Below are 112,433 nucleotides of genomic sequence, written 5' to 3' on the forward strand. Positions count from 1 at the left end.
CTGACCAGCCGGGGCGCCGCGGTGTTGTTCCGTGCCTCGGACGGGCGAATCACCGGCGGCGAACAGTTGCCGCCCGCGAACGTGTCCTGCGCGGCGGGGGAGAAGGTGCTGCCCGGTGGCGTTACGGGTGCCGAGGTCTTTCCCTACTGCGACCTGCGGACGGAATGATCGCGCGGCGGTCGCCGTTACACTTCGTTGGCTCTTTTCCTTGAGGCGAAAGCAGGATCTTTGTCTTCGGACGACTTCTCCGCCGAGCTCGCCCGCGAGCAGGCGTACGTCACCACCCTCTACTCGAAGCTCGACGCCGAGCGCCTCGAAGCCCAGCGCCGCCTCGACGAGACGCTGCGGCAGACCGGGGGCACCCCGCAGGCCCGCACCGAGCGGGACGTCGCCACCACGCTCTACACCGACCGGCTCGCCCAGCTCGGCTCCGTCGAGCAGGGCCTCGCCTTCGGACGGCTCGACTTCGTCCCCGAAAGCGCCGAGGAAACCACCTACATCGGCCGTCTCGGGCTGTTCGACGAGGACGACGACTACAAGCCGCTCCTGGTCGACTGGCGGGCGCCCGTCGCGCGGCCGTTCTACCTGGCCACCGCGGCTTCTCCCGAAGGGGTGCGCCGGCGTCGGCACCTGCGGTCGCTGAGCCGCAAGGTCACCGGGTTCGACGACGAGATCCTCGACCTCACCGCCGCCGACCAGGGCCAAGACCTCGGCCTGGCCGGCGAAGCCGCGCTGCTGGCCGCTCTCGAACAGCGGCGAACCGGCGAGATGAGCGACATCGTCGCCACCATCCAGGCCGAGCAGGACCGCATCATCCGCGCCCCGCTCGGCGGTGTCATGGTCGTGCAGGGCGGTCCCGGCACCGGCAAGACCGCCGTCGCGCTGCACCGCGCCGCCTACCTGCTCTACACGCACCGCCAGCAGCTCACCACCCGCGGTGTGCTCGTCGTCGGCCCGAACAGCACGTTCCTGCGCTACATCGGCCAGGTGCTGCCCTCGCTCGGCGAGACCGGCGTGCTGCTCGCCACCATCGGCCAGCTCTACCCCGGCCTGACCGCCGACGGCGTCGAGTCGCGTGAGGCGGCCGAGGTCAAGGGGCGGCTGGTGCTGGCCGAAGTGCTGGCGAACGCCGTGCGCGACCGCCAGCGCGTGCCCGAGCCGGTCATGGAGATCGAGTACGAGCACGACGTGCTGCGCCTGGACCGCAAGACGTGCACCGACGCCCGCACCCGGGCCCGTCGTTCGCGGCGGCCGCACAACCCGGCGCGGCGCCTGTTCGTCTCCGACGTCCTCGACGCGCTGACCCGCCAGGCCGCCCGCAAGCTGGGGGAGGACCTCCTCGACGGCCAGGACCTGGCCGACATCCGCGCCGAGCTGGCCGCGGACGAGAACGTCGCCGCCGCTCTGGACGCGCTGTGGCCGGTGCTGACCCCGGAAGGCGTGCTCGACGACCTGTTCGCCGACCGCGAACGCCTCGACGCCGCCGCCGGCAAGCTGCTGTCGCCCGAGGAGCGCGCCCTGCTGGAAAGCGGCCGCGACGCTCGCTGGACCCCCGCGGACGTGCCGCTGCTCGACGAGCTCGCCGAGCTGATCGGCGTCGACGACACCGAGGCGCGCGTCGAGCGCAAACGCCGTGAGCGCGAGGACCGCGCGTACGCCGAGGGCGTGCTCGACATCCTCGAGCAGGACGAAGAGATCATCGACGAGGAACTGCTGCGCGTCTCCGACGTCCTCGACGCCGAGCTGTTCGCCGAACGCCAGCAGGCGCGCAGCGAGCTGACCGCCGCCCAGCGGGCCGCGCAGGACCGGACCTGGACGTTCGGGCACGTGATCGTCGACGAGGCCCAGGAGCTGTCGGCGATGGACTGGCGGCTGCTCATGCGGCGCACGCCGAACCGGTCGATGACCCTGGTCGGGGACGTGGCCCAGACCGGCGCGGCGGGGGGCGCGCGGTCGTGGGGCGAGGTGCTCTCGCCGTACGTCGAGGACCGCTGGCGGCTGGAGCAGCTGACCGTGAACTACCGCACGCCCGCCGAGATCATGGCCGTCGCGGCGCGGGTGCTCGCGGAGGTTTCGCCCTCGCTCTCGGCGCCGTCCTCGGTGCGGGAGACCGGGGTGCCGCCGTGGTCGGTGCGTCCCGCGGACCTGGCGGCGGAACTGCCGGACCTGGTGGCGCGCGAGCTGTCCGAAGTGGACGGTGGCACGGTGGCGGTCCTGGTGCCCGCGGGCCGCTTCGACGCGGTCTCGGCGCTGCTGCGCCCGTTCGACGAGCGGCTGAGCGTCCTGACGGTCGAGCGGTCGAAGGGCCTGGAGTTCGACTCGGTGGTGCTGGTCGCGCCGGACGAGGTCGTCGCGGGGTCGCCGCGCGGGCTCAACGACCTGTACGTGGCCCTGACGCGCGCTACCCGGCGGCTCGGCGTGGTCGCCACGGGTGACGACGTGCCGGCACTCTCCGTGCTTGGCTAGGGTGCCCCGCATGCAGAAGATCGGGAAGTTCGTGGTCGTCGCCGTGGCGGCGCTGTCGCTGGCCGCGTGCGGCCAGGACCCCAAAACCGAGACGGCCGCTCCGCCGGCGGGCCCGTCCGTCCCCGCGTCGAGCGCCGCGCCGTCGACCCAGAGCAAGGGCCGCGAGTGCACGGCGGACGACATCAAGACGACGGGCAAGTTCGGCGAAAAGCCCGAAATCACCATCCCGGACGACTGCGACCCGCCGAAGAAGCTGGTCACCAAGGACCTGTCCGAGGGCACCGGCGACGGCGCGCAGGCCGGCCAGAAGCTCCAGATGAACTACCACCTGGTGACCTGGTCGGACAAGCAGGTGCTCGACAGCTCGTTCGGCCAGAAGCCGTTCGACCTCGTCCTCGGCGCGGGCAAGGTCATCCCGGGCTGGGACCAGGGCCTGGTGGGCATCAAGCAGGGTGGCCGCCGGCTGCTGATCATCCCGCCGGACCTCGCGTACCGCGAGGGCGGCAACGGCATCAAGCCGAACGAGACGCTGGTCTTCGTCACCGACGCCGTCTCCGTCGCCTCCGCCTGAGTCCTCAACGCCCAATGTGGCCTTGGGTGCGTGAGACGCACCCAAGGCCGCCTTGGGGCGCTTGGGTCAGGGGATGAGCAGGAGCTTGCCGGTGGTGCGGCGGCCCTGTAGGTCCTCGTGGGCCTTGCGGGCGTCGGCCAAGGGGTACTTGCCGCCGATGCGGATTTTCAGCTCACCCGCGAGGATGGCGTCGAACAGCTCCTTCGAACGCCAGTCGATCTCCTCACGCGTGCGCGTGTAGTGCACCGACGTCGGGCGGGTCAGGTACAGCGAGCCCCCGGAGTTGAGGCGCTGCGGGTCCAGGGGCGGGACCGGGCCGCTGGAGGCGCCGAAGAGCGCGAGCAGGCCGCGGACCTTCAGGCTGGCCAGGCTGCCGTCGACGGTGTCCTTGCCGACGCCGTCGTAGACGACGTCGACGCCCTCGCCGTTCGTCAGCTCGCGGGTGAGCTTGGCGAAGTCCTCGCGGTCGTAGCGGATGACCTCGTCCGCGCCGGCTTCGCGGGCGAGCTTCTCCTTCTCCTCGGTCGACACCGTGCCGATGACGCGGGCGCCGCGCGCCTTCGCCAGTTGCACGAGGAGCAGGCCGACACCGCCCGCGGCCGCGTGCACCAGCACGTCGTGGCCCGGCTTGACCTCGAAGGTCGAGGCGACCAGGTAGTGCGCGGTGATGCCCTGCAGCATGGTCGCGGCGGCCGTCTCGAGGGAGACGCCTTCGGGGACCTTGACCGCGACCGACGCCGGGACGAGCTTGCGGGCCGCGTAGCTGCCGATCGACCCCTGCCAGGCCACCCGGTCGCCGGGCGCGAACCCGGTGCCGTCGGCGGCCTCCACGACCGTGCCGGCGCCTTCGAGGCCGAGCACGACCGGCAGCTCCATCGGGTAGATGCCCTGGCGCTGGTAGGTGTCGATGTAGTTGACCCCGGCCGCGGCGACGTCGACCAGGAGTTCGCCGTCCTGCGGGGCGCGGACGTCCACTTCGGCCGGTTCGAGCACTTCCGGGCCGCCGGTCTTCGTCACCTGCACTGCGGTGGGCATGCGTCCTCCTAGGGTCGGGTTCTCCCGGGTGCAACTATGGCCGAGGCCACGCTGTTCCGCGTTCCGGCGGGTTCTTGCTCCGCCTTCCTCCCCGCCGCCACCCTCAACGGAGGAGCTTCGCTCCGCTGTATGGTTCGGGACGTGACTGCAGAAGACATTGTCGTTCCCCCGACCAGTGCCCAGCTGGCCGCGGCGCGCAAGTTCGTGAAGGCGCACGGCAAGCCGTCCCGCGCGGTGGTGGAGAACATCGGCCGGGCCGGCGCCCGGGTGGTCCTGGTCGGCGCCGACGGTGCCCTCGGCGACGTGGTGGTGCCCTCGGTGGCGACCGGCGAGGCGCTGGTCGAGGCGGTCGAGGACCTGGCGCCGGCGACGTGGGACGCCGAGACGGTGAACCAGACGAAGATCGGCCCGGAGCACCGCCGCAAGATGGCGGGCCGGTGAGCCGCACCGCGGTCCTGGTCAGCTGCGCAGAGCTCCCCACGGGTGACGGCGACGACGACGCCGTCGTGCCCGCGTTGACTTCGCTGGGCTTTTCGGTCTCGTGGGCGCCCTGGGATTCCGCGTTCGACTTCGCCTCGGCGGACGCGGTGATCCTGCGCGCGACCTGGGATTACGCGGCTCGGCGTCCGGAGTTCCTCGCGTGGTGCGAGTCGGTGCCGTCGCTGTACAACTCCGCGGCCGTGGTGCGGTGGAACACGGACAAGTCGTACCTGGTTGAGCTGCTGGACGCCGGTGTGGCGGTGGTGCCGACCTCGCTGGTCCCGCCGGACTCTGTTCCGTCATTCCCGTCGTCGGAGTTCGTGGTGAAGCCCGCGGTGGGCGCGGGCTCCCGCGGCGCGGCCCGGTTCGCTTCGGGTGCCGACGCTTCCGCGCACGTGGCGTCGCTGCACGCCGAGGGCCACACCGCGCTGATCCAGCCCTACCAGTCCAGTGTGGACACTGACGGCGAGCTGGCTCTGGTGTACCTGGGCGGCGTCTATTCCCACGCCTTCACGAAGGGCGCGATGCTGGGGTCCACTATGGATTCCTCCGGGCTGTACCTGGCCGAGGAGTTGGCCCCGGCTGCGCCGCCCGCGGACGCCGTGGCGCTGGCGGAGGACGTCCTGGACGCGGCTTCGGCGTTGCTGGGGATCCTGCGGGCCGAGCTGCTGTATGCGCGGGTGGACCTGGTGCGCGGGGCGGACGGGAAGCCGTTGCTGCTGGAGCTGGAGCTGACGGAGCCGTCTCTGGGCTTCCGGCAGACGGACCCGGGCGCGCCGATGCGGTTCGCCTCGGCGGTGCGGCAGCAGCTGGCGTAGTCACCGGGCCGCCTGCGCGGCTACCAGGACGAGCGCGACAACGGCGCCGATCGCGGTCACGGCCAGGGAGCCGGTGACCAGGTAGAGCCCGCCGATGCCGGCCAGGCCGGTTTTGATCAATTTTCCGAGCGCCCGGGAATCGTCCTTTTCTTTGCCCACCGTACTATCCCTCTCTATGGTGTACTAGTACGCCTTCGTGCAAGCGTGGCTCGTGAAGGCCGGGACCGGAAATGATCTTTGGTGGTGCGGAGGTGTTTCTTCGTGTCGGACTTTTCCCCGGATTGTCGATCTTTGCCGGGGGTTCTCGAGGAGTCGCCCGCAAAGGCCGCGTTGGGGTCACTGGCCAGGCGCCGGGACGGAGACCTGATCGGCGCGCTTTGCCGCGCGGCGGAATCTTCGTCGAGCGGTTCCGGGTCTTCGCTCGGCTGCCTGGTCGACCCGACCGCCTCGGTGCCGAGGGCGACGCCGGAGCAGCGTGCTTGGGCGATCTGGGGCCTGATCGTCGACGAAATCGCCAAGCTGGGGTCGGTGGTGGAACCACGGGAGCATTTCGTCTTGCTGGCCGCGTTCCGGCTCCCGCCGATTCCGGACGGCAGTACGACGTGGGCGGCGAATCTCGGCGATCGATTCGGCCAATTGGCCGAAGTTCGTGGTCTTTTCGGAGAACGGAAGCCGCTGTCCAACACGCCGATGAACAAGGCCTGGGCCGGCGCGCTCGAAATGCTCGCTGCCGCCGTGGCGGGGAAGCTGGGGCACCTTGAGGGCGAAGATTGGCGGCCCTACGTGGAGATCGGGCGGTCTGCCACCGCGGAAACACCACCCGGCGGCGAATCTCCGGACGGGTGCCGTACGCCTTCCGAAGGCGCGCAGCCGGTGTTCGTCGAGCGGATGATCGTCACGGTCGTCATGCACCGCCGGACGGCGCTACGCCGCATCACGGAACGGGACGTCGTCGCCCGCCGGGACGGTGTCGACGGGTACGTCGTTCACGCGTTGACCGGGTGGACGGGGAACGTTGCCGACATTCCGGTGAAGGCCCTGTGGAACTGCCGGCTGATCGCCACATCCGGTGATCCCGGCTCGGCCAAGCTCCGCTTCCGGCGGAAGCTGCGGGTGAACGAGGCCTACAGCTTCGTCTCCGAGGCGACTGACGGGCGTCTGGACGAAGAGCGGAGGTGGATCAGCGTTCAGGTCGATCACCACGGGGTGGCGCGAGGCGGACTGACCATCCGGGTCAACTTCCAGGAGGAGAGCCTGCCCGAAGCTTGCTGGTGGTACGCGGAACAGCTCGAGGTGGAACGCCTGCACCGGCCTCCGTCGGGCAGTCCACGCCTGCTCGAGGTCGGCGATGGCTTCGTGCAGCACACGTTCGAGGGGTGCTGCCACCCGCGGGAAGAGTACGGGATCGCCTTCAGCTGGCCTCGGGGGTGAAAAGAATGAAGCCACATTGCGCCAACGTGGCTCATCCTTCCCTGGAGAGTCCTCAGTTGCCGGTGTTGCCGCCGCCTTCGCCGCCGCCTCCGCCAACGTGATCGTGGTGCACCACGTGCTCTCCTCTATGTATTTTTGTTCGATGCGCAGCTCACTCTCTGCAAGATCATGCTACCGTGGGTGAGAGGAAGTGCTGAACTCAGGCCCGCTTGGCGGCCAGCCGTTCAGCGCGCGGCCACCGCACGTCGGTCGCCCAGCCCAGCCGCTCGAACGCCCAGATCACCCGCGCGGACACGTCCACCTGTCCCCGCAGCACCCCGTGCCGCGCACAAGTCGGATCGGCGTGGTGGGAGTTGTGCCACGACTCGCCCATCGACAGCAGCGCCAGCGGCCAGAAGTTCGCCGCCTTGTCGCGGCTGGCGAACGGCCGTTCGCCGATCAGGTGGCAGACCGAGTTCACCGACCACGTCACGTGGTGCAGGAACGCGATCCGCACCAGGCCCGCCCAGAAGAAGCCCGTCACCACGCCCCACCAGGACCACGAGATCAAGCCGCCCAGGATGGCCGGGAGGGCGAGGCTCAGGGTGATCCACAGCCAGAAGTAGCGGTTCACCCAGCGGACGTCCGCGTCCGCCACCAGGTCCGGGGCGAAGCGGTCGGCGTTGGTCACCTCGCGGCCGAACATCCAGCCCATGTGCGCGTGCCAGAAGCCCTTCAGCAGTGCCGACGGCGAGGTGCCGAACAGCCACGGCGAGTGCGGGTCGCCCTCGCGGTCGGCGAACGCGTGGTGGCGGCGGTGGCTGGCCACCCAGAAGATCACCGAGCCCTGCACCGCCATGCTGCCCGCGATGGCCAGCACCACCCGCAGCGGCCGCGACGCCTTGAACGCGCCGTGGGTGAAGTAGCGGTGGAAGCCGACGGTGACCCCGAGCGTCGCGAACACGTAGAACGCCGCCGCGAGGATCAGGTCGATCCAGCTCATGCCCCAGCCCCAGACCAGCGGGACCGCGATGAGCAGGGCCGCGAACGGCACCAGCAGGAAGGTCTTGAGCACGATCATCTCGCCGGTGCCGCGGCGGTGGGAGATCAGCGGCTTGGGCGCGGTGCGCGACGTCATGGCGCGAACAGTAATACACGGCCGGGTCGCGCACGCCGACGCGGAGTGAAGCCCGCGTTGCCGTCAGGCGGCCGTGAGCTCCCGGGGCGCCGCTGTCAGCGATGTCACCGGGCCGCGGTCGCGGCTGCCGGTCCACAGCGTCGCCGTCGCGATGATGACCGCCATCGCGCCCAGGACGTGGAACGACACCATCGCCTCCGGCACGCCCAGCGCGTACTGCAGCGAACCGAGACTGCCCTGCGCGACCGCGACCACCCAGACCGCCGTGTAGCGCTGCCAGAGGCTCTTCGGGGCGCCGATGCGCAGCAGCTGGAGGCCGAACACCGCGAGCAGCAGCAGGTAGAGCACCAGCAGCCCGCCGTGGACCTGGGCCAGCGCCTCGACCGGGGCGTCGAGGCGATGGGTGTTGATGTCGCCGCTGTGCGGGCCGGCGCCGGTGACCGTGGTGCCCGCCGCGAGCACGAGCCACATCACGACGGCGAGCAGGACCAGGATCGTGCGGCCGGCCGGCGGGACCAGCAGCCGCGGGGCTTCGTCGCCTTCGCGGAACGCGCGCAGCAGCAGCACGGCCAGCCAGACAAGCGGGGTCGTCGCGAGGAAATGGATCGCGACGGTCCACCACTCCAGCTTCGCGAGCACGGTGAGCCCGCCGACGACGGCCTGCAGCACCACGCCGCCGGGCATCGTCCAGGCCAGCTTGACCAGGCGCTTGCGCTCCGGGTGGTCGATCTGCACACGCCACGCCGTGAGGACGGCGATGGCCGCGACGATGATGACGACGCCGGTCAGCAGCCGGTTGCCGAACTCGATCCACTGGTTGAGCGCGTCGATCCCCGAGTCGTGCTTCGGGACGAGGCTGCCGGCCACGCACTGGGGCCAGGTCGGGCAGCCGAGCCCGGACCCGGTGACGCGCACGATGGAGCCGGTGACGCCGATCAGCGCCTGCGCGAGGACCGCGGCGATCCCGACGGCCCGCTGCACGGCGGCGGAGGGAAACGGCAGACGGGCGACGAGGCTGGTGAACGGCACGGCATCGATGGTAGAGCGCGCGGAAAACGCGCTTTCGGCAGGCCCGGACGCCCAGATCTGCGGCGATCCTGCAAGGGACCTAGGTCACGAAGACCGGCGCCCACCCTCCCTGGGGGGCCGTCCCCGTGACCAGTCTATCGGCGGCAGGCGACAAAACCGGCCGAAACCCGTTGCGGCGGCCGAGTTGTCCACACCGGCGGCGCCATGGGGACAAGTGGTCAGGTGAGTTTCGTCGTCCGCGAAGCCAGCCCGCCCGTCAGGACCGCCCACACGGCCAAGACCAGCATGGGTCCGGGCGCGAAAGCCCCATCGACCAAAGCCGCCCGCATCCCTTCCGCCAGCGCGCCTGACGGCAGCAGCTCCACCACGCGGGCCAGCCCCGAAGGCAGCGACGACGGCGCCACCAGGATCCCGCCCGCCAGCAGCAGCACGAACCAGACGATGTTCGCCAAAGCCAGCACCGCTTCCGCCCGCAACGCCCCGCCCAGCAGGACGCCCAGCGCGCCGAACGCCAACGTTCCCAGCATCAGCAGCAGAACCGCCGACAGAAGCCCGGAAACCGATGGCGACCACCCGAGGAACGCCGCCACCACGCCGATGATCACCGACTGCAGCACCACGACCACCAACGCCGCCGCAAGGCGGCCGGCCACCAGGAGCCAGCGCGGCAACGCCGTCGCCGAAAGGCGCTTCAGCACCCCGTAGCGCCGGTCGAAGCCCAGCGCGATCGCCTGGCCGGTGAACGCCGAGGACATCACCGCCAGTGCCAGGATCCGCGGGGTGATCCAGTCCACCCGCGGGACCGGGCCCAGCGACGACGCCGGCAGGATGTCCAGCAGGGACAGCCCGATCAGCAGCGCCAGCGGGATCAGCAGCGTCAGCAGCACCTGCTCGCCGTGGCGCAACGTCAAGCTGACCTCGACGCGCGCGTGCGTGCGCAGCATCCGGCCCAGCGAGCCCCGGCCGGGCGCCGGTGTGAAAGTCCCCGGAGCGAAAGTCACGCCCGCAGCTCCCGTCCGGTCAGCTCCAGGAAGACCTCTTCCAGGGTCCGCTTGCCGACCTGCAGTTCCTCCGGCAGCACGCCCTGCTGCGCGCACCACGCCGTCACCGTCGACACCACCTGCGGGTCGACCGAGCCCACCACCGTGTACGTTCCCGGCGCCGACTCGCGCACCGCGTATCCCTCCGGCAGCGCCGCCGTCAGCAACGCCGTGTCGAGGCGCGTGCGGGCCTTGAAGCGCAGCCCCGCGTTGCCGGTCTCGTCCGTCGTCAGTGACTGGGGTGCTCCCGACACCACCACCTTGCCGTGGTCCACGATCACCACCGTGTCGGCCAGCGCCTCGGCCTCCTCCATCAGGTGCGTGGTCAACAGCACCGAGACGCCGTCGCGGCGCAACGCGCCCAGCAGGTCCCAGACCAGGCGCCGGGCCTGCGGGTCCATGCCCGCCGTCGGCTCGTCGAGGAACACCAGCTCCGGCCGCCCGACCAGGGCGCACGCCAGCGAAAGCCGCTGTTGCTGCCCGCCGGAGAGGCGCTTGAACGGCGTCCGGCGCACCGAGGCCAGTCCGAGGACCTCCAGCAGCCACGCCGGGTCCAGCGGGGTCGCCGCGCAGGACGCCACCAGCCGCAGCATCTCGTCGGCCCGCACGCCCGGGTACGCGCCGCCGCCCTGGGGCATGATCCCGATGCGGGGGCGCAGCGCGGCCGACTCGCGGACCGGGTCGAGGCCGAGCACGCGCACCGAGCCCTTGTCAGGGCGAAGGAAGCCTTCGCAGACCTCGACGGTGGTGGTCTTGCCGGCCCCGTTCGGGCCGAGCAGGGCGAGCAGGCTGCCGCGCTCCATGCGCAGGTCGAGGCCGTCGACCGCGCGGGTGGAGCCGTAGCTTTTGACCAGCCCGGTGATCTCGACGGCGGGGACACTCACATCGGGTCACGATACGGCGTCGACGGGCTCGGGCACCGGCGGGGACGGCCTGGCGAGCAACACGGGCGCGAGCCGCCGCACGATCAGCATTCCGCCGCCGCAGACGACGATCGCCGCGACGTAGGCGAACGGCAGCACGTACGGGCGGCCGTCGAAGGTGCTGCCGGTCGGCGGGAGCAGGAACGGCAGGGCCGCGCTGATCACCGTCGCCGCGACGCGGAAGCGGGACGTCCCGGCCGCGGCGGCCAGCGGGATCACCGCCCACAGCACGTACCAGGGCTGCAGGTTGATCTGCAGGATCATCACCGCGCCGAGGGCGACGCCGAGGCCGATGATCGGCCGGTAGCGCCACTTGAAGCTGTCCCAGAGGAACTTGAACGTGATCGCCAGCGCCACGAGGTACCCGAGCACGCCGAGGATCGGCACCAGCGCGTCGGTGTGGTTGCCGAGCCCGAGTGCGATGCCGAGGACGCCGGAGAGGTTGGCCAGCTCGGCGGTGGGAGAGATCCAGGACCGGACCAGGCCGGGCGTGTTGAACGTCGCTCCGACCCAGCCGAAGCCGAGGCCGCTGCCGAAGCAGACGACGACCAGGACCACGCCGAACCACAGCGCCATCGGGGCGCCGGCCACGAACAGGTCCTTGAGCCTGCCGTGCCAGCGCCGCGCCACCATCACGGCGAAGAACGGCAGCGCGAACACCGCGGGCAGCTTCACCGCGACGCCGAGGGTGATGATCGCGACCCCGAGCCCGATGTAGAGCAGCTCGCCGCGGGCCAGCGGGGGCGGGGTGTCGCCCTTGACCCGGATCGGCAGCCGCCGGATGCCCACCTCGAGACCGGCGAGCATCAGGCCGACGGCGAGCGCGTCGTTGTGGGCGCCGGCGACGAAGTGGAAGATCAGCAGCGGGTTGAGCGCGCCGAGCCACAGCGCGGTCGCGGGCTGGACGCCGAAGCGGCGGGCCAGCCGGGGCAGCGCCCAGACGATGAGGACGACCCCGGCGAGCGCGAGCAGCCGCTGCAGCAGCACGCCGACCGCGATGCTGTTCCCGGCCAGGGGCGCCAGCCAGCCGCCCAGGCGCAGCACCAGTGGTCCGTACGGCGCCGGCGTCTCGCGCCACATGTTCGACACGCCCGCGGTGAACAGGTCGGCGACGCCGAGGGCCTGCGCCGGGCCGAGGACGTACGGGTCCATCCCGCGGTGCACGATCTCGCTCTGCGCCAGGTAGCTGTAGACGTCACGGGAGAACAGCGGCGGGATGACCAGCAGCGGCAGCACCCACAGCGCGGTGGTGCGCGCGAGCTGGCCCTGCGACGCCAGCCGCTCGCGGCTGGGCTGGGCGAACCGGCCGAGCATCAGCCAGCTCAGCACCAGGATGCCCATCCCGGAGATGGCGATGGCCAGCGACACGGTCGGGATCCGGGTGAACAGCCGCAGCACCGGGATCTCCTGCACCGGATTGATCACCGGGGCGGCGCCGGCGCCGAGGGAGCCGAGGGCGAGGAACAGCGACCCGACCGTGCCGAAACGGCGGACGACGTTCAGCCCGCGCTGCTCGGCGGCCTCCAGGGGGAGCGGCTCGCGGGGGCGCACGGGGGAGAGCGTCACGGGGTGGGCACTCCCGGTTTCGAGCCGTGCCACTTGCTGCTCCTGTTCACCCACTGCCACGCGTGCAGGGTATCGGTCGCCCGGCGAGTGAGTCGGGTCACTGCCGGACACCCCGCCTTTGCCGATCACCCGGAAATAAGACACACTTGTGTTGTGAAAAAGACGGAGGTGGGTGACCAGGCGGGCGGCGACGTGCCCCGCGCCGCGCACCCGCACGTCCCGTCGCAGGTCAGCGCCGAGGGCAAGACCCGCCACGAGGTCGCCCGGCTGCTGCTGGAACAGGGTCCCATGACCGCCGTCGTGGTCGCCGAGCAGCTCGGGATCAGCCCCACCGCCGTCCGGCGGCACCTGGACGCGCTTCTCGCGGATGGTGAAGCCGAGACGCGGGACGCGCCGCGCCGCGGGCCCCGGGGCCGGGGCCGCCCGGCGAAGCTCTTCCTGCTGACCGAGCCCGGCCGCGCCCGCTTCGGGCACGCCTACGACGACTTGGCCGTCTCCGCGATCCGCTTTCTGGCCGAGCACGCCGGGGAAGACGCCGTGCGCGCCTTCGCCGAGCAGCGCATCGAGAGGCTGGTCGGCCCGCACCGCGCGGCGATCACCGGTCAGGGTGATCCCGCGACGCGCGCGGAGGCCCTCGCGACCGCGCTGAGCAGGGAAGGCTACGCTGCGTCGACCCGAGAGGTCGGCGCGCCCACGGCAGGCCAGAACGTGGGCGCGCAGCTCTGTCAGCACCACTGTCCGGTCGCCCACGTCGCCGCGGAGTTCCCGCAGCTGTGCGAGGCCGAGACGGAGGCGTTCGCGAAGCTGCTGGGCACCCACGTCCAGCGGCTGGCGACCATCGCACGCGGGGACTCCGCGTGCACCACCCACGTACCCGTCACGGCGGGTCAGCCGGCCCATCCCGAGCCGGTGAGAACGGCGTCCCCCGAGGGGCGCACAGCACGGATCCCGAATGGAGGGAAACCCGCATGACTGCCGCTGCCGAGCAGCGCACTCCCACCACCGCGCCACTGAGCCAGGAAGAGACCATCGAGTCCCTTGGCAAGTACGCGTTCGGCTGGGCGGACTCCGACGAGGCGGGCGCCAGCGCCCGTCGCGGCCTGAACGAGGACGTCGTCACCGACATCTCCTCGAAGAAGTCCGAGCCGGAGTGGATGCGCGAAGCGCGACTGAAGGCGCTCAAGCTCTTCGAGAAGAAGCCCATGCCCAACTGGGGGGCCGACCTCTCCGGGATCGACTTCGACAACATCAAGTACTTCGTGCGGTCCACGGAGAAGCAGGCCACCTCCTGGGAGGAACTGCCCGAGGACATCAAGAACACGTACGACAAGCTGGGCATCCCCGAGGCGGAGAAGCAGCGCCTCGTCGCCGGGGTCGCCGCGCAGTACGAGTCCGAGGTCGTCTACCACCAGATCCGCGAGGACCTGGAGCAGCAGGGCGTCCTGTTCCTGGACACCGACTCCGCGCTCAAGGAGCACCCGGAGCTGTTCCAGGAGTACTTCGGCTCGGTCATCCCGGCCGGGGACAACAAGTTCTCCGCGCTGAACACGGCGGTGTGGTCCGGCGGCTCGTTCATCTACGTGCCGAAGGGCGTGCACGTCGAGATCCCGCTGCAGGCCTACTTCCGGATCAACACCGAGAACATGGGCCAGTTCGAGCGCACCCTGATCATCGTCGACGAAGACGCCTACGTGCACTACGTCGAGGGCTGCACGGCGCCGATCTACCAGTCCGACTCGCTGCACTCGGCGGTCGTGGAGATCATCGTCAAGAAGGGTGCCCGCTGCCGTTACACGACCATCCAGAACTGGTCGAACAACGTCTACAACCTGGTCACCAAGCGCGCCAAGTGCGAAGAGGGCGCGACCATGGAATGGATCGACGGCAACATCGGTTCCAAGGTGACGATGAAGTACCCGTCGGTGTTCCTCATGGGCGAGCACGCCAAGGGCGAGGTCCTGTCGGTCGCGTTCGCGGGCGAGGGCCAGCACCAGGACGCGGGCGCCAAGATGGAGCACCTCGCGCCGTACACGTCCTCGACCATCGTGTCGAAGTCGGTGGCGCGCGGCGGCGGCCGGACGTCCTACCGCGGCCTGGTCAAGGTCGCGAAGCGGGCGCACCACTCGCGCTCCAGCGTGGTCTGCGACGCGCTGCTGGTGGACACCATCTCGCGTTCGGACACGTACCCGTACGTGGACATCCGCAACGACGAGGTGTCCATGGGCCACGAGGCCACGGTGTCCAAGGTCAGCGAGGACCAGCTGTTCTACCTGATGTCGCGCGGCCTCGACGAGGCCGAGGCGATGGCGATGATCGTGCGCGGCTTCGTCGAGCCGATCGCCCGTGAGCTGCCGATGGAGTACGCGCTCGAGCTGAACCGCCTGATCGAGCTCCAGATGGAAGGGTCCGTCGGCTAGTCATGTCGGTTACCGAGAACAACGTTTCCGAAGCCCTTCGCGAGGGGGCCGTCATCCCGGCGGCCTCCCGCGCGGAGCGGTTCACTTCTTACGACGTCGAGGCCTTCGAGGTCCCGGGCGGCCGTGAGGAGAACTGGCGCTTCACGCCGATGAAGCGCCTCCGCGGCCTGCACGACGGCAGCGCGCAGGCCACCGGCGAGGTCACCGTGGACGTCGAGGCCGCGCCCGAGCTGGGCGTCGTGACCGTCGGCCGCGACGACCCGCGGCTGGGCCAGGCCGGCGTCCCGAGCGACCGGATCGCCGCGCAGGCGTACTCCGCGTTCACCAAGGCCACCGTCGTGACGGTGCCGAAGGAGACGCAGGCGTCGAAGCCGTCCGTGCTGCGCATCCACGGCCCCGGCGAGGGCCAGGTCGCCTACGGGCACCTGCAGGTCCGCGCCGAGGCGTTCGCCGAAGCCGTCATCGTGCTCGACCACGTCGGCTCCGGCACCTACGCCGACAACGTCGAGTTCGTCATCGGCGACGGCGCCAAGGTCACCGTGGTCAGCGTCCAGGACTGGGCCGACGACGCGGTGCACGTCTCCGAGCAGCACCTCAAGCTCGGCCGCGACGCGACGCTCAAGCACATCGTCATCACCCTGGGCGGTGACCTGGTCCGCGTCTCGCCGACGGCGACGTTCGCGGACAAGGGCGGCGACGTCGAGATGCTCGGCCTCTACTTCGCCGACGCCGGCCAGCACCAGGAGCACCGGCTCTTCGTCGACCACGCGGTCCCGAACTGCAAGTCGAACGTGATGTACAAGGGCGCCCTGCAGGGCGAAGGCGCGCACACCGTGTGGATCGGCGACGTCCTGATCCGCGCGGCGGCCGAGGCCACCGACACCTACGAGCTCAACCGCAACCTGGTCCTCACGCCGGGGGCGCGCGCGGACTCGGTGCCGAACCTCGAGATCGAGACCGGCGAGATCGAAGGCGCCGGCCACGCGAGCGCGACGGGAAGGTTCGACGACGAGCAGTTGTTCTACCTGCAGTCGCGCGGGATCGCCGAAGAAGCCGCGCGGCGCCTGGTCGTGCGCGGGTTCTTCCACGAGATCCTGGTCAAGATCGACGTCCCCGAGGTGCGCGAGCGCCTCGAAGCGGCGATCGAAGCCGAGCTCGAAGCCGTTGGCGCCTGACGCCGTCCACTTGAGACTTTAGGAAAACGAAGAAATGGCAACCCTGGAAATCAAGGACCTGCACGCCTCGGTGACCACCGAGGAAGGCGCCAAGGAGATCCTCAAGGGCGTCAACCTGACGATCAAGTCGGGTGAGACGCACGCGATCATGGGCCCCAACGGCTCCGGCAAGTCCACCCTGTCCTACGCCATCGCCGGCCACCCCAAGTACCAGGTGACCTCCGGCGAGGTGCTGCTCGACGGCGAGAACGTCCTCGAGATGAGCGTCGACGAGCGCGCGCGGGCCGGCCTGTTCCTGGCCATGCAGTACCCGGTCGAGGTGCCCGGCGTGTCGATGTCCAACTTCCTCCGCACCGCGGCCACCGCGGTCCGTGGCGAGGCCCCCAAGCTGCGCCACTGGGTCAAGGAGGTCAAGGAGGAGATGGGCAAGCTCGAGATCTCGCAGGAGTTCGCCGAGCGCTCGGTCAACGAGGGCTTCTCCGGCGGCGAGAAGAAGCGTCACGAGATCCTGCAGCTGGCGCTGCTCAAGCCGAAGTTCGCCATCCTCGACGAGACCGACTCCGGCCTCGACGTCGACGCGCTGCGGATCGTCTCCGAGGGCGTCAACCAGTACAAGGCTTCGAGCGAGGTCGGCGTCATGCTGATCACGCACTACACCCGGATCCTGCGGCACATCACGCCGGACTTCGTGCACGTCTTCGCCGGCGGCAAGATCGTCGAGTCGGGCGGCAAGGAGCTCGCCGACGAGCTGGAGGAGAACGGGTACGTCAAGTACACCGGCAAGACCGAGCCCGCCGCGGTCTGACTTTCGCCAGTACACACCGAGAATGAGAGGAGTCGGCCCGATGACCACCACCTCGGCCCGCTCTTTGCCACTGGACGTGGCGGCCCTGAAGGCCGACTTCCCCATCCTGTCGCGCACGGTTCGCGACGGGAAACCCTTGGTGTACCTGGACTCGGGGGCGACGTCGCAACGTCCCACCGCGGTGTTCGAGGCCGAACGCGAGTACGTCTTCACCTCGAACGCCGCCGTGCACCGCGGTGCGCACCAGCTGTCGGAAGAAGCGACCGACGCCTACGAGTCCGCCCGGGCGAAGATCGCCGAGTTCGTCGGCGCCGACCCCGAAGAGCTGGTGTTCACCAAGAACGCCACCGAAGGCATCAACCTCGTCGCGTACTCGATGAGCAACGCCGCCACCGCCGGCCCCGAGGCCGCGCGGTTCGTGGTCGGCCCGGGTGACGAGGTCGTCGTCACCGAGATGGAGCACCACGCGAACCTCGTGCCGTGGCAGCAGCTGTGCCAGCGCACCGGGGCGACGCTGAAGTGGTTCAAGGTCACCGGAAACGGCCGCCTCGACCTGTCCGATGTGGACGAGCTGATCACCGAGCGCACGAAGGTGGTCGCGTTCGCGCACCAGTCGAACGTGCTCGGCACGGTCAACCCGGTCTCGCTGCTGGTCGAGAAGGCCCAGTCCGTCGGCGCGCTCACCGTGCTCGACGCCTGCCAGTCGGTGCCCCACTTCGCCGTGGACTTCCACGCCCTCGGCGTCGACTTCGCGGTGTTCTCCGGGCACAAGATGCTCGGCCCGTCCGGCATCGGCGTCCTCTACGGCCGCACCGAGCTGCTCGAAGCGATGCCGCCGTTCCTGACCGGCGGCTCAATGATCGAGATGGTCCGGATGGAGGGCTCGACCTTCGCGCCGCCGCCGCAGCGGTTCGAGGCCGGCGTGCCGATGACGTCGCAGGCCATCGGCCTCGGCGCGGCCGTCGACTACCTCACGGCGATCGGCATGGACCGCGTCGCGGCGCACGAGAAGGACCTCGCCGCGGCGGCCCTCGAAGGCATCGGCGCGATCCCGGGTGTCCGGATCATCGGCCCGACGGACCTCGAGGACCGCGGCGCGACCGTGTCGTTCGTGATCGACGGCGTGCACCCGCACGACGCCGGCCAGGTGCTCGACAGCCTCGGCATCGCCGTCCGCGTCGGCCACCACTGCGCGTGGCCGCTGCACCGGGCGTGCAACGCGCAGGCGACCGTGCGCGCCTCGTTCTACCTCTACAACGACCTGTCCGAGGTGGACGCCCTGGTGGCCGGGGTCCGCGAGGCGCAGAAGTTCTTCGGGGTGGGGCAGTGAACCTGGAGAGCATGTACCAGGAGATCATCCTGGACCACTACAAGCACCCGCACGGGCGCGGCCTGCGCGACCCGTTCGACGCCGAGTCGTTCCAGGTCAACCCGACCTGCGGCGACGAGGTGACGCTGCGGGTGAAGCTCGACGACGGGAAGGTCACCGACGTTTCCTACGACGGCCAGGGCTGCTCGATCAGCCAGGCCTCGACGTCGGTCTTGACGGATCTCGTCGTCGGCCACACGCTTGAGGAGGCGTTCACCACCATGGACGCCTTCGTGGAACTGATGCAGGGCAAAGGAAAGGTCGAGCCGGACGAGGACGTGCTGGAGGACGGGGTCGCCTTCGCGGGCGTCGCCAAGTACCCGGCCCGCGTGAAGTGCGCCCTCCTCGGCTGGATGGCTTTCAAGGACGCCGTCGCCCGGACGAGCAGTGGAGCTGAACAGGCATGACCGAAGAAACCGCCACTCGTGAGGGGCGCACCGCCGCCGACCTCGACGCCGAGACCACGGCGACGCAGGACCTCGAGCTCGCCAAGCTCGAGGACGTCGAGGAAGCCATGCGCGACGTCGTCGACCCGGAACTCGGCATCAACGTCGTCGACCTGGGCCTGGTCTACGACATCCGCGTCGAGCCGGACAACACGGCGACCATCGACATGACGCTGACGTCCGCGGCCTGCCCGCTGACCGACGTCATCGAGGACCAGACGTCGGCGGCGCTGACCTCCGGCGGCCTGGTCAAGGACTTCCGGATCAACTGGGTCTGGATGCCGCCGTGGGGCCCGGAGAAGATCACCGAGGACGGCCGCGAGCAGCTGCGCGCCCTCGGCTTCACGGTCTGAGTTCTTTCGCGTCGAACGGGTCACCCTCCGGGGTGGCCCGTTTCGCGTATAACGCCCTATACCGTGCGTGCCAGGCCAGCGCGTAGAGGCCGAGGGCGACCGCGAACCCGCTGCCGGCGCCGGTGACGAGCAGGTAGGTCGCGTTGCCGAAGACGCCCGCCGGGGTCATCGGGTCGTGGGCGGCGAGGAACGGCACCACCTGCGCCGCGGCGCCGATGAGCGTGCCGAGGGCCAGGAACGCGGCCACGGTCTTCCGGCGGTGCAGGCCCGGCGGCGCCGGCGTGACGGGCGCGCCGCGGTACCAGCGCCACAGCCACCAGGCGAGCACGGCGGCCCCGGCGAGGGTGCTGACCAGCTGGATCAGCCGCCCGACGTCGACACCGGTGACGAGCGGAATCCGCAGGAAGGCCGGGCCGCCGCTTTCGTGGGTGAAGGCGTCCCACCCGACGTGCGTGGCGGCGCCGAGCACGAGCGACAGCGCGATCCACCCCGGCCGCTTCCAGCTGAAGGGCCGACGGGGGAGCCGTTCGGCCAGGCGCTGCGGGGCCAGCGCCGTGAGCGGCCGCTTCAGCAGCACGTGGAAGACGGCGAGCAGGGCCAGCGCGAGGAGCGGGTCGAGCCAGAGGACGGCCGTGAATTCGTGGGTCCGCGAGAGACCGAGCCCTTCCGGCGCGGGCACGAACCAGAAGAGGTCCGGCGCGACCGACCCGGCGACGAGCGCCGACGGCACCAAGGGGTGCCTCGCCAGCGGCAGTACGGCGGCGGGATGACTCAGCGTGAACGGCACGGCGGTTAGTATCCCGGAGTGGTCCTGCGGTCGATCCTCCTGTTCCTGGCCGCGGCGGTGTGCGAAATCGGCGGCGCCTGGCTGATCTGGCAGGGCATCCGCGAACACCGAGGCCTGCTGTGGATCGGCGGCGGCGTGGTGGTGCTGGGCGTGTACGGCTTCGTCGCGACCCTCCAGCCGGACGCCCACTTCGGCCGCATTCTCGCCGCGTACGGCGGGGTGTTCGTGGCGGGGTCGCTGGCCTGGGGCGTGGTCGCGGACGGCTACCGCCCCGATCGGTACGACGTGCTCGGGGCGCTGCTGTGCTTGGCGGGGGTCGCGGTGATCATGTACGCGCCGCGGACGGGGTAACGCCGTTCGACGACACCGCGTCATCGGGCTGATCGTGACGCTCGTCCGGATCGCCGGAAGACGACGAACAGCAGCCGCAATCCCACCAGGGCGCTGATCACCAGCAGGTTGTAGCCGAAGACCTGGTGCAGCGTCAGGTCCGCGGCGATGCGCGGCCCGCCCGAACCCGTCAGCAGGAACACCGCCATCAGCCCGGTCGCCGCGCCGACGAAGGCCAGCAGGGCCTCGTGGACCAGGCCGGTGACGACGTCGCGGTCGCGCTCGTCGGAGAACAGCCGCACGTTCACCGACAGCCTGCCCTCCTCCAGTGCCGCGCCGATCCGGTCGATGCGGCGGGGGATGCGGCGCAGCACCGGCAGCAGCGCCGTCAGCTCGCCGAGCGCCGTGCGGCCCAGGGGGCCCGGCCGCAGCCCGGCGCCGACCTGCTCGGCGGCGAACGCGCGGGACTCGGCGACGACGTCGAAGCCGGGGTCCAGCGCGGCCAGGGTGCCCTCGACCGTGGCCAGCGCGCGGAACACCGCGGCCACCGGCGGCGGCACGCTGAGCCGGAAGTCCGCGACCACGCGGAACAGGCCGGTGAACAGGTCGAGGTCCGGGGTGCGGCCGGGGCCGAAGTGCCGGGCGACCAGGGCGCCGAGGGCGCGTTCGAGGCGCTGCTCGTCGATCTCGCCGGTGCGGTCGACGACTTCGAGGAGCCCGTCGCGCAGGCCGGCCGGGTCGCCGCGGTCCAGGGCGAGCAGCAGGTTCTGCAAGCCGCCCCGCAGGCCGGTGTCGAGCCGGCCGACCGAGCCGAAGTCGAGCAGGCCCAGCCGGCCGTCGCGCAGCAGCATGAGGTTGCCGGGGTGCGGGTCGGCGTGGAAGACGCCGCCGATCATCACCTGGTCGAGCAGGCAGCGCAGGAGCGAGCGGGCCAGCCGCTTGCGCTCGGCCGGCGGCAGCGTGTCCTTCGCCGTGGCGAGCGGTTTGCCGTCCAGGCGGGACATGACCAGCACGCGGCCGGTGGAGAGTCCCTTGTGGACCCTCGGCAGCCCGACGTCCGGGGAGCCGGCGGCGGCGACGGCGGCGATGTTGCGGGCTTCGATGGTGAAGTCGAGTTCCTCGGCCAGGGCGGCGGCGAACCCGTCGGCCAGTTCCGCGACGCCGAGCGAGCGCGCCCAGTCCGCGCGGTCCTCCAGCGCCGCGGCGACGCGCCGGACGATGGCGATGTCGCGTTCGGCCTGCTCCCGCACGCCCGGCCGCTGGACCTTCACGACGACGTCTTCGCCGCTGCGCAGCTTCGCGCGGTAGACCTGCGCGACCGACGCGGCGGCCAGCGGCTCGGGGTCGAATTCGGCGAAGACGTCGTCGGGGGAGCCGCCGAGTTCGTCGGCGAGCAGGGCCCACACCGCGTCGGCGCGGGCGGGGGCGACCTGGTCCTGCAGCCGGCCGAGTTCGTCGGCGAACACCGGCGGCAGCAGGTCCGCGCGGGTGGACAGCAGCTGGCCGAGCTTCACGAACGTCACGCCGCCCTCTTCCAGCGCGCGGCGCAGGGAGCGCGCGAGCTTGGCGTGCCGCCCCGGCGCGAGGCCGGGTTCGCGGCGGCCGGTCAGGTAGCGGCCGAGGCCGTGCTTGACCGCGATCCGGCTGATCTGCGCGTACCGGCGGGTCCGGGAGAGCCGTCCCCGCAGCCGGCCGAGCCCGAAGCCGTGGGGCAGCGCCATTTCGGCGACGAACAGGAAGATGAGCGTCGCGAGGAAAGCGCTGCCCGCCAACGGGATCAGCAGGCCGAGGGCCGCGCCGCCGTGGTGCAGCAGCGAACCGGGGAACGCCTGCGCGATGCCGCCGGCGACGAGCCAGCCGAAGGCGGCGGCGCACAGGGCGCGCACGGCGCCGATCCGGACGCCGAGCACGCGCCGGGCCGCGGCGACGAGCGGCCACAGCAGGAGCACGTACAGGGGGAGGGTCAGCAGGCCCAGCAGGATGTCCATCGGTTCCCTTTCGCCGACGCCGAGCAGACCACGGCGGCACGCGCCGGCGGCTCACGCGGCGGCGGGAGGCGGCTCCCTCCCGTGGGGGAACGACTTTCGGCCGTGGCCCCGGCGGTGGTGGGCTTCTAACCTGATCGCGCGAACGACGGTGAAGTGCTCGCTGAACCGGACGAAGGAGACACATGAACGGACGCGTGATGGGCCGGGTGGTCGCGTTGGCCATCGCGGCCCCGCTGGGCCTGGGCCTGGCCACCGCCCCGGCCGCCTCGGCGGCCGCGGTCACGACGCTGTACTACAGCTCCTCGGGCGCCCCGGACTACCTGGCCCAGATCGACCAGGGCGCGGCCAACTGGAACGCCGCCGTCACGGACGTGAAGCTGGTCAAGCGGAACACGAGCGCCACGATCGTGTTCCACGAGGTGCACAGCGGCGGTTCGTACACGAACACGAACGGCCACGGGCGCGGGCAGATCTACCTCGACACGAGCCAGGTGGCGGAGGGGTACGACCCGACCCGCATCGCGGCGCACGAGCTGGGCCACAACCTGGGGCTGCCGGACCACTACAGCGGGCCGTGCACCGAGCTGATGTCCGGCCACGGCCCGGGAACGGCGTGCAAGAACGCCAAGCCGTCCGCGGCCGAGGCGGCGAAGGTGCAGTCGCTGTGGGTGAACGGGCTGGCGGCCGCGACGGAGGAGCTCCGCACGGCTCACTGAGCGGTTCCGCGGTGGCCTCCGGTGCCGCGCCGGAGGCCACCTTCGGTCTTTCTGCGGTGCAATCCCAGCATCACCCCGGCGATGACCACCGCTCCGCCGAGCACCTGCACCAGCGTGAGCCGTTCCCCGGCCAGCACGACGGCCCAGCCGAGTCCGGCCACCGGGACGATGTTCAGCAGGTTCACCGCGGCACTGGCGTCCAGCCGCCGCAGTCCGTGGTTGTACAGCAAGAAGGCCGCCACCGAACAGGCTCCCGCCAGAAAGCCGATCCGCAGCCAGTCCGTCCCGCCGGGCGCGCTCCACCGGTCCACTTCGGACAACGACAGCAGCGCGAACCCGCCCGCGCCGGCGAGGGTCTGGTAGTAGGTCGCCACGATCGGCGACGCGCCCGAACCGTCCCGCCGCGCCAGGACGTTGTACCCGGCCCACGCCACTCCGCCCGCGATCAGGAAGACGTCACCCCACAGCGAGTGCGCGCCGTTCGCCCGGACCACCAGCGAGACTCCCGCGATCGCCACCAGCATTCCCGTCAGCCGCAGCGGGGAGAACTCACCGCGGCCGGACAAAGCCATGGTCAACACCGGGTACGCAGCCACGATCAGCGTCGCGTCCGAAGCCGACGCCAGGTCGACGCCCACGTTCTCCAGCGCGAAGTACGCCGTGATCCCCAGCAGGCCCGCCGAGCCGATGAACAACCGCTCCCGCGACGAAGGCAGGCGACGGCGGTCCGGTCCCGTGTGCACCAGCACCCCGAGGATCGCCGCCGCCGGCAGGAACCGCAGCGCGCCCAGGGTCATCGGCGGGATCCGGTCGAGCGCCACCTTGGTGACCGCGAACGAACTGCTCCAGATCAGCGCCGCTCCCAGGACGGAGGCCACGGACAGGCGGACGGGCCGTGAATCGGTGATCATGCGCGTCAAGGTAGAGAACAACCGGCGCTGCCCCGGCTCACACCGTGCTAGATTCGGCGGAACCGGCAAAATGGCGAATAGTACGAGTCACCGAAGCGGAGTCCGGGCCCGATGGACGAACTTGACACGGCCCTGCTGACCCTCCTCCAGGAGGATGCCAAGCAGACGAACAAGGAACTCGCCCGCCGCCTGCACATCGCGCAGTCGACCTGCCTCGAACGGGTGCGGGACCTGACCCGGCGGGGGATCGTGCGCGGGCACACCGTCGACGTCGACCTGAAGAAGATCGGCCGGCCCGTGCAGGCGATGGTCGCCGTGCGGTTGCGGCCGCCCGACCGGGCCGTCATCGAGTCGTTCCGGGCCTTCGTCACCGGCCTGCCCGAGGTGCTCTCCGTCTTCGTCATGTCCGGCAGCGACGACTTCCTGCTGCACATCGCCGTCGCCGACAACGACCAGCTGAGCGGGTTCGTCCTCGACCGGCTGACCCAGCGCCGGGAGATCGTCGACGTCCGGACGTCGGTCATCTTCAACCACTTCCGCCGCACGGTGGTCACGCCGGCCGAGAGCGACGGGTGAGGCGGGTCCACCGCGAGAGGGAGGCGCGGCGAGGCACCGGGCTGCGAAGATCGGCCGGTGCGCATCCTCCGGCCGTTGACGAGCAAGGCGACCTACCGCCGCTGGGTCTACCTCGTCCTCGGCGGCGCCATCAGCGTGCCCTACCTGCTGTTCGCCGCGGTCGCCGTGCCGGCGCTGCTGCCGTTCGTCACGACGCTGGAGCAGGCCACCGTCGTCGGCGGCCTGCTCACCCTGGCCGTCCTGGGCGGGACGGCGTTCCTGCCCGCCGTGCACGTCCTCGAGTCGACCGCGGTCCGCGAGCTGCTCGACGACCCGGTGCCGGACGCGCCCGCGAAACCGCACACCCGCCCAGGCCGGCGGCGTGCGGCCGTGATGTTCGTGCTGCACGTCGGCGCCGGGTTCGTCGTCAGCTGCTTCAGCCTCGCCGCGCCGGTCGCGGTCGGGCTGTCGATCAGTGCCGTCTTCACCGGGCGGCTCTTCCAAACCGACGAGGGGGCCGCCGTCACCGTGCCGACGGGCTGGGCCTCGGTGTGGCTGCCGGTGGTCTTCGGAGCCGGCGTGGTGCTGCTGGTCTACGCCGTCGGCGCGGTGGGCGGGCTGCTGCGCCGGGCCGCGACCGGGCTGCTCGGCACGACCGCCGCCGACCGGATCGCCCGGCTCGAACGGCGGACCGAGCAGCTCGCCGAACGCAACCGCCTGGCCAGGGACCTGCACGACTCGGTCGGGCACGCGCTCAGCGTCGTCACCCTGCAGGCCGGCGCCGCCCGGCGGACGCTGCGCACCGACCCGGACTTCACCGAACGCGCGCTCGGCGCCATCGAGGAGTCCGCCCGCACCGCGCTCGACGACCTCGACCACGTCCTCGGCCTGCTGCGGGAGGAAGCGCCGGGCCGGACACCGCAGCCGACGCTGACCGCACTGCCGTCACTCGTCGCAACGACCCGGCTCGCGGGCACCGACGTGACGGCCGACCTCGGCGGCGACCTGGCCGCGGTGCCGCCGGTGGTGTCGCGCGAGGTGTACCGGATCCTGCAGGAATGCCTGACCAACGCGGTCCGGCACGCCGGTAGGGTCCCGGTGACGGTGGTCGTCGCGGTCGCGGCGCACGAGCTCCGCGCGCGGGTCGCCAACCCGCTGGGGAGCGGGACGCACCGGTCCGGCGGTGGCCGGGGGCTGCGGGGGATGGCCGAGCGGATGGCGGTGCTGGGCGGGGAGCTGTCGGCGGGGCCGGTGGACGGGCAGTGGGAGGTCGTGGTGCGGGTGCCGTGGGGGAGTGGGCGATGAGCGTCGGCGTGCTGCTGGTGGACGACGAACCACTGATCCGGGCCGGGCTGAAGGCGATCGTCGACAGCGAACCCGGGCTCGCCGTGCTCGGCGAGGCCGCCGACGGTGCCGAAGTGCCCGGGCTGGTCGCCCGGCTGCGGCCCGACGTCGTGCTCATGGACGTGCGGATGCCCGCCGTCGACGGGATCCGGGCCACCACGCACCTGATGTCCATTGTGGACGAGCCGCCGAAGGTCATCGTGGTGACCACCTTCGAGAACGACGACTACGTCTACGACGCGCTCCTCGCCGGGGCCAGCGGGTTCCTGCTCAAGCGGGCCCGGCCGGAGGAGATCGTCGCGGCGATCCGGACCGTCGTGGCCGGGGATTCGCTGCTGTTCCCGGCGGCGATCCGGCGGCTGGCCGCCCAGCACGCGCCCGCCCCGGCCGGCGACGGCCTGGCCAACGCCGGGTTGACTGAACGCGAGCGCGAGGTGCTGCGGCTGATGGCCGGTGGACTGTCCAATGTGGAGATCGCAGGGGAGCTGTACCTGGGCGTCCAGACGGTGAAGACCCACGTGGGCAACGTGCTCGCGAAACTCGGCGCGCGCGACCGCACCCAGGCGGTGATCCGGGCGTACGAATCGGGCTTCGTGGCACCGTCGCGCTGACTCGGGCACCATGGGCCGGGTGACTGCCGCATACGACGACTTCGCCGGCGCCTACACGGCGGAGAACGAAACCAGCCTGATGAACGCCTACTACGAGCGGCCCGCGACCCTCGCGCTCGTCGGTGACGCGGCCGGACGCCGGATCCTCGACGCCGGCTGCGGGTCCGGTCCGCTGTTCGCGGCGCTGCGGGACAAGGGCGCCGTCGTCAGCGGGTTCGACCAGAGCGCCGCCATGGTGGCGCACGCGAAAGCGCGGCTCGGCGCCGACGCCGACCTGCGGGTCGCCGACCTGACCGACCCGCTGCCGTACCCCGACGCCGAGTTCGACGACGTCGTGGCGTCCCTGGTGCTGCACTACCTGCGCGACTGGGACCCGGTGCTCGCCGAGTTCCGGCGCGTGCTCAAGCCCGGCGGCCGTCTCATCGCCTCGGTCAACCACCCGATGATGATCAACCTGACGCACCGCCACGAAGGTCCCCGGCCGGACTACTTCGAGCAGTACACCTGGACCGACGAGTTCGAGCTCCACGGCGAAAAAGCGCGGATGACGTTCTGGAACAAGCCGCTGCACGCGATGACCGACGCCTTCACCGCGGCCGGCTTCCGGATCGCCGTCGTCAGCGAACCGCACCCGGTCCCGGAGGCCCAGGAGCTGTTCCCCGGCGACTTCGAAATCCTCGACACCTTCCCGAGCTTCCTGTTCTTCGTCCTGGAAGCAGGGTAGGCCGCGCAGCGTTTCCCGGAACACCTTGCCGGGTTCACCGCGTAGCGGCGGCGTCCGCGGATGTGTACGCTGCAGGGGCATTGATCAAAGAGCATCCGGGGGGTTGCCGTGTTCTTGCTGCGTCGTGCTCTCGTCGCCCTCGCGACACTCGTCCTCACACTCGGTCTCGCGCCCGCCGTCCAGGCGAAGACCGGCGACGTGAACATCCTGGCGTCCATCAGGATCATCAACCTCTACACCGGCCGCTGCCTCGCGATCCAGGGGTCCAACAACGTCAACGGCTCACCGGCGTTCCAGTACGATTGCATCGACAGCGCGGCGGACCAGCACTGGAACGTCGAGTACATCACCCCGGGGCGCAGCCGGATCCGCAACGCGTACACCGGCAGGTGTCTCGCGCTCCAGGGCGCGAACAACGTCAACGGCGCACCCGCCTTCCAGTACGACTGCGCCGGCTACGAGGACCAGAACTGGAACATCTTCGACGAGGACAGCGGCGGCCGGTACGTCAAGATCCAGAACTCCTACACCCAGCGTTGCCTCGTCATCCGGGGTGCCGACAACTACAACGGCTCACGGGCGTTCCAGTTCGACTGCCTGAACTACGCGGACCAGAAGTGGGTGTTCCAGACGGTCTGAGCAGGCCGTTCCCCACTCGATCTCGCGTGGGCCGGCAGGCGAGCGAACGGCCGCTCAGTCGAGGCAGAACTCGTTGCCCTCGATGTCCTGCATGTTCTGGCACGACTCGTTTTCCTCGTCGGCGAGCAGCAGCTGCCCGCGGACCGCGCCGAGCTTCTCCAGCCGCGCGCACTCGGCCTCGAGAGCGGCCAGCCGCTCTTCGCCGACGAGCCCGGTGCCGACCCGGACGTCGAGGTGCACCCGGTTCTTGACGACCTTGCCTTCGGGGACGCGCTGGAAGTACAGCCGCGGGCCCACGCCCGCCGGGTCGACGCAGGCGGTGTCCCCCTGCAGCTCGTACCCCAGCACCTCGCACCAGAACCGGGCGACCCGCTCGGGATCCGCGCAGTCGAAGGTGACCTGGACCTGCCTGACCGACGTCATGCCGCCCAGCCTAGGTGCCGGGGGCAACCGGATTTCAGCCGAGGTCGTCGAGCAGGGCCTGGATCGCCGCCGCCATCGCCGCCGGGTCGCCGTCGCCCGGGCGCAGCACCAGATCGGGCGACGACGGGCGCTCGTAAGGCGCGTCGATGCCCGTGAACCCGGTGATTTCCCCGGCGCGCGCCTTCGCGTACATGCCCTTGGGGTCACGCGCCTCGCACACCTCCAGCGGCGTGTCGACGAAGACTTCCACGAACGGCAGTCCGTCGTGGATCGTCCGCGCCCGGGCGCGATCGGCCTCGTACGGGCTGATCAGCGACGCGATCGCCACCACACCCGCGTCCGCGAACAGGCGCGCCACCTCCGCCACGCGCCGGACGTTCTCCGCGCGGTCTTCGGGGCTGAAGCCCAGCCCGGCGTTGAGGCCGTGCCGCAGGTTGTCGCCGTCGAGCAGGTACGCCGGGCGGCCCGCCGCGACCAGCCGGCGTTCCAGCTCGACCGCCACCGACGACTTGCCCGACGCCGAAAGCCCGGTCAGCCACACCGTCGCGCCCCGGGTGGGGCGGTCTTCACGCCGCACCGCCGCCGTGTGCCAGACGACGGGGGAGGCGACCGCGCCGGTGATCATGCCCGCCGCGACCGTGTCGCCGGTGTGCTCGTCGACCAGCAGGAAGCCGCCGGTGGCCCGGTTGCGGCGGTAGGGGTCGAACAGCAGCGGCGAGCGTGTGCGCAGCCGGATGCGGCCGATGTCGTTCAAGGACAGCGCTTCGGCCGTCTCGTCGCGGTGGAGGGTGGTGACGTCGAGGCGGTACTCCAGCCGCTCCACCGTGCCCCGCGTCTCGGTGGTCGTGTGGCGCACCGCGTAGGTCGCGCCCGGCCGCAGCGCGGCGCGTTCGGAGAACCAGCAGACCAGGGCGTCGACCTCGCGGGCCGATTCCGCGCGGTTGCCGGGGCGGCACAGCATGGCCCCGCGGCCGAGGTCGAGGTCGTCGGTCAGTTCCACGGCCACCGCCTGGCCCGTGAAGGCCTCGGAAAGGGGTTTCCCGCCCGGGCCCCACACCGCGCGCACCTTCGACGTGAACCCCGACGGCAGCGCCACGACCTCGTCACCGGGTTTGAACACGCCGCCGGCGATAGTGCCCGCGTAGCCGCGGAAGTCGGACCGGCGGATCACGTACTGCACCGGGAACCGCGCGTCGATGAGGTTGCGGTCGGAGGCGACGTGCACTTCTTCCAGCTGGTGCAGCAGCGAAGTGCCCTCGTACCACGGCATGCTCGCGCTGCGGTGGACGACGTTGTCGCCGTGCAGCGCGGAAACCGGCACGAACGTCAAGTCGGCGACGTCGAGTTTCATCGCGAACCGGCGGAAGTCCTCGCGGATTTCGGCGAACCGCTCTTGCGACCACTCGACGAGGTCCATCTTGTTCACGCACACCACGAGGTGCCCGATCCCGAGCAGCGACGCGAGGAACGCGTGCCGCCGCGACTGCTCCAGCACGCCCTTGCGCGCGTCGACGAGGATCAGCGCCAGGTCGGCGGTGGACGCGCCGGTCACCATGTTGCGGGTGTACTGCAGGTGGCCCGGGGTGTCCGCGATGATGAACTTGCGCCGGGGTGTGGCGAAGTAGCGGTGGGCGACGTCGATGGTGATGCCCTGCTCGCGTTCGGCGCGCAGGCCGTCGGTGAGCAGCGCGAGGTCCGGGTAGTCCTCGCCGCGGTCCCGGCTGGCGCGTTCGACGGCGGCGAGCTGGTCGGTGAAGATCGCCTTCGAGTCGAACAGCAGCCGCCCGATCAACGTGGACTTGCCGTCGTCCACGCTCCCGGCGGTGGCGATCCGCAGCAGCTGCATCAGAAGTAGCCCTCCCGCTTGCGGTCTTCCATGCCGGCTTCGGAAATCCGGTCGTCGGCACGGGTGGCGCCGCGTTCGGTGACGCGGGTGGCGGCGACCTCGGCGACCACTTCCGACGGTGTCGTCGCCGACGATTCGACGCAGCCGGTGCAGGTGGCGTCGCCGACCGTGCGGAACCGCACGGTCGCCTCGTACGGCGTCTCGCCGTCCACAAGGGACAGGAAGCGGGTGGCCGCCAGCAGCATGCCGTCGCGCTGGACGACGGAACGCCGATGGGCGTAGTACAACGGCGGGAGGGCGATCCGCTCATCACGGATGTACTGCCAGATGTCCAGCTCGGTCCAGTTCGACAGCGGGAAGACGCGGATGTGCTCGCCGCGCCGGTGCCGCCCGTTGTAGAGGTTCCACAGCTCCGGGCGCTGCGCCCGCGGGTTCCACTGGCCGTGCTCGTCGCGGAAGCTGAACACGCGCTCCTTCGCGCGGGCCTTCTCCTCGTCGCGGCGGGCGCCGCCGAAGACGGCGTCGAACCCGCCCTCGCGGATGGCCCGCAGCAGTGTCACCGTCTGCAGCCGGTTGCGGCTGGCGCCCGGCCCGGTCTCCTCGACGACGCGGCCGGCGTCGATGTCGTCCTGCACCCTCGCGACTTCGAGACGCAGGCCGAGGGCGGCGACGGTCTCGTCGCGGAACCGGATCACCTCGTCGAAGTTGTGGCCGGTGTCGACGTGCAGCACCGGGAACGGCAGCGGCGCCGGCCAGAACGCCTTCGCGGCCGCGTGCAGCATGACCACGGAGTCCTTGCCGCCGGAGAAGAGCAGGACCGGGCGCTCGAAGGTCGCCGCGACTTCGCGGAAGACGTGCACGGCCTCCGCTTCGAGCGCGGCCAGGTGCGAGAGCTCGTACGAGGTCACGGACACCGGAAAAAAGTAGAACATGTTCTTGTCTTTGGTCAAGCCGTGCGGGACGCTAGGGGCATGGACCTGGTCGTACTCGAAGAGATCAAGCGGCTGAAGTACCGGTACCTGCGCGGGGTGGACCTGAAGCTGTGGGACGAGGTGGCCGACACCTTCACGGTCGACGCCACGGCCGACTACGGGACCCGCGCGGTCGGGAGTGAGGGCAAGCAGTTCGAGGGCCGCGACGCCATCGTCGAGTTCCTCACCCAGAGCCTCGGCAACGGCATCATCACGGTGCACCACGCAGCTCAGCCCGAGATCGAGATCGACGGCGACACCGCGACCGGGCGGTGGTCGTTCACCGACAAGGTCATCGTGCCCGACCACAAGGTGATCATCGAGGGCGCCGCGTTCTACGAGGACACCTACCGCCGCGACTCCGACGGTGCCTGGCGGATGTCGCACATCGGGTACGTCCGGACCTACGAGTCGATGACGTCATGGGACGCCATCCCCGGCTTCCGGCTGCTCGCGAACCGCTGGGCTGTCCCGGCATGATCGAGAACGAGTTCTCGTTGACCCGGCCGTTCGCCGACGCCATCGTCGAGGCCGAGAAGCTGATCGCAGAAGCCCCGCCCGCGCAGACCGAGCAGGGCCTCCTCGAGGGGTACGACTACCTCGCCGGCAGCATCCGGGCGTCGCTGCAGATGGCCTGGGCCTACCAGCGCGACTTCCCGTACTTCACCGCGTCGACCGGGCCGTACACGAAGATGGGCCTGGACAACCCGGACACGCTCTACTTCAACGCGAACATCCGCGACGACCGCGAGTACCTGGTCACCGGGGTCCGCGGGACGACCGCCGACCTGAGCTTCCAGATCCTCAACGGCGACTACTCGCCGGTGGAGGTGCCCGACAGCCTCGCCGCGTTCGACGATCGGCAGCTCGAGATCGGCCCGGACGGCCGGTTCGAGCTGCGCTTCGGCCCGGCCCGCGAGAACCCGGGCCCGAACTACTTCGTGCTCGGCGAAGGTTCGTCGATGCTCGTCGTCCGCGAGGTCTACAGCGACTGGATGACCGAACGCCGTGGCGAAATCCGCATCCGGTGCCTCGACACGGCGGGCCAGGCGCCGCCGGTGCCGGACCGGTCCGCGCTGGCCAAGCGCTACGGCGTCACCGGCAAGATCCTGCTGAGCCGGCTCAAGACGTTCCTGGCGTTCCCGAAGTGGTTCTACGACAACCTGCCGGTGAACACGATGACCGAGCCGCGCTCCACGCCGGGCGGGCTCACCACGCAGTTCTCCTCGGCCGGGCACTACGAGCTCGGCCCCGAAGAGGCGATGATCGTCACCGTGCCGCGCTGCGCGGACGCGCCGTACCAGGGCATCCAGCTCGGCAGCCTCTGGTACGTCTCGCTCGACTACATCAACCACCAGACGAGCCTGACCGCCGACCAGGCGCGGGTCGACCCGGACGGCAAGATCCGGTTCGTGCTCGCCGAGCGCGACCCCGGGCTGGCGAACTGGCTGGAGCTGACCGGGCACGACCGCGGGTACGTGCAGATCCGCTGGCAGCGGCTGGCCCGTGACCTCGGCCCGGACGACGGCCCGGTCGTCGAGGTGGTCAAGACCGACGAGCTGCCCGACCGGCTGCCCCACCACGCCGAAGCGCGGGTGACGCCGGAGCAGTGGGCGGCGCGGATCGCGGCCCGGCAGGACGCCGTCGCCGCCCGGATGCTGGGGTGAGCGTGTCCGATCTGCTGCAAGGCAAAGTGGTCGTGGTCTCGGGGATCGGCCCGGGGCTCGGCCGGTCGATCGCCGTGCGCAGCGCGCAGGCCGGCGCGGACGTCGTGCTCGCCGCGCGGACCGAGTCACGGCTGAGCGAGGTCGCGAAGGAGGTGACCGACCTCGGCCGCCGGGCGGTCGCGGTCCGCACCGACATCGACGACGCGGACTCCGCGGCGAACCTGGTGCGCGAGGCGGTGGAGGCGTTCGGCCGGGTGGACGCGGTGGTGCACAACGCCTTCGCCGTTCCGCCGCTGACCGATCTGGCCACTGTGGACCTCGACGCCGTCCGTGCGGGGTTCGAGACGGCGGCGATCTCGGTGCTCCGGCTGACCCGGTTGTTCCTGCCCGCGCTCAAGGAGAGCAAGGGTTCGCTGGTGATGATCAACTCGGCCGTGCTGCGGCATTCGCGGCGGACCTTCGGGGCCTACAAGATGGCGAAGTCGGCGCTGCTTTCGCTGTCCCAGAGCCTCGCCAGCGAGCTGGGGCCGGACGGCGTGCGCGTCAACACCGTGGCGCCCGGGTACATCTGGGGACCGAACCTGCAGTGGTACTTCGCCTACCTGGCCAAGGAACGCGGCGTCACACCGGAAGACGTCTACAACGAAACGGCGTCCACCATAGACCTGCGCAAGCTGCCGGAGCCCGACGAGATCGCCGATGCCGTGGTGTTCCTCGCCTCGCCGATGGCGCGGGCGATCACCGGGCAGTGCCTCGACGTCAACGGCGGCGAGTACCACCACTAGGAGGGTTCATGCTCCCGGGCCGGGAAGACGTCGGCACCTTCGACGACCTGCACGCCTCGGCGTCGAAGCTCACCGGGCTCGACGACTTCGGCGCGGACGAGTACGCCGAAGGCCTGCGCGTGCTGCTGGAGTCGTACGAGGCCGACGAGGAACTGACGCCGTACGGCAACAAGGTGCACCGGGCGATGCTGCGCGGCGCCTTGGTGGCGCGGCTGCTGAGCGAGGCGTCGTGGAAGCAGAACCCGGCGTACGCGGACGTCCGCATCGAGCGGCCGATCTTCGTCACCGGGCTGCCCCGCACCGGCACGACGGCCCTGCACCGGCTGCTCGCCGAGGACCCGGCGCACCAGGGGCTGGAAGTGTGGCTCGCCGAGGTCCCGCAGCCGCGGCCGCCGCGGAACGCGTGGGCGGACAACCCGATCTTCCAGGGGATCCAGGCCGGGTACGAGCGCCACCACGTCGAGCACCCGGAATTCATGGGCGTCCACCACATGTCCGCCGACCAGGTGGAGGAGTGCTGGCAGCTGCTGCGCCAGTCGATGCGGTCGGTGTCCTTCGAATGCCTCGCGCACCTGCCGCGGTACTCGCGCTGGCTGGCCAAGCAGGACTGGACGGACGCCTACGCCCGGCACAAGCGCAACCTGCAGCTGATCGGGCTGCCGGACGCGGGCAAGCGCTGGGTGCTCAAGAACCCCAGTCACCTCTTCGCGCTGGACGCGCTGATGGCGAACTACCCGGACGCGCTGGTCATCCAGACGCACCGGGCGCCGAGCACGATCATGGCGTCGATGTGCAGCCTGGCCGAGAAGGCCGCGGACGGCTGGTCGGCGAAGTTTCGTGGCGAGGTGATCGGGCGCGGGCAGCTCGAGCTGTGGGCACGCGGGGCGGACGAGTTCGGCTGGGCCCGCGCGCGGCACAACCCCGCGCAGTTCTGCGACGTCCGGTACGAGGACTTCGTCGCGGACCCGATCGGCACGGTGTCCACTGTGTACGACCACTTCGGACTGGAGTTCACGCCGGAGGCGCGCGCGGCGATGACGTCGGTGCACGAGGCGAGCCGCACCGGGGAGCGCAAACCGGTGCACCGCTACCGCCTGGCGGACTTCGGCCTGACCCCCGAGGAGGTCGACGAGCGCTTCGCAAGCTACCTCTCCGCCCACGGCTCGTGAGTGGTAAGGCGGGTTCTAGCCCGCCTTACCACTCACGACGAACCGCGGGAGGGGTCGGTGATGAGCTTGACGACTTCGGCCATCGGGGGTGCGGCGGCCATTTCGGTGGCCAGCTCGCGCGCGCGGGTGCGGTAGCGCGGGTCGGTCAGGACCTTGCGGACGTCACGCCGCAGGGTCCGCGGTGAAGCTTTCGCGCGGCCGCGGCCGATCCCCGCGCCGGACCAGGTGACCCGGGCCGCGACGTCGCGCTTGTCCTCGCTGGCCCCGACCACGACCAGCGGCACGCCGTAGCGGAGGGCGTGGTTGACCCCGCCGTACCCGCCGTTGGTGACCATGGCGGCGCAGCGGGGGAGCAGCTCGTCGTAGGGCAGGAGGTCGGCGACCCGGACGTTGTCCGGCAGCGGACCCGGCCGCAGCGGCGTGCCGCACGTCGTCACCACGACCAGGACGTCCTCGCCGGCCAGGGCGTCGATGGCGGGTTCGACGAGCCGGCCGAGGTCGTCGTTCGCGACCGTTCCCTGGGTCACGTGCACGACCGGCCGGTCGCCGTCCAGGTCGGCCCACCACGGCGGCAGCGGGTGCTCGCTCGCCGCGCTGACCGTCGTCGGGCCGATGAAATGCAGCGGCACGCCCTCGCGCGGGTACTCGAACCCCGGGCAGGTCATCTGCAGGACGCCGTCGCTGTGCAGCGGCCAGTCCGTGAAGAGCATGCCCGGGTCGCCGCCGAGCAGCTCCTTCGCCACCTTCTGCGCGGGCCCGGTCAGCCACGGCGTGAGCGCCTTGAGGATCGCGGCGCGCAGCGGGTGCCCGGGCGGGCCGCTCGGAACGGGCGGCATGAACGGCAGGAAGCCGAGCGTCAGCAGGCGCGGCCGCCGTTGCCGGCGGACCAGGGCCAGCCCGGCCAGCATCAGCGGGTCGCACAGGATGACGTCGGCTTCGTGCCGGTCGATGACGCCGAGCTGGTGCGGCATCGCGCGGACGAAGTTCGCGAGCTCGAAGCGGGCGAGCTCCAGGCCGCGCTTCCCGGCGCGCCCGGGGATCGTGCCGTCCAGGTCGGTTTCGTCGAAGTCGGCCTCCGGCGGCAGGAGGTCGACGGCGGCGCCCAGCTTCTCGAACGTCTCCCGGTGGCGTGCCCCGGTGACGACGGTGACCTCGTGCCCGGCGGCGGCCAGCGCCTCGACGATCGGCTTGGTGGGCCCGACGTGGCCGCGCGCGGGCTGCACGCAGACGAGTACCCGGGTCATGGTTCCCCCTCAATTGACCGATACGATGTACTATCCAATTGATGACGATACCCGAAGGCGCGCGGCGCCGTTATGCCTCACCGGTGCGCGAAGCCCGCGCGCGCCGGACCCGGGCCCACGTCGTGGCAACGGCGGGGAAGCTGTTCGCCGCGCGCGGCTACGCGGGCACGAGCATGCGGCAGATCGCCGCGGAGGCGGGGGTGAGCCTGGAGACGGTGACGCAGACGGGCCGCAAACCGCAGCTGCTGCTGGCCGCGTTCCGGGCCGGCTTCGCGGGCGACGCGGACGCGGTGGACCTGGACGCCTTGGCGGGCCCGGCCGGACCGGCGGACCTGCCGTCGGTGGTCGCCCGCGTCGCGGCGGGAGTACGCGATTCGTTGCCGATCTGGCGCGCGTTCACGACGGCGGCCGCGGCGGACGCGGAGGTGGCGGCGGTCCGCACCGAGCTCGCGGTGCTGCGCCGCGCGGAGATCGTTGAGCGGCTTTCGGCGGCGGGACTGGTGTCCGAGGGGGCGTCGGCCGGGCGCTTGGCCGACGCGATCGGGTTGATCACCTCGCACGAGGCCTACGACCACTTGACGACGGTGTGCGGGTGGGCGCACGAGGAGTACGTCGCTTGGGCGGCGCTGGCGATCCCGGCTCAGCTGGCCCTCGACTGGGGGTGAGAAGTGATCCCGCGTGCATCGATCACGCACGGAGCGCGAAGTCCACGTCGAAGGCAGCCGTGGGCCATGGGACAGGAGGAGCGCCGAGTGGCGCTCGCGTGGACTGGAGGTTCTTCGTGGGCTGGCTCGGACTTGACTGGGGGAACGTGCCCGGATGGTTTTCCGCGGGCTCCTTCATGGCCGCCGGGTACGTGATCGTCAGAGACCGGCAACAGAAGAGGCGTCAGCAGATCGACAGTGTCGGCGTTTGGGGAGAGTTCGATCTCTGCCAAGATGAGAACGCTGTGAACTTCGGCTTCATAGTTCCCAGGATCTACGTCAAGAACGCCAGCAGCCTGCCTGTCTATGTCGAATCAGTGGAATACGAGGCGATCTACAGTTGGTCGCAGATGGCCCACGCGGGCTACTTCATGTTCCCTTTCGAGGGTGGAGTGGCTGGGTTCGAGGGGCGCGTTCGTGATGTCGTCGTCCCACCAGGCCGGGAGGTCATGACCTATGGGGTCGACCGGCGGCCGGTCGGCAAGCCGGAGGGGGCCGGAGGCGATGCGAGCGTGACGTCGCGCGCACCCGGGAGCAAAATAATCATCACCGAGATAGTTCTGGTCGACAACACGCAACGGCGATGGAAACTGGTGCCGCGCGCCGACCGACCAGGTCTCGCTTCGATGGCCACACCTCATGCCTTGTCGAGACTCGGATCCTCTTTCCTGTCATGCGTGGAAAGACTCAGGAGAGGTGCAGGGAGTTTCCGGAGAAAGAGGCGCTGACGAGCTGAGCCTTGAGACGAGAATCGAAGGCTTCCTGGTCCGCTCCCGACGTCAGCCGACCGCGGCCCGCAACCCGCGGGTTCCGATGCCGCGCAGCACTTCCACCCGCTCCGCGCCCGGGCGGCTCAGCACCCAGCTCGACCCCGGCACCGCCTTCGCCCGCATCTTCAACGGCGCCAGCAATCGCGAAACGTCCTGGTACGAACCGATCGCGCCACTCGCGCAGACCAGCGTCGCCAGCGAGACGGTCACCGGCAGGCCGTCGGCCGACCAGGACCGGTCCAGCAACGCTCCCGCCACCGTCGCGATTTCGTCGACGTCGCACACCACCAGGAAGTCGTCGCCGCCCACGTGGCTCACGCGCATGCGCCGCAACCCGCCGGCCAGCTCGGTCAGCGCCGCGCCCAGTTCGCGGATCAGGTCGTCGCCCGCCGCGAAGCCCGCCGTGTCGTTGACCGCCTTGAACCCGTCGATGTCCAGCCAGGCCGCCACGAACGGCTCGCCGATGGTGATGCGGCGGGCCACGTCGCGGGCGATCGTGTCGCTGCCCGGCAGCCGCGTCAGCGGGTTCAGCGCCGCGGCCGCCTCGACCTTCGCCTCGGCCACGCCGCGGACCACCTCGGTCACCAGCACCACGCCGAGGCAGCGGCCGAGCTCGTCGACCACGACCACGTCGTCGCCGGTGCGGCCCCAGGCCGCGTCGGTGACCAGCTCGAGGAACTCCATCGCGCCGGCGCGGGCCTCGATCGTGTGCGGGGTGTCCGCGAGGCGGGCCGCCGGGCGCTTCGCGTGCAGCGCGTGCCCGTACGGGCCGGTGACCGCGACCAGGAACCGGGTGCGGTCGACCGACCAGCGCGGCCGGTTCAGCTCGTCCACCCCGACCACGCCGCTCGGTGCGTCGGCCGCCGCCAGCACCGCGCGGACTTCGTCGCAGGTCGCCGATTCCGGCAGGGTCGTCGCCGGGCGGAGGAAGTCGCCGACGCAGGGTGCCGGGGCGCCGGTCGAGGGGCGGGCGCGCGTGAGCAGCGCCGGCGCGGGGCCGGCGGCCGTCGGCGGCGCGAGGAGGTGCCCCTGCGCGATCCGCACGCCCAGGTTGCGGACGGCGTCGAGCTGCGCGTCGGTCTCGACGCCGGTCGCGACCAGCCGCGTGCCGGTGCGGTTCGTGTAGTGCAGCAAGGCCTCGGCCACGGCGACCGAAGCGGGGTCGTCCGGCAGCCCGCGCAGCACGGTCCGGTCGAGCTTCACCAGGTCGATCGGCGCCTCGACCAGCAGGCCCAGCGGCAGGTCGCCGCGGCCGAGGCCGTCGAGGGCGAGCCGGAAGCCGAGCTCGGTGAGCTCCCGCATCCCGGCGAGCGCGCGGCCGGGCGGCAGCGGCGCGAACGGCGGGCCGATCTCCAGGACGACGTCGCGGGTGCGGCGGTCGGCGTCGCCGAGCGCCTCGAGGAGGCCCTCGTACATCGACGGCGGCGCGGCCAGGGTGCGGGCGGAGAGGTTCAGGTGCAGGGGGAGTGACGTCGGGTCTTCCGCGTCCTGCCGGACGGCGGCGACCGCGAGCCCGACGTCGGCCTCGGCGAGCCTGCCGTCGCGGCGCGCCTGCGCGAGCAGCTCGGGGACGGTGCCGCGGCCGGGCCTGGCCAGCGCTTCGTGCGCCACGACACCTCCCGTGTGGAGGCTGTACAGCGGCTGGAAGGCGAAGCGGACCGCGCGTGGCGACTTCACGACCTCGATCGTCGCGGGTCGCGCGGCGGAGCGGAACCGATGTCGGCTGATGTTCACCGGGGGTTACCCACATCGGAGCAACTACTTCAGGGTTGACTTATATAAGTGACCACTTGTAGCTTGGCCGGGTGCACGCCTTCGACGTCCTCGGCGACCCGGTCCGCCGCCGCATCCTCGAGCTGCTGGCCGACGGCGAACGGGCCGCCGGTGCGGTGACCGAGGTGATCCGGGCCGAGTTCGGCATCTCGCAGCCGGCGGTGTCGCAGCACCTGAAGGTGTTGCGGGACAACGGCTTCGCGGTCGTCCGCCAAGACGGGACCAGACGGCTGTACGCGGTCGGCCACGCCCCGCTGCGCGACGTCGACGTCTGGCTCGACCGGTTCCGCCGGTACTGGACGCCGCCGCTGGACGCGCTGGCCACCGAAATCGCCCGCGGCAAGCGCGAGCGCCGCCTCAACCAAGGAGAAGGTTCGTGATCGACGTCAGCCACCAGATCAGCGCCGTCCGCCGGACGGTCGGCACCCGCGTGCTCGAAGCGGGGGAGGCGCGGGTCATGACCATCAGCCAGGTCTACGACACCGACGTCGACGACATGTGGGACGCGGTCACGAACGCCGAGCGCATCCCGCGGTGGTTCCTGCCGGTGACCGGCGAGCTGCGCGTCGGCGGGAAGTACCAGCTGGAGGGCAACGCGGGCGGCAAGGTCGAGCGCTGCGACCCGCCGAAGAGCTTCGCCGCGACGTGGGAGATGCACGGCGGGGTGAGCTGGATCGAGGTCCGCCTGACGCCGGAGGGTTCGGGCACCCGGTTCTCGCTCGAGCACGTGGCCCACGTCGACGACCACTGGGAGCAGTTCGGCCCGGGCGCGGTCGGCATCGGCTGGGACATGGCGCTGACCGCCCTGGTCCGGCACCTGGCGGCGGACCCGTCGTACGTCGTCGACCCGGCCGAGGCGATGGCCTGGATGGCCTCCCCCGAGGGCGTTTCGTTCGTGACCGCGGCAGGCGAGGCCTGGTACGCCGCGCACGTCGCAGGCGGCGAGGACGAGGCCGTGGCCCGCGCCCAGGCCGACCGCTGCCTGGCCGCCTACACCGCCCAGCCGGAGTGATGCCCCTCGAATCACGCATGATGCCCGGCTGATCACGCGTGATGCCTCCCTGATCACGAGTGATGCCCCTCGGAGCACGCGGGATGCCTTCCTGATCACCGGCATGGCCGGGCCGCCCGGTCCGCGGCGGAAGAAGCAGCGTGCGCCGCGGGGCATCAGCGTCGTGCCCGGGTTGCCGGGCGGGGCGCCGCAGGCGACCGGGGCGAAAGCGAGGACCGCGAGTGCCGTGACGATGCGTCGGGACATGCCTCCGGAGTACCCACGCGCCTGCCCGCCGTTCAGGTGAACCTGGCGGCTAGGGTCGGGCGCATGGATCAGGAGACCGACCCGCGGACGGCCCGGCGCGACCCCGTGGCGAACGTCGGCGGGTTCACCGACCTGGCGACCAGCCCCTTCCGGATCGACCGCGACCGGATCGCCGCTTCCCCCTTCTTCGCGCGGCTCGGCGGCGTGACGCAGGTGGTCAGCGCCGGCGGGGCCGGGCTGCTGCACAACCGGCTCACCCACAGCCTCAAGGTCGCGCAGGTCGCCCGCGCGATCGCCGAGCGCATCACCGGCGGGCCCGACGCCGGGCTGGCCGACAAGCTCGGCGGCTGCGACCCCGACGTCGCCGAGGCCGCCGCGCTCGCCCACGACCTCGGGCACCCGCCGTTCGGGCACCTCGGAGAGCAGACGCTCGACCGGATCGCCCGCCACCGCTTCGGCCTCGCCGACGGCTTCGAGGGCAACGCGCAGACGTTCCGGATCATCACCACGACCGACGTGCGCGGGCCGTCGGCGATCGGGCTGGACCTGACCGCCGCGGTGCGCGCGGCCGTCCTCAAGTACCCGTGGCTGCGGCTGCACCACCCCGCGCCGCACCCGTCGGAGCTGGCCGTGCCGCCGCGCGGCGCGGCCGAGCCGGGCGACCTGCCGGGCACCGGCGCGGCGAAGTTCTCCGCCTACGCCACCGAACTCGACGACTTCGAGCAGGCCCGCGCGGCTTTCGCCGGCCGCGTCGAAGGCTGGCAGCAGACGGTCGAAGCGTCCGTGATGGACACCGCCGACGACATCGCCTACGCCATTCACGACCTCCAGGACTTCCACCGCATCGGCGTCCTGCAGCACGCGCCGGTCGCCGCGGAACTGGGGGAGTGGCTCGAGCACGCGGCCGAACTGGCGTCGCTGGACGACGAGACGCTGCAGGCGGACCTGCGCCGCCCGGGCCGGTCGCTGGAACGCCTCCGCCGCCGCATGCACGCCAAGGACGCGTGGATCGTCGACGACGACGCGTTCGCCGCCGCCGTTGCGCGGGTGCGCGCGGAGCTGGTCGACGGGCTGCTGGCCGGCGAGTTCGACGGCTCGATCGAGGCCGAGCAGGCCACGGCGGCGTTCTCCGCGAACTGGACGGCCCGCCTGGTCGACGGCGTGTTCCTGCTGCCCTCGCCGTCCACCCGCACCGGGCACGTCTCGCTGCGGCCCGCCCAGTGGCACGAGGTCCAGGTGCTCAAGTTCGTGCACCGCCGGTTCGTGCTGCTGCGCCCGGACCTGGCGCTGCACCAGCGCGGCCAGGCCGGGGTGGTGACGAGCCTGGTCGACGCGCTCGACGCGTGGCTGCTCGACCGCGACGAGGTGTCCCGCCTGCCGCGCCGGCTGCACGACCTGGTCGAGCTGGCCCGCGCGGAGTACGCGGGGCTGGCGCGCTCGGCGCCGGAGCTGCTGGTGGGCGCGACCGGCGAGCCGGTGACGGGGGCGGACGCGGTGCGCGGGCTCGCGCGCGGCCGCGCGGTGGTCGACTTCGTGGCCTCGCTGACGGACAAGCAGGCGGTGACGCTGCTGGACGCGTTGTCCGGGCGGGCCGCGCAGCCGTGGTCGGATTCCTTCGTGCTCTGAAGGGCGGCGATTGTGGACTCCCGGCCCGTGGACCCCCTTGCGGCCGAGCGGTTGTCCGGTGTGTGTCCGGTGACCGGTTCGCGACTGCGCTGAACGGCCTACGTCATCCGGCCCATTCGGGAAATTATCCGTCCTTTGTCACTCGAACGGCTGATGTTTACGGAGAACTCGCGGTACTTAGCTGGATCCAGCCGGTGATCACCGGCGATCGGTCAGCGTGAGTCGGGGCACGCGCCTGGAGAATCGGAGGGCGCCCGTGCGTCGTACCCGTTCCAACAGATCGAGAACCACCGTCCTGACCGCCGGGGCCGCGGCACTGCTCGCCGCCCTCGGCCTCGTGTCGCCGCCCGCCGCGGGCGCCGCGACCGCGTCCACACCGGACAGCTTCAGCGAAACCGCGCAACAGCAGATCGCCGCCCTGCAGGCGGTCAAGGCGGGCCGCACCGCCACCGAGTCCAAAGTAGACAGCAAGCTGCTGGTCGCCGAAAAGGGACTGGGGAAGCAGCTGACCGCCCTGCAGTCCGGCGTGAGCGCCGGCGGCACCGTCGTCGTCGACATCCGCGCGAGCAAGGTTTCGCCGGACCTGCTCGCCGGGCTCACCAAGGCCGGGGCGGGCATCCGCGCGGTGTCCGACCGCTACGGCAGCGTCCGCGCCGAGGTCCCGGTCGGCAAGGTGAGCGAGATCGCCGCGCGCGGCGACGTCCAGCGCGTCGAACAGGCCGACCAGGCGATGACCGCCCGCGAGCTGGCCACCCCGGCGACGACGGGCAAGGAGCAGACCCCGGCCGAAACCAAGCAGCAGAAGGCCGATCGCCTCGCCGGTGAGCTGCAGAAGGCCATGGCCGCCAAGACCCAGCGCAGTGCCGCCGCGGCCGCGCCGCTGGTCAGCGAAGGCGACCGCGCCCACAACGCCGACCTCGCGCGCCAGCAGTTCGGCGTCACCGGCGTCGGGGTCAAGGCGTGCGCGCTGTCCGACGGCGTCGACTCACTGGCCGCTTCGCAGGCCAAGGGTGAACTCCCGCCGGACGTCGACGTCATCGCCGGCCAGGAGGGCGACGGCGACGAGGGCACCGCGATGCTCGAGATCATCCACGACCTCGCGCCCCGCGCCGCGCTCGGCTTCGCGTCGGCCTTCAACTCGGACGCCAGCTTCGCGGACAACATCCGCAAGCTGCGCTTCGAGTCGCACTGCGACGTCATCGTCGACGACGTCATCTACTTCAAGGAATCGCCGTTCCAGGACTGGATCATCGCCCAGGCCGTGAACGACGTGACCGCCGACGGCGCGCTGTACTTCTCGTCGGCGGGCAACGAAGGCAACGTCGCCAGCGGCACCGCCGCGCACTGGGAAGGCGACTTCGTCGACTCCGGCAAGTCGGTCGGCAAGTTCGCCGGCACGGCGCACAACTTCGCCGGCGCGGCGGGCAACCAGATCTACGAGCCGATCTCGAACGCGTCCTCGGCCGGCGTCCCGGTGACGCTGCACTGGTCGGACCCGCTCGGCGCGTCCGCGAACGACTACGACCTCTACCTGCTCAACTCCGCGGGCGCGGTCGTCAGCTTCAGCCAGGACGTCCAGACCGGCACCCAGGACCCGTACGAGCGCGTCACGACGCCGAGCTTGGGCGGGACCGGGCTGCGCCTGGCCATCGTGAAGTTCTCGGGCCAGAACCGCTACCTGTCCCTGTCGGCGCTGCGGGGCCGGTTCTCCGACTCGGCCGACGGGCTCAAGGCCTACAACACCCCGGGCGTGACGGTCGGCCACTCGGCCGCGCGGGACGCCTTCAGCGTCGCGGCGGCCCCGGCGGCCAAGGCGTTCGGCCGGGCACTGGAACCGGGCGACCCGGCCAACCCGGCGGGCCCGTACCCGGGCTCGTTCAGCGGCGCCACCAAGGCCGAGCGGTTCAGCTCCGACGGTCCGCGCCGCGTGTTCTACGAGGCGAACGGCACGCCGATCACCCCGGGCAACGTGTCTTCGACCGGTGGCGAAGTCCGGAACAAGCCGGAGATCACCGCGGCCGACGGCGTCACCACCAGCGTGACCGGGTTCAACCCGTTCTTCGGCACCTCGGCCGCCGCCCCGCACGCGGCCGCGATCGCCGCGCTCGTGCTGTCCGGCAACCCCGGCCTGCCGCCCGCGGAGGTGCGGGAAGCGCTGATCAACACCGCGATCGACATCGAGACCCCGGGCCGCGACAACTTCACCGGGGCCGGCGTCATCCTCGCGGACAAGGTGCTGGCCTACACCGGCGCCAGCCCGCAGCCCCTCGCGGTGGCCAAGCAGCCGACGGTCACCCCGGCCGACGGCGGCTCGGCGCTCGACCCGGGCGACACCGCCAAGGTGACGCTGCCGGTGACCAACGACGGTGACGGCACCGCGGTGTCGACCAGCGTCGTGCTCACCAGCCCGACCCCGGGTGTCACGGTGGCGCCGCGCTCGAAGTCCTACGGCACCATCAGCCCGGGACAGACCGGCGTCAACGACTTCACCATCACCGTCCCGGCGAGCCAGCAGCTCGGCGTGCCGGTGGTGCTGAACGCCCGCGTCACCTTCGCCGGGGCGCACTCGCCGACGACGACGTCGTTCTCGCTGCCGGTCGGCACCCCGTCGCCGGTCGCGCAGGACTTCGCCTACGCCGGCGAGCCGGTGGCGATCCCGGACAACAGCCCGGTCGGCGCGTCGGTGACCATCCCGGTCACCGGGGTCGGCCGCGCGTCCAAGGTGACGTTCTCCGTGGACGGCACGACGTGCAGCACCGACCCGACCTCGACGACGGTGGGGCTCAACCACTCCTACGTCGGTGACCTGGTCGGCACGCTGACGTCGCCGTCGGGGGCGAAGGCCACGGTGTTCCAGCGCAACGGCGGCTCGGGCAAGAACCTGTGCAAGGTCGTCTTCGCCGACAACGCGGCGGCCGCGTTCAGCACGGTGACCTCGGCCAACGCGCCGTTCACCGGCACCTACCGGCCGACGCAGGCCCTGACCGGCAACCTCGCCGGCGCGGTGGCCGACGGCACGTGGACGTTCGGGGTGGTCGACGCGGCCGGCGGCGACGCCGGGTCGATCCGCTCGGTCGCCCTGCACATCAACGGGTTCGTCCAGCCCGCGGCGGCCGGCGCGCCGTCGAACGTGCGAGGCGTGACGAACAACGGTCCGGTGCACCCGCTGTAACGCACTCTCACCGGTACGGGGCCGTCGCGGACACCGCGGCGGCCCCGTACCGTTTTCCCATGGCGAAGGCGCGGCAGGTCTCCGGGGGCGGGCGGGCCGTCGAGGTCCCGCCCGAGCGGCTGGCCGGCTGGTTCGAGCGGTTCGCCGCCTCGCACGGCGGGACCGTGGCCACGGACACCGCGCCGGACCGGGTTCGCGTGACCGCCGCCGACGGCAGCACCGCGACCGCGACCGTCCCTTTCGGACCGCTCGAAGAACCGTCGGTGGCCGGGCTCGTCGCCCACGCGCTGGTACCGCGGACGATCGCCCTCGTGCTGGTCCGCCGGGGCGGGCACAGCGTCGGCATCGCGCGAGACGGCCGGATCGAGGTCTCGCGCACCGATCGGCACCTCGTGCAGGGCCGGTCCGCCGCGGGCGGCTGGTCGCAGCAGCGGTTCGCCCGGCGTCGCGCGGGACAGGCCCGGCACGCGCTCCAGGACGCGGCGAAGGACGTCTTCGAAGTGCTCGTGCCCCGGCTGTCCGAAGTGGATGCCGTGGTGCTGGGCGGGGACCGCCGCGCCCTCGACGAGCTGCGCGACGACCGGCGGCTGGCCCCGCTGTTCGCCCGTGCGGAACCCCGCGTGCTGGAAGTCGGCGAGCCGAGCCGGGCCGTGCTCGAGGAGGCCGCCGTGCGGGCGCTGTCCGTGCAGGTCACGCTGCGCGACGGGTGAAACCGCACACGTCCGGAAAATGCGGTGGACCGCGGCCCGTACACTGGGCTCCGTGGATATCCAGCTGGAGTGACGCCGCAGCCCGCGCGGCTGCTTGACGCTGTCCTCCGTACGCCCCCTTTCCACGGGAGTTCCCCTTGATCACGGCCACCGGCCTTGAGCTGCGCGCGGGTTCGCGCATCCTGCTCAACGGCGTCACCCTCCGCATCCAGCCCGGCGACCGCATCGGTCTCGTCGGCCGCAACGGCGCGGGCAAGACCACCTCGCTGAAGGTCCTCGCCGGCGAGGGCGAGCCGCACGCCGGCGACGTCCGCCGCACCGGCGAGCTCGGCTACCTGCCGCAGGACCCGCGCGAAGGCGACCTGTCGGTCACCGCGAAGGACCGCGTGCTCTCGGCGCGTGGTCTGGACAAGCTGATGCGCGACATGGAGAAGGCGCAGGCCTCGATGGCCGAGCTGGTCGACGAGGCCGCGCGCGACAAGGCCATCAACCGCTACGCCCGGCTCGAAGAGCGCTTCGCTTCCCTCGGCGGGTACGCCGCGGAGAGCGAGGCCGCGCGGATCTGCTCCAACCTCGGCCTCGCCGACCGTGTCCTGGCGCAGACGCTGCAGACGCTTTCCGGTGGTCAGCGCCGCCGTGTCGAGCTGGCGCGGATCCTGTTCGCCGCGGCCGAAGCCGGCGCCGGTGGCAAGTCCGAGACGATCCTGCTGCTCGACGAGCCGACCAACCACCTCGACGCCGACTCCATCAACTGGCTGCGCGGCTTCCTCAAGCAGCACGACGGCGGCCTGGTCGTGATCAGCCACGACGTCGAGCTGCTGGCCGACGTGGTCAACAAGGTCTGGTTCCTCGACGCCACCCGCGGCGAGCTCGACCTGTACAACATGGGCTGGCAGCGCTACCTCGACGCCCGCGCGACCGACGAGAAGCGCCGCCGCCGTGAGCGTGCCAACGCCGAAAAGAAGGCGTCGGCGCTGCAGCAGCAGGCCGCGAAGCTCGGCGCGAAGGCCACGAAGGCCGTGGCGGCCAAGAACATGGCGCGCCGCGCCGAGCAGATGCTGTCGTCGCTCGAGGACACCCGCCAGGCCGACAAGGTCGCCCGGATCAAGTTCCCGGAGCCCGCACCCTGCGGCCGTACTCCGCTCACCGCGGAGGGCCTCTCGAAGTCGTACGGCTCACTGGAAATCTTCACCGGCGTCGATCTCGCCATCGACCGCGGTTCGAAGGTTGTCGTACTCGGGCTGAACGGTGCGGGAAAGACGACTTTGCTCCGGCTGCTCGGTGGAATGGAAACCCCGGACACCGGATCCGTCGTTCCGGGTCACGGATTGCGTTTGGGCTATTACGCACAGGAACACGAAACTCTTGATCATGACGCGTCGGTGTGGGAAAACATCCGACATCTCGCTCCGGACACCGGCGCGCAGGAGTTGCGGAACCTGCTGGGCTCGTTCCTCTTCACCGGCGAACAACTCGACCAGCCCGCCGGAACGCTTTCCGGCGGCGAGAAGACCCGGCTCGCGCTGGCGGGCCTGGTCTCCAGCGCTGCCAACGTGTTGCTGCTCGACGAGCCGACCAACAACCTCGACCCGGCCAGCCGCGCGCAGGTCCTGGACGCCTTGCGCAGCTTCGCCGGTGCCGTCGTCCTGGTGACGCACGACCCCGGCGCGGTCGAAGCACTGGAGCCCGAGCGGGTCATCCTGCTGCCCGACGGCACCGAGGACCACTGGTCGGCGGACTACCTCGAACTTGTCCAGCTTGCGTGACCGTGCGTCCATTCGGGTGCAAGATCACTCGCCGTAGAGCACTGGAATGGCCCAATGTGATCGCAATTTCGGCTGTTTCCCGGCTGTCGTCTGGCATTCCGGCGCTCAGTGTTCGATCATTGCCCCGGCAGGGGCCGATATGTGGCCCAGAACACTCTCGGCGGGAAGGCGATCGACGTGGCTGATCTCAAGAAAGGCGCGCGGATCACCGGCAACACGCGCGACAAGCTGGCCGCTGACCTGAAGAAGAAATACGAGAAGGGCTCGAGCATCCGGGCGCTCGCGGAGTCGACGGGACGGTCCTACGGGTTCGTCCACCGGGTGCTGTCGGAGTCGGGCGTCCAGCTGCGGGGGCGCGGCGGGGCCACCAGGGTCAAGAAGAAGTAGTCGCGGACTGCTGCGCGGGGGGCGCAGCGGGAACTTCGGCCACGCGGAACGCCAGGTGGGCCCCGAGCAGGACCAGTGGGTACACGAGGTAGCCGTACCGGGTGGCCGGGGTGAGCAGGATCAACGCGCCGAGTCCGACGGCGATGCGCAGCAGTGCGGCGGAGCCGTTCGCGGGGGGCCGGCGCACCAGCCAGCCGATCATCGCCACGGCCGCGGCGCCGACGAGCACGAACGCCGCCACCTGCCCGATCGGGCCGGTCTCGGCGATCAGGTGGCCCGGCAGCGGGCTGGCCGCGGGCGACCGCACGACGCCCATGCCGAGCGGGAACCGGAAGACGTGCTCGACGAACGCCGCCGGATCGACCAGGTACACCGGCAGGTGCACGGCGGCCGTCGTCGCCACCAGCGCCGCCGCGAACCGGGCCAGCGCCGCCCAGTCCAGGCCGCCGCGGCGGACCAGCACGAGCAGAGCCAGGACCGCGGCCGCGGGCGCGACGATGAGCTTCGCGCTGACGACCAGCGCCAGCACCAGTCCCGACCAGGCGGCCCGTCCGGTGGCCGCGAGCGCGCAGCTGAGCACCAGCAGGCCGACGATGGCCAGGTCCGGTCCGGCCACGGCCCAGGTGAGCGCGGTGAGCGGGCAGGCCAGCGCGAGCTGCGCGGCACCGACCGGCACCCGCGGCCACTTCAGCAGCTTCAGCGTGCCCAGCACGCACGCGCAGGCGGCCAGGGCGAACATCCAGCGGGCGTCGGTGAACGCGTCGGTCACCGGGGTGCCGCCGAACAGCGCCCGCGGCAGGCCGAAGACCGCCATCACCGGCCCGTAGGGGGTGTAATCGTTTACCACCGGGGGCCGGCCGAGCGCGGTGACGTCGACGTACGGGGTCCCGTGGTGCAGCAGCAGATCCGCGGACCGCTCGATCACCCACACCTCGGGCTGCGCGGCCCACGAGAACGGCGTGATCAGCCAGTCCACCCCGGTCAGGCGGCGAATCACCAGAAGTACCAACGGGAGGATCATCGCCAACAGCGCGACCGCGGCGATGCCGCACCAGCGGGAACCGAATACGCCACGCGGGGTACGCCCGCTTCGTGCGGACAGCAGCAGATACCCGCTGTGCACCACGCCGAAGCCGTACGCCACAGTCGCGAAGTTGCCCCAGACGCGGTAGCCGTAGAACTCCGACACCAGTGCGGTGATCAGCGCGAACGCCAGGCAAGCCAGGGAGAACCCCAGGTCCCAGCGCAGGGGCGCGGCCTCCGTGGTGCGCGACGGTGCCGTGAAGAGCCGGGCCGCGCGCCGCCATGCGGGCGCTCGGCCCACCTCCGTTTCCACGTCGCCAGGCTACCGAGGGGCCGTGACCCGGTTCAGTCGACGTCGCGCAGGCGGGGGAGCAGCTTCGCGGCGGCTTCGGACGCCGCGACGACATCGTCGCGGCCGGCGGGCATCAGGACCAGCTCGGTGAAGCCGGCGTCGACGTAGCTCTGCGTGAGCCGCAGGGCGCTGTCCGCGTCGGACGGCAGCCGGAACTGCACGGCCCGGCCGACGGTCGCCGGATCCCGGCCCACGGCCGCGCAATGCGCGTCGAGGACCCGCGAAAGCCGTTGCAGCTCGGCGATTCCGGTGCCCGGCAGGGCCGCGTTCAGCCAGACGTCGGCGTGCTCGGCGACGACCCGCAGGCCGCGCTTCTCGCCGCTGCTGCCCAGCCACAGCGGGGGTTTCGGGCGTTGCACCGGCTTGGGGTCGCTGACGGCGCGGGTGAGGTGGTAGTGGCGGCCGGAATAGGTGGTTTCCGCCTGTGTCCACAGCAGACGGAGGATTTCGCAGGTTTCGGCCAGTTTGGCCACGCGTTCCGCCGCGGACGGCGTGGGGGTGCCCATCATCGCGTCGGTCACCGTGTCGCCGCCCGCGCCGAGGCCGACGTCGAGCCGGCCGCCGGAGAGGTGGTCGACGGTCGCGGCGATCTTGGCGAACGTGCCCGGGTGCCGGTTGGTGTTGCCGGACACCAGGCAGCCGATCCGCACCCGCTTCGTCGCTTCGGCCATCGCGGCCAGGAGGCTCCAGCCGTCGAAGACGTCGCCGGTGCGGTCGGGGCCCATCGGGGCGAGGTGGTCGAAGACCCAGCAGCCGTCGAAGCCGGCGTCGTCGGCGATCGCCCAGATCTCGCGGAGGGCGGCGATGCCGAGGTGCTGCTGGGGTGGTTTGAGCCCGAGGGTCGTCATGGGGGTCTCCTGATCGTCAGTGTTTCTAATCATCAGTCAAACTGACGATCAGCGTAGGTGTAGAGTTCTCCCATGTCCAGTGCGCCCCTCGCCGTCACCCAGCGGCTCGGCTACCTGCTCAAGCACGCCCAGCTGCGGCTCGCCGAGCTGGCCGAGCCGCTGTATGCGCCGCTGGGGGTCACCGGGCGGCAGCTCGCGCTGCTCACGCTCTTCGGCGACGGGCCGGCGCGGTCGCAGCAGGACGGCGCGGCCCGGCTCGGCGTCGACCGGACGACGATGGTCGCGCTCGTCGACGAGCTGGAGGCCAAGGGACTGGTCCGGCGCGAGGTCGCGCCGAGGGACCGGCGCAAGCGCCTGGTGCTGCTGACGCCCGAGGGGGAGCGCGTCCGCGAGGCCGGGGCGGAAGTCACGCGCAAGGCCGAGGCGCTCCTGCTGGAACCGCTCTCGGCCGAGGAGGCCGAAGGGCTGCGCGCCGCCCTCCATCAGGTTGTTCGCGGCGGGTGAACGGCATCGGGAAGCAAACGGACCGCGAGGGCGTTGACGAGGTTTTATCCGGAAAAAACCTCAGTTAAGGTAGAGGTTTCCCGACACCTGGGGGTTTCTTGTGGACAACATGTGGGGGCTGTGGAGCTCGGCGATGCGCGCCGGTGACGCACCCAAGGCGCTCACCCGCGGCACGCTGAAACGCGTCGCCCGCTTCGCGCGGCCGCACTGGCGGCGGTTGCTGGCCTTCCTCGTGCTGACCGTCGTCTCGGCCGTGCTCGCCGTGACGACCCCGGTGCTGGCGGGCAAGGTGGTCGACGCGATCGTCGGCGGCCACGACGTCGAGGTGGTGGTCTGGCTCGCCGTCGTGATCGCCGCGCTGGCCGTCGCCGACGCCGGGTTCGGCCTGATCGAGCGGTGGCAGTCCGCGCGCATCGGCGAGGGCATCATCTACGACCTGCGCCGCGCGGTCTTCGAGCACGTGCAGCGCATGCCGATCGCGTTCTTCACGCGCACCCGCACCGGTGCGCTCGTGTCGCGGCTCAACAACGACGTGATCGGCGCGCAGCGGACGTTCACCGCGACGCTGTCGGGGCTGGTCACCAACGTCATCCAGCTGGCGCTGTCGCTGGCCGTCATGCTCACGCTGTCCTGGCAGGTCACGCTGATCGCGCTGGTGCTGCTGCCGATCTTCGTCATCCCCGCGCGCCGGCTCGGCCGCCGGATGGCCGGTCTGCAGCGGGAGGCCGCGAACCTCAACGCCGGGATGACCACGCAGATGACCGAGCGCTTCTCCGCGCCGGGGGCGACGCTGGTGAAGCTGTTCGGCCGTCCGGTGCAGGAGGCGGACGACTTCGGGGTGCGGGCCGGGCGAGTGCGGGACATCGGCGTCCGGACCGCGATGCTGACCCGCTGGTTCATGACCAGCCTGACCCTGGTTTCCGCGCTGGCCCAGGCGCTCGTCTACGGCCTCGGTGGCTACTTGGCGCTGACCGGGAAGCTCGCGCCGGGCACGGTCGTCGCGCTGGCCCTGCTGCTGACCCGGCTCTACGCGCCGCTGACCGCGCTGGCCAACGTCCGCGTCGACGTCATGACGGCGTTGGTGTCGTTCGAGCGGGTCTTCGAGGTGCTGGACCTCGAGCCGATGATCAAGGAGAAGCCGGATGCGCGTTCGTTGGTGACCTCGGGTGGCGTCTCGGTCGAGTTCTCCGACGTCCGCTTCGGCTACCCGGCGGCGGACAAGTATTCGCTGGCGTCGCTGGAGGACGTCGCGACTTTGGACCACCGCGGCGGGGAAGAGGTGCTGCACGGGATCTCGTTCCGGGCCGAGCCGGGGCAGATGGTCGCGCTGGTCGGGTCGTCGGGGGCGGGGAAGTCGACCATCGCGTCGCTGCTGCCGCGGCTCTACGACGTCGACTCGGGTTCGGTGCGGTTGTCCGATGTGGACGTCCGGGACCTGACTTTCGCTTCGCTGCGGGAAACCGTCGGCGTCGTGACGCAGGACGGGCACCTCTTCCACGACACGATCCGCGCCAACCTGGCGTATGCGCGTCCCGGCGTCACCGACGACGAAATCTGGGAAGCCCTCGAACGCGCCCGGCTCGGCGAGCTGGTCCACGCGCTGCCCGACGGCCTCGACACGACGGTGGGCGAGCGCGGCTACCGGCTGTCCGGCGGCGAGCGTCAGCGGCTCACGATCGCGCGTCTCCTGCTGGCCCAGCCCAAGGTCGTCATCCTCGACGAGGCGACCGCGCACCTGGACTCGGAGTCCGAGGCCGCGGTCGGCGAGGCGCTGACCCACGCCCTCGCGGGCCGTACGGCCCTGGTCATCGCCCACCGGTTGTCGACGGTCCGCGCCGCCGACCAGATCCTCGTCCTGGAGCACGGCGAAATCGTCGAGCGCGGAACCCACGAAGAACTCCTGGCCGCCGGCGGCCGCTACGCCACCCTCCACGCAACCCAGTTCGCCGACGAAGAACCCGCCATCGCGTGATTGAAGAGTCATCACGCGTGATTGAAGAGTCATCACGCGTGATTGGAGGGTCAACTCACGTGATTGGAGGGTCGACACGGTGCAAGTGCCGTGTCGACCCTCCAATCACGCGTGTCGACCTCTGAATCACGCGTGTCGACCTTCCAAGCACGTGTAGAGGGCGGTGACCAGGGCCATTTTGCGGGGGTCGTCGCGGATCAGCGGGCCGAGCTGGTTGAGGGTGTAGCCGAAGGTGATGCCGTTTTCCGGGTCGGCTCCGCCGGTGGAGCCGCCGAGGCCGTCGTGGCCGAAGGCGGCGGGGTTGGGGCCGAAGCCGCGGGCGTCGCTGCCGAGGTAGAAGCCCAGGCCCCACTCGTTCGGGAGGCCGAGGACCGCGTCGATCTCCTTGCCATGGCTTTCCCGGGCCAACGCCAGTGCCGAGGCGGACAGGAGGGTGCCGGTGGCCAGCCCGGAGTAGATCGTCGCGATCGCGCGGGCCGTGCCGTGGCCGTTCTACGCCGGCATGACCGCCTGCCGCCACGCCGGTTCGTTGGCGTCGTGGCCCTGCAGGCGCGGGTTCATCAGCGCGGCCTGGGCGACCGGGCCGGCCGCCGCGAACGCCGTGGCCAGCGCGTTCGCCATCTCCTCCGTCATCACCGGGTCGACGAGCGTCGCACAGCGGTCGACGTCGGCCGGAGACGCGAGACCGATCGAGAAGTCCGCGCCCAGCGGCCCGGCGACCTGCTCGGCGAAAAACTCGCGGATGCCCTGCCCGGCGACCCGCCGCACGACCTCGCCGACGAGCCAGCCGTAGGCCAGCGCGTGGTAGCCACCGACGGACCCGGGCTCGCACAACGGTTCCTGGGCCGCGTACAGCGACGTCATCAGGTCCCAGTCGTACAGGTCCTCGACCGCCACCGGCCGCTCCAGGCCGATCCCGGGTACGCCGGAGCGGTGCGAAAGCAGCCACCGCACCGGGATCCGCGACTTCCCGGCCGCCGCGAACCCGGGCCAGTACTTCGCGACCGGCGCGTCGACGTCGAGCTCGCCCGCCTCGGCCAGCTTGTGCGCGCACAGCGCGGTCATGCCCTTGGTCGTCGACCAGACGTTGGCCAGCGTGTCCGGCTGCCAGGGCCGCGAGCGGTCGGGACCGGTCCAGCCGCCCCACAGGTCCACCACGACTTCGCCGTGCCGGAAGGCGGTGAACGCGGCCCCGAGCTCGCCGCGGGAGCGGAAGTTCTCCTCGAAGGCCGCGCGCACCGGCTCGAAGCCGGGAGCGCACTCGCCCTGCACGGTCGCCGTGGCGCTGTCCATCGGACCTCCTCCGGGAGCGACCGGTCCGCACCGACCAGTCGGTATGTCGACGCTAAAGCGACCGGCCCGGGGCGTCAAGACGTCCTGGGCCGGTGCTTTCCGACGTACTCACCGCAGGCGCGGGACGATTTCGCCGTACTTCGCCAGCAGTGCGGCGTTCGCCTCGTCGCCACCCTCCACATTGGAGCTGCGCCACAGCGGGACGTCCAGCCCCTCGGCCGTTCCGCGGTCGTAGACCTGGGCCAGCACCAGGTTCCACAGGAACGCGTTGACCACAGTGGACAGCGGCGCGGTGCGCGGCGCGTCCGGCGGGTAGCTCGCGTCACCGGGGACGACCAGCGAGTCCAGCACCACCGTGCCCTGCTCGACCAGCGTGCTCGACGACCGCTTCGGCGCCGCCGCCACGCACGCCCGCGACGTCACCGCGATGACCGCCGCCCCCCGCTTGCGCGCCTCGATGCACAGCTCGACCGGGTACGGGTTGACGCCGGAGGTCGAGAACACCACCAGCACGTCGTCCGGCCCCGGCGCGCGCTCGGAAAGGACCTCCGCGGCCAGGCCGCTGCGCCGCTCGGTCTGCGTGCTGGGCACCGCGCCGTGCAGGGGGAGCAGGTCGGGGTGGTAGAGCGGGTAGACGCAGGCCAGCCCGCCGGCCCGGTAGAACGTCTCGGCGACCGCGGCCAGCGAGTGCCCGGCGCCCGCGGTGTAGACCAGTGCGTCGGCCCGGATCACCCCCAGCACCAGGTCGGCCGCGGCCCGCACCGCTTCGGCGTTGGCCTGCTCGACGTCCGCCAGCTGCTCGGCGACGCTGCCTGCGATGTCCGTGGCGCTCACCACACCCACCCTTCCGTCGGGGATCGGGCGCCGAATCTACCGTGCGGACCACTTCGCACGGTGGAATAGCCGGACGGGGGACCGAGGTTGACCCGGATGCGGGGAACAGGAGGACGCGGGGTGGGCGAAGTGGATCCGGCGGTGTCCGTGTGGCGGGCGCGCGGGAAGACCCGGGCGATCGTGCTCGTGCTGCACGGCGGCGCCGAGCGGGGAACCGGCACCGTGCCGCCCTGGAAGCTGGCCTTCCTCAGGATGGTCCCGATCGCCCGAGCCCTGCACCGCGCCGCACGCAAGGACGGCGTCGAGGTCCGGCTGGTGCGCAACCGCCGCTACGGCTGGAACTCGCCCGCCGAGGACCCGATCGAGGACGCCCGCTGGGCCCTGGACCGCATCCACGCCGACCACCCGGGCCTGCCCGTCGTGCTGGTCGGTCACTCGATGGGGGCACGGGTCGCGCTCCGCGTGGCCGACGACCCGGCCGTGCGCGGGGTCTGCGCACTGGCCCCGTGGACGCCGCGGGGCGAGCCGGTCGAGGCCGTCGCCGGGCGGTCGGTCCTCATCGTGCACGGCACCCGCGACCGGATGACGAGCCCGGCGGAGTCGCACGCCTTCGCCGAACGGGCCGCGGGCGTCGCCGCGCGCGTCGCCCGGTTCGAGATCGCGAACGAGGGCCACGCGATGCTGCGCCGCGCCCGGGTCTGGACGCGGCTGACCGTGGCGTTCACCCTGGACCTGCTCGACGGCGACGACGGCGGGACGCTGCGCGGGGCGTGGGCCGCCACCGGGCCCGACCGGCTGCGGATATCCGTGTGAACGTGCCCCGGACAGAGCATTCGGCGACACGCGCCGCGGGGGTGCGGCGACTAGGATCGATCACCGGCGAACCTGGCCGGCCGGAGGGAGTACCCGTGACCACTTCGAGCGCTGACCGGGCGTCGGCCGTCCCGGACGACACCCGGTGGCCGGGCCTGGCCACCCCGCCGCACTCCGCGCTGCGCGCGCGGATCGCCGCCGCGCTGTTCCGCCACGCGGTCCGCCCGCTCGACGTCCGGGTGAGCTTCCCGGACGGCACCGTGCTGGGCGCCGGCGGCCCCGGCGCCCCCGAGATGCGGATCCTGCGGCCCGAGGCGTTCTTCCACCGCCTCGGCGTCGACGCCAAGATCGGGTTCGGCGAGTCCTACATGGCCGGCGACTGGACCGCGTCCGACCTGGCCGAGGTGCTGACGCCGTTCGGCGAGCGGATGGCCACGCTCGTCCCGCCGGTGCTGCAGAAGTTCCGTCGGCTCGCCGAACGGACGCAGCCGCCGTCCGAGGAGAACACCCTCGAGGGCGCGCGGGCCAACATCCACCGGCACTACGACCTGTCCAACGACCTGTTCGGCGCCTTCCTCGACGAGTCCATGACCTACTCCGCGGCGCTGTTCACGCCGGGCGACGACGACCTCACCGCCGCGCAGCACCGCAAGATCGACAGCGTGCTCGACTACGCCGGCGTCCGCGACGGCAGCCAGGTCCTCGAAATCGGTACCGGATGGGGTGAACTCGCCATCCGGGCCGCGGGCCGCGGCGCGCACGTGACGTCACTGACCATTTCGGAGGAGCAGCGCGCGCTGGCCACCGAGCGCATCGCGGCGGCCGGGTTCGCCGACCGCGTCGAAGTGAAGCTGTGCGACTACCGCGAGTCGAGCGGCACGTACGACGCCGTGGTCAGCGTTGAGATGATCGAGGCCGTCGGCGCGTCCTACTGGCCGGAGTTCTACCGGGTGATCGGCGAGCGGCTGCGCCCGGGCGGGCGGTTCGGCCTGCAGGCCATCACCATGGACCATGACCGGATGATGGCGGCGTCGCGGGCCTACGGCTGGGTCCACAAGTACATCTTCCCGGGCGGCCTGATCCCGTCGGTGCGCTCGATCGAGGAGGGCGTCAAGGCGAACACCCGGCTCAAGCTGGCCGGGATGCGCGAGTTCGGCCAGGACTACGCGCGCACGCTACGGTGGTGGCGCGAACGGTTCCTGCACCGCTGGGCCGACATCGCCGGGTTCGGGTTCGACGACGTCTTCCGCCGGATGTGGGAGTTCTACCTGGCCTACTCCGAGGCCGGGTTCCGGTCCGGGTACCTCAAGGTCCACCAGTTCGGCTACGAGGCGACCGGCCGGTAACCGCAACCCGACCCCGGTGCCGGGCGTCCTCCTTCCGAGGACGTGCGGTGTACTGACGACGACATTTTGTCCGGATCGGGATTGGGTGATGGTGATGACGTACCGTGGCGACGACGGCGGGCGCCGGATGCCGCCGCCCCGGCCGCCTGCCGGCCGCTCCCGGGACCACCAGCGCGCGCAGATGATGCCGCTGCCCGGGCGGGGCCGCAGCCCGTACGACGAGCGCACCCGCCCGATGGGCACCCGCGAGCCCGAGTACGCCCCGCCACCGCCCCCGCGGCAGGACCCGCCGCGGCGCCCGGCGGACGACGGCTACCCGCCGTCCCGGCCGCCGCGCCGGCGCCGCTGGAGCGTCGGCAAGGTCCTGGGCGCCCTGGTGCTCGTGTTCGTCGTGTTCCTCGCCGGCATCTGGGTGTACCTCGAGTTCTCGATCAAGCGCGTCGACGCGCTGGCCGACTACTCCGGCCGCCCGGTGGCCGCGTCCGGCACCAACTGGCTGATCGTCGGCTCGGACAGCCGCGAAGGCCTGACCGCCGAAGACGAGGAGCGGCTCGCCACCGGCGACGTCGCCGCGGCGGGCGGCGGGCAGCGCACCGACACGATCATGGTGGCGCACCTGCCGGACAACAGCACCAAGCCGACCCTGCTGTCGCTGCCGCGCGACTCGCAGGTGTCGATTCCCGGGCACGGCAAGAACAAGATCAACGCGGCGTTCTCGCTCGGCGGCCCGAAGCTGCTGGCGCAGACCGTCGAAGGCGCCACCGGCCTGCACATCGACCACTACGCGGAGATCGGCTTCGGCGGCTTCGCCAAGATCGTCGACGCGATCGGCGGCGTCGAGATGTGCATCGACCAGGACATGAACGACACGATGACCGGCATCGACATCAAGGCGGGCTGCCCGCAGACGCTCGACGGCCGCCAGGCACTCGGCTTCGTCCGGATGCGCCACAGCTCGGCGACCCCGCGTTCGGACCTCGACCGCGTCGCCAACCAGCGCAAGTTCATCGGCGCGCTGGTCAGCCAGATCGCCAGCCCCGGCACGCTGCTGAACCCGTTCGACTTCTTCCCGCTGCTGTCCTCGGCGCCGGACGCGCTGACCATGGACTCCGGCGACCACGTGCACAACCTCGCCGGCCTGGCGCTCGCGATGCGCGAGATCTCCTCCGGCGGCGTGGTGACCACGACGGTGCCGGTGACCAGCGGGTCCGCGGAGAACTGGGACAAGGCCAAGTCGAAGCAGCTGTTCGACGCGCTGAAGAACGACACCGAGGTGCCCGACAGCGTCATCGTGAATTAGTTCGCGCTCGGCGTCCCGGCCGGGGCACCATGCAGGGCATGGAAACCCCGGCCGAGACCTACCGCGAGGACGGATTCACCCTGGCCCGCTGGCAGTTCGCCGACGGGCCGGAGCTCCTCGCGATGGTCAACGGGTCCCTCGAGCACCTCGGCGCGTGGATGATCTGGGCGAGCGGCGGCTACACCGCCGAGGACTGCGCGGAATTCCTGCGCACCACCCGGCAGAACTGGGCGAGCGGCGAAACGCACGACTTCGCGATCCGCGTCGACGGTTCGATCGCCGGGGCCGTCGGCGTCATGGCGCGCGAGGGCGGCGTCGAGATCGGCTATTGGCTCGCGCGCGAGTTCGTCGGCCGCGGCCTGATCACCCGGGCCGTGACGCTGCTGACCGAGGAGGCGTTCCGCCTCGGCGCCGGGTACGTCGAGATCAAGCACGACGAGCGGAACGTCCGAAGTGGAGCGGTACCGGCGCGGCTCGGGTTCACCGTGGTGCGCACGGAACCGGCGGGCAAGCCGCTGGCGCCGTCGTGCACGGGGACCAACCGGGTGTGGCGCCTGCTCAGGAAACCTTGTTCCGCTCCCGCAGGATCTTGAGCGCCTCGTCGGCGTGGACGGTGAAGTTCAGCTCGCTCTTGATCTTCGCGATGATCTTGCGGTCCTCGCCGATCACGAAGGTGGCCCGCTTGGTGTGCAGCGGCAGCAGTTTCCGCCACACGCCGAACTGCTTGGCGACCTCACCCTCCACATCGGACAGGAGCGGGTAGTCGAAGCCGTGGGTGTCGGCGAAGGTGCGCTGCTTGGTGATGGCGTCCGGGCTGATCCCGACCCGGTGCGCGCCGACCGCGGCGAACTCGGCGGCCAGGTCGCGGAAGTGGCAGCTCTCGGCGGTGCAGCCGCTGGTCATGGCGGCCGGGTAGAAGAACAGCACCACGGGGCCGGTGGCCAGGAAGTCCGAGAGCGTGCGCTCCTGGCCCCGGTCGTCGGGCAGCGTGAAGTCGGGGGCGAGGTCTCCGGCGTCCATGGACGTCCTTTCTCGTGGCGGCAGCACCCATCCTGCCCGGTCTTCGGAGCCGCCTCGCCACCGGCTTGGTCTCGCCCCAAGCGCCCCAAGGTGGCCTTCGGTGCGCTAGACGCACCCAAGGTGGCCTTCGGTGCGCTAGACGCACCCAAGGTGGCCTTCGGTGCCCTGGACGCACCCAAGGCCGCCTTCGGTGCTCCAGACGCAACCAAGGCCACATTGGGGCGGTTGGGTCAGCTCCTCGGGTGGCGGTTGATCATCTCGTCGACCTCGTCACCCGTCGCCGAATCCGCCACGAACGGGCCGCGGGCCGCGATCACGCCGAGCTGGCGGAGGCGGGCCGCCTGCTCGTGGGTGCGGACGCCCTCCGCCCCGACCCGCAGGTGCAGCTCGCGCGCCCGGGTGATCAGCTGGGTCAGGTGCCGCAGGTCGGGCTCCGCCGGCTCGTCGGTGTCCAGTGCGTCGACCACCGGGCCGGACAGGATCACGTGCCGCACGGGAAGGTGGTGCTGGGGGATCAGCTCCAGGTCCGCCGAGCCCGAGATCGTCAGCACCAGCTGCGCGCCCAGGTCGGCCAGTACCGAGAGCGAATCCAGGACCTCGCCGCGCGGGTCGAGCATCGACTCGCGGTCGGTGCACAGCCGCAAGGCGCGGGCCGGGAGCTCGTGTTTGTCCAGCTGCTCCTTGACCAGCAGCACCAGGTCCGGGTCGATCGCCAGCCGGGTGGGCAGCCGGACGCAGACGTCCGGGGCCGCGTCGCCCAGGTGCGCGCGCCAGCGGGCCGTTGCGGCCAGGGACTCCGCCAGCAGCCAGCGGCCGAGCGGCACCGTCATGCCCGTGGTCTGCGCCAGCGGGTAGAACTCGTCGGAGTCGAGCTCGCCCTTCTCCGGGTGGTTCCACCGCAGCCCGGCGTTGACGGCGGCGAGCTCGTCCGGCCGGGACAGCTTCACCGTGGGCTGGTAGACCAGCGAGAACTCGCCGTTCTCCAGCGCGCCGGCGATCACCGCGCCCAGCTGGTAGCGGCCGCGGTCGCGGGCGTCGAGCTCCGGGTCGAACAGCATCCACTGCGCCTTGCCGGCCTCCTTGGCCCGGTGCAGCGCGATCTCCGCCGCCCGCAGCAGTTCCGCGGCCCCGCCCTCGACGGCCGCGCGCACGACGATGCCCGCGCTCGCGCTCACGCCGATGCCGTGCCCGCCCAGGTAGATCGGCTCGTTGAGGTCCTCCAGGGCGCGCTCGACCAGCCGGACGACCTCGGTCGCCGCCAGCTCGCCCCGCAGCAGCACCGCGAAACCGTCACCGGACAGGCGGGCGACGAACCCGTCGTGGTGGCCGGTGAACACCGCCGACAGCTTGTTCGCGACCCCGCGCAGCACCTGGTCGCCGACGCCGGCACCGAGGCCGTCGTTGATCACCTTGAAGCCGTCGACGTCGAGGTAGATGAGCGCGATGTCGTCGCGCGCGCCTGCCCCGAGCGCGGCCTCCAGCTTGGTGGTGAACGACGACGCGTTGGGCAGCCCGGTCAGCGGGTCGTGCACGTTCTGGTGCAGCAGCCGCTCCTGCAGCAGGTGCAGCTCGTTCGCGTCCGACACCATCAGCACCGGGTAGATCGAGCCGGGCCGGTCGCCGGGCAGCCGGGCGAGGGTGACGTCGGTCCAGAGCTGCCCGTCCTCGGTGTGGTCGAGCAGCATCCGCTCCTGGTAGCGGTCGCGCCCCGCGCGCACCTGCTCCAGGCCCTCGGCGAGCCGGGAGACGTCGTGCTCGGTCGAGCCGAGGTCGGTGAGGTGCCTGCCCCGCAGGCGATCCGGCGAGCAGCCGAGCAGCTGCCCGAGGGCGAGGTTGGCCTCCACGATCTCGCCGTCCGGGTCGGCCAGCGCGATGCCCATCGGCGACGCGGCGTACAGCGCGGTGAACCGCAGCAGAGCGCCGTCGTGCTGCGAGCCGGCCTGGTCGACCGCGTCGTGCGCGACCTCCAGCAGAAGGGCTTCGAGCTCCTCCGGGGGAAGCGTTACTCCTTTGGTGTCGGCCAACGTCGCCGCCCACCGCCGCGCCACGTCCAGTAGCCCTGACGCGGCACCGGGTTCAGGCACACTCCACCTCTTCACGCACAGGTATGGCCAGGTCGGACACGGTGTCGGGGATCATGAAGCCACACCAGGCAGCCTTCGCCCACGATCGATGCCACGCCATCATGCGCGTGACAGGGTGTCTACCGGCTGAACGAGTGAACGAATCTCCACAACCGGTAACTTTTCGTTACCTAGTGTATGCGACGGTGGACGAGGACCGGGTCAGCGGGGGGTCAGGTGCACCGGCAAACCGTCCGCGGGGACCGGCAGGGAGACGTAGTCCCAGCGCGCGGTGTAACTCTCCGGAACCGACCAGCGGTAGGCGCGCAGCAGTTCGTGCATCAGCAACTTCACCTCGAGACCGCCGAAGTGCAACCCGATGCACTTGTGCGCGCCACCGCCGAAGGGCATCCACGCCATCCGGTGCGACTTGTCCTCGCGCCGTGGTTCGGCGAAGCGCTCCGGGTCGAAGGCGAAGGGGTCGGTCCAGCACTCGGGCGTGAAGTGGTTGACGGTCGGCGAGACGCCCACGAGCGTGCCCGCCGGGATGTAGTGGCCGAGCACCTCGGTGTCCTTGACGGTCTGGCGGGTCAGCGACGGCACCGGCGCGACGAGCCGCAGCGCCTCCTTCATCACGAGGTCGAGCGTCTCGAGCTTCTCGACGGCCTCGATGCCGGGGATGTCGTCGCCGAGGGCCAGTGACTCCGCGCGGGCGCGTTCCTGCCACTCCGGGTGCTTCGCCAGGTAGTAGGCCATCGCGCTGCTGGTGATGGTCGTCGTGTCGTGCGCGGCCATCATCAGGAAGATCATGTGGTTGACGATGTCGGTGTCGGAGAACCGGTCGCCGTCCTCGGTGGTGGCCTGACAGAGCGCGGCGAACAGGTCGTCGCCGCCCGAACGCCGTTTGGCGGGCAGGGTTTCGCCGAAGTAGCGCTCGAGGACCCGGCGCCCGTGCAGCCCGGCCGACCAGCGCCCGCCCGGCACCGGGAAGCGCACGAAGGCGGTGCCGGCCCGCACCGAGCTCACGAACGCGCGGTTGATCCGGGCCGCGTCGGCACCGCTGCGCATGCCCATGAACACGCGCGTCGCGACGTCGAGGGTGAGCTGCTTGAGCGCCCAGTACAGCCGCGGCCGCTCGGCCGAGCCCCAGCTCGCGACGCCCTCGCGCAGCGCGGGCCCCATCTCGCCGACGTAGCCGGCCAGCCGCGGGCGCGTGAAGGCCTCCTGCATGATCCGGCGGTGCAGGTGGTGCTCGCCGAAGTCCATCAGCATCAGGCCGCGCTCGAAGAACTTCTCGATGAAGAACTTCCAGCCCTCCTGGGAAAACGCCTTGTCCTTGTTGACGAGGGCGATCTGCGTGGCCTCGGGCCCGGACAGCGCGACGATCCGGCGGCCGAACCCGCCGGTCCACGACACCGGGCCGTAGAGCTCGTAGCGGCGCAGGCCGAAGGCGGGGCCGAACCGCATCATCTCGAGCATGTGCCCGACCACCGGCGGTCCTTCGTCGCCGAGCACCGGCTTCAGCCCGCTGCCCGCGGGCGGTGTCGCGAGTTCCTTGACCGGCCAGCGCGACCGCAGCCAGCGTTCGTCGACCTTCGGTGGCAGGGGGAGTGCGGTCAGCGGCGGCACGCGTTCGCGCAGTGCTTCGGCGGCTCGGCTCACGGTGCCCGGCAAAGTGACCATCTCCCCGGCGAGATCGGCTATCCCTCCACGATGCCCTCTTGTTGACGGTCTGACAACACCTTGGCGGCCGTCCTTTCGGGTGGTCTGCGCCGAACCTCGCTCGGGGTGGCGCCGCGGACCCGTTTGAACGCCGCGCTGAAGCCGAACGGGTCGGCGTACCCCACGGCGCGCGCCACCTCCGCGACGGTCGCGCCCGGCCGCTCGGCCAGCAGGTCCGCGGCGAGCGCCATGCGGTGGCGGGTGAGGTGGGTCAGCGGCGGCTCCCCGACCAGCTCGGTGAACCGCTTGGCCAGCGTGGACCGCGACACGCCGACGCGGACGGCCAGCGCCGCGACGGTCCAGGGCGCCGCCGGCTCGTCGTGCATCAGCCGCAGCGCCGGGCCGGCCACCGGGTCGCGCCGCGCGGTCCACCACGCCGGTGGTTCGCCGCCGGGCCGGTCGAACCAGGCGCGCAGGGTGCAGACGAGCATCCAGTCCAGCAGCCGGTCGAGCACCACCTGCTGGCCGGGGGCGTCCACGGCCACTTCGGCGGCGAGGTGGTCCAGGACGGCGTCCCCGGTGCCGCCGCCCTCGACGCGCAGCACGGCGGGCAGGGCCTCCAGCAGCGGGCGGCTGATCTCGCCGCGCACGGGGTAGGCGCCGACGATCAGGGTGGTCGGGCCCTCGCCGTCGTCGCGCCAGCCACGCCGGTGCCGCGTCCCGCCCAGTTCGGGAGCCGCGCAGTATTCGCCGCACGCGACCGGTTCGGCGCGGGTGCCGATCTCGTCGGCGAAGGTGAAGGTCCCCGGCCCGCGCACGACGACGGTGTCGTAGGCGTTCAGCGGTTCGGGGGCGCCGTGCTCGGAGATGATCCAGCCGCCGCCGGAGAGCACGGTGCACAGCGTCAGCGGTGCGCCATCGACGAAGTGCAGGGAAAACGGTGGGGCGAGGGCCGAACTGCCGAACAGCGAGCCGTGCGCCCGCACACCGCGGAAGAAGTCGTCCACCGTCGCGAGGTTAGACGAATGGGCAGGGATTCCGGTGTTTCACCCATGGGATCGTCCGAGGCGCCGCGGTTGACTGGACGGCATGAACGCTTTGACTTCCGACGACCTCGAGTTCCTCCGCCGTCCCCTGCACGGGTTCCTCACCGTGGCGGGCGGCCAGCCCCGCCCGGTGTGGTTCGAGGCGGCAGGCGACGGCACGATCCAGCTGTTCTCGGAACCGGACGCACCCAAGGTGCGGCGCCTGCGCCGGGACCCGCGCGCGTCGATCGTGGTGGCGGCCCCGGTGGGGGAGCGCGAGCGCTGGGTGTCGATCGAGGGGCGCATGTCGGTGGAACCCGACGGCGCGCAGGAGCTGGCGCAGCGCTTGGCGGCCCGGTACTGGGACCTGGGCGACCCGGACCGCGCGGCCGACGCGAAGGCGATCGGGGACACGGAGCAGGTCCGGCTCGTCCTGCACGCGGAAACCGTGCGGCGCTACGCCTTCTGAGTTTCAGCGGTGCAGGGCTGCCGCCGTCTCGGCTTCGAGTGCTTCGAGGGCTTTCAGCGCTTCGGATTGTGCGGGGTCCTCGCCGATCCGGGCGCGGAAGAACGCCAGCGCCCGGCGGCCGCAGTCGTGCAGCGCGGGGAGCAGCTCGGCCGCCGGGGCGGCCCATTCCGCCGGTGCGGCACCGTTCGCGCTCAGCACCGCGCTGCCGTGCAGGCGGATGCCGGCCCCGGCCGGTTCGAGGAAGTACTCGCCGGGCGAGCGGTTGAGGTAGGCCCCGAACGGCTCGCCCGCCGCGAGCTGCGCCGGGGCCTGCAAGCACAGGCTCGCGACCAGCGGGAGAAGTTCGTCCTCGACGAAGACCCCCGCTGCGTCCGGGCCCGCCAGCAGCACGCGCCCGTACCAGTAGTCCTGCCCACCGGGGGGATCCGAGCCGGGGGCCGGCTCGGTCGCGAACACGTCCGGTGCGGTCCGGACCCCGAACTGCGCGGTCACTGGCATGGTTGACCCTATCCCACGATCTTCGCGATGGCGTCCAGCAATGTCTTGGACAGGTGCTCGACGCCGGGGCTGCCCGGCAGCGGGAAGAACTGCCCGATGCCGGGATTGGTGTTCGGCAGCTGGGTGCCGAACTGCACGCGGATCCCGCTCGGCAGGGTGAACCGCACGGGCCCCTTGATGGTGCCGGCCGTGATCGCCGAGTTCGGCTGGGCGCCGTTCAGCACGCGCAGCGGGGTGGCCCGGCCGACCCCGGTCGGGCCCTGGGAGATCGAATCGATCACCCCGCCCGGGTTGTCGAGCAGGTTGACCGCGCTCTGCAGTTCGGCCTGGACGTCCGCCGCGGTGTGCCCGGCGGGCCAGAAGCTCTGGCCGTTCGCGCCGGTCTTGGTGAAGTCGTAGTGCGCGATGGTGTGCTCGTCGAGGAAGTGCGTCATGTTCGAGCCGGAGTAGGGCCCCATCGCCGGTCCCGGCGTGGTCGGTGCCGGCGTGCGGGCGTGGAAGAGCTTGGTCAGGTTGCCGAGCCGCTGGAACTCGGTCGCGTTGCCGGCCGCCTGCCCGGCCAGGTCCGCGACCTCCGAAGCGGCCTTCCCCCGGGTGACCGCGAGGTCCATCAGCTCCGCGAGCATCGCCGCGCCCGGCTTCCCGCCGGCGTTGGTCAGCAGCGTGCGGAGCAGGCCGCCGTCGTTGGCCAGCGCGGTGAGCATCTTGTCCAGCTGCGCGATGTCGTCGGTCGCCTTGATCAGCTCGTCCAGCAGCGGCGCGTCGTTGCGCAGGCGGGTGAGCAGCCCGGTCAGCTCGGCCGGGTTCGCGGTGCCGGCCAGCAGCCTGCCGAGCATCGGCGCGTCGCCGCCGGCCGCGGTGACGATGCCGAGGAGCCGGTTGACCTCGGCGACCGAGCCCGCCTTGCCGACCATGGTGCGGATCAGCGCGGCGTCGCCGCCGGCCGCGGTGACGTTCCGGACCAGCTGCGCGACCTCGGTCCAGCTCGCGGTGCCGAGGAGGTCGTCCAGCAGCGCGGAGTCGCGGCCGAGCGCGACGACCACGGCGCGCAGCTCCGCCACGTTCGGCGCCTGGCGCAGCAGGCGGATCAGCCGCGGTGTCTCGCCGACCAGCGTGCGCAGCTCGAGGAACTCGGTGATGTTCGCGGTCCGGCGGACGACCAGCATGATCTCCTCGATCGTGCGGATCTCCGCGACGATCGCCCGCACCGCGACGAGGTCGCCGCGCGCCCAGATCAGCAGCATCACGAACCGGGTGCCCCCGCCGGCCGACTCGACCAGGGCCCGCAGCCACCGGGCCTCGCCGAGGAACTTCAGCACCCGGCCGGGGATGAGGATCGAGAGGATGTCGAACACCGAGCGGCCGACCAGCTTGCCGCGCTCGTAGTCGGACAGGTCGTCCCGCACCCACGCCTGGTAGATCCGCCAGGCGGCCATGGCGACCAGGACGATCACGCCGACGACGGCGAGCACGATGAGGATCACCTTGATCACCCCGGCCGCCGCGGCGAGGAACGCGGCCACCGCGGCGATCGCCTCGAGCAGCAGCGCGATCCCGCCGATGGCCAGGATGATCAGGGCCGCCACGACGATCACCGCGACCACGATCAGCGCGATCCACGCGAGCACCTTGACGAAGTCCCACAGCTCCTGCAGGAAGCCGACCAGGACGCCACCCAGGAAGCGCGCCGCCCGGCTGAGCCAGCTCTCCTCCTGGATCTCGTGCGCCCGCTTGTCGATCTGCGCACCGAGCCCGGTGACCACCTTCTCCTGCGCGGCCAGGGTGTCGTCGACCTTCTTCGCCGCCTGGGCGCGGCCTTCGTCGAGCTGCCTGCCCCAGCCGGCGTCGGCATCGGTGACGGCCTTGCTCAGTTCCCGGTCGGTGTCGGTGACCGCGGCGGCGATCCCGTCCGTCGCGTCCTTGGCGGCCTTGGCGATGGTGTCGTTGGTCTGGCTCATCGTGTCCGCGGCCCGGGTTTCGAAGTCGGCCGCCGCCTGCTCGACCGGCTGGGCCACCTGCGCGGTCCCGGCCGAGATGCGGCTCGTGGTGTCCGCCGCGCCGGTGTCGAACGCCTGCCCCGCCTGCGAAACTTGAGCTTCCTGCGCGCTGTCGAACTCGCCGAGCCCGCTCGCCAGCTGGGTGTCGGCCTCGGCGACGACCTGCGCGGCCGCGCTCGCCGGCGCCCCGCGGAGCGCGCCCGCCACCTGGGTCGAGAAGGTGTCGATCGTGGCGTTCGCCTCGGCGGTCTGCGCGCCGATCTGCCCGGCCGCGTTCTCGCCCTGCGTCCGCATGCCGGCGGCCCCGGCTTCGCCGAGCTGCCGCAACGCCGGACCGAGTTCGGCCCGCTGCCGGGTGAGGGTCTCGGTCAGCCGGTCGGCGGACCGGCGCAGGCCGTCGATGGCGTCGTCCGCGGACTTGCCGATCCCGTCGGCCGCGGTCCGCCGCTCCGCCTCGATCTTCTTGTGCCCGGCCCGGCGGGCTTCCTCGAACTTCTCGGCGTTGTCCCGGCCCTCGCGGAGGAACTTCTCCGCGAGGTCGGTCCCGTCCTTGCGGACCGCGGCGGCGACCTCTCGGCCGGCCGCCTCGATCTTCCCCGCCGCGTCCCCGGCCAGTTCGCGGGCTTCAGCCGCGATCCGGGGGCCCCGTTCGCCCGCCTGGTACTGCTGGGCCTTCTGCTCGCCGACGGCCCGGGCCCGGCCCGCGCGCGTCCCGCATTCTCGGACCGCGCGGGCGGCCTCGTCCTCCCCGAACTTCCGGGCCGCCTGCGCCCGGGTGCCCGCCGCCTTCAGCAAGGCGGCCTTGTGCCCGTCCACGGCGGTGTCGAGGGCGATGTTCTTCTCGCGGGCGGCGTCGCCCACCTCGGCGAGCTTGGTCCGGCGCTGGGCGTTGATCCCGTCCCGGGCACTGGCGAACCCGGCGCCAACGCGTTCCAGCGCGGAGTCGAGCGTGCCCAGCACGGACTCCTGCTCGGTCCGGGCGGCGGCCCGGATGACCTGACCGGACGCGGCCGCGGCCGCGCGGACCTGCGCCTGCCGGGCGGCCGCCGCGTCGCCGACCGCGCCGCGCCGGGCGGCGACCCGGCCGTCGAGCTCGCCCGAACCGCTCTCGGTGGCGGGCTGCGGTGGCGCACCCGCTTCGGGTGCCGGGACCGGCGCTTCGGCCGTCGCGGTGGCGGTCTGCGGTGCGGGGGGATCGGCGGGCGCCGGTGGTGGCGCGGCCGGAGCGGCGGGAGCGGCCGGCGCCGGGGTGGCCACCGCGGCCTGCCCGGGGGCCGGCGCCGTCTCTTCTTGCCGTTGCACACTGACGGTTTCGCCGGACGCGGGCTGCAGCAGCCGGGCCACCGCGCTCTGCCCGGCCGCGCTTTGCAGGGCGAGGATGGCGCGCGGGCTGCTGGTGAGCACGCGCGGACGGCCGGACCGGTCGGAACCGGGGGCAGTGACCGGACCGGCCGGGTCGGCGGTCCGGGCCCGCGCGTGATCGGCGGGCTCGCCGGTCTCCGCTTCAGCCTTGTCCCGGCGCACCGCTCCATCGTGCCCCGGGCCCGGCCGTGAAGAAGGGGCCGTACGGGCAGCCGCACGGGCAGCCGTGCCACGCCGGATGCAGGCAGCGAGGGGCCCGGATGGGGTAATAGAAGTCGGCCCCGCCCCCGGTGGACCAGGAGCGGGGCCGGCTGCGGCGGGCGATCAGTCCCAGTCGAGGGCGCCGCCCGACTGGTACTCGATCACGCGGGTCTCGAAGAAGTTCTTCTCCTTCTTCAGGTCCATCGCCTCGGACATCCACGGGAACGGGTTCTCCGTCTCGCCGAAGATCGGCTGGAGGCCGATCTGCTGCGCGCGGCGGTCGGTGATGAAGTGCATGTACTGCTCGCACAGCTGCGCCGACAGGCCGAGCATGCCGCGCGGCATCGTGTCACGCGCGTACGCGACCTCCAGCTCGCACGCTTCCTTCAGCATCCCGCGCACCTCGGCCTGGAACTCTTCGGTCCACAGGTGCGGGTTCTCGATCTTGATCTGGTTGATGCAGTCGATGCCGAAGTTCAGGTGGATCGACTCGTCGCGCAGGATGTACTGGTACTGCTCGGCGATGCCGACCATCTTGTTCCGGCGGCCCAGCGACAGGATCTGCGCGAACCCGGTGTAGAACCACATTCCCTCGAAGATCACGTAGAACGCGACGAGGTCACGCAGGAACGCCTGGTCGGCCTCCGGCGTCCCGGTTTCGAAGTCCGGGTTCTCCAGGTTCTGCGTGTACTTCAGCGCCCACGCGTCCTTGTCCGAAATGGACGGGACCTCGCGGTACATGTTGAACAGTTCGCCCTCGACCAGGCCGAGGCTTTCGCAGATGTACTGGAAGGTGTGCGTGTGCACGGCTTCCTCGAACGCCTGGCGCAGCAGGTACTGGCGGCACTCGGGGTTGGTGATCTGCCGGTACACCGCGAGCACGATGTTGTTGGCCACCAAGGACTCCGCCGTCGCGAAGAAGCCCAGGTTGCGCTTGAGCATCTGCCGCTCGTCCTCGGTGAGGCCGTCCGGCGACTTCCACAGCGCGATGTCGGCCTGCATGGCGACCTCGGTCGGCATCCAGTGGTTGTTGCAGCCGGCCAGGTACTTCTCCCACGCCCACTTGTACTTCATGGGCAGCAGCTGGTTGACGTCGGCGCGCGCGTTGATCATGCGCTTGTCGTCGACGTTGATCCGGGCGGCGCCGACCTCGATCTCCCCGAGGCCGGTCGCGTCCGTCGTCTCCACGTTGGTCATGTCACTCACTTCGGGCAGGCGGGGTCGTGAGTGGTAAGGCGGGTTCTAACCCGCCTTACCACTCACGACCAGCCGCGGGAGGGGGCTTACTGGCAGGCTTCGCAGTCGGGGTCGTCGATGCGGCAGGCGGCGCCTTCGGTGGCCACGAAGTCGACGTCCGGCTCGGGCTTCGGCGAGGGCGAGGGAGCAGGCGTCGGCGCGGGCGCCGGGGCCGGGGCAGCCGCGGCGGGCGCCGGGGCCGGGGTGGCCGAGACGGCGTTCAGCTTGCCGTCGGTGCCGCGCAGCGTGCTCTTCTCCACGTGCGTCGCGGACTGCGCCCGCAGGTAGTACGTGGTCTTGAGGCCCTTGTGCCACGCGTAGCGGTAGAGCTGGTCGAGCTTGCGGCCGCTCGGCGCCGCGATGTACAGGTTCAGCGACTGCGCCTGGTCGATCCACTTCTGGCGCCGCGACCCCGCGTCCACCAGCCACTTCGACTCGATCTCGAACGCCGTCGCGTACAGCGCCTTCAGGTCGTCCGGCACGCGGTCGATCTGGCCGAGGCTGCCGTCGAAGTACTTCAGGTCGCTGACCATGACCTCGTCCCACAGCCCGCGCGCCTTCAGCGACCGGACCAGGTGCGGGTTCACCACGGTGAAGTCGCCGGACATGTTCGACTTGACGTACAGGTTCTGGAACAGCGGCTCGATCGACTGGCCGACGCCGCAGATGTTGGAGATCGTCGCGGTCGGCGCGATCGCCATCACGTTGGAGTTGCGCATGCCGACGGTCTTGACGCGCTCGCGCAGCGGCGCCCAGTCCAGCGTGGTCGAAAGGTCGACGTCGAGGTTGTCACCCTGGCGCGCGTCGATGAGCAGCTGCATCGAGTCGATCGGCAGGATGCCCTTGCTCCACAGCGAACCCTCGAACGACTGGTACTGGCCGCGCTCCTCGGCGAGGTCGGTCGAGGCCGAGATCGCGTAGTAGGAGATGTGCTCCATGCTCGTGTCGGCGAACTGCACGGCGGCTTCCGACGACAGCGGCAGGCCCAGCTCGAACAGCGCGTCCTGGAAGCCCATCAGCCCCAGCCCGACCGGGCGGTGGCGCAGGTTGGAGCGGCGCGCCTCCGGGATCGTGTAGAAGTTGATGTCGATCACGTTGTCCAGCATGCGGACGGCGGTGCGCACGGTCTTCTCGAGGCGCTTCGTGTCCAGGCCCTCGGGGGTGACGTGCTTGAGCAGGTTCACCGAGCCGAGGTTGCAGACCGCGACCTCTTCGCTGTTGGTGTTCAGCGTGATCTCGGTGCACAGGTTGGACGAGTGCACGACGCCGACGTGCTGCTGCGGCGAGCGCAGGTTGCACGGGTCCTTGAAGGTGATCCACGGGTGGCCGGTCTCGAACAGCATGGTCAGCATGCGGCGCCACAGGTCGACCGCGCGGACGCGCCGGAACACCTTGATCTCGCCGCGGTCGGCGGCGGCCTCGTACTCGCGGTAGCGCTGCGAGAACTCGTTGCCGTAGAGATCGTGCAGGTCCGGCGTCTCGTTCGGCGAGAACAGCGTCCACTGCGCGTCGGCCTCGACGCGGCGGAGGAACTCGTCCGGCACCCAGTTCGCGGTGTTCATGTCGTGGGTGCGGCGGCGGTCGTCACCGGTGTTCTTGCGCAGGTCGAGGAACTCCTCGATGTCGACGTGCCACGTCTCGAGGTACGCGCACGCCGCGCCCTTGCGCTTGCCGCCCTGGTTGACCGCGACGGCGGTGTCGTTGGCGATCTTGAGGAACGGCACGACACCTTGGGACTGGCCGTTGGTGCCCTTGATGTGGGCGCCGAGGCCGCGGACCGGCGTCCAGTCGTTGCCGAGGCCGCCCGAGTACTTGGCCAGCAGCGCGTTGTTCTTGTACGCCTGGAAGATGGAGTCCAGGTCGTCGTCCACCGTGGTCAGGAAGCAGGACGACAGCTGCGGGCGGGTGGTGCCGGAGTTGAACAGCGTCGGCGTCGAGGCCATGAAGTGGAAGCTCGACAGCAGCTCGTAGAACTCGATCGCGCGGGCTTCGCGGTCGTCTTCCCGGATGGCGAGACCCATGGCGACGCGCATGAAGAAGGCCTGCGGCAGCTCGAAGCGGGTGCCGTCGTGGTGCTGGAAGTACCGGTCGTACAGCGTCTGCAGGCCGAGGAAGCCGAAGTCGAGGTCGCGCTCGGGCCGGATCGCGGCGGTGATCTTGTCCAGGTCGAAGCGCTGCAGCTCGGCGTCGACCAGCTCCAGCTCGATCGCGCGGCGCAGGTAGGCACGGAAGTACGCGGGGTACTCGGTCGCCATCTCGTCCTGGCTGGCCTGACGCGGCTTCTGCGCGAGGTAGCTCAGCGCCTCGCCGCGCAGCTTGTCCAGCAGCAGGCGAGCCGAGACGTAGGAGTAGTTCGGCTCCTGCTCGACCAGCACGCGGGCGGCCAGGACCTGGGCCAGGGCCAGCTCCTCGGCGCTGATGCCGTCGTAGAGGTTGCGCTTGGCCTCGGCCAGCACCGGCTCGGCGCTGACGTCGTCCAGGCCGGCGACGGCCTCGCCCACGACGTGGGACACGCGGGCCCAGTCGAGCGGGCGCAGGACGCCGTCGGTGCCCTTGACGTTGAGGGTGGCTTCGGTGGTGGCGGGCTTCGCGGCTTCGCGGGCCTTCGCGCGCTCCTCGCGGTAGAGGACGTAGGCGCGGGCGACCTTGTGGTGCTCACCGCGCATCAGCGCGAGCTCGACGAGGTCCTGGATCTGCTCGATGTGCAGGGCGGTCTCGGGGCCGGCGTGGCGCAGCAGGGACGCCTCGACCTGCTCGGTCAGCTCGGCGACGACGTGGTGCACGCGGGAGGACGCGGCGGCGTCGCCGCCCTCGACCGCGAGGAACGCCTTGGTCAGCGCGACCGAGATCTTCCCGGCGTCGAACGGCGACACGCTGCCGTCCCGCCGGATGACCCGGATCGCGGTGGGTGAGTCGGCAGCGGACGGCCGCTGACCGGTTTCGACTGACATGCGTGTCTCCAAGTTTTCGGGCGCGTTCGATCGCCGCACGGCCTCATGAGGCCGTGCGCTGCGGTTTCTCCAAAGCTGCCCGGCGACCCTCCGCAGCGGTCTCCCCGTCGCTGGGGGCTGCCGGTGTTGAGAGACTACATGTTGGGGTGGGGGTGCGCGCGCGACCCCAGATGGCGTGTCGGGAGTTCACTCTGGCGAGGTTGCGTGATCACCCAGAGGTGCTGCTCAAGCCCCGAAACGCAGCTCGCTGCCCGGGAGAGCGAGGCTCAGGAACGGCCGTCGGCCGGCCAGGTAGCCGAGCGGGCCGGCCGGGTTGATCGTCCAGTCGGCCGCGGCGAGGGCGGGCCGGATCTTCGCGCCGACGGGCGTCCGCACCGGGGTGCCGTCACGGTCCTGGAGGACGTCGAACCGGCTCGGGAGGGCGAGCGGCGAGCCCGGCCTCGGCGTGAAGGCCGCGGTGGCGATCCAGTCGTCACCGGCGGCCGCGGTGTACGTGCGGTCGGTGAACTGGAGGGCGGCGAGGTCCTTCGGGATGGCCCACAGCTCGCGGCCGCCTGCGAGGGAGACTTCGGAGTCGACCCAGATCTGCGTGATCGTGCACGTGGTCCGCCTGCCGCGGACCGGGACGGCGGCGAGCAGCTCGTGGTAGCTGAGCTGCCCGGGTTCGCGGTAGGCGATCCAGGCGGTGAAGACGGAGGTGTACCCCGCGACGGACAGCGCGCCCGGGTGCACGTCGCGCGCGGGGACCCGCCAGATCGAGACGTGGGCGTCGGCGACCAGGTTCCAGGGCTGCGGCGGGTAGGCGGTCATTTCTCCAGCCAGGGCAGGTAGGCGGGCAGGTCCTGGTCGACGCGCAAGCCGAACGACGGCGGCCGTTTCTGCAGGAACGACAGGACCCCTTCGACGGCGTCCGGGTTCGCGCCGAGGCCGCCGATCAGCTTGGAGTCGAGTTCGTGCACCGGGAACGGCGACGCGGCGCTGGCCATCCGGTAGAGCAGCTGCCGGGTGACGGCGACCGACACCGGCGCGGTCGTCTCGACGATCTCCTGCGCGAGCTTCTTCGCTTCGTCCAGCACGGTCCCGGTGGGGAAGACCTTGTGCACCAGGCCTTTTTCGTTTGCCTCGGTCGCATCGAAGACGCGGCCGCTGATCATCCAGTCGAGCGCGGTGCCCATCCCGACGAGCCGGGGGAGGAACCACGCGGACGCGCCTTCGGGGTAGATGCCCCGGCGGGTGAAGACGAACCCGAACCGCGAGTCCTCCGAGGCGAGCCGGTAGTCGCAGGAGAGCGTGATGGTAAGCCCGCCCCCGACGGCGGCCCCGTGCAGGGCGGCGATCACGGGCTTGTTCATGGTGAAGATCCGCTTCGAGCACCGCCCGGCGGGCTCTTGCCATGCGTCGCCGGGCCCCTCGTCGGGATCGAAGTCGAAGCCGCCCTGCGAGAGATCGGCCCCGACGCAGAAGTCCCGGCCGGCGCCGGTCAGCACGACCACGCGGACATCCTCGTCACGATCGGCGCGGTCCATGGCGGCACCGAGCTCATCGGCCATCCGGATCGTGTAGCCGTTGCGCGCCTCGGGGCGGTTGAGGGTGATCGTGGCAATCCGCCCCTCGACGGCGTAGGCGATCTCGGCGTAGTCGGCCATGGTGAGGAAGGTATTGCAGCCGGGCGCTACTGGCAAGGTGTCAATAGTGGGTCCGCAGCGTTCGGAGAGAAACAATCAGGCGTGCTTGATTTTTCTCCGCCCCGGTGCCACGCTGGCCACCGGACGCAAGGAGGCGGGCGATGGCGGACCTCGGCGTGATCCGCGGGGATCTCGACGCGGAGACACGGACGATCGACGACGTGGTGGCGAACCTGCCCACCGCCGACTGGGGGCGCGCGACACCCGCCGAGGGGTGGACCATCGCGCACCAGATCGCGCACCTGGCCTGGACTGACCGGAAGGCCCTGATCGCCGCGGCGCACCCGGAAGACTGGCAGGCCGAGGTCGAGGAACTGCTCAAGGCGGGGGAGACCTACGTCGACGACGGGGCCGCCGCCGGGGCGCAACGGCCGCCCGCGGAAATCCTCGAAGACTGGCGTGACGGCCGCCGTCAGCTGGCCGAGGCGCTGGCGGCGGTGCCGGACGGGCAGAAGCTGCCCTGGTACGGACCGCCGATGAGCGCCGCCTCGATGGCGACCGCGCGGATGATGGAAACCTGGGCGCACGGCCAGGACATCTTCGACGCCCTCGGCCTGACCCGTGAGCCGACCGCGCGGCTGTGGCACATCGCCCGCTTCGGCACCCGCACCCGCGACTTCGCCTACAAGCTCCACTCGCTCGCCCCGCCGGTCGAGGAATTCCGCGTCGAACTCGCCGCACCCGATGGTTCCACCTGGGCGTTCGGGCCCGAGGACGCCGAGCAGAAGCTCACCGGCAGTGCGCTGGACTTCTGCCTCGTCGTCACCCAGCGGCGGCACCCCGCCGACACCGATCTGGTCGCCCGCGGCGCCGACGTCGAGGAGTGGCTCGGCATCGCGCAGGCCTTCGCCGGGCCGCCCGGGGGAGGCCGCAAGCCGGGGCAGTTCGCATGACCTATCGCATCGGCAACGCGTCCGGGTTCTACGGCGACCGGTTCTCCGCCGTGCGCGAGATGCTCACCGGCGGGCCGCTGGACGTGCTGACCGGCGACTACCTGGCCGAGCTGACCATGCTCATCCTCGGCCGCGACCGGATGAAGGACGCCACCCGCGGCTACGCCAAGACCTTCCTGCGCCAGATGGAGGAAAACCTCGGCCTGGCGCGGGAAAAGGGCGTCAAGATCGTCGCCAACGCAGGCGGGCTCAATCCCGCCGGGCTCGCCGATGCGCTCCGCGAGCTGGCGGCCAAGCTCGGGATCGACGTCAAGATCGCGCACGTCGAAGGCGATGACCTCGTCCAGCGCGCCGAGGAGCTGGGCCTCGGGAAACCGTTGACCGCCAACGCCTATCTCGGCGCCTGGGGCATCGCCGAGTGCCTCAACGCGGGCGCCGACGTCGTCGTCACCGGGCGGGTCACCGACGCCTCCGTCATCGTCGGCCCGGCCGCCGCACACTACGGGTGGGCCCGCGACGACTTCGACGCCCTCGCCGGCGCGGTCGCCGCCGGGCACGTCATCGAATGCGGCGCCCAGGCCACCGGCGGCAACTACGCCTTCTTCACCGAGCACTCCCTGGGCGTGCCCGGCTTCCCGATCGCCGAGATCGAGGCCGACGGGTCCAGCGTCATCACCAAGCACCCGGGGACCGGCGGGGTGGTGAACACCGGCACGGTCACCGCACAGCTGCTCTACGAGATCACCGGAGCCCGGTACGCCGGACCGGACGTCACCACCCGGTTCGACACGCTGACGCTGGCCGAAGACGGGCCCGACCGCGTCCGTATCTCCGGCGTCCGCGGAGAAGCGCCGCCGCCGACGCTGAAGGTCGCCCTCAACACCCTCGGCGGGTTCCGCAACGAGACCACGTTCGTCCTCACCGGACTCGACATCGAGGCGAAAGCCGCGCTGGTGCGGGAACAACTCGAAGCGTCCATGAAGGACCGGCCGCCCGCCGACGTCCGGTGGACCCTCGCCCGCACCGACCACGCCGACGCCGACACCGAGCAGACGGCCAGCGCGCTGCTGCACGTCGCCGTCAAGGACGCCGATCCGAAGATCGCCGGGCGCGCGTTCACCGGTGCCGCCGTCGAACTCGCTTTGGCCAGCTACCCCGGGTTCCACGTCACCGCGCCGCCTTCGGACGCTTCGCCGTACGGCGTCTACACCGCGGCCTATGTGCCTGCGGAGAAGGTGCCGCACATCGCCGTGCTGCCGGACGGGATGCGTGTCGACATAGCGCCTTCGGTGTCCACTCAGGACCTGTCCGAAGTGGATGAACCGGCGCTGCCCGAACCGCTCGACCACGGGCCGGTGCGGCGGGTGCCCCTGGGCACGATCGCCGGCGCGCGCAGCGGCGACAAAGGCGGCAATGCCAACGTCGGCGTCTGGGTGCGCTCGGAAGCGGCCTGGCGGTGGCTGGTGCACCGGCTGACCGTGGCCGAGCTCAAGCTGCTGCTACCCGAAACCGTGGACCTCACGGTGACGCGCCACCTGCTGCCCAACCTGCGGGCGATGAACTTCGTCGTCGAGGGCATCCTCGGCGAGGGCGTCGCCTCGCAGGCGCGGTTCGACCCGCAGGCCAAGGCGCTCGGGGAGTGGCTGCGGTCGCGGGAGATCGACATCCCGGAGGTCCTGCTGTGACCGACCCCTTCCGGACGCCCGAACGGGCCGAACTGCGCAAGACCGTGCGGAAGTTCGTCGAGCAGGAGGTCCTGCCGCACCTCGACGACTGGGAGCGCGCCGGCGAGCTGCCGCGCGAGCTGCACCGCAAGGCCGGGGACCTCGGCTTGCTGGGTGTCGCCTTCCCCGAGGAGATCGGCGGGGGCGACGGCAACTACCTCGACGCGCTGGTCGTAGCCGAGGAGATGCACTACGCGGGCGGCTCCGGCGGGCTGTTCGCGTCGCTGTTCACCTGCGGCATCGCCGTCCCGCACATCGCCGAAGCGGGTGACCCGGTCCAGATCGAGCGCTGGGTGCGGCCCACCCTCGAGGGAACCAAGATCGGGGCGCTGGCCGTCACCGAGCCGGACGGCGGCTCCGACGTCGCCGGGATCCGGACCACCGCCGTGCGCGAGGGCGACGAGTACGTCATCAACGGCGCCAAGACGTTCATCACGTCCGGCTGCCGCGCGGACTTCGTGACGACGGTGGTGCGCACCGGCGGCGACGGCGCGCACGGGCTCTCGCTGATCGTCGTCGAACGCGGGACGCCGGGGTTCACGGTGAGCCGCAAGCTGGAGAAGATGGGCTGGCTCTGCTCCGACACCGCCGAACTGTCCTACGTGGACGTCCGGGTGCCGGTGGAACACCTCGTCGGCGCCGAGAACAGCGGGTTCGCCCAGGTGGCCACCCAGTTCGTCACCGAACGGCTGTCACTGGCCGTGCAGGCGTACGCGCACGCCCAGCGCGCCCTCGACCTGACCCTGGACTGGTGCCGGCTGCGGGAGACCTTCGGCCGTCCGCTCATCTCGCGGCAGGTCGTCCAGCACAAACTCACCGAGATGGCCCGGAAGATCGACGTGGCGCGCACCTACACCCGGCAGGCCGCGATCCGGCACGTCTCGGGCGAAGAAGTCATCGCCGAGGCCTGTTTCGCCAAGAACACCGCCGTCGAGGCCGCCGAATGGGTGGTCAACGAGGCCGTCCAGCTGCACGGCGGGCTCGGCTACATGCGCGAGTCCGAAGTGGAGCGCCACTACCGCGACGTCCGGATCCTCGGCATCGGCGGCGGCACCACCGAGATCCTCACCGGCCTGGCCGCGAAGCGATTGGGATACACCTCGTGACTACCTTGAGGTCCACAGTGGACACGCGGGCCGCCGAGTTCGGGGCGAACCGCGAGGCGATGCTGGAGAAGCTCGCCGAGATCGACGCCGAACACGCCAAGGCCGTCGCCGGCGGCGGCGAGAAGTACGTCGAGCGGCACCGCAATCGGGGCAAGCTCCTCGCCCGGGAACGGATCGAGCTGCTGCTCGACGAGGATTCGCCGTTCCTGGAGCTCTCGCCGCTGGCCGCGTGGGGCACCGACTACCGCGTCGGCGCCAGCCTCGTCACCGGGATCGGCGTCGTGGAAGGCGTCGAGTGCCTGATCTCGGCCAGCGACCCGACGGTCAAGGGCGGCGCGAGCAACCCGTGGACGACCAAGAAGAGCTTCCGGGCCGCGGACATCGCCGCGCAGAACCGGCTGCCGTCGATCAACCTCGTCGAGTCCGGCGGCGCGGACCTGCCGACGCAGAAGGAGATCTTCATCCCCGGCGGCCGGATCTTCCGCGACCTCACGCGAGCCTCGGCGGCGGGCTGCCCGACGATCGCCCTCGTCTTCGGCAACTCCACCGCGGGCGGTGCGTACCTGCCGGGCATGTCGGACTACGTCGTGATGGTCAAGGAACGCGCGAAGGTGTTCCTCGGCGGGCCGCCGCTGGTCAAGATGGCCACCGGCGAGGAGTCCGACGACGAATCGCTCGGCGGCGCCGAAATGCACGCGCGGACCTCGGGCCTGGCCGACTACCTGGCCGCCGACGAGCAGGACGCGATCCGCCTGGGCCGCAACATCGTCAAGCGGCTCAACTGGACCAAGCAAGGCCCGTCGCCGAAGCCGGACTACGACGAGCCGCGGTACGACGCCGAGGACCTGCTCGGCATCGTGCCGACCGACCTCAAGGTGCCCTTCGACCCGCGTGAGGTCATCGCCCGGGTCGTCGACGGCTCCGACTTCGACGAGTTCAAGCCCTTGTACGGGTCTTCGCTCGTCACGGGCTGGGCGAGCATCCACGGCTACCCGGTCGGTGTGCTCGCCAACGCGCAGGGCGTGCTGTTCGGCGAGGAGTCACAGAAGGCGGCGCAGTTCATCCAGCTGGCCAACCAGATCCACACGCCGCTGGTGTTCCTGCACAACACGACCGGCTACATGGTCGGCAAGGAGTACGAGCAGAGCGGCATCATCAAGCACGGCGCGATGATGATCAACGCCGTGTCGAACTCGAAGGTGCCCCACCTGTCCGTCCTCATGGGAGCGTCCTACGGTGCCGGGCACTACGGCATGTGCGGCCGCGCCTACGACCCCCGGTTCCTGTTCGCGTGGCCGAGCGCGAAGTCCGCGGTGATGGGCCCGGCGCAGCTGGCCGGCGTGCTGTCCATCGTGGCGCGCGCGGCGGCCGAAAGCCGTGGCCAGGAGTACAACGAGGAGCACGACAAGGCCATGCGGGCGATGGTCGAGGGCCAGATCGAGGCGGAGTCGATGCCGATGTTCCTCTCCGGCATGCTCTACGACGACGGCATCATCGACCCGCGCGACACCCGCACCGTGCTGGGCCTGAGCCTGTCCGCGATCCACAATGGACCAGTGAAGGGCGCCGAGGGCTTCGGCGTCTTCCGGATGTGAGCGAGCGATGATCCAGAACCTGCTGGTCGCCAACCGCGGCGAGATCGCCCGCCGCGTCTTCCGCAGCTGCCGTGACGCCGGGATCGGCACGGTCGCGGTGTTCTCCGACGCCGATGCCGCCGCGCCGCACACCCGGGAGGCCGACGCGGCCGTCCGGCTGTCCGGCAACGCGCCTTCGGAGACGTACCTGCGCGCGGATCTGCTGGTGAAGGCCGCGGCCGAGGCCGGCGCCGACGCCGTGCACCCAGGGTACGGCTTCCTGTCGGAGAACGCCGCCTTCGCGCGGGCCGTCCTCGACGCCGGGCTCACCTGGGTGGGACCGCCGCCGGAGGCCATCGAGACCATGGGCTCCAAAGTGGAGTCCAAACGGCTGATGGCCGCGGCCGGGGTGCCGGTGCTGTCCGAACTGGACCCTGCTTCGGTGACCGCGGACGACCTGCCGTTGCTGGTCAAGGCGTCCGCCGGCGGTGGTGGCCGCGGGATGCGCGTGGTCCGCTCGCTCGACGAGCTGGCCGAGGCGGTCGAAGGCGCCAGTGCCGAGGCCGGGTCCGCCTTCGGCGACCCGACCGTCTTCTGCGAGCGGTACCTGGAGACCGGGCGCCACATCGAGGTCCAGGTGCTCGCCGACCGGCACGGCACGGTGTGGGCGGTGGGGGAGCGGGAATGCTCGATCCAGCGCCGGCACCAGAAGGTCGTCGAAGAGGCGCCGTCGCCGTTCGTCGACGCGGAGATGCGGGAGGAGCTGTTCGAGGCCGCGCGCAAGGCCGCCAAGGCGATCGACTACGTCGGCGCGGGCACGGTCGAGTTCCTCGCCGGACCCGACGGCCGGTTCTACTTCCTCGAGATGAACACCCGGCTGCAGGTCGAGCACCCGGTCACCGAAAACGTCACCGGCCTGGACCTGGTCGCGCTCCAGCTGCGGATCGCGGAAGGCGAACGGCTCCCGGCCGACCCGCCGCCGACCGTGGGCCACTCCATCGAGGTCCGGCTCTACGCCGAAGACCCGGCGGCGAACTGGCAGCCGCAGAGCGGCACGCTGCACACGTTCGAAGTGCCCGATGTGGACCGTTCGTTCACGCACGGGCCGGGGCTGCGGCTCGACTCCGGCTTCGAGACCGGGTCCGTGGTGGGTGTCCACTACGACCCGATGCTCGCCAAGGTGATCACCTGGGCGCCGACCCGTGCCGAAGCCGCCCGGCGGCTGGCGAAAGCCCTGGCCGCGACGAAGATCCACGGCGTCGTCACCAACCGCGACCTGCTGGTGAACATCCTGCGCCACGAAGCCTTCCTCGCGGGGGAGACCGACACGGCATTCTTCGACCGCCACGGCCTCGACACCCTCGCCGCACCACTGGCCACTGAGGACACCGAACGGCTCTCCGCTCTCGCCGCGGCTTTGGCGGACGCGGCGGCCAACCGGGCGTCCGCGACCACGCAGAGCAGGCTGCCCAGCGGCTGGCGCAACGTCCGCTCGGCCGGGCAGCGCAAGGTGTTCACCGTGGCCGATCGCGCGTACGAGGTGGTCTACTCGCTGACCCGTGACGGTATTCGCGCCGAAGGTTTCGACGCCGAGCTGGTGTCGCACAAGCCGGACCGGGTCGTGCTGGACGTCGCCGGAGTGCGGCGCGCCTTCGACGTCGCCCGGCACGGCGGCGTGTCCTATGTGGATTCGGTGCTGGGGTCGGTGGCGCTCAAGGCCGAGCCGCGGTTCGCCGATCCGGATGCCGCACTGGCGGCGGGGTCGCTGGTCGCCCCGATGCCCGGCACGGTCGTGCGGCTCGCGGTACAGGCCGGTGACCCGGTCAAGGCGGGCGACCCGCTGCTGTGGCTCGAGGCGATGAAGATGGAACACCGGATCGCCGCCCCCGCCGACGGCGTGGTCGCGGAACTGCCGGTGACAGTCGGACAGCAGGTCGAAGTGGGCACGATCCTCGCGGTGGTGGGAGAAGCAGAATGAACGCGATGAACTTCATCGAGCCGGAGGAGCGGATCGCGCTTCGCAAGGCCGTCGCCGAACTCGGCGCCAAGTACGGGCACGAGTACTACGCCCGCAAGGCCCGCGCGGACGAGAAGACGCACGAACTCTGGGACGAAGCCGGGCGCCTGGGCTACCTCGGCGTCAACATCCCCGAGGAGTACGGCGGCGGGGGCGCGGGTATCGCCGACCTCGCCGCGGTGCTCGAAGAGCTCGCCGCCGCGGGGTCGCCGTTGCTGCTCATGGTCGTCTCGCCGGCCATCTGCGGGACCGTGATCTCCCGGTTCGGTACCGAAGAGCAGAAGAAGCAGTGGCTGCCGGGCATCGCCGACGGCAGCAAGCGGATGGTCTTCGCGATCACCGAGCCGGACGCCGGGTCGAACTCGCACAAGATCACCACCACCGCCAAGCGCGACGGCGACGGCTGGGTCCTCAGTGGACGCAAGGTCTACATCTCCGGCGTCGACGAGGCCGACGCCGTGCTCGTCGTCGGCCGCACCGAAGACGCGAGGACCGGACGGCTCAAGCCCGCGCTGTTCATCCTGCCGACCGGCACCGAGGGCTTCGAGTACACGAAGATCCCGATGGACATCGTCGCACCGGAGAACCAGTTCTCGCTGTTCCTCGACGACGTCAAGCTGCCGGCCGAGGCGCTGGTCGGCGAGGAGGACGCGGCGATCGCGCAGCTGTTCGCGGGCCTCAACCCCGAACGCATCATGGGCGCGTCGTTCTCCCTCGGCATCGCGCGGTACGCGCTGGCCAAGGCGGTCGGGTACGCGAACGAGCGGCAGGTCTGGGGTGCCCCGATCGGCACCCACCAGGGTCTCGCGCACCCCTTGGCCGAGATCAAGATCGAGCTGGAACTCGCGAAGCTGATGACGCAGAAGGCGGCGTCGCTCTACGACTCCGGCGACGACTTCGGCGCGGGGGAGTCGGCCAACATGGCGAAGTACGCCGCCGCCGAGGTCGCGATCCGCGCGACCGACCAGGCCGTGCAGACCCACGGCGGCAACGGCCTGGCCACCGAGTACGGCCTCGGCACCCTGGTGACAGCGGTGCGGCTGGGCCGGATCGCGCCGGTCAGCCGCGAAATGGTGCTCAACTTCGTCGGCCAGCACAGCCTCGGCCTGCCGAAGTCCTACTAGGAGAGTCGTCATGTCCACTTTGGAAGGCAGGACGATCCTGATGTCCGGCGGCAGCCGGGGCATCGGCGAGGCGATCGCGCTCCGGGCCGCGAGAGACGGCGCGAACGTCGCGCTCCTGGCGAAGACGGCCGAGCCGCACCCGAAGCTGCCGGGCACCATCCACACGGCGGCCGAAGCGATCGAGGAGGCGGGCGGCCACGCGCTGCCGATCCTCGGCGACGTCCGCGACGACGACGGTGTCGCCGGCGCGGTGGCGAAGACCGTCGAACAGTTCGGCGGCATCGACATCGTGGTGAACAACGCCAGCGCGATCGACCTGACGCCGACCGAGCAGGTCAGCATGAAGCGCTACGACCTGATGCAGGACATCAACGCGCGCGGGACGTTCCTGCTGTCCAAACTGGCCATCCCGCACCTGCGCCGGTCCGCGAACCCGCACATCCTGACGCTGTCCCCGCCGATCAGCCTCGACGAGAAGTGGTTCACCGCCGGCCATCTCGCCTACAGCATCGCGAAGTACTCGATGAGCCTGGTGACCGTCGGACTCGCGGCCGAACTGAAGCAGGACGGCGTCGCGGTCAACTCCCTGTGGCCGCGCACGACGATCGACACCGCGGCGATCCGCAACGTCGTCGGCGCGGAACTGGCGTCCCGCAGCCGGACACCGGAGATCATGGCCGACGCCGCGCACGTGATCCTGACGAAGCCGAGCCGCGAGGCGACCGGGAACTTCTTCCTCGACGACGAGGTCCTGCGGGCTGCCGGCGTGACGGATTTCGCGAAGTACCGCGTCGGCGATTCCGAAGAGGACCTCCAGCTCGACTTCTGGGTGGAACCGGCTTGACGGGCATCCGCGAACCCCAGCAGGAACGCAGCCGCACCACGCGGCGGCGCCTGATCGAGGCCGCCCTCGACAGCTTCGGCGAGCGCGGCTGGCACGGCGTGACGGTGGCCGGGATCGCCGAACGCGCGGGCGTCTCCCGCGGCGCGGCCCAGCACCACTTCCCGGCGCGCGAAGACCTCGTGGTGGCGGCGGTCGACCTGCTCGGGGAAGCCCAGATCGACGAGCTCCGAGCCCAGGCGGCCGACCTCCCGAGCGGCACGTCCCGCATCGAGTGCGTCGTGGAGATGGTGCTGAACCTCTACACCGGGCCGCTGTTCCGAGCGGCCCTGCAGCTGTGGTCGGTGGCGGCAACCGACGACGCCCTGCGGGACGTGCTGGTGCCGTTGGAGGCAAGGGTCGGCCGCGAGGCACACCGGGTGACGGTGGAGCTCCTGGGGGTGGACGAATCCCGGCCGGGCGTGCGAGAGCTGGTCCAGGCCACTTTGGACCTGGCCCGAGGCCTGGGCCTGGCCAACCTCCTGACGGACGACACACGCAGGCGTCGCCAGATCGTGCGAGAGTGGGCCCGAACCCTCGAACTGCGCCTGGCCTGACCTTCCGCGGCCCCCTCGAGAAGCCGAACGCACCTCCAAAACCCAAGGTCATCCCAGAGCCTGCCCGTCCGACGAGGACAGCTTTTTCCCCGGCGCCGGCCACAGGGCGAGGCAAAGCTTTTCTCCAGAGCCGACCACCCGGCGAGGGACAGCTCTCCCGAATCCGACCACACGGCGAGGGACAGCTCTCCCGAAGCCGACCCGGCAAGGACTCACCGGCCGTCCACCGGTGGGTTCGGCGAACCGGCGGAGGGTGCGGCGGGTGACCTGCGGGTCGAGCAACCCCTGACCGCGCGCCGCCGCGCGGACGGCGTCGACCAGCAGCGCCGGCCAGCTGCTGTCGGTGCCGATCCGCGCCGCCGCCCAGGCCACGATCGCCGGGGCGTCCGGGGTGGCCAGCAGCCCGTCCCACACCGCGATCACGTCACGGCCGTGCAGGGCGCAGCCCGCCTCCGCCGCGCACCAGCGGGCCATCCGGACCAGGTTGTGCTCGGCCGTCTCCGCGCCGGCCCGGGTCCACGCCGCCGGGTCGCGGCGGGTGTGGTCCAGCACGCTGTCGAGGTACATGCGCCCCACGCGGGCACCGAACAGCGCCGCGTACTCCTGCTCGTACACCGTGCCGTACGAGCTGCCGAAGTAGTTCAGCCGGCGCTCGCCCAGCCGGGCGCGGATCACGTCCATGTCGCGGGCGACCTGATCGGCCCCGAGACGGCTGCGGGCCGCCGGGCAGTCCGCCGCGAACTTCGCGTTCGCGGCCGCGTAGGCCTCGTACGCGCTCATGGTCAGCGGCCCCGGCAAGGGCGCGGGCGCCGGGCACGTGACGTCGAGGCCGCGCGGGTCGAACACGACGACGTCGAACCGCGCCGCGAGGCCGCTGAACTGATCGCGGACCCCGGCACGGCGAAGAGCGGGATCGATTGGGCCGGACCACCCGGGTTGACCAGCAACGTACCGAGTTTCCGGTCGCGCGCGGGAATCGTGAGCAGCGGGACGGCGACGGTGCCGCCGCCGGGGTGGTCCCGGTCAGCGGGCACCAGGATCTCGGTACAGGACAGGCCTTCGTAACAGTCCCGCCACGCCAGGCCCTCGGCGGCCGTGGCGGTCCCCGCCGCCGTCACGAGCAGCGCGGCGACCGCTGTCACCTGCTTGAGCAGTGCTTTCATGCCTCCGATTCGAGCAGCCGGCGAGGCGGGGCGCGTCTGCCGCAGGACAGACTTTTCCGCCCGTGGAACCTCACCCGCACCTCGAACGTCCTAGTGCCGTAAGTAACACAATCGGCCCAATGGGCGAATAACCCCTTGTAGTGGCGAGAGAGAAAGGCAGTCCGGTGTCCGGTTCAGGAGTCGAGCTCACCCACCGCGCGATGGCGATGCTGAAGGCGGTCGCCGCGGGGCGTGCGCAGATGTCGTGCAGCTGCGAGCCGGACCTCTTCATCGACGGATTCGCCTGCTGCGATCAGATCACCGCGCACGCCCTCGCCCACGGTGGCTACCTGCGGCCCGCCGTCGAAGGCGGCACCGGGCGCGTGGCCGCCGAGCTGACCGAGGCCGGGCGGGCCGCGCTGGAGATCACCGTCGCCGCCTGAGCGTCACGCAGCGTCGCTCCCCGAACAAGTGTTCGGTCTCCCGTTCGTGTCCCTGACCTGGCAGGCTTGTCCCCATGGCGGAGCACCCACCACCGGTGGACGACGAGGCTACGGTCTTCCTCCCGAGCGGGCTGCGGGGCCCGCACTGGCCGACCCGTGACCCCGACGTCTCCCGGCGCGCCTACGACGAGTTCGCCGGCCAGATCGTCGCGCGGCCGCCCGCGTCGCCGGTCAGCGCCGGCCGCGGGGCGGGTGCCGGCTCGTCGCTGGCCCGCTCCAGCGGCCGGATGGCGGTCGCCTCGGCCGTCAGCCGGGTCACCGGGTTCGTCGCGAAGCTGCTGCTCGCCGCCGTGGTCGGGGCCGGGGTCGTCAACGACTCCTTCACCGTCGCGAACACGTTGCCCAACATCGTCTTCGAACTGCTCTTCGGCGGCGTCCTGGCCAGCATCGTGGTGCCGCTGCTGGTCCGCTCCCACGACGACCCGGACGGCGGCCGCGCCTACACCCAGCGGCTCATCACGATGGCGCTGGTGCTGCTGGCCGTCGGCACGGCCGTCGCGGTGGCGATCGCCCCGCTGTTCACCGCGCTCTACGTCGACAAATCGTCCGCGACCGCCAACCCGGGGCTGACCACCGCGCTGGCGTACCTGCTGCTGCCGCAGATCCTGTTCTACGGCTTGTTCGCGCTGCTGTCGGCCATCCTCAACGCGCAGAACGTCTTCGGCCCGCCGGCCTGGGCGCCGGTGCTCAACAACGTCGTCGTCACCGGCACGCTCGTCGTGTTCGCCGTCGTGCCGGGGGAGCTGACCCTCGACCCGGTCCACATGAGCGATCCGAAGCTGCTCGTGCTCGGCCTCGGCACCACGCTCGGCATCGTCGCGCAGGCGGTCGTGCTCATCCCGGCGTTGCTGCGCACCGGGTTCCGCTTCCGCTGGCGCTGGGGCTTCGATCCGCGGATCAAGGAGTTCGGCGGGCTCGCCGCCTGGATCCTCGGTTACGTCGTGGTCAGCCACGTCGGGTTCGTCATCACCACTCGGGTGCTGACCGGCGGCAACAGCGGCGGCGTCACGGCCTACAGTTACGCCTCGCTGCTGTTCCAACTGCCCTACGGCATCCTCGGCGTTTCGCTGCTGACGGCGCTGATGCCGCGGATGAGCCGCGCCGCCGCGGACGGCGACACGGTGTCGCTCGTGGGCGACCTCTCGCTCGCCTCCCGCATGTCGACCGTGCTCTTCGTGCCCATCTCGGCGGTGCTGGCCGTGGTCGGCACGCCGATCGGCATCGCCATCTTCACCTGGGGCCGCGGCACCCTCGACGACGCCGAGCGGCTCGGCCAAACCCTGGCCGTCTCCGCCGTCGGGCTGCTGCCCTTCGCCCTGGTCATGTTGCAGCTGAGGGTCTTCTACGCGATGAAGGACGCCCGCACGCCCACGCTGATCATGCTCGTGATGACGGCGGTGAAGATCCCGTTGCTGCTGCTGTGCCGCGGGTTGCTCGACGGCGAGCACGTCGTCTACGGCGTCATGCTCGTCAACGGCGCCGGGTTCGTGGTCGGGGCCGTGCTCGGCCAGGTCTGGCTGTGGGTGCGGCTCGGCCACCTGCGCAGCAAGCGGTCGCTGCGGGTCGGGCTGATCACCCTCTCGGTGAGCGGGCTCGGCGTGGTGGCGGCGGTGCTCGCCGGGCGGGCCGTGCCCGCGTCGCTCGGGGTGATCCCGGGGGCGTGGGTGAAGCTGCCGGTGCAGGGCCTGCTCGGGATGGCCGTGCCGTTCGGGTTGCTGGCGTTGCTGAAGCTGCCCGAGTTCACCCCGGTGACCCGCCGGGTGGCCGGGCTGCGGCGGCGGTTCGCGGCTCGTTGACGGCTACGGCCGGGAGCGAAATTCGGTTGTCTCGAAACGGTAACGAGACCGCGGCGATCAGCGCGTTTACAATTGCCACAAGGGTTTCTACTATCCACCCCGGATCAGGCCGCCGCGGGCGAGCGCGGGCGGCGGGGCGTCGGGTGGAGGCCGTGCATGACGCGCAGCGCGCGCAGACGACGGGACCGGGTCACGGTCGACGAGCTGCTCAGGCAGACCGGCGCGCGGCCACGCAAACCGGGCTCGCGGGCGGCCGAGCTGGCGGCGCGCCGGGACGCCGAGCCCGAAGCCGGGGCCCGCGGGGTGGCGCGGATGGCGCTGGCGTCGGCGGTGATCGTCGTGCTGGGCGGGCTCGTGGTCGTGCTGGCGACGCGGCCGGACTCCGTGCCGGGCTCCACGCAGTTCCCGCAGCTTCAGCCGGCCAGCGCGGTCCCGGCGTCGACCGCGCTCGCCGTCCCGGCCGAGACGACCACGCCGTCCTCGGTGGTGATGCGCGCGCGCCGGACGCCAACCCCGACCCCGACGGTCACGGTCGAACTGCCGCCACCGCCCCCGGTGACGACGAAGACGAGCTCGCCGCCCACCTGGAATCCGGGGTGGAACCCGTGCTACCCGTACCTCTGCGGGCCCTATTCCGGCGGCCCGCGGCGCTGACCCGCGAAGGCCCCCTCACCGGCCCCGATGCCGGTGAGAGGGCCCCCGACAGCCCCACTACGGGTTCGGTGGGTCAGCCGGTGTAGCCGGCGACGATCTTCGTGAACGCGTACTTGTCCTGGCTGATGCCGCTGCACTCGCCGCCGCCGCTGCAGTCGCGGTTGGTGGCCCAGAACGTGAAGCGGGCGAGGTGGTGGCTGGCCGCGTAACCGCGGATCGAATTGAAGTTCGCCACGGTGACCGTCTCGCCCGCGTTGTCGGTCTTGCCGTTCATCGAGGAGAGGCCGCTGTGCCGGTAGGCGGTGTCGTCGTTCCAGCCGAACGTGGTCTTGAGCTGGTTCTTCAGCCCGTCGACCGCCGACTTCGTCAGCGCCGCCATGTCACCGCCGCTGGAGAAGTCGAACGGCATGACCGACCAGACGTCGACGCCCGCGCCGATCGCCTTGGCCTGGTTGATCAGGCGCTGGCCCCAGGTGTCGGGGCCGGTCGTGGTGGTGCCGATCGTGATCACCACGCGCAGGTTGGGGTTCTTCTGCTTGGTCAGCTTGACCGCGTTGAGGATGCGGTCCTGGACCGTCGCGTTCTGGAACTCGTCGGTGTTCTCGATGTCGAGGTCGATCGCCTTGAGCGCGTAGGCGTCGATCACCTTCTGGTAGGCACCCGCCAGCGCGGAGGCCGACGTGCACTTCGAGCCCAGCTTGGTGCCGGACCAGCCGCCGAAGGAGGGGATCACGTCCCCGCCCGCGTTGCGGATGTTCTGGATCATCGTCTTGTCCGAGCCGGTCAGCGACCGGCTGCCGTCCCACTTGGGGTTGCAGGTCCCGTCGGAGAGGACGAAGGCGAGCGTAAACGCTTTCACGCCCGTCGCGGACATCGCGGCGGTCGGGCTCGTCTGCCCGCCCCACTGGTACAGGTACGGGGAGGCGAGCACGGGGTCGACCGCGGCCATGGCCTGCGGGGCGAGCCCGACCGTCGTGGCCAGCGCGGCCGAAGCCGCGGCGGCGAGGGTGAGCAGACGGCGCACTGATTTCATGGGGGTCCTCCGGAACGCGCAGGTGGAGCACCTCCGGTTTGAGGCGGCGGGATCAACCCGGGAGGAGTGCTGTGTGCCACCACACAGTGGACTAGACCAATATCGCGTGTCAACCCTCCGTCGGTCGGAAAATGACCCACGATGCACCCGGTTCCCGACGGTGTTAAATTCCCCTGAAGGCGGATCGACAGGAGCCTGCGTTCCGGCTACTTTGCCGAAATGGTGGGGGATTCCACGGTCGCCGCCGGCGGGGAACGCCGCCCGGGCCGGTTCCTGCCCGCTCTCGTCCCGCAGCGCTTCGCCCCACGCCGGTGGGCGCTGTGGCGGCTGCCGCGCCGCGGCCAGGTCTGGTACCTGGTCGGGGTCGACGCCCTCGCCGTCGCCGCCGTCGTGCTCGCCGCCCTCCGCTTCCCGCCGCTCGCCGCGATGCTGACACCGTTCGCGCTGCTCGCGGCGGGGATGCTCGGGTCCGCAGAGCTCGCGCGGCCGGTCGAGCGACACCGCGAGGACACCCTGCTCGGGCCCGGCGTCGACACGCCGTGGATCTTCGCCGGGGTGCTCGTGCTCCGGCCCGGCCTGGCCGTCTCGCTGGTCCTGCTCTCCGCACTGCACCAGTGGTTCCGGGTCCGCAGAAAACCGGTTCACCGGCAGGTGTTCGGTGCCGCGGCGACGGCGCTGGCCGGCCTCGTCGCCGGTGCCTTCCTCACCGCGACCGGCGTCCGGCCGCTCGGCGCGGTGCTCGACACGCGGACCGTCCTCCTGCTCACCGTCGCCGGGCTGGTGTTCCTCGCGGTCAACGCCGCGCTGGTGACCGGTGCCGACGGGCCCCGCCGTCCGCGCGAAGCCGCACCCGGGCACGCCTTCGACGCCGCGATGACCGCGTTCGGCCTTCCGCTCGCCTGGGCCACGGTCGCTGCGCCGCTGCTGGTCCCGGTGCTGGCCGGCGCCACCGTCGTGCTGCACCGCGGCGGGCTGGGGGCCGGCCGCCGCGACCACGTCACCCTCGACCCGGGCACCGGGGTGCTGACCGCCGCGTCCTGGCGCGGCGCCGCCGAGGCCCGGCTGGACCGCCCCGGCGATCCCGGCGCGGCCGTCCTGCTGCTCGACCTCGACCACTTCCGCCTGCTCAACGACCGCTACGGCGCCCGCATCGGCGACGCCGTCCTGCGCGCGGTCGCCGGCACCCTGCGCGACGAGGTCCGCGCGGCCGATCTGGTCGGCCGCTCCGGCGGCGAGGAGTTCGCCGTGCTGCTGCCCGGCACCCGCCCCTTCGACGCGATGGCGATCGCGGAGCGCATCCGGCTGCGGATCGCCTCGACGCTCGTGGCGCTGAAGGCCTCGGGCGACGGCCCGCAGTTCGTCGGGGTGACGGTGTCGATCGGCGTGGCCGGCTGCTCGGACGGCCTCCTCGACGACGCCCTGCCGGCGGCGGAGGCGGCGCTCCTGCGCGCGAAGGCGGCCGGCCGCAACCGGACCGTCTGCGCCGAGCCCCCGGCGTGAGCCGTCAGCTGATCGTGATCGCGTCCAGCTTCTCCTTCAGGTACTGCGACGCGATCACTTCGGGATAGGTCCGGGTGCCCAGCGGCGGCGCCAGTGACGTGATCCGCGCGTCGTGATCGGTCTCGTAGAAGAAGATCAGCGACACGAGGTCCTCGTCGGGCGCCGTCGCCGCCGGGGGAAGCACGCGGTGGCGGGTCGAGAGCCAGCGGTCGCCCGTCCAGCGGGCCATCAGGTCGCCGATGTTCACCGTGAACGCCTCCGGGTGGAACGGCGCGTCCTCCCATTCGCCGTCGGCCGTGCAGACCTGCAGGCCGCCGACGCCGGCCTGGCGGTCGAGCACGGTGACCGTGCCGAAGTCGGTGTGCGGGCCGATCCGGAACTGGTCCGGGGCCGGCGGGCCGACGCGGGTCATCGGCGGGTACCAATTGATGTTGAAGGTGTACGTCGGGTGTCCGGTGTGGCGGGTGAAGTGGCTCTGGGCGAGGCCGAGCGCCGCGGCGAAGATCTCCAGCAGGTGGTCGGACAGGGCCCGCATCCGGCGCATGTACTCCGTCGCGGCCTCGCCCAGCCCGGGCACCTCGTGCGGCCAGACGTTGGGCTGGAACCAGAACCCGTCGACCTCGGCGACCCCGGTCCGGGTGTCCGCGCCCGCCGAGTAGGACTCCTTGAGGTCCGGCGGGGTCTCGGTGCCTTCGGCGTGGCCGTTGGCCTCGACGCCGGGCGGCAGCCAGCCGCGGCCGCCGACCGTGACGGCGTAGCGCTGCTTGACGTCCTCGGGCAGCGCGAAGAACTCCCGCGCCAGCTCGCGCGTCCGGTGGCGCAGGTCGTCCGGGACGCCGTGCCCGGTGACCAGCAGGAAGCCGGACTCCCGCAGGGCGTGGTCGATCCGGCCCGCCACTTCGGCCCGGCCCTCGGACGTGCCCGCGAACCACGGCGAAAGGTCCACGAGCGGAACGGATGACGGCATACCGGCTCCTCGCCAGAACTGTCCTATTCGGACTTCTCGACCCCGATGTCCTCGAACCACAGGTCCGGGCGCGCGGCGATGAACTCCGTCATCAGCGCGGTGCAGCCGGGATCGTCGAGCAGGGTGATTTCGACCCCGAGCTCGGCGAGCCAGTCGTGACCGCCGTGGAACGTCTCCGCTTCACCGATGACGACGCGCCCGATACCGAACTGACGGACGAGCCCCGAGCAGTACCAGCACGGCGAGAGCGTGGTGACCATGATCGTGTCGCGGTAGTGCGGGCGGCGGCCGGCGTTGCGGAAGGCCGCGGTCTCGGCGTGCATCGACGGGTCGCCGTCCTGCACGCGCCGGTTGTGCCCGCGGCCCAGCAGCGTGCCCGCGGAGTCGAACAGCGCGGCCCCGATCGGGACACCTCCCTCGGCTTTGCCCCGTTCGGCTTCTTCGCGGGCGACGGCCAGCAGGGCGTGCGGATCGATCGGCATGCGTCACTCTTTCCGGCCCGGGCGGTGCCTGGCAAGTGTTCGGCACGTTCCGGTGCATCGCGGACGGAAGCTGTCCGCGATGTCTGGCACACTGCGTGCCATGTACGGCACTTCGGAACGGCTGCTCAAGCTGCTCTCGCTGCTGCAGGCGCGCCGGGACTGGCCGGGTGGCGACCTCGCGGCCCGGCTGGAGGTGGACGTCCGCACGGTCCGCCGCGACGTCGAGCGGCTGCGTTCCCTCGGCTACCCGGTGCACGCGACGCCGGGGGTGGCGGGTGGCTACCGGCTGGGGGCGGGCGCGGCGCTGCCGCCGTTGCTGCTGGACGACGACGAGGCCGTCGCGGTCGCGGTCGGCCTGCGCACGGCGGCGAGCGGCACGGTCGGCGGCATCGAGGAGACGTCGGTGCGGGCGCTGGCGAAGCTGGAGCAGGTGCTGCCCGCGCGGCTGCGGCCCCGGGTGGGGGCGCTGCAGGCGGCGACGGTGTCGCTGCCCGGAGCCGGCCCGACGGTGGACGCCTCGGTGCTGACGGCGATCGCCACGGCCTGCCGCGACCACGAGCGGCTGCGCTTCGGCTACGGCGACCGGTCCGGCACCTCGACGCAGCGGTCGGTCGAGCCGCTGCGCCTGGTCTGCACGGGGCGGCGCTGGTACCTGGTCGCCTTCGACGTCGACCGCGCGGACTGGCGCACGTTCCGGGTGGACCGGATCGCGGGGGTGCCGGTGCCGGGGTTCCGCTTCACACCGCGCGAGCCCCCGGCGCCGGACCTGGCGGACTACGTCTCGCGCCAGATTTCGACGGCGCCCTACCCGTACCAGCTGGTCCTGCGGGTGTCGGCGCCGGCGGCGGTGCTGGCCCGGCGCGTCCCCCCGACGGCGGGCGCGGTGGAAGAGATCGACGCGGACAGCTGCCGGGTCCGGACCGGGGCGGCCGACCTGGACGCGGTGCCGTACCACCTGGCCCGGCTGGGGTACGACTTCGTGGTGGAGGAGGCCCCGCCGGGGCTGGTCGAGCGCCTGCGGGAGGTGGCGGAACGGTTCACCCGAGCGGTCGGCTGAGCAGCTCGGAGCGGCGCGCGCTAACGAGTCTCGATCGAGACGGCGTCGCTTTCGCCGTCGCTCAAGAAGGCGGCCACCTCGCTTCCTTCGGCGGCGACCTCGCCGTGTTCGGCCGTCGTCAGCCGCCGCAGGGGACGCACCACGACCGTGGCCTCCGCCACCGTCCACGTCGCCGAAACCCGGCCGTCGACCAGCACCACCCGCTCGCCCGCGACCGAGAGCCCGCGGTGGGCGTCGTCGATGATGCGGGTGCGGTCGTCGTAGCCGAGGATCGCGTTGTCGAACGCCGGCAGGAACCGGACCGGCGCGGGCGTGTCCGGGCCGGGACGCGGTGCTCCGGGCAGGTCGAGCAGCTCGCGCCCCCGCTCGTCGCGGAAGCCCACCAGTTCCCCGCGCACCGCCTTCACCGCGGCCGGCAGGCCGGTCAGGCCCGACCACGCGCGCAGGTCCGCCGTCGCCGCCGGGCCGTAGGCCGCGAGGTAGCGCCGCACCAGCGCCTGCCCGACGCCGTCGGCGGGGTCGAGCGGGTCGGCGTCGCGGCCGAGCCACGCGGCCAGCGGGAGGTTCCGCACGCCCGCCTTGGTGCGCCACAGCCCGCGCGGCGGCACCTGCACCGACGGGATGAGCGCCGCGATCAGCAGCTCGCCGAGCGGACGCGGCCCCGGATCGGGCCACCGGTCGGCGACCGCCCGCGCGAGCTCGCCCATCGACCGCGGCTCGCCGTCGGCGAGCACCGCCCGGCCCGCCGCGGCGAGCTCGGCGAAGTCCACGCCCTCGAGTTCGCGGCGGTAGGTGGTGACGACCCGCTGCCGCAGCATGGAGTCGAAGCGGCTGCGCCACGCGAGGACGTCGTCGGCGGTGAGCAGGTGCACGGTGCGGCGCATGAGGTGGGTGCGGACGACCCGCCGTCCGGTCAGCAGCGTGTCCAGCGCGGCCGGGTCGAACGCGCGCAGCCGTGACCACAGCCCGGTGAACGGCTCCTGTGGTTCCTGGGCTTGCAGGCCGCCGAGCTGGGTGACGGCGTCGAGAACGGGCAGGTCGGCGCGCTCGAGCAGCAGCTGCCGGGCGAGGGTGGCGCGGTTCAGGGACCGCGCGTCGAGGACGTGGTGCACGAGGCCACCTTGCCGCACGTAGCGGTCAGATTGTGTCCGCTACTCCGAGCATGCGGAGGACCAGGCCGCCGTACTCCTTGCCGAGCGCCGCTGGCGTCTGGCGGGCGCGCTCGCTGTACCAGCGGGCGACGTCGACGCCGAGCGAAAGCACGGCCCGGGCGGCGACGTGCGGGTCGGACACCGTGAACACGCCGCTGTCGACGCCCTCGGCGATCACCTCGCGGACGATCCGCTCGATCCGGCGCCGCAGCGCGGCGACCACCTCGAACTCCTGCTCGGGCAGCGCCTGCAGCTCGTACTGGACGACCCGGGCGACGGTGTGGCGCCGGGCGTGCCAGGCCACGAAGTCCTCGACGATCAGCCGGATCCGTTCGACGGGGTCGGCCTCCTTCGCGATGACGTTTTCGACCAGCGCGAGGGTCTGTTCGTGGCCGTACCGGCTGATGGCGAACAGCAGCGCGGCCTTGGAGGGGAAGTGCACGTAGAGCGCGGCGGGCGACATCCCCGCGGCGCCGGCGATGTCCCGCGTGGTGGTGGCGTGGTAGCCGCGCTGGGCGAACGCCTCCACCCCGGCCAGCATGAGCCGCCGGGCGGTCTCCGGCTGCACGTCCGGCCAAAGCTCGGCCGACAGCGACATCGTCATCCGGTGGTCCTCCCGCTCGCGCCCGGGCGGTGGCCACGACGGCCGGCCCGGTCGTCCCATTGTAAGCGGGCGCTTTGTCCGGCCGGCTGAACTAGGGCGCCAGGCTTGCCGCGGCGTCGAGGAAGGCGTCGAGCAGGGGTGACCGGCGCGTCGCGAGCCAAGCCAGCGACACCTGGTTCGGCGCGATGTCTTCGACCGGGATGCCGAGGACGTCCGAGCGGGTGTAGAACGTCGCCGTCGACAAGGGGATGACGCTGATCCCCGCGCCGGCGGCGACCAGTTCCAGTTTCTCTTCGACGCTGTGGATGCGCGGGACTTCGGGACGGTCGGGTTTGCGCAGTTCGAGCGCGATGTCCCGCCACTCGGGGACGGCGTCGGGGTCCTGCAGCAGGTGCTCGTCGGCGAGTTCGGTGACCGACACGGACTCCTTCCCGGCCAGCCGGTGCCCGGCGGGCACCATCACGACGCGGGGTTCGGTGAACAGCGGCCGCACGGTCAGCCCGCGCTGGTCGGCCGGCAGCCTGATGATGCTGACGTCCACGCGGCCGTCGTGCAGGACTTCCACCTGGTCGTGCCAGCTCGTGCGCAGCAGCCGGACGCCGACGTCCGGCCGCCGCCGGGCCAGTGCCCGGACCGCCGGGGTGACCACGATGCCCGGCATGAACCCGACCGTGAGCACCGGCTTCGCCTCGGCCGCGGCCGAGACCCGCCGGTGCACGGCTTCGGCCGCCGCCAGCAGGTCCCGGGCGTCGGCGAGGAGCTGTTCGCCCGCCGCGGTGAGGACCGTGGTCCGGCGGTCGCGGACGAACAAGGGTGTCTTCAACTCGTTCTCCAGTGCGCGGATCTGGCGCGACAACGCCGGCTGGGCGATGTGCAGCCGCGCGGCGGCCCGCCCGAAGTGCAGCTCTTCGGCCACCGCGACGAAGTACCGCAGCTTCCGCAGGTCGAAGTCCACTTCGGCGCACCTCCCGCTCCCGTCGCCGCCCATCATCGCAGTTTCGTGATGCCGTCGCGGCATCACAGCGCGCGGAACGGGTCTTGGACGCACCGCGGGGGCACCGGCCACCGTGGAGGAGGAACGAAAACACGGGTGAAGGGACAACGATGAAGATCTTCCTCACGGGCGGCTCGGGCTACATCGGCCGCGCGACGATCGGCGAGCTGGTCCGGCAAGGGCACACCGTCGAGGCGCTCGCGCGCAGCGAGCGCGCCGAGACCGCCGTGGTCGCCGCCGGCGCGAGCGCGGTCCGTGGTGGCCTGACCGACCTCGACGTGCTCAACCAGGCGGCGGCGCGGGCGGAAGCCGTGATCCACCTCGCCCAGGCCACCAGCGGCGAGGAGGACCTGGCGGCCGCCACCGCGATGCAGGACGGCGTCGGAGGCGGCACCTACGTGCACACCGGCGGCAGCTGGGTCTACGGCGACACCGACGGGGTCCAGGACGAAAGCGCGCCGTGGAACCCGCCGGCGGTGGTGGCCTGGCGCAAAGCCGTAGAAGACGCGGTGCTGGCCCGCGCCGCCGACGGCGGACGGCCGGTCGTCGTCCAGCCCGGCCTGCTCTACGGCGGTGACAACCGCCTGATCGACATCTTCTTCGTCCAGCCGGGCAAGGAAAGCGGCGCGATCCCGTACCTCGGCGACGGCGGCAACCACTGGGCCCTGATCCACCTCGACGACCTCGCCCGGCTCTACGTGGCGGCGCTGTCCGCGCCGGCGGGCTCGGTGTACCTCGGGGTGGGCGGGGTCAACCCGACGGCCAAGGAGGTCGCCGAGGCGTGCGCCCACGCCGCCGGGCTCGACGGGAAGACCGTCTCCCTGTCCCTGGACGAGGCCCGCGAGCGGATGGGCCCGATCGCCGACGCCTTCGCGCTCGACCAGCAGCTGACCTCGGCCAAGGCGCAGCGTGAACTGGGGTGGACCCCGGTGCACACCGACCCGCTGACCGAGTTCGGCGCACGATGAACCAGGAACCGGGAATGGACCGCGAAGCGGTGCTGTGGTCCGAAGAGGAGTGTGTTCGCGGGTCGCGGCCGCTGCTGGTGATGCTGCACGGCTGGAGCTACGACGAGACGCACCTGTACCGGCTGATCACCCCGCGCCTGCCGGACGAGGTCGTGGTCGCCTCGGTGCGGGCGCGGATCCCCGAAGCCGGTGGGTATGCGTGGTTCCCCAGTGCGGGCAACCCGATCGGTGATCCTCGGCCGCAGGTGGCGAACGCGGCGGCGCTGGACGTGCTCTCGTGGCTGGAGACGGTCGAGGCGCCGTCGATCGGGCTGCTCGGCTTTTCGCAAGGCGCAGCGATGGCGCACCAGCTCATGCGGCTGGCGCCGCATCGGTTCGCCTACTGCGTGAACCTGGCGGGGTTCGTCGTGCGGGACGAGCAGCCCGGCGACGCATCGCTGAGCGTCACGCGGCCGCCGGTCTACTGGGGACGGGGGCGGGAGGACCGGGTCATCCCGGCCGGTGCGCTCGTGCGGACCGAACGGTGGCTCGCTCGCCACGCCACCGCCGAGGTGCGCGTTCACTCCGGACTGGGGCACGACGTCCGCGGGCGGGAGATCGACGACGTCGCCGGCTTCGTGGGCAAGCAAATCCACCAACGGGTTTCCGAGGAGGGATGATGCGGCACGACATCGAATTCGATGCCGAAGGAGCGTTGCTGCGAGGGTGGTTCTACGAGGCCGAAGGGACCACGGGGCCGGCGCCGTGTGTCGTGATGGCCCACGGCTGGAGCTCGACGCGGCGGATGTACCTCGACCGGTTCGCGGAGGTGTTCGCCGCGGCCGGGCTGGCCGTGCTGGTGTACGACAACCGCGGCTGGGGCGACTCCGAGCCGGCGCCGGGACAGCCGCGGCACGAGATCGACCCGTGGGTCCAGGTCGGCGACTACCGGCACGCCATCACCTGCGCCCAGAACCGGTCCGAAGTGGACCCCGACCGCGTCGGCGTGTGGGGAACCAGCTTCTCGGGTGCGCACGCCTACGTCGTCGCGGCGATGGACCGGCGGGTGAAGGCCGTGGTCACCCAGGCACCGTTCATCAGCGGCCGCGCGACCTACGCCAACCTGGCCCGGGTGGACAACCAGGTCGTCGGCCCGGACGTGTTCACGGCCGACCGCCGGGCCCGCGCCCGGGGAGCGGCCGCCGCGACCATCCCGGTGATCGGGACCGACCCCGGCCGGCTGGTGGGGCTGCCGACCCGCGACTCCCACGCGTGGTTCAGCCGGGCGCGAGACGAGCTCGATCCCCGCTGGCCCAACGAAGTCACGCTGCGCAGCTTGGACAACTACTACTGCTACGAGCCGGCGAAGTACCTGCCGGAGGTCACGCCGACACCGCTGTTGATGATCGTCGGCAGCGAAGACGGCCTGACCGGCGGCAACCTCGCGGCCGTCGCCTACACGAGCGCGGCGGAGCCGAAGGACATCGTCTTCCTGCCCGGTGGTCACTTCGACGCCTACACCGGCGAGGGCTTCGCCGTGGCCTCGCAGGCGGCGCGCGACTGGTTCGTGCGGCACCTGTCGTAGCCGATCGCCGCGGCGCCGTGTCGATAGTTTCCGACCGCCGAATGGTCCGGAATGGACGGGTTTGCCCGCTCCGTGCGGCAACCGGCGGTGGGTGGGTACGGCCCACCGGAGGCTAGGCTGGCGCTCCGACGAACAGGGCCGGTCCGCGGCCGTGCACGAGGAGGTGCCGCCATGCCGGCCGATCGGGCCGCCGCCCGGAGCCGCCATCCCCGCCACCAGCGCCGCGGGGAGGCCCGGCTGCCGGCCGCCGTCGCGACGCTCGTGGCCATCGCGCTCTACCTGGCGCTGCCGGAACAGCTCCTCGTCGTTCCGCGGTTCGTGGTGCCCGCGCTGGAGATCGTGCTGCTGATCCCGCTGATCGCGCTCAACCCGCGGCGGGTCACCCGGCAGACCAGGGCCTCCCGGGTGCTGTCCCTGACGCTCGTCGTGGTCATCGGCATCACCAACCTGGGCGCCCTGGCGCTGCTCGTCCACGACCTGGTCGCCGGCGCGGCCGACAGCGGTCAGGCCCTGCTGCTGGGGGCGCTGCAGGTGTGGCTGACCAACGTGATCGCCTTCGGGCTCGCCTACTGGGAGCTGGATCGGGGTGGCCCGGTCAAGCGCACCCAGGCCGGCCGCGCCGACCTGCCGCCCGCCGACTTCCGGTTCTCCCAGGACGAGAACGCCGACACCGTCGTGGAAGTCGCCGAGGGCTCCAGCGTCAAGTCCGATTGGGTGCCGACGCTGCTGGACTACCTGTACGTGTCGGTGACCAACTCGACGGCGTTCAGTCCCACGGACACGATGCCGTTGTCGTCGAGGGCGAAGGTGCTGATGGCGGTGCAGAGCGTCGCGGCGCTGCTGACGTCGTTGCTGGTCATCGCCCGCGCGGTCAGCGTGCTGAAATAGGCTCCTTCCGCACCGCGCCGCGGTCAACCCCCGGGTGGACGCCCACTTCAATCCGGAGCTTGAGGATTCCGGCGTCCCGCTGCCCTAGCGTTCCGGGCAGCGACCGGAGGGGGAGACATGGCGGTGACGGCCGAGGGGCGGACCGAGCGGACCGGGCGGGGCGAGCGGATCGCGGTGGCGGCGATCGCGGCCGTTGCCGCCGTGGTGTGGGGCTGGGCTTTGTGGAGCCGCCCGCTGCAGCCGTACTACGCGGCGGCCGTGCATTCGATGTCGCACGACGCCACGGCGTTCTTCTTCGCGGGCTTCGACCCGGCGGGCGTCGTCACGGTCGACAAACCGCCGCTCGCCTTCTGGACGCAGGCGCTCGGCGTGGCGGTCTTCGGGTTCCACCCGTGGGCGATCGCGCTGGTCCAGGTAGTCGAGGGCGTGGCGGCCGTGCTCGTGCTGCATCGGGTGGTGCGCCGCTGGGCCGGCGCGCGGACCGCGCTGCTCGCCGCGGCGTTCTTCGCGCTGACGCCGATCACCGCGGCGATCAACCGCGACAACCTGCCGGACACCCTTTTGGTGCTCCTCCTGCTGCTCGCCGCCTACAGCGTCACCCGGGCGCTCGACAACGCCCGGTGGCTGGTGTGGGCAGGCGTCTTCGTCGGACTGGGTTTCCTCACGAAGATGCTCGCCGCGTGGATCGTGCTCCCGGGCCTCGCGTCGGCGTACTTCGTTGCCGCGCCCGGCTCACGCGGCCGGCGGCTGGCCTGGCTCGGCGTGGCCGGCGCGGTGACGCTTTTCGTGTCGCTGGCGTGGTCCGTCGCCGTCACCGCCTGGCCCGGCGCCAAGCCGTTCGTCGGCAGCACCACGGACGGCTCGGTGTGGCAGCTGGCCTTCGGCTACAACGGCGTGACGCGGCTGCTCGGCGGCACGACCGGCATCGGCGGCGGCTACAGCGCCACGGCCGGCGCGGCCCTCGGCGGCGACCCGGGACCGCTGCGGCTGTTCGACGCGGAGGTCGGCGGACAGATCGCCTGGCTGCTGCCGCTCGCCGTGGCGTCTTTGGCCGTCGCCGCGTGCCGCGCTCGCGGGGCCGCACCGCGGACGAAGGCGGGCTGGGTGCTGTGGGGTGGCTGGCTGCTCGCCGGGGCCACGGTCTTCTCGGTCACCGGCGGCATCTTCCACGCCTACTACACCGCCGAACTGGCCCCGGCCATCGCGGCGCTCGCCGCCGCGGGCCTGGTCACGGCTTCGAGCTGGTCCCGCGGCCGGGCCCGGTTCGTCCTGCCGGCCGCGGTGGTGGCGACGGCGGTGCTCGCCTTCGTCCTGCTCGACCGGACGCCGGACTGGCTGCCGTGGCTGCGGTACACCGTGCTGGCCGTGGCGTTGCTCGCGGTCGTCGCGACGCTGGTGCGGGCTTTCCGCGTCGCGGCCGCGATCGGCTTGGTCGCCGTTGTGGCCGGACCCGCGGCCTTCGTCGCCGACACCGCGGTGCGGCCGGGAAGTGTCCTGGAGAGCGCCGACCCGGTCGCCGGGCCGTCCTCGGCGGCCGCGCCGCACACCGTCTTCAGCGTCAGCACCGATCCGGGCGCCGCGGCCGGATACGTCCGGTTCATCGACAACGCGTACCGGCTCGGCCCCGGTCAGCGCCAGGTGCTCGCGTTCGCGCAGACGTCGGCCACCCAAATCACCTTGGCCGTCGAGGGCGGTACGTATGGCGCGGACCCGTTCCTGCTGAACACCGAGGCGCGCGTCGCGCCGCTCGGCGGTTACCTCGGCTTCGACCCGGCGCCGCCGGCCGCGGAGCTCCCGCAGTGGGTCGCGGCCGGGAAGCTGCGGTTCGTGCTGCTGCCCAAGGTGTTCGTCGACATCGCCCGCGCCGGCGCGAAGCAGACCACCGCGGCGGCCGACGCGGGGGAACTGCCCCGGCGGGTCGCCTGGGAGGCGAAGCACTGCCGTCCGGTGCCGCCCGCCCGGATCGGCCCGGACGCGGCCACGGCCGGGGTGCTGTTCGACTGCGGCGTCGGGCTGTCGCAAAGCTGAGCTTGCCCACGACGGTGGCTCTGCGGCTGGAGCGGACGCACTTGCCGCAGCCGACCGCCGGAGCGGCGGCGGGCGCTGCACCCAGCGTGATCGGCGTGGCCGGGTGTCCTTCCGCGTGACGCGTGGCCCGTGGCCCCGGCTCCGAGCCGGGGCCACGGGCGCGTTGCGCTGGTGCGCCGCTCACGAGCCTCCGGCGGCGTCGAGGTCCGCGGCGACGTGGGCGAGCTTGGCGCGCATCCGGGCGATCGCATCGCGCCCGATCGGCAGCCGCAGCGGCGGGTCCGCCAGCTCGGTGACGGTCCGGATCGCCGCGGCGGCCGCGGCGGGATCGACGGCGGGATCGTCGTCTTCCTCGCCGCCGTAGGTCGGCAAGGTGGACGCGTAGTCGTCGATCGGGTGCGCCACCTGGCCGGAGCCGGCCGTGGCGAAACCGGTGGCCAGCACCCCCGGCTCGACGATGGTGACCTTGATGCCGAACGGCGTCAGCTCCTCGTGCATCGCCTCGTGCAGTGCCTCCAGCGCGAACTTGCTGGCCGCGTACGCGCCGAATCGGGCCCCGGCGGAGAAACCGCCCATCGAACTGATCGCCAGCAGGTGGCCGGCGCGCCGGCGGCGCATGACGGGCAGGACCGCCCGCGTCACCAACAGCACCGCGAACACGTTGGTGTCGAACACGGCTCGCGCCTCCTCGGGCGTGGTCTCCTCGACCGCTCCGAACAGCCCGCGACCGGCGTTGTTGACCAGCACGTCGATCCGCCCGAACCGGTCGACGGCCGCCGCGGCCACGTGCTGGGCCTGGTGTTCGTCGGTCACGTCCAGCGGCAGCGCGAGCAGCCGCGGCCCGTGCCCCTCGAGCGCCGCCGCGACCCGCTCGGGGTTTCGCGCGGTCGCCACCACCGCATCGCCCGCGGCCAGCGCCTGCCGCGCGATCTCCAAGCCGAGCCCGCGAGACGTCCCGGTGATCAACCAGATCTTCATGCCGCTGAATCCCCCATCGAAAAGTAAACCCGGTGTACTTATCCACCCAGTCTACCTCTGCGCTAACGTGGACTGCGTGGAGGTCGACGAACCCGGCGGATTGCGCGAGCGCAAGAGGCGCCGCACCCGAGCGGCGATCTCCGCCGCGGCGATCGAACTCTTCCTCGCTCGCGGCTACGACTCGGTGTCCACCGTGGAGATCGCCGCGGCTGCCGAAGTGTCGAAGCGGACGCTGTTCAAGTACTTCCCTACCAAGGAGGACCTGGTCTTCCACCGGATCGCGGACCACGAGAACGAGAACGCCGAGGTCGTGCGCGCACGACCCGACGGCTGCTCGCCGCTGGAAGCGCTGCGCCGGCACTTCATCGCCGGTCTCGACCGCCACGATCCGATCACCGGCCTGACCGACGACGCCCAGGTGCTGGGCCTGGCGCGCATGATCCAGGCCACCCCGGGGCTCGCGCACGCGCTGGGCCGCTGGCTCGCCCGCGGCGAAGACGCTCTGGCGGCCGCGCTCCTCGAAACCACCGAGGTCGGCGACGAGCTGAGCGCGCGGCTGATCGCCGCGCAGATCACAGCCACCCAACGCTGTCTTGCCACCCACATCACCCGGCTGCTGCTCGACGGCCGCCCGCTCGAACGCACGCACCGGGACGCGAGGACCGCCGCCGAGCTTGCCTTCCGCCGGCTCGGCACGGGGCTCGACGCGCAGTTCGCCCGCGGGTGAGCAGGGCTCGAGAAACACCGGGCCGGGTCCGCCGCGCCGAGGCGGCGGAACCCGGCGTCGCTGCTACTAACCGCGGTGGAAGGTGATCGTGAAGCCGGTGCAGGAGGCGCACTGGTACATCGTCTGGTTGCCCGGCTCGGTGTCCTGTTTGGACCACGCGTACGCCTTGGGGCAGTGCGACTTGATCGCGTCGCTGTAGCTCGTGGGCGCGTCGCGGTTCGGGTTGACGCAGTTGATCAGCGTGCCGGACGGGGAGTACTGCCGGTTCGCGGCCGGGCAGTAGGGCAGCAGGTTCTCCGGGCAGCCCGCCGTGCCGCACGACGCCGAACCGGGCGGCACCGCCGCGTTGACCGGCTCGATCGTGATCGGGACGGAGAAGGCGTTGACGTAACTGACGTCGTACCACGGGGCGAGGCCGTCGGCGGTGTCGAAGTTGAACTCGGCCAGGCTGGCCGGCTGCTCGCCGGTCGCGCAGTGGTCGGCGTACCCGCCGCAGTCGCCGACCAGGCAGTGGAAGTCCCGGCCGGAGGTGCCCGTGCACCCCTGGCGGGCGAAGAACTTGCCCCGCCAGTGGCCGGGCGCGGACGTTTCGGGGATCGTGACGGTGGCCGACTGCCCGTCGGCCAGCGTCGGCAGGCTCGCGAAGTTGACCGACCCGTCGGCGTTCACGGTGCTGCCCAGCCAGACGGTCTGGCCGGTGTGGTTGACGAACGTCACCGTGTGGTTGCCCGCCGCGGTGGCCGGGCTCGCCGTCGAACCGGCGGTCAGGGCGACGACGAGCGCCGCGGCCGTGGCGAAGAGCCGCTTGAACATGCGGGATGGACCTCCGTTCGGTTCCGGTGCGGGTGGGGATCAGCCGGCGGCCCGGTAGGCGGCGCCGCTGGCGTTCGCGGTGGTTCCCGTGTAGAGGCCGGTCGGGGTGGTCGACGTCGACAGCGAGAACCAGGCGTAGCGCTCGACGAACGGCAGCCCGTTCAGCATCGCCGTGGACCGGCTGACGAAGTCGGCCTGCTCCGCGGCGGACGGGTAGCGCGGGGTGGGGCCGGAGAAGTCGATCAGCGCGTACTCGGTCACCCAGATCGGCCGGTGGTAGCGGTTGTACACCGCTTGCAGGTACGACTGCAGCTGCCCGGTGGCGGCGGCCGAGAAGTCGCCGCCGTACCAGTGCAGCGGGATGAAGTCGACGCGGTAGCCGCGCGCCGCCGCGCCGCTCATGAACCGGTCGAGCCAGCCACCGGGGGTGTCCCCGCCGTAGGCCACGGCCGGCGCGCCCAGCCGCAGGCCCGTCGCCTGCAGCTGCGGCCAGAGGTCGAGCGCGGTCTCGACCGGCATCTCGGCTTGGCCGGCCAGGTCGGGTTCGTTGAACGCGAGCAGCGTGCTCCCGGACGCCTTCGCCCGCTGCAGCTGCTCCGGGGTGACCGAACCGCGGCCCCAGATCATCGGGACGAACTCCGTCCCGGCCGGTGCGGTGATGCCCTGCGGATCCGCGGCCCAGGTGTAGAACCACCGGGCGCCGACGTCGGCGAGCGCGGTGGTGACGCCGGGGAAGGCGGCCGCGCTGACGCCCTTCTTGGTGCCGGCCGCGGTCGCCGGTGCGGCCGGCCCGCCGGCGACGACCGCGGCGGCGAGGGTCACGACGAGCAGCAGGTTCCTGAGCTGGTTCATGCCGTTCCGCCGGGTCACGAGCGGACGAACGACCAGGTCACCGGGATGGTGCCCAGTGCGGGGTCGGCGAGCTGGGCGAACGCCGGCGCACTCAGGTCGATGTGCGCGCTGTCGCAGCTCGGGCACTTGTCGGCCACGGGCACGGTGATGGTCCGGCCGTTGTAGGAGACCCGGACGGACACGCCCCGGCACAGCGGGTCGTTGTTCGGGTTGGCCGTGGTCCAGTAGGCGGCCGGTGCCGCGACGAGCAGCTGGGTGGCGGCGTTGATCTGCGTGCCGCAGGCGCCGAAGCCGGCGTCGTTGTAGTAGGTGGCGCGCCCGTTGACCGGCTGGTCGAAAGGAATGTCGGCCCACGCCGTCCCGCTCATCGTCAGGGGAAGCGCGGCGGCAGCGGCCAGCGCGGCGAGCGACTTGATGGTCTTGCGCATTTTCCGTCCCTTTCCCTCGTGGTGCGGACTGCGAATTCGGGACTGTCGCGGTTTCCCGCGTGTTTCCGCGCCGGATGATACTGCGCCGCGCAATACCGCGCTATGACAGGAAATTGTCCGGACGACATTGGTTGTCAACGTTGACAACGCGCGCGGAGGCGTTCATTTCGAAATCTGTTGAATGATGCCTCTGGCGGTCCGGAAAACGGCGAAGGGCCGGGGAGTGCCTGCGGTCGGCGATCTTCCGGTCACGCCGACGGGGTGTCGGTCGGCGAGCGGCTCCAGTCGAGGGCGGCGTGCCAGGCGGTGAGCAGGGCCTCGTCGTCGGCGTACGTCGGAGCGGGCCCGAACGGGATCCAGGTCTGCCCGACCACGGCACCCCCGTCGATGCGGTGGATGGTGATGCCGGAGTAGCGCACTTCCTCCCGGGTGGGGCCGGTGCCCATCGAGACGGACCGGACGTCGTGCAGCAGCCGTACTTGCCTGTCCGGCATCGACCACGCTCCCTTCGGCTTCGACGTGGACATCGCGGGGCGCTGGCGTTTTGTCACACCTTGCGGCCCGGAACACCCCAGTCGGGGGAGGAGCTCGTGGCACTGCGAGTTCTCCGCTATGAGCTTGCGGAAGCAAATGGCTGCCGTTCACGGCGAGGAGACGTGCGAGCTTTGCCGATTTCCAGAATGCGTGGCCGGGTGGAGGCGGGCTCGGCCGTGCGCCGGGCCCGCCTCCACCCATTCCGATTTCAGCGCTGCAGGGTCAGCACACCCGGCTTGTAGGGCAGGAGGCCGTAGCCGGTGCCGTCGGATTGGGGATCGCGGCCTTGGTAGAGGAACTGCAGGTTGCAGGGGTCGACGGTTTTGGTCTGGTCGGGATTGGTGCGGACGAGGTCGCCGTGGCTGATGTCATTGGTCCAGGTGGCGCCGCTGTTGGCCTTGCCGGCGAAGGGGTTGCTTTCGGTGGCCGCCTGCGGGGTCCACGTGCCGTTCAGGCTGGTGGCGGTGAACGAGCGGAAGAAGCGCCGCTCGTTCGTCCCTCGGGCCTCGACGATCATGAGGTACTGGTTCTGGCCCTGGATCTTGTAGACCTCGGGGGCTTCGAAGAGGTTGAGCACGGTGTCGCTCATGATCTTCGTGTAGCCGGAGCCGAAGCTGCCCGGGAAGTTCCCGATGGGCATGGTGGCGCGGTAGATGCTGCCGTTGTCGTCGGCGAAGAACAGGTACATGTTCGTGTCGTCGCCGATGATGGTCTGGTCGATGGGGGCTCCGCTGGGGAGGGTGCCGGTGAACAGCGTCTGCGGCGCGGACCAGCCGTTGGGGTTGGTGGGGTCGCTCGAGGTGCGGTAGGAGAAGGTCGGGCCGCCCCACTGGTAGGCGAGCACCCAGATGTTCTTCGGCGCGAAGTAGAACAGCGTCGGCGCGACGGCGTTGAAGGACATCGAGTTCTGGGCGGCGGAGGCCATGTCCGACCAGTTCGTGAAGGGGCTGAAACTCATCGAATTCCAGCTCGACCCGGTGTCGTGCGTGGTGGCGTAGACGACGTGCTTGCCGTTGTAGACGACGTTGGTGAAGTCCTTGAGGGAAACCCAGCCCTGCTTCGGGGTGGCCAGCGGCCCGGTCGAGCTCCAGCGGTAGGTCGAGGGCAGCGTGCAGGTGGCGCTGCCGCCGTCGACCCGGACGAGTTGCCACTGCTGGTCGTTGGCGCCGGTGCCGGTCTGCTGCACGACGCCCGCGCCGTCGGCGGTCGAGGCGCCCTGGACGTCGAGGGCCTTGCCGCTGTTGCGGTTGACCAGCCGGACGTAGCCGGTCGCGGCGTCGGCGAGGCTGAACTGCTGGTTGGTGCCGCCGTTGTCGGTCCACTGCACCACGGGAGCGCCGTCGGCGGTGGAGGCGCCCTGGACGTCGGCGAGCTTGCCGGAGTGCCGCGCGCGCAGCTTGTAGTAGCCGCCGCCGGCGTCCACGAACTGGAATTGCTGGTTGGTGGCGTTGGTGCGGCTCCACTGGATGAGGCCGGCTCCGTCGGTGGTGGCCGCGCCGTTGACGTCGAGGGCCTTGCCGCTGTTGCGGTTCAGCAGGACGTACCAGGCGGTGGTGTCCACAGTGGCGGCCGACGCCGCCGTGGGGGCCACCGTGAGCAGCCCGCTCACGACGGTCACGACGGCCGCGGCGGCCGAACCCGCCCGCCACCGGCGGCGCCGGTTCGCGGTGCTCGCAGATCCCAGGGACATGCAGCTTTCCTTTCGTCAACGGTGACGGCCGGCGAACTGTTAGCGTTAACACTTTCGGCGGCGGAGCGGTGGGGAAATCACGGAGGGATGGGGGATGGGGTCGGCCGGCGGTGCGGCCGGAGGCACCAGAGGACTGTGAACGATAACGGCGACCGCGTCAAGATGGGACTCGGCGGCTCCCCGGCCGCCTGGCCGACCCCCGGTCGAACACGAGTTCGAATCGGTGGTAGAGTATGCGTCGGGTGGTGGTGCGGCCGCAGGGGAAGTGCGGTCCGCGCCACCACCTCTCAGCGCTGCAGCGTCAGCACGCCCGGCCGCCAGGGCAGGTGGTTGTAGTCGGTCCCGTCGGAGCGGGGATCGCGGCCTTGGTAGAGCAGTTGCAGGTTGCAGGGGTCGATCGTCTTGGTCTGGTCGGGGTTGCTGCGCACGAGGTCGCCGTGGCTGATGTCGTTGGTCCAGGTGGCGCCGCTGTTGGCCTTGCCGGCGAAGGGGTTGCTTTCGGTGGCCGCCTGCGGGGTCCACGTGCCGCCGAGGCTGGTGGCGGTGAACGACCGGAAGAAGCGGCCGTTCGCGCCCATCGCCTCGACGAGCATCAGGTACTGGTTCTGGCCCTGGACCTTGTAGACCTCGACCGCCTCGAACAGGTTCGCCTGCGTGTCGCTCATGACCGTCGTGTAATTCGACCCGAAGCTGCCCGGGAAGTTCCCGATCGGCATGCCGGCGCGGTAGATCTTGCCGTTGTCACCGGCGAAGAACAGGTACATGTTCGAGCCGTCGCCGATGAGCGTCTGGTCGAGCGGGGCCCCGCCGGGAATGGTGCCGGTGAACAGCTCCTGCGGTGCTGACCAGCCGTTCGCGTTGGCCGGGTCGGTCGACGTCCGGTAGGAGAAGGTGGTCGGGCCCCACTGGTAGGCCAGCACCCAGATGTTCTTGGGCGCGAAGTAGAACAGCGTCGGGGCGACGGTGCCGATGGTCATCCCGGTCTGGCCGGCCGAGGCCATGTCGGACCAGGTGGTGAAGGGGCTGAACGCCATCGAGCCGTAGGACCCGTTCGCGTCGGTCGTCGAACCGTAGACCAGGTGCTTTCCGTTGTAGACGACGTTGCTGAAGTCCTTGAGCGCGACCCAGCCCGCCTTGGGGTTCGCGAGCGGTCCCGTCGAGGACCAGCGGTAGGCCGACGGAAGCGCGCACGAGCCGGTGTCGCCCAGCCGGACGAGCTGCCACTGCTGATCGGTCGCCTGCCGGTCGCCGTACTGGACGACGGCCGCGCCGTCCGCGGTCGACGCGCCCGTCACCTCCGCGGCTTTCCCGCTGTTGCGGTTGATCAGCCGGACATGGCCGCCGTCGGAGTCGGCGAGGCGGAACTGCTGGTTGGTTCCGTTCAGGTCGGTCCACTGCTGGATTTTCGCGCCGTCGGCGGTCGACCAGTTGCCGACGTCGAGGACCTTGCCCGAGTTCTTCGACTTCAGCCGGTAATAGCCGTTGCCGGAATCCACGAACTGCCACTGCTGATTGGCTCCGTCGTGGCGGGACCACTGCTGGACCACCGCTCCGTCGGCGGTGGACGCCCCGGAAACGTCGAGTGCTTTGCCGCTGTTGCGGTTGATCAGCACGTACCACGCGTTCGGGTCGACGGTGGCCGCCCACGCGGCGTTCGGGGCGAGCGCGACCGCCGTGGTGGCCGCGAGGACGGTCGTGAGCAAGGTGATCGCGGCGCGCCACCGGCGGCGATGCCGGTGGTGGCGCGCGGACCGGGGTGGGGTCTGACCGGTCGGGCTCATGGTGGTTCTCCTTCGGACGGAGAGCTTGTTAGCGCTAACAATCGAGCTTGCAGAACATTTCCGCGTCGAACGGAGCATCGGGGAACGGCGAACACCGCAATCTCGAGGTTGCCAGATCGTTCGCGCGTCTTCAAGAGGTGCGGGATCGGGACACGCGATCCGAAGGAGGAGAATTCCGGAGCCGATTGTCGAATCCGGCGTCGCGCATTCGACGCGAGGATGAGAAGCTTCAGCGCCGAACCAGGGCACGCGAAGGAGATATTGCGAATGACGACGCAGCACATCGGAAGAACGCCAGTGCGGCTGTACATGTCGATGTCGGTCGACGGGTACATCGCCGGACCGGACGACCGCACGGGCCAGGAACTCGGCAAGGACGGCTGGCGGCTGTTCGACTGGCTCGACGACCGCCGGTCCGGCGGGATCAACGGGCAGGTCTACGCCGAGGCGGAGGCGACGGGGGCGCTGATCTCCGGGCGCCGCACGTTCGAGCTGGCCGGCCGGTGGAACGGCGACCACCACGACGGCGTGCCGATCCACGTGCTCACCCACCACGTCGACCCGGGCGACGTGCCGCCGGGCAGCGCGAAGTTCTACACCGACGTCGACGCCTGCGCCGACGAGGCCCGGGAAGCGGCGGGGGACCGGGGCGTGATGGTCCACGGCGCGGGCGCGGCGCAGGCGCTGCTGGCGGCGGGCCAGCTCGACGAGATCGAACTGCACCTCATCCCCGTGCTGCTGGGCGGCGGGCGGCGGCTGTTCGAGCCGACCGGGCTCGGCCACGTCGAGCTGGAGCTCGTCCGGCGGCTCGAAGGCCGCGGCGTCACGCACCTGCGGTACCGCGTGCTGCACGATGCGAAGTGACATCGTCGCCGGGCGTTCACTGTCTTCGAGAGACCGGATCGTTACGCAACTTCGGGCCGGGTGGAACGTCTGGTGGTCGTGAGAGTGATCCGCATAGCCGGGCTCGGCCTGGCGGGCTTGATGCTGGCAGCGTGTAGTGGACAGGCCGAGACCGGGGGGACCGCGCAGGCGATCGGCGCGGTCGGCGTGACCGGAACGGCGACGACACCCGGGGTACCGGCGGCGACCGTGGCGTTCCTCCCCGCCGGCGGGGACCAGCTGAGTCCGAAGGACCCGATCGTCGTGAAGGCTTCGGGGGGCACGTTGCAGGCGGTCGCGGTGACGAACCCGCAGACCGGCAACGGCGTCAAGGGCGAGCTCTCGCCGGACAAGACGACCTGGACCAGCAAGGACAACCTCCGGTACGGCGCCACCTACCAGGTGGTCGCCACCGCGGTGAACCAGGCGGGGGCGGCGACCGAGCAGCGCGGCGAGGTGCACACGATCAAGCCGTCGGGGGTCGCCACTCCGGCGCTGTTCCAGCCGGCGTCCGGTGACTTCGGCGTCGGCCTGATCATCGGCCTGAAGTTCGACCGCGACATCGCCGACAAGGCCACCGTGGAGAAGTCCTTCAAGGTGACGTCCTCGCCCGCGCAGGACGGCGGCTGGTACTGGGTGAACAAGCGCGAAGTGCACTACCGGCCCAAGGACTACTGGAAGGCCGGCTCGACCGTCAAGCTCGAGACCACGACGTTCGGCATGCCGATCGGGGGTGGCCAGTACGGCGGCCAGGACGTCTCGGCCAGCTACAAGGTGCACGACTCCTGGATCGCCAAGGCGGACGGCAAGACCCACCAGATCAAGGCGTTCCACAACGGCCAGCTGGTGAAGACCGCGCCGACCAGCATGGGCAAGACCGCCGACACCCCGCCGCGCGGCCCGACGCCGACCTTCAACGGCACGCACGTCGTGCTGGGCAAGGAAGCGCACAAGATCATGGACTCCTGCACCTACGGCGTGTGCGAGGGCGACCCGGGGTACTACAGCGCGCCGGAGAACTGGAACGTCCGCATCTCCGCCGACGGCGAGTACCTGCACGAGAACCTGAAGACGGTCGGCGTGCAGGGCAGCGACAACGTCTCCAACGGCTGCCTCAACATGAACACCGAGAACGCCAAGTGGTTCTTCGACAACTTCAACGCGGGCGACGTCGTCGAGGTCACCAACTCGGGCGGCCCGCAGCTGGCCATCAACAACGGCCACGGCGACTGGGCCATCAGCTGGAGCGCCTGGCAGGCGGGCAGCGCCCTGCGGGGGTGAGTCTCGCTGTGGGAAGGAGGCCTTCGGTACGCCGGAGGCCTCCTTCACTGTCCGGGGGTCAGTTCAGGGACGGATCGGCGAGGGCCCGCCTGCTGACGTCGGGAACATAGGCCCGCAACGCGAAAATGAGCCCGCGAATGGCACCACGGGCTTCCGAGGTCAGCTGAGCATGCCGAGCCACGTCCAGTTCGTTCGCGATGGTGAGCAGGGCGAAGTCCACAAGGTCCCCGCCCGCCACGGAGGTGACCTCGCCGGTGAACCGGTTCGTGAGCGGGAGCGGGGTCGCACCCAGGTGGGCGTAAGTCCGGCCGCGATCGCAGACGTCGTAAAGGTGGACCAAGGCTTCAGCGTCGTGGCCGATGGCCGCGCGCAGGCCGGCTCGCCGATCCGGGGGCAGGAGCGGGTGCGGGAAGCCGTCGGTGCCGTAGGTGGCGTGGCACAGCGCCGCGAGGCGTACGCGCCGGCTGCCGCCCCACTCGGTCACCTGGCCGGCCACGCGCCGGAGGTGGTCGAGGAGGTTTCCGCCGGGGTGGTCCACCTGCTCCGCGCCCAGATCGCGGAGAAACGCCAGCGCGGGCCACTCGGCGGTGGCGGCGGCGATGGTTTCGGCCAGCGCCACCGGCTGGTCGCGGGCGACGAGGTGCCCGGCTCCGGCAATGTGGGTCACCTCGGTGTGCGGCGCCAGCTGCCGCAACCGGTCGACGTCGTCGTCGGTGACCGGTGAGCCGGTGCCGCCGCGCACCAGCAGGAGGGGCCGGTCGAGCCGCGCGGTGCTCTCCCGCAGCCGGGGAACGCGGTCGAGCACGTCGTCGACCAGTTGCGCGTGGGTGCCGAGCAGGCCGCCGGCGGCGAGGAAGCCGCGGACGCGGCCGGGTTCCAGGCCGGGCACG

The 112,433-nt window shown here is 71.4% G+C and carries 105 protein-coding genes and 1 pseudogene (2 of these 106 running past the window's edge); 61 read left to right on the forward strand and 45 right to left on the reverse strand.

Annotation, left to right across the window (positions count from 1 at the left end; all coding sequences use genetic code 11):
* The 3 genes in view from ACFPLC_RS29690 to ACFPLC_RS29700 are tightly spaced (at most 60 nt apart) and all read left to right on the forward strand, a layout consistent with a single transcriptional unit that may run on beyond the window.
* Positions 1-168, forward strand: the end of a protein-coding gene (locus ACFPLC_RS29690) for a hypothetical protein (protein ID WP_378190744.1). Its footprint begins 348 nt before the window's first position; the window shows 168 of its 516 coding nt (coding positions 349-516); its start codon lies off the left edge, out of view; it ends in the stop codon at positions 166-168.
* A 60-nt stretch (positions 169-228) separates the two neighbouring features.
* Positions 229-2,466 carry a HelD family protein gene (locus ACFPLC_RS29695; protein WP_378190742.1) on the forward strand — a complete coding sequence of 746 codons (2,238 nt, stop codon included), beginning with the start codon at positions 229-231 and terminating at the stop codon, positions 2,464-2,466.
* Positions 2,467-2,476: 10 nt separating this feature from the next.
* Positions 2,477-3,037 (forward strand): FKBP-type peptidyl-prolyl cis-trans isomerase, encoded by a 561-nt coding sequence (locus tag ACFPLC_RS29700; protein WP_378190740.1) that lies wholly within the window; start codon positions 2,477-2,479, stop codon positions 3,035-3,037.
* A 66-nt stretch (positions 3,038-3,103) separates the two neighbouring features.
* Here the strand turns inward: ACFPLC_RS29700 and ACFPLC_RS29705 are convergent, their stop codons facing one another.
* Positions 3,104-4,072, reverse strand: a complete 969-nt coding sequence (locus ACFPLC_RS29705; RefSeq protein ID WP_378190738.1) for a quinone oxidoreductase family protein — start codon at positions 4,070-4,072, stop codon at positions 3,104-3,106.
* A gap of 129 nt (positions 4,073-4,201) precedes the next feature.
* On the opposite strand from ACFPLC_RS29705, the gene ACFPLC_RS29710 reads away from it, so the two are divergent.
* On the forward strand, positions 4,202-4,513 hold the full coding sequence (locus ACFPLC_RS29710) for a hypothetical protein (protein ID WP_378235966.1): 312 nt from the start codon (positions 4,202-4,204) through the stop codon (positions 4,511-4,513).
* On the forward strand, positions 4,510-5,370 hold the full coding sequence (locus tag ACFPLC_RS29715; protein WP_378190734.1) for an ATP-grasp domain-containing protein: 861 nt from the start codon (positions 4,510-4,512) through the stop codon (positions 5,368-5,370). The genes ACFPLC_RS29710 and ACFPLC_RS29715 overlap by 4 nt, the downstream gene beginning before the upstream one ends.
* On the opposite strand, the gene ACFPLC_RS29720 is transcribed toward ACFPLC_RS29715, so the two are convergent.
* Positions 5,371-5,529: a hypothetical protein gene (locus ACFPLC_RS29720; protein WP_378190733.1), complete on the reverse strand. Its 159-nt coding sequence runs from the start codon at positions 5,527-5,529 to the stop codon at positions 5,371-5,373. It lies immediately after the preceding gene.
* Positions 5,530-5,631: 102 nt separating this feature from the next.
* Here ACFPLC_RS29720 and ACFPLC_RS29725 point away from each other — a divergent pair, with 102 nt between their 5' ends.
* A complete protein-coding gene (locus ACFPLC_RS29725; protein WP_378190731.1) occupies positions 5,632-6,801 on the forward strand; it encodes a hypothetical protein in 1,170 nt (389 codons plus the stop codon).
* Between the two features lie 199 nt (positions 6,802-7,000).
* Here ACFPLC_RS29725 and ACFPLC_RS29730 read toward each other — a convergent pair whose 3' ends face one another.
* The 5 genes from ACFPLC_RS29730 to mptB all read right to left on the reverse strand — a co-directional run bounded on the left by ACFPLC_RS29730 (position 7,001) and on the right by mptB (position 12,509).
* The gene (locus ACFPLC_RS29730) at positions 7,001-7,918 is read right to left on the reverse strand and encodes an acyl-CoA desaturase (protein ID WP_191314217.1); all 918 of its coding nucleotides are present in this window, start codon (positions 7,916-7,918) and stop codon (positions 7,001-7,003) included.
* Between the two features lie 63 nt (positions 7,919-7,981).
* A complete protein-coding gene (locus tag ACFPLC_RS29735; protein ID WP_378190728.1) occupies positions 7,982-8,947 on the reverse strand; it encodes a COX15/CtaA family protein in 966 nt (321 codons plus the stop codon).
* Between the two features lie 218 nt (positions 8,948-9,165).
* Positions 9,166-9,891 (reverse strand): ABC transporter permease, encoded by a 726-nt coding sequence (locus tag ACFPLC_RS29740; RefSeq protein ID WP_378190920.1) that lies wholly within the window; start codon positions 9,889-9,891, stop codon positions 9,166-9,168.
* 53 nt (positions 9,892-9,944) lie between these two features.
* Positions 9,945-10,871, reverse strand: coding sequence for an ABC transporter ATP-binding protein (locus ACFPLC_RS29745; RefSeq protein ID WP_378190726.1), 927 nt, complete (start codon positions 10,869-10,871; stop codon positions 9,945-9,947).
* A gap of 6 nt (positions 10,872-10,877) precedes the next feature.
* Positions 10,878-12,509, reverse strand: a complete 1,632-nt coding sequence (gene mptB / locus ACFPLC_RS29750) for a polyprenol phosphomannose-dependent alpha 1,6 mannosyltransferase MptB (protein WP_378190724.1) — start codon at positions 12,507-12,509, stop codon at positions 10,878-10,880.
* A 120-nt stretch (positions 12,510-12,629) separates the two neighbouring features.
* Here mptB and ACFPLC_RS29755 point away from each other — a divergent pair, with 120 nt between their 5' ends.
* From ACFPLC_RS29755 to ACFPLC_RS29785, 7 genes are read left to right on the forward strand one after another with little or no spacing between them, the layout of a single operon-like run.
* Positions 12,630-13,448 carry a helix-turn-helix transcriptional regulator gene (locus ACFPLC_RS29755; RefSeq protein WP_378190721.1) on the forward strand — a complete coding sequence of 273 codons (819 nt, stop codon included), beginning with the start codon at positions 12,630-12,632 and terminating at the stop codon, positions 13,446-13,448.
* Positions 13,445-14,893 (forward strand): Fe-S cluster assembly protein SufB, encoded by a 1,449-nt coding sequence (sufB, locus tag ACFPLC_RS29760; protein ID WP_378190719.1) that lies wholly within the window; start codon positions 13,445-13,447, stop codon positions 14,891-14,893. The genes ACFPLC_RS29755 and sufB overlap by 4 nt, the downstream gene beginning before the upstream one ends.
* A 2-nt stretch (positions 14,894-14,895) precedes the next feature.
* The gene (gene sufD, locus ACFPLC_RS29765; protein ID WP_191314210.1) at positions 14,896-16,068 is read left to right on the forward strand and encodes a Fe-S cluster assembly protein SufD; all 1,173 of its coding nucleotides are present in this window, start codon (positions 14,896-14,898) and stop codon (positions 16,066-16,068) included.
* A gap of 34 nt (positions 16,069-16,102) precedes the next feature.
* A complete protein-coding gene (gene sufC / locus ACFPLC_RS29770; protein WP_378190717.1) occupies positions 16,103-16,873 on the forward strand; it encodes a Fe-S cluster assembly ATPase SufC in 771 nt (256 codons plus the stop codon).
* Positions 16,874-16,913: 40 nt separating this feature from the next.
* A complete protein-coding gene (locus ACFPLC_RS29775) occupies positions 16,914-18,203 on the forward strand; it encodes a cysteine desulfurase (RefSeq protein ID WP_378190714.1) in 1,290 nt (429 codons plus the stop codon).
* Positions 18,200-18,649, forward strand: a complete 450-nt coding sequence (gene sufU / locus ACFPLC_RS29780; protein WP_191314207.1) for a Fe-S cluster assembly sulfur transfer protein SufU — start codon at positions 18,200-18,202, stop codon at positions 18,647-18,649. Before ACFPLC_RS29775 ends, sufU begins: the two co-directional genes overlap by 4 nt.
* Positions 18,646-19,041, forward strand: coding sequence for a metal-sulfur cluster assembly factor (locus ACFPLC_RS29785; protein ID WP_360267617.1), 396 nt, complete (start codon positions 18,646-18,648; stop codon positions 19,039-19,041). The genes sufU and ACFPLC_RS29785 overlap by 4 nt, the downstream gene beginning before the upstream one ends.
* On the opposite strand, the gene ACFPLC_RS29790 is transcribed toward ACFPLC_RS29785, so the two are convergent.
* Positions 19,031-19,828, reverse strand: a complete 798-nt coding sequence (locus ACFPLC_RS29790; protein WP_378190709.1) for a DUF4184 family protein — start codon at positions 19,826-19,828, stop codon at positions 19,031-19,033. The two genes, ACFPLC_RS29785 and ACFPLC_RS29790, sit on opposite strands and share 11 nt — an antisense overlap.
* A gap of 18 nt (positions 19,829-19,846) precedes the next feature.
* Here ACFPLC_RS29790 and ACFPLC_RS29795 point away from each other — a divergent pair, with 18 nt between their 5' ends.
* Positions 19,847-20,179 (forward strand): YnfA family protein, encoded by a 333-nt coding sequence (locus ACFPLC_RS29795; protein WP_378190706.1) that lies wholly within the window; start codon positions 19,847-19,849, stop codon positions 20,177-20,179.
* Positions 20,180-20,199: 20 nt separating this feature from the next.
* Here ACFPLC_RS29795 and ACFPLC_RS29800 read toward each other — a convergent pair whose 3' ends face one another.
* Positions 20,200-22,146: an ABC1 kinase family protein gene (locus ACFPLC_RS29800; RefSeq protein ID WP_378190704.1), complete on the reverse strand. Its 1,947-nt coding sequence runs from the start codon at positions 22,144-22,146 to the stop codon at positions 20,200-20,202.
* 182 nt (positions 22,147-22,328) lie between these two features.
* Here ACFPLC_RS29800 and ACFPLC_RS29805 point away from each other — a divergent pair, with 182 nt between their 5' ends.
* The gene (locus ACFPLC_RS29805; RefSeq protein ID WP_378190702.1) at positions 22,329-22,862 is read left to right on the forward strand and encodes a snapalysin family zinc-dependent metalloprotease; all 534 of its coding nucleotides are present in this window, start codon (positions 22,329-22,331) and stop codon (positions 22,860-22,862) included.
* Here the strand turns inward: ACFPLC_RS29805 and ACFPLC_RS29810 are convergent.
* Positions 22,856-23,773 carry a DMT family transporter gene (locus ACFPLC_RS29810; protein ID WP_378190700.1) on the reverse strand — a complete coding sequence of 306 codons (918 nt, stop codon included), beginning with the start codon at positions 23,771-23,773 and terminating at the stop codon, positions 22,856-22,858. The two genes, ACFPLC_RS29805 and ACFPLC_RS29810, sit on opposite strands and share 7 nt — an antisense overlap.
* Positions 23,774-23,884: 111 nt before the next feature.
* Between ACFPLC_RS29810 and ACFPLC_RS29815 the strand changes: the two genes are divergently transcribed.
* The 5 genes from ACFPLC_RS29815 (at position 23,885) to ACFPLC_RS29835 (ending at position 27,646) form a co-directional block, all read left to right on the forward strand.
* Positions 23,885-24,349, forward strand: a complete 465-nt coding sequence (locus tag ACFPLC_RS29815) for an Lrp/AsnC family transcriptional regulator (RefSeq protein WP_086842407.1) — start codon at positions 23,885-23,887, stop codon at positions 24,347-24,349.
* Positions 24,350-24,406: 57 nt separating this feature from the next.
* Complete coding sequence (locus tag ACFPLC_RS29820; protein ID WP_378190697.1) at positions 24,407-25,633, forward strand: sensor histidine kinase; 1,227 nt, start codon at positions 24,407-24,409, stop codon at positions 25,631-25,633.
* The gene (locus ACFPLC_RS29825; protein WP_378190694.1) at positions 25,630-26,283 is read left to right on the forward strand and encodes a response regulator; all 654 of its coding nucleotides are present in this window, start codon (positions 25,630-25,632) and stop codon (positions 26,281-26,283) included. The genes ACFPLC_RS29820 and ACFPLC_RS29825 overlap by 4 nt, the downstream gene beginning before the upstream one ends.
* A gap of 19 nt (positions 26,284-26,302) precedes the next feature.
* Positions 26,303-27,007, forward strand: a complete 705-nt coding sequence (locus tag ACFPLC_RS29830) for a class I SAM-dependent methyltransferase (protein ID WP_378190693.1) — start codon at positions 26,303-26,305, stop codon at positions 27,005-27,007.
* Positions 27,008-27,115: 108 nt separating this feature from the next.
* Positions 27,116-27,646 carry an RICIN domain-containing protein gene (locus tag ACFPLC_RS29835; RefSeq protein ID WP_378190691.1) on the forward strand — a complete coding sequence of 177 codons (531 nt, stop codon included), beginning with the start codon at positions 27,116-27,118 and terminating at the stop codon, positions 27,644-27,646.
* A 54-nt stretch (positions 27,647-27,700) separates the two neighbouring features.
* Here ACFPLC_RS29835 and ACFPLC_RS29840 read toward each other — a convergent pair whose 3' ends face one another.
* From ACFPLC_RS29840 to cysD, 3 genes are read right to left on the reverse strand one after another with little or no spacing between them, the layout of a single operon-like run.
* Positions 27,701-28,069 carry a VOC family protein gene (locus tag ACFPLC_RS29840; protein WP_191314197.1) on the reverse strand — a complete coding sequence of 123 codons (369 nt, stop codon included), beginning with the start codon at positions 28,067-28,069 and terminating at the stop codon, positions 27,701-27,703.
* A 34-nt stretch (positions 28,070-28,103) separates the two neighbouring features.
* Entirely contained in the window at positions 28,104-29,915 is a 1,812-nt protein-coding gene (gene cysC / locus ACFPLC_RS29845; RefSeq protein ID WP_378190688.1) for an adenylyl-sulfate kinase, read from the reverse strand.
* Positions 29,915-30,847: a sulfate adenylyltransferase subunit CysD gene (gene cysD, locus ACFPLC_RS29850; protein ID WP_378190918.1), complete on the reverse strand. Its 933-nt coding sequence runs from the start codon at positions 30,845-30,847 to the stop codon at positions 29,915-29,917. The genes cysC and cysD overlap by 1 nt, the downstream gene beginning before the upstream one ends.
* Before the next feature lie 39 nt (positions 30,848-30,886).
* On the opposite strand from cysD, the gene ACFPLC_RS29855 reads away from it, so the two are divergent.
* Genes ACFPLC_RS29855 through ACFPLC_RS29870 form a run of 4 tightly spaced genes read left to right on the forward strand, consistent with a single transcriptional unit; the run spans position 30,887 to position 34,507 of the window.
* Positions 30,887-31,366, forward strand: a complete 480-nt coding sequence (locus ACFPLC_RS29855; protein ID WP_378190686.1) for a nuclear transport factor 2 family protein — start codon at positions 30,887-30,889, stop codon at positions 31,364-31,366.
* Positions 31,363-32,553, forward strand: a complete 1,191-nt coding sequence (locus tag ACFPLC_RS29860) for a hypothetical protein (protein WP_378190683.1) — start codon at positions 31,363-31,365, stop codon at positions 32,551-32,553. The genes ACFPLC_RS29855 and ACFPLC_RS29860 overlap by 4 nt, the downstream gene beginning before the upstream one ends.
* Positions 32,550-33,338: an SDR family oxidoreductase gene (locus ACFPLC_RS29865; RefSeq protein ID WP_191314192.1), complete on the forward strand. Its 789-nt coding sequence runs from the start codon at positions 32,550-32,552 to the stop codon at positions 33,336-33,338. The genes ACFPLC_RS29860 and ACFPLC_RS29865 overlap by 4 nt, the downstream gene beginning before the upstream one ends.
* A gap of 8 nt (positions 33,339-33,346) precedes the next feature.
* Positions 33,347-34,507, forward strand: coding sequence for a sulfotransferase family protein (locus tag ACFPLC_RS29870; RefSeq protein ID WP_378190681.1), 1,161 nt, complete (start codon positions 33,347-33,349; stop codon positions 34,505-34,507).
* Between the two features lie 32 nt (positions 34,508-34,539).
* Here the strand turns inward: ACFPLC_RS29870 and ACFPLC_RS29875 are convergent, their stop codons facing one another.
* On the reverse strand, positions 34,540-35,751 hold the full coding sequence (locus ACFPLC_RS29875) for a nucleotide disphospho-sugar-binding domain-containing protein (protein WP_378190678.1): 1,212 nt from the start codon (positions 35,749-35,751) through the stop codon (positions 34,540-34,542).
* Between the two features lie 41 nt (positions 35,752-35,792).
* Between ACFPLC_RS29875 and ACFPLC_RS29880 the strand changes: the two genes are divergently transcribed.
* Together ACFPLC_RS29880 and ACFPLC_RS29885 are read left to right on the forward strand one after the other, a co-directional pair.
* On the forward strand, positions 35,793-36,416 hold the full coding sequence (locus tag ACFPLC_RS29880; RefSeq protein WP_378190676.1) for a TetR/AcrR family transcriptional regulator: 624 nt from the start codon (positions 35,793-35,795) through the stop codon (positions 36,414-36,416).
* Between the two features lie 98 nt (positions 36,417-36,514).
* Complete coding sequence (locus tag ACFPLC_RS29885; RefSeq protein ID WP_378190674.1) at positions 36,515-37,183, forward strand: hypothetical protein; 669 nt, start codon at positions 36,515-36,517, stop codon at positions 37,181-37,183.
* A gap of 51 nt (positions 37,184-37,234) precedes the next feature.
* On the opposite strand, the gene ACFPLC_RS29890 is transcribed toward ACFPLC_RS29885, so the two are convergent.
* Positions 37,235-38,902: a GGDEF domain-containing protein gene (locus ACFPLC_RS29890; RefSeq protein ID WP_378190672.1), complete on the reverse strand. Its 1,668-nt coding sequence runs from the start codon at positions 38,900-38,902 to the stop codon at positions 37,235-37,237.
* Positions 38,903-39,030: 128 nt separating this feature from the next.
* Here ACFPLC_RS29890 and ACFPLC_RS29895 point away from each other — a divergent pair, with 128 nt between their 5' ends.
* From ACFPLC_RS29895 to ACFPLC_RS29925, 7 genes are all read left to right on the forward strand, one after another.
* Positions 39,031-39,378, forward strand: coding sequence for an ArsR/SmtB family transcription factor (locus ACFPLC_RS29895; RefSeq protein WP_191314187.1), 348 nt, complete (start codon positions 39,031-39,033; stop codon positions 39,376-39,378).
* The gene (locus tag ACFPLC_RS29900) at positions 39,375-40,010 is read left to right on the forward strand and encodes an SRPBCC family protein (RefSeq protein ID WP_378190670.1); all 636 of its coding nucleotides are present in this window, start codon (positions 39,375-39,377) and stop codon (positions 40,008-40,010) included. The genes ACFPLC_RS29895 and ACFPLC_RS29900 overlap by 4 nt, the downstream gene beginning before the upstream one ends.
* Positions 40,011-40,319: 309 nt before the next feature.
* Positions 40,320-41,882 (forward strand): deoxyguanosinetriphosphate triphosphohydrolase family protein, encoded by a 1,563-nt coding sequence (locus ACFPLC_RS29905; RefSeq protein WP_378190668.1) that lies wholly within the window; start codon positions 40,320-40,322, stop codon positions 41,880-41,882.
* Between the two features lie 256 nt (positions 41,883-42,138).
* Positions 42,139-45,054 carry a S8 family serine peptidase gene (locus ACFPLC_RS29910; protein WP_378190666.1) on the forward strand — a complete coding sequence of 972 codons (2,916 nt, stop codon included), beginning with the start codon at positions 42,139-42,141 and terminating at the stop codon, positions 45,052-45,054.
* Positions 45,055-45,113: 59 nt separating this feature from the next.
* Positions 45,114-45,764: an acVLRF1 family peptidyl-tRNA hydrolase gene (locus ACFPLC_RS29915; RefSeq protein ID WP_378190664.1), complete on the forward strand. Its 651-nt coding sequence runs from the start codon at positions 45,114-45,116 to the stop codon at positions 45,762-45,764.
* Between the two features lie 137 nt (positions 45,765-45,901).
* Positions 45,902-47,530 carry an ABC-F family ATP-binding cassette domain-containing protein gene (locus ACFPLC_RS29920; RefSeq protein WP_378190662.1) on the forward strand — a complete coding sequence of 543 codons (1,629 nt, stop codon included), beginning with the start codon at positions 45,902-45,904 and terminating at the stop codon, positions 47,528-47,530.
* 177 nt (positions 47,531-47,707) lie between these two features.
* Complete coding sequence (locus ACFPLC_RS29925; protein WP_003071237.1) at positions 47,708-47,917, forward strand: helix-turn-helix domain-containing protein; 210 nt, start codon at positions 47,708-47,710, stop codon at positions 47,915-47,917.
* Here the strand turns inward: ACFPLC_RS29925 and ACFPLC_RS29930 are convergent.
* Together ACFPLC_RS29930 and ACFPLC_RS29935 are read right to left on the reverse strand one after the other, a co-directional pair.
* On the reverse strand, positions 47,904-49,253 hold the full coding sequence (locus ACFPLC_RS29930; RefSeq protein WP_378190660.1) for a glycosyltransferase 87 family protein: 1,350 nt from the start codon (positions 49,251-49,253) through the stop codon (positions 47,904-47,906). The two genes, ACFPLC_RS29925 and ACFPLC_RS29930, sit on opposite strands and share 14 nt — an antisense overlap.
* A gap of 32 nt (positions 49,254-49,285) precedes the next feature.
* Complete coding sequence (locus tag ACFPLC_RS29935) at positions 49,286-50,140, reverse strand: LLM class flavin-dependent oxidoreductase (RefSeq protein WP_378190658.1); 855 nt, start codon at positions 50,138-50,140, stop codon at positions 49,286-49,288.
* Between the two features lie 72 nt (positions 50,141-50,212).
* Between ACFPLC_RS29935 and ACFPLC_RS29940 the strand changes: the two genes are divergently transcribed.
* Both ACFPLC_RS29940 and ACFPLC_RS29945 read left to right on the forward strand, forming a co-directional pair.
* The gene (locus ACFPLC_RS29940; protein WP_378190656.1) at positions 50,213-50,644 is read left to right on the forward strand and encodes a MarR family winged helix-turn-helix transcriptional regulator; all 432 of its coding nucleotides are present in this window, start codon (positions 50,213-50,215) and stop codon (positions 50,642-50,644) included.
* 100 nt (positions 50,645-50,744) lie between these two features.
* The gene (locus ACFPLC_RS29945) at positions 50,745-52,616 is read left to right on the forward strand and encodes an ABC transporter ATP-binding protein (RefSeq protein WP_378190654.1); all 1,872 of its coding nucleotides are present in this window, start codon (positions 50,745-50,747) and stop codon (positions 52,614-52,616) included.
* 126 nt (positions 52,617-52,742) lie between these two features.
* Here the strand turns inward: ACFPLC_RS29945 and ACFPLC_RS29950 are convergent.
* Both ACFPLC_RS29950 and ACFPLC_RS29955 read right to left on the reverse strand, forming a co-directional pair.
* Positions 52,743-53,909: pseudogene (locus ACFPLC_RS29950) on the reverse strand (serine hydrolase domain-containing protein).
* 108 nt (positions 53,910-54,017) lie between these two features.
* Positions 54,018-54,746: an SIS domain-containing protein gene (locus ACFPLC_RS29955; RefSeq protein WP_191314177.1), complete on the reverse strand. Its 729-nt coding sequence runs from the start codon at positions 54,744-54,746 to the stop codon at positions 54,018-54,020.
* 117 nt (positions 54,747-54,863) lie between these two features.
* Between ACFPLC_RS29955 and ACFPLC_RS29960 the strand changes: the two genes are divergently transcribed.
* The 4 genes from ACFPLC_RS29960 to ACFPLC_RS29975 all read left to right on the forward strand — a co-directional run bounded on the left by ACFPLC_RS29960 (position 54,864) and on the right by ACFPLC_RS29975 (position 58,795).
* Positions 54,864-55,556 (forward strand): alpha/beta hydrolase, encoded by a 693-nt coding sequence (locus tag ACFPLC_RS29960; RefSeq protein WP_378190651.1) that lies wholly within the window; start codon positions 54,864-54,866, stop codon positions 55,554-55,556.
* A gap of 95 nt (positions 55,557-55,651) precedes the next feature.
* Complete coding sequence (locus ACFPLC_RS29965; protein ID WP_378190649.1) at positions 55,652-56,902, forward strand: class I SAM-dependent methyltransferase; 1,251 nt, start codon at positions 55,652-55,654, stop codon at positions 56,900-56,902.
* 88 nt (positions 56,903-56,990) lie between these two features.
* On the forward strand, positions 56,991-58,202 hold the full coding sequence (locus ACFPLC_RS29970) for an LCP family protein (RefSeq protein ID WP_378190647.1): 1,212 nt from the start codon (positions 56,991-56,993) through the stop codon (positions 58,200-58,202).
* Positions 58,203-58,240: 38 nt separating this feature from the next.
* Positions 58,241-58,795 carry a GNAT family N-acetyltransferase gene (locus ACFPLC_RS29975; RefSeq protein ID WP_378190645.1) on the forward strand — a complete coding sequence of 185 codons (555 nt, stop codon included), beginning with the start codon at positions 58,241-58,243 and terminating at the stop codon, positions 58,793-58,795.
* On the opposite strand, the gene ACFPLC_RS29980 is transcribed toward ACFPLC_RS29975, so the two are convergent.
* The 4 genes from ACFPLC_RS29980 to ACFPLC_RS29995 form a co-directional block, all read right to left on the reverse strand.
* Positions 58,761-59,222 (reverse strand): peroxiredoxin, encoded by a 462-nt coding sequence (locus tag ACFPLC_RS29980; RefSeq protein ID WP_378190643.1) that lies wholly within the window; start codon positions 59,220-59,222, stop codon positions 58,761-58,763. The two genes, ACFPLC_RS29975 and ACFPLC_RS29980, sit on opposite strands and share 35 nt — an antisense overlap.
* Positions 59,223-59,452: 230 nt before the next feature.
* The gene (locus tag ACFPLC_RS29985; protein WP_378190916.1) at positions 59,453-61,270 is read right to left on the reverse strand and encodes a putative bifunctional diguanylate cyclase/phosphodiesterase; all 1,818 of its coding nucleotides are present in this window, start codon (positions 61,268-61,270) and stop codon (positions 59,453-59,455) included.
* Between the two features lie 237 nt (positions 61,271-61,507).
* Positions 61,508-62,968 carry a cytochrome P450 gene (locus tag ACFPLC_RS29990; RefSeq protein ID WP_378190641.1) on the reverse strand — a complete coding sequence of 487 codons (1,461 nt, stop codon included), beginning with the start codon at positions 62,966-62,968 and terminating at the stop codon, positions 61,508-61,510.
* A 17-nt stretch (positions 62,969-62,985) separates the two neighbouring features.
* Positions 62,986-63,954, reverse strand: coding sequence for a cupin domain-containing protein (locus ACFPLC_RS29995; RefSeq protein ID WP_378190639.1), 969 nt, complete (start codon positions 63,952-63,954; stop codon positions 62,986-62,988).
* An 82-nt stretch (positions 63,955-64,036) separates the two neighbouring features.
* Between ACFPLC_RS29995 and ACFPLC_RS30000 the strand changes: the two genes are divergently transcribed.
* Positions 64,037-64,441 carry a pyridoxamine 5'-phosphate oxidase family protein gene (locus tag ACFPLC_RS30000; RefSeq protein WP_378190637.1) on the forward strand — a complete coding sequence of 135 codons (405 nt, stop codon included), beginning with the start codon at positions 64,037-64,039 and terminating at the stop codon, positions 64,439-64,441.
* Positions 64,442-64,444: 3 nt separating this feature from the next.
* Here the strand turns inward: ACFPLC_RS30000 and ACFPLC_RS30005 are convergent, their stop codons facing one another.
* From ACFPLC_RS30005 to ACFPLC_RS30030, 6 genes are all read right to left on the reverse strand, one after another.
* On the reverse strand, positions 64,445-64,939 hold the full coding sequence (locus tag ACFPLC_RS30005) for a hypothetical protein (protein WP_378190635.1): 495 nt from the start codon (positions 64,937-64,939) through the stop codon (positions 64,445-64,447).
* An 8-nt stretch (positions 64,940-64,947) separates the two neighbouring features.
* Positions 64,948-68,460 (reverse strand): hypothetical protein, encoded by a 3,513-nt coding sequence (locus ACFPLC_RS30010; protein WP_378235967.1) that lies wholly within the window; start codon positions 68,458-68,460, stop codon positions 64,948-64,950.
* A 162-nt stretch (positions 68,461-68,622) separates the two neighbouring features.
* On the reverse strand, positions 68,623-69,696 hold the full coding sequence (locus ACFPLC_RS30015) for a ribonucleotide-diphosphate reductase subunit beta (protein ID WP_378190631.1): 1,074 nt from the start codon (positions 69,694-69,696) through the stop codon (positions 68,623-68,625).
* Between the two features lie 86 nt (positions 69,697-69,782).
* A complete protein-coding gene (locus ACFPLC_RS30020; RefSeq protein WP_378189902.1) occupies positions 69,783-72,686 on the reverse strand; it encodes a ribonucleoside-diphosphate reductase subunit alpha in 2,904 nt (967 codons plus the stop codon).
* 225 nt (positions 72,687-72,911) lie between these two features.
* Positions 72,912-73,496, reverse strand: coding sequence for an acetoacetate decarboxylase family protein (locus ACFPLC_RS30025; protein WP_378189900.1), 585 nt, complete (start codon positions 73,494-73,496; stop codon positions 72,912-72,914).
* Positions 73,493-74,332 (reverse strand): enoyl-CoA hydratase-related protein, encoded by an 840-nt coding sequence (locus ACFPLC_RS30030; RefSeq protein ID WP_378189897.1) that lies wholly within the window; start codon positions 74,330-74,332, stop codon positions 73,493-73,495. The genes ACFPLC_RS30025 and ACFPLC_RS30030 overlap by 4 nt, the downstream gene beginning before the upstream one ends.
* Positions 74,333-74,472: 140 nt before the next feature.
* On the opposite strand from ACFPLC_RS30030, the gene ACFPLC_RS30035 reads away from it, so the two are divergent.
* The 8 genes from ACFPLC_RS30035 to ACFPLC_RS30070 are packed head-to-tail and all read left to right on the forward strand — an operon-like array spanning position 74,473 to position 84,246.
* On the forward strand, positions 74,473-75,264 hold the full coding sequence (locus tag ACFPLC_RS30035; protein ID WP_378189895.1) for a TIGR03084 family metal-binding protein: 792 nt from the start codon (positions 74,473-74,475) through the stop codon (positions 75,262-75,264).
* Complete coding sequence (locus tag ACFPLC_RS30040) at positions 75,261-76,949, forward strand: acyclic terpene utilization AtuA family protein (RefSeq protein ID WP_378189892.1); 1,689 nt, start codon at positions 75,261-75,263, stop codon at positions 76,947-76,949. Before ACFPLC_RS30035 ends, ACFPLC_RS30040 begins: the two co-directional genes overlap by 4 nt.
* Positions 76,946-78,094 (forward strand): acyl-CoA dehydrogenase family protein, encoded by a 1,149-nt coding sequence (locus tag ACFPLC_RS30045; protein ID WP_378189890.1) that lies wholly within the window; start codon positions 76,946-76,948, stop codon positions 78,092-78,094. Before ACFPLC_RS30040 ends, ACFPLC_RS30045 begins: the two co-directional genes overlap by 4 nt.
* Positions 78,091-79,689 carry an acyl-CoA carboxylase subunit beta gene (locus tag ACFPLC_RS30050; protein WP_378189887.1) on the forward strand — a complete coding sequence of 533 codons (1,599 nt, stop codon included), beginning with the start codon at positions 78,091-78,093 and terminating at the stop codon, positions 79,687-79,689. The genes ACFPLC_RS30045 and ACFPLC_RS30050 overlap by 4 nt, the downstream gene beginning before the upstream one ends.
* Before the next feature lie 7 nt (positions 79,690-79,696).
* On the forward strand, positions 79,697-81,646 hold the full coding sequence (locus ACFPLC_RS30055) for an acetyl/propionyl/methylcrotonyl-CoA carboxylase subunit alpha (protein WP_378189885.1): 1,950 nt from the start codon (positions 79,697-79,699) through the stop codon (positions 81,644-81,646).
* Positions 81,643-82,809, forward strand: coding sequence for an acyl-CoA dehydrogenase family protein (locus tag ACFPLC_RS30060; RefSeq protein ID WP_378189883.1), 1,167 nt, complete (start codon positions 81,643-81,645; stop codon positions 82,807-82,809). Before ACFPLC_RS30055 ends, ACFPLC_RS30060 begins: the two co-directional genes overlap by 4 nt.
* Positions 82,810-82,819: 10 nt before the next feature.
* On the forward strand, positions 82,820-83,653 hold the full coding sequence (locus ACFPLC_RS30065) for an SDR family oxidoreductase (protein WP_378189881.1): 834 nt from the start codon (positions 82,820-82,822) through the stop codon (positions 83,651-83,653).
* Entirely contained in the window at positions 83,650-84,246 is a 597-nt protein-coding gene (locus tag ACFPLC_RS30070; RefSeq protein ID WP_378189879.1) for a TetR/AcrR family transcriptional regulator, read from the forward strand. Before ACFPLC_RS30065 ends, ACFPLC_RS30070 begins: the two co-directional genes overlap by 4 nt.
* A 48-nt stretch (positions 84,247-84,294) precedes the next feature.
* On the opposite strand, the gene ACFPLC_RS30075 is transcribed toward ACFPLC_RS30070, so the two are convergent.
* Complete coding sequence (locus tag ACFPLC_RS30075; protein ID WP_378189877.1) at positions 84,295-85,092, reverse strand: alpha/beta hydrolase family protein; 798 nt, start codon at positions 85,090-85,092, stop codon at positions 84,295-84,297.
* Positions 85,029-85,409, reverse strand: a complete 381-nt coding sequence (locus tag ACFPLC_RS30080; protein ID WP_378189876.1) for a hypothetical protein — start codon at positions 85,407-85,409, stop codon at positions 85,029-85,031. Before ACFPLC_RS30080 ends, ACFPLC_RS30075 begins: the two co-directional genes overlap by 64 nt.
* Positions 85,410-85,573: 164 nt before the next feature.
* On the opposite strand from ACFPLC_RS30080, the gene ACFPLC_RS30085 reads away from it, so the two are divergent.
* The 3 genes from ACFPLC_RS30085 (at position 85,574) to ACFPLC_RS30095 (ending at position 88,341) form a co-directional block, all read left to right on the forward strand.
* Positions 85,574-85,831, forward strand: a complete 258-nt coding sequence (locus ACFPLC_RS30085) for a hypothetical protein (RefSeq protein WP_378189874.1) — start codon at positions 85,574-85,576, stop codon at positions 85,829-85,831.
* 74 nt (positions 85,832-85,905) lie between these two features.
* The gene (gene murJ, locus ACFPLC_RS30090) at positions 85,906-87,687 is read left to right on the forward strand and encodes a murein biosynthesis integral membrane protein MurJ (RefSeq protein WP_378235968.1); all 1,782 of its coding nucleotides are present in this window, start codon (positions 85,906-85,908) and stop codon (positions 87,685-87,687) included.
* 156 nt (positions 87,688-87,843) lie between these two features.
* Positions 87,844-88,341, forward strand: a complete 498-nt coding sequence (locus ACFPLC_RS30095) for a hypothetical protein (protein WP_378189870.1) — start codon at positions 87,844-87,846, stop codon at positions 88,339-88,341.
* A 73-nt stretch (positions 88,342-88,414) separates the two neighbouring features.
* On the opposite strand, the gene ACFPLC_RS30100 is transcribed toward ACFPLC_RS30095, so the two are convergent.
* On the reverse strand, positions 88,415-89,374 hold the full coding sequence (locus ACFPLC_RS30100) for a chitinase (protein ID WP_378189868.1): 960 nt from the start codon (positions 89,372-89,374) through the stop codon (positions 88,415-88,417).
* A 219-nt stretch (positions 89,375-89,593) separates the two neighbouring features.
* On the opposite strand from ACFPLC_RS30100, the gene ACFPLC_RS30105 reads away from it, so the two are divergent.
* Positions 89,594-90,874 (forward strand): GGDEF domain-containing protein, encoded by a 1,281-nt coding sequence (locus ACFPLC_RS30105; RefSeq protein ID WP_378189866.1) that lies wholly within the window; start codon positions 89,594-89,596, stop codon positions 90,872-90,874.
* A 4-nt stretch (positions 90,875-90,878) separates the two neighbouring features.
* Here ACFPLC_RS30105 and ACFPLC_RS30110 read toward each other — a convergent pair whose 3' ends face one another.
* Both ACFPLC_RS30110 and ACFPLC_RS30115 read right to left on the reverse strand, forming a co-directional pair.
* Positions 90,879-91,841: an isopenicillin N synthase family dioxygenase gene (locus ACFPLC_RS30110; protein ID WP_378189864.1), complete on the reverse strand. Its 963-nt coding sequence runs from the start codon at positions 91,839-91,841 to the stop codon at positions 90,879-90,881.
* 23 nt (positions 91,842-91,864) lie between these two features.
* Complete coding sequence (locus ACFPLC_RS30115; protein ID WP_378189862.1) at positions 91,865-92,323, reverse strand: nucleoside deaminase; 459 nt, start codon at positions 92,321-92,323, stop codon at positions 91,865-91,867.
* 100 nt (positions 92,324-92,423) lie between these two features.
* On the opposite strand from ACFPLC_RS30115, the gene ACFPLC_RS30120 reads away from it, so the two are divergent.
* Complete coding sequence (locus ACFPLC_RS30120; RefSeq protein WP_378189859.1) at positions 92,424-93,380, forward strand: helix-turn-helix transcriptional regulator; 957 nt, start codon at positions 92,424-92,426, stop codon at positions 93,378-93,380.
* A 20-nt stretch (positions 93,381-93,400) separates the two neighbouring features.
* On the opposite strand, the gene ACFPLC_RS30125 is transcribed toward ACFPLC_RS30120, so the two are convergent.
* The 3 genes from ACFPLC_RS30125 to ACFPLC_RS30135 form a co-directional block, all read right to left on the reverse strand.
* The gene (locus ACFPLC_RS30125; protein WP_378189857.1) at positions 93,401-94,492 is read right to left on the reverse strand and encodes a winged helix DNA-binding domain-containing protein; all 1,092 of its coding nucleotides are present in this window, start codon (positions 94,490-94,492) and stop codon (positions 93,401-93,403) included.
* Positions 94,493-94,517: 25 nt separating this feature from the next.
* A complete protein-coding gene (locus ACFPLC_RS30130; RefSeq protein WP_191316534.1) occupies positions 94,518-95,135 on the reverse strand; it encodes a TetR/AcrR family transcriptional regulator in 618 nt (205 codons plus the stop codon).
* Positions 95,136-95,226: 91 nt separating this feature from the next.
* Entirely contained in the window at positions 95,227-96,090 is an 864-nt protein-coding gene (locus ACFPLC_RS30135) for a LysR family transcriptional regulator (protein ID WP_378189853.1), read from the reverse strand.
* A gap of 149 nt (positions 96,091-96,239) precedes the next feature.
* Between ACFPLC_RS30135 and ACFPLC_RS30140 the strand changes: the two genes are divergently transcribed.
* From ACFPLC_RS30140 to ACFPLC_RS30160, 5 genes are all read left to right on the forward strand, one after another.
* Positions 96,240-97,097 (forward strand): NAD-dependent epimerase/dehydratase family protein, encoded by an 858-nt coding sequence (locus ACFPLC_RS30140; protein WP_378189851.1) that lies wholly within the window; start codon positions 96,240-96,242, stop codon positions 97,095-97,097.
* A gap of 14 nt (positions 97,098-97,111) precedes the next feature.
* Positions 97,112-97,756: an alpha/beta hydrolase gene (locus tag ACFPLC_RS30145; RefSeq protein ID WP_378189849.1), complete on the forward strand. Its 645-nt coding sequence runs from the start codon at positions 97,112-97,114 to the stop codon at positions 97,754-97,756.
* Entirely contained in the window at positions 97,756-98,661 is a 906-nt protein-coding gene (locus ACFPLC_RS30150; RefSeq protein ID WP_378189847.1) for an alpha/beta hydrolase, read from the forward strand. The genes ACFPLC_RS30145 and ACFPLC_RS30150 overlap by 1 nt, the downstream gene beginning before the upstream one ends.
* Positions 98,662-98,832: 171 nt before the next feature.
* The gene (locus ACFPLC_RS30155; RefSeq protein WP_378189845.1) at positions 98,833-99,549 is read left to right on the forward strand and encodes a hypothetical protein; all 717 of its coding nucleotides are present in this window, start codon (positions 98,833-98,835) and stop codon (positions 99,547-99,549) included.
* 117 nt (positions 99,550-99,666) lie between these two features.
* A complete protein-coding gene (locus ACFPLC_RS30160; RefSeq protein WP_378189843.1) occupies positions 99,667-101,577 on the forward strand; it encodes an ArnT family glycosyltransferase in 1,911 nt (636 codons plus the stop codon).
* Between the two features lie 180 nt (positions 101,578-101,757).
* Here the strand turns inward: ACFPLC_RS30160 and ACFPLC_RS30165 are convergent, their stop codons facing one another.
* The gene (locus ACFPLC_RS30165) at positions 101,758-102,555 is read right to left on the reverse strand and encodes an SDR family NAD(P)-dependent oxidoreductase (RefSeq protein ID WP_378189841.1); all 798 of its coding nucleotides are present in this window, start codon (positions 102,553-102,555) and stop codon (positions 101,758-101,760) included.
* Between the two features lie 76 nt (positions 102,556-102,631).
* Between ACFPLC_RS30165 and ACFPLC_RS30170 the strand changes: the two genes are divergently transcribed.
* Entirely contained in the window at positions 102,632-103,282 is a 651-nt protein-coding gene (locus ACFPLC_RS30170) for a TetR/AcrR family transcriptional regulator (protein ID WP_378189839.1), read from the forward strand.
* A 66-nt stretch (positions 103,283-103,348) separates the two neighbouring features.
* Here the strand turns inward: ACFPLC_RS30170 and ACFPLC_RS30175 are convergent, their stop codons facing one another.
* From ACFPLC_RS30175 to ACFPLC_RS30200, 6 genes are all read right to left on the reverse strand, one after another.
* Entirely contained in the window at positions 103,349-104,095 is a 747-nt protein-coding gene (locus tag ACFPLC_RS30175; protein ID WP_378189836.1) for a thaumatin family protein, read from the reverse strand.
* A 39-nt stretch (positions 104,096-104,134) separates the two neighbouring features.
* Entirely contained in the window at positions 104,135-104,947 is an 813-nt protein-coding gene (locus ACFPLC_RS30180) for a glycoside hydrolase family protein (RefSeq protein ID WP_378189835.1), read from the reverse strand.
* Positions 104,948-104,961: 14 nt separating this feature from the next.
* Positions 104,962-105,375: a cysteine/serine endopeptidase inhibitor gene (locus tag ACFPLC_RS30185; RefSeq protein WP_191316542.1), complete on the reverse strand. Its 414-nt coding sequence runs from the start codon at positions 105,373-105,375 to the stop codon at positions 104,962-104,964.
* 248 nt (positions 105,376-105,623) lie between these two features.
* Complete coding sequence (locus ACFPLC_RS30190; RefSeq protein WP_378189833.1) at positions 105,624-105,869, reverse strand: hypothetical protein; 246 nt, start codon at positions 105,867-105,869, stop codon at positions 105,624-105,626.
* Positions 105,870-106,117: 248 nt separating this feature from the next.
* Positions 106,118-107,599: a non-reducing end alpha-L-arabinofuranosidase family hydrolase gene (locus ACFPLC_RS30195; RefSeq protein ID WP_378189831.1), complete on the reverse strand. Its 1,482-nt coding sequence runs from the start codon at positions 107,597-107,599 to the stop codon at positions 106,118-106,120.
* A 287-nt stretch (positions 107,600-107,886) separates the two neighbouring features.
* Positions 107,887-109,380 (reverse strand): non-reducing end alpha-L-arabinofuranosidase family hydrolase, encoded by a 1,494-nt coding sequence (locus ACFPLC_RS30200; protein WP_378189829.1) that lies wholly within the window; start codon positions 109,378-109,380, stop codon positions 107,887-107,889.
* 267 nt (positions 109,381-109,647) lie between these two features.
* Here ACFPLC_RS30200 and ACFPLC_RS30205 point away from each other — a divergent pair, with 267 nt between their 5' ends.
* Positions 109,648-110,244 carry a dihydrofolate reductase family protein gene (locus tag ACFPLC_RS30205; protein WP_378189827.1) on the forward strand — a complete coding sequence of 199 codons (597 nt, stop codon included), beginning with the start codon at positions 109,648-109,650 and terminating at the stop codon, positions 110,242-110,244.
* A gap of 84 nt (positions 110,245-110,328) precedes the next feature.
* A complete protein-coding gene (locus ACFPLC_RS30210) occupies positions 110,329-111,543 on the forward strand; it encodes a L,D-transpeptidase (RefSeq protein WP_378190283.1) in 1,215 nt (404 codons plus the stop codon).
* 58 nt (positions 111,544-111,601) lie between these two features.
* On the opposite strand, the gene ACFPLC_RS30215 is transcribed toward ACFPLC_RS30210, so the two are convergent.
* Positions 111,602-112,433, reverse strand: partial view of an alpha/beta fold hydrolase gene (locus ACFPLC_RS30215; protein WP_378189825.1) — the 3' portion only. It continues 377 nt past the right edge of the window; the window shows 832 of its 1,209 coding nt (coding positions 378-1,209); its start codon lies off the right edge, out of view — the gene reads right to left on this strand; the stop codon is at positions 111,602-111,604.

The organism is Amycolatopsis plumensis (assembly GCF_042652605.1).
GTDB lineage: Bacteria > Actinomycetota > Actinomycetes > Mycobacteriales > Pseudonocardiaceae > Amycolatopsis > Amycolatopsis plumensis.

What these genes read in the sequence shown, in the direction of transcription:
- ACFPLC_RS29810 (WP_378190700.1), bottom strand. Translation starts at nt 23,773, where the DNA reads ATGATCACCGATTCACGGCCCGTCCGCCTGTCCGTGGCCTCCGTCCTG.
- ACFPLC_RS30155 (WP_378189845.1), top strand. Translation starts at nt 98,833, where the DNA reads ATGCCGGCCGATCGGGCCGCCGCCCGGAGCCGCCATCCCCGCCACCAG.
- ACFPLC_RS29805 (WP_378190702.1), top strand. Translation starts at nt 22,329, where the DNA reads ATGAACGGACGCGTGATGGGCCGGGTGGTCGCGTTGGCCATCGCGGCC.
- ACFPLC_RS29875 (WP_378190678.1), bottom strand. Translation starts at nt 35,751, where the DNA reads ATGACCCGGGTACTCGTCTGCGTGCAGCCCGCGCGCGGCCACGTCGGG.
- ACFPLC_RS29905 (WP_378190668.1), top strand. Translation starts at nt 40,320, where the DNA reads ATGGATCAGGAGACCGACCCGCGGACGGCCCGGCGCGACCCCGTGGCG.
- ACFPLC_RS29775 (WP_378190714.1), top strand. Translation starts at nt 16,914, where the DNA reads ATGACCACCACCTCGGCCCGCTCTTTGCCACTGGACGTGGCGGCCCTG.
- ACFPLC_RS30095 (WP_378189870.1), top strand. Translation starts at nt 87,844, where the DNA reads ATGACGCGCAGCGCGCGCAGACGACGGGACCGGGTCACGGTCGACGAG.
- ACFPLC_RS30080 (WP_378189876.1), bottom strand. Translation starts at nt 85,409, where the DNA reads ATGAAAGCACTGCTCAAGCAGGTGACAGCGGTCGCCGCGCTGCTCGTG.
- ACFPLC_RS30120 (WP_378189859.1), top strand. Translation starts at nt 92,424, where the DNA reads ATGTACGGCACTTCGGAACGGCTGCTCAAGCTGCTCTCGCTGCTGCAG.
- cysC (WP_378190688.1), bottom strand. Translation starts at nt 29,915, where the DNA reads ATGCAGCTGCTGCGGATCGCCACCGCCGGGAGCGTGGACGACGGCAAG.
- ACFPLC_RS30175 (WP_378189836.1), bottom strand. Translation starts at nt 104,095, where the DNA reads ATGTTCAAGCGGCTCTTCGCCACGGCCGCGGCGCTCGTCGTCGCCCTG.
- ACFPLC_RS29935 (WP_378190658.1), bottom strand. Translation starts at nt 50,140, where the DNA reads ATGACGACCCTCGGGCTCAAACCACCCCAGCAGCACCTCGGCATCGCC.
- ACFPLC_RS29970 (WP_378190647.1), top strand. Translation starts at nt 56,991, where the DNA reads ATGGTGATGACGTACCGTGGCGACGACGGCGGGCGCCGGATGCCGCCG.
- ACFPLC_RS29740 (WP_378190920.1), bottom strand. Translation starts at nt 9,891, where the DNA reads ATGCTGCGCACGCACGCGCGCGTCGAGGTCAGCTTGACGTTGCGCCAC.
- ACFPLC_RS29870 (WP_378190681.1), top strand. Translation starts at nt 33,347, where the DNA reads ATGCTCCCGGGCCGGGAAGACGTCGGCACCTTCGACGACCTGCACGCC.
- ACFPLC_RS29975 (WP_378190645.1), top strand. Translation starts at nt 58,241, where the DNA reads ATGGAAACCCCGGCCGAGACCTACCGCGAGGACGGATTCACCCTGGCC.
- ACFPLC_RS29705 (WP_378190738.1), bottom strand. Translation starts at nt 4,072, where the DNA reads ATGCCCACCGCAGTGCAGGTGACGAAGACCGGCGGCCCGGAAGTGCTC.
- ACFPLC_RS30030 (WP_378189897.1), bottom strand. Translation starts at nt 74,332, where the DNA reads ATGGCCGACTACGCCGAGATCGCCTACGCCGTCGAGGGGCGGATTGCC.
- ACFPLC_RS30065 (WP_378189881.1), top strand. Translation starts at nt 82,820, where the DNA reads ATGTCCACTTTGGAAGGCAGGACGATCCTGATGTCCGGCGGCAGCCGG.
- ACFPLC_RS29990 (WP_378190641.1), bottom strand. Translation starts at nt 62,968, where the DNA reads ATGGTCACTTTGCCGGGCACCGTGAGCCGAGCCGCCGAAGCACTGCGC.
- ACFPLC_RS29730 (WP_191314217.1), bottom strand. Translation starts at nt 7,918, where the DNA reads ATGACGTCGCGCACCGCGCCCAAGCCGCTGATCTCCCACCGCCGCGGC.
- ACFPLC_RS30020 (WP_378189902.1), bottom strand. Translation starts at nt 72,686, where the DNA reads ATGTCAGTCGAAACCGGTCAGCGGCCGTCCGCTGCCGACTCACCCACC.
- ACFPLC_RS30055 (WP_378189885.1), top strand. Translation starts at nt 79,697, where the DNA reads ATGATCCAGAACCTGCTGGTCGCCAACCGCGGCGAGATCGCCCGCCGC.
- ACFPLC_RS30145 (WP_378189849.1), top strand. Translation starts at nt 97,112, where the DNA reads ATGGACCGCGAAGCGGTGCTGTGGTCCGAAGAGGAGTGTGTTCGCGGG.
- sufC (WP_378190717.1), top strand. Translation starts at nt 16,103, where the DNA reads ATGGCAACCCTGGAAATCAAGGACCTGCACGCCTCGGTGACCACCGAG.
- ACFPLC_RS30205 (WP_378189827.1), top strand. Translation starts at nt 109,648, where the DNA reads ATGACGACGCAGCACATCGGAAGAACGCCAGTGCGGCTGTACATGTCG.
- ACFPLC_RS30035 (WP_378189895.1), top strand. Translation starts at nt 74,473, where the DNA reads ATGGCGGACCTCGGCGTGATCCGCGGGGATCTCGACGCGGAGACACGG.
- ACFPLC_RS29825 (WP_378190694.1), top strand. Translation starts at nt 25,630, where the DNA reads ATGAGCGTCGGCGTGCTGCTGGTGGACGACGAACCACTGATCCGGGCC.
- ACFPLC_RS29855 (WP_378190686.1), top strand. Translation starts at nt 30,887, where the DNA reads ATGGACCTGGTCGTACTCGAAGAGATCAAGCGGCTGAAGTACCGGTAC.
- ACFPLC_RS30000 (WP_378190637.1), top strand. Translation starts at nt 64,037, where the DNA reads ATGAACGCTTTGACTTCCGACGACCTCGAGTTCCTCCGCCGTCCCCTG.
- ACFPLC_RS29860 (WP_378190683.1), top strand. Translation starts at nt 31,363, where the DNA reads ATGATCGAGAACGAGTTCTCGTTGACCCGGCCGTTCGCCGACGCCATC.
- ACFPLC_RS30200 (WP_378189829.1), bottom strand. Translation starts at nt 109,380, where the DNA reads ATGAGCCCGACCGGTCAGACCCCACCCCGGTCCGCGCGCCACCACCGG.
- ACFPLC_RS29700 (WP_378190740.1), top strand. Translation starts at nt 2,477, where the DNA reads ATGCAGAAGATCGGGAAGTTCGTGGTCGTCGCCGTGGCGGCGCTGTCG.
- ACFPLC_RS30005 (WP_378190635.1), bottom strand. Translation starts at nt 64,939, where the DNA reads ATGCCAGTGACCGCGCAGTTCGGGGTCCGGACCGCACCGGACGTGTTC.
- ACFPLC_RS30060 (WP_378189883.1), top strand. Translation starts at nt 81,643, where the DNA reads ATGAACGCGATGAACTTCATCGAGCCGGAGGAGCGGATCGCGCTTCGC.
- ACFPLC_RS30150 (WP_378189847.1), top strand. Translation starts at nt 97,756, where the DNA reads ATGCGGCACGACATCGAATTCGATGCCGAAGGAGCGTTGCTGCGAGGG.
- murJ (WP_378235968.1), top strand. Translation starts at nt 85,906, where the DNA reads ATGGCGGAGCACCCACCACCGGTGGACGACGAGGCTACGGTCTTCCTC.
- ACFPLC_RS30105 (WP_378189866.1), top strand. Translation starts at nt 89,594, where the DNA reads ATGGTGGGGGATTCCACGGTCGCCGCCGGCGGGGAACGCCGCCCGGGC.
- ACFPLC_RS30160 (WP_378189843.1), top strand. Translation starts at nt 99,667, where the DNA reads ATGGCGGTGACGGCCGAGGGGCGGACCGAGCGGACCGGGCGGGGCGAG.
- ACFPLC_RS29815 (WP_086842407.1), top strand. Translation starts at nt 23,885, where the DNA reads ATGGACGAACTTGACACGGCCCTGCTGACCCTCCTCCAGGAGGATGCC.
- ACFPLC_RS29915 (WP_378190664.1), top strand. Translation starts at nt 45,114, where the DNA reads ATGGCGAAGGCGCGGCAGGTCTCCGGGGGCGGGCGGGCCGTCGAGGTC.
- ACFPLC_RS30110 (WP_378189864.1), bottom strand. Translation starts at nt 91,841, where the DNA reads ATGCCGTCATCCGTTCCGCTCGTGGACCTTTCGCCGTGGTTCGCGGGC.
- ACFPLC_RS30130 (WP_191316534.1), bottom strand. Translation starts at nt 95,135, where the DNA reads ATGACGATGTCGCTGTCGGCCGAGCTTTGGCCGGACGTGCAGCCGGAG.
- ACFPLC_RS30190 (WP_378189833.1), bottom strand. Translation starts at nt 105,869, where the DNA reads ATGCCGGACAGGCAAGTACGGCTGCTGCACGACGTCCGGTCCGTCTCG.
- ACFPLC_RS29980 (WP_378190643.1), bottom strand. Translation starts at nt 59,222, where the DNA reads ATGGACGCCGGAGACCTCGCCCCCGACTTCACGCTGCCCGACGACCGG.
- ACFPLC_RS29785 (WP_360267617.1), top strand. Translation starts at nt 18,646, where the DNA reads ATGACCGAAGAAACCGCCACTCGTGAGGGGCGCACCGCCGCCGACCTC.
- ACFPLC_RS29840 (WP_191314197.1), bottom strand. Translation starts at nt 28,069, where the DNA reads ATGACGTCGGTCAGGCAGGTCCAGGTCACCTTCGACTGCGCGGATCCC.
- sufB (WP_378190719.1), top strand. Translation starts at nt 13,445, where the DNA reads ATGACTGCCGCTGCCGAGCAGCGCACTCCCACCACCGCGCCACTGAGC.
- ACFPLC_RS30015 (WP_378190631.1), bottom strand. Translation starts at nt 69,696, where the DNA reads ATGACCAACGTGGAGACGACGGACGCGACCGGCCTCGGGGAGATCGAG.
- cysD (WP_378190918.1), bottom strand. Translation starts at nt 30,847, where the DNA reads ATGTTCTACTTTTTTCCGGTGTCCGTGACCTCGTACGAGCTCTCGCAC.
- ACFPLC_RS30040 (WP_378189892.1), top strand. Translation starts at nt 75,261, where the DNA reads ATGACCTATCGCATCGGCAACGCGTCCGGGTTCTACGGCGACCGGTTC.
- ACFPLC_RS30100 (WP_378189868.1), bottom strand. Translation starts at nt 89,374, where the DNA reads ATGAAATCAGTGCGCCGTCTGCTCACCCTCGCCGCCGCGGCTTCGGCC.
- sufD (WP_191314210.1), top strand. Translation starts at nt 14,896, where the DNA reads ATGTCGGTTACCGAGAACAACGTTTCCGAAGCCCTTCGCGAGGGGGCC.
- ACFPLC_RS29880 (WP_378190676.1), top strand. Translation starts at nt 35,793, where the DNA reads ATGACGATACCCGAAGGCGCGCGGCGCCGTTATGCCTCACCGGTGCGC.
- ACFPLC_RS29710 (WP_378235966.1), top strand. Translation starts at nt 4,202, where the DNA reads ATGGTTCGGGACGTGACTGCAGAAGACATTGTCGTTCCCCCGACCAGT.
- ACFPLC_RS29940 (WP_378190656.1), top strand. Translation starts at nt 50,213, where the DNA reads ATGTCCAGTGCGCCCCTCGCCGTCACCCAGCGGCTCGGCTACCTGCTC.
- ACFPLC_RS30180 (WP_378189835.1), bottom strand. Translation starts at nt 104,947, where the DNA reads ATGAACCAGCTCAGGAACCTGCTGCTCGTCGTGACCCTCGCCGCCGCG.
- ACFPLC_RS30025 (WP_378189900.1), bottom strand. Translation starts at nt 73,496, where the DNA reads ATGACCGCCTACCCGCCGCAGCCCTGGAACCTGGTCGCCGACGCCCAC.
- ACFPLC_RS30195 (WP_378189831.1), bottom strand. Translation starts at nt 107,599, where the DNA reads ATGTCCCTGGGATCTGCGAGCACCGCGAACCGGCGCCGCCGGTGGCGG.
- ACFPLC_RS30115 (WP_378189862.1), bottom strand. Translation starts at nt 92,323, where the DNA reads ATGCCGATCGATCCGCACGCCCTGCTGGCCGTCGCCCGCGAAGAAGCC.
- ACFPLC_RS30185 (WP_191316542.1), bottom strand. Translation starts at nt 105,375, where the DNA reads ATGCGCAAGACCATCAAGTCGCTCGCCGCGCTGGCCGCTGCCGCCGCG.
- ACFPLC_RS29800 (WP_378190704.1), bottom strand. Translation starts at nt 22,146, where the DNA reads ATGGACATCCTGCTGGGCCTGCTGACCCTCCCCCTGTACGTGCTCCTG.
- ACFPLC_RS30140 (WP_378189851.1), top strand. Translation starts at nt 96,240, where the DNA reads ATGAAGATCTTCCTCACGGGCGGCTCGGGCTACATCGGCCGCGCGACG.
- ACFPLC_RS30165 (WP_378189841.1), bottom strand. Translation starts at nt 102,555, where the DNA reads ATGAAGATCTGGTTGATCACCGGGACGTCTCGCGGGCTCGGCTTGGAG.